The organism is Vreelandella subterranea, from assembly GCF_900111305.1.
GTDB classification, from domain to species: Bacteria; Pseudomonadota; Gammaproteobacteria; order Pseudomonadales; family Halomonadaceae; genus Vreelandella; species Vreelandella subterranea.
Genome location: NZ_FOGS01000009.1, coordinates 57,048 through 169,300 on the forward strand (window position 1 = coordinate 57,048; position 112,253 = coordinate 169,300).

Annotated in this window: 109 protein-coding genes, 2 tRNA genes and 1 pseudogene (2 of these 112 cut by a window edge); 71 read left to right on the plus strand and 41 right to left on the minus strand. The window is 58.0% G+C overall.

Translation table 11 applies throughout. The features are described 5' to 3' along the window. Together BMX75_RS13440 and BMX75_RS13445 are read left to right on the plus strand one after the other, a co-directional pair. Window positions 1-89: the end of a L,D-transpeptidase family protein gene (locus BMX75_RS13440; protein ID WP_092828747.1), read on the plus strand. It extends 544 nt beyond the left edge of the window; 89 of the gene's 633 nt are visible here — the last part of the coding sequence; its start codon lies off the left edge, out of view; the stop codon is at window positions 87-89. 212 nt (window positions 90-301) lie between these two features. Further along, window positions 302-565, plus strand: a complete 264-nt coding sequence (locus BMX75_RS13445) for an Lpp/OprI family alanine-zipper lipoprotein (RefSeq protein WP_066315164.1) — start codon at window positions 302-304, stop codon at window positions 563-565. Window positions 566-678: 113 nt separating this feature from the next. On the opposite strand, the gene BMX75_RS13450 is transcribed toward BMX75_RS13445, so the two are convergent. Together BMX75_RS13450 and mfd are read right to left on the minus strand one after the other, a co-directional pair. Continuing rightward, window positions 679-1,833: a L,D-transpeptidase family protein gene (locus BMX75_RS13450; protein WP_092828749.1), complete on the minus strand. Its 1,155-nt coding sequence runs from the start codon at window positions 1,831-1,833 to the stop codon at window positions 679-681. 68 nt (window positions 1,834-1,901) lie between these two features. Then, window positions 1,902-5,351: a transcription-repair coupling factor gene (gene mfd, locus BMX75_RS13455; RefSeq protein WP_175474739.1), complete on the minus strand. Its 3,450-nt coding sequence runs from the start codon at window positions 5,349-5,351 to the stop codon at window positions 1,902-1,904. A 198-nt stretch (window positions 5,352-5,549) separates the two neighbouring features. Here mfd and BMX75_RS13460 point away from each other — a divergent pair, with 198 nt between their 5' ends. The 8 genes from BMX75_RS13460 (at window position 5,550) to nqrM (ending at window position 13,688) form a co-directional block, all read left to right on the plus strand. Next, window positions 5,550-7,013 (plus strand): glyceraldehyde-3-phosphate dehydrogenase, encoded by a 1,464-nt coding sequence (locus BMX75_RS13460; RefSeq protein ID WP_092828753.1) that lies wholly within the window; start codon window positions 5,550-5,552, stop codon window positions 7,011-7,013. A 298-nt stretch (window positions 7,014-7,311) separates the two neighbouring features. After that, window positions 7,312-8,661 carry a Na(+)-translocating NADH-quinone reductase subunit A gene (locus BMX75_RS13465; protein WP_092828755.1) on the plus strand — a complete coding sequence of 450 codons (1,350 nt, stop codon included), beginning with the start codon at window positions 7,312-7,314 and terminating at the stop codon, window positions 8,659-8,661. Further along, window positions 8,661-9,887 (plus strand): NADH:ubiquinone reductase (Na(+)-transporting) subunit B, encoded by a 1,227-nt coding sequence (locus BMX75_RS13470; RefSeq protein ID WP_092828757.1) that lies wholly within the window; start codon window positions 8,661-8,663, stop codon window positions 9,885-9,887. Before BMX75_RS13465 ends, BMX75_RS13470 begins: the two co-directional genes overlap by 1 nt. Then, on the plus strand, window positions 9,887-10,708 hold the full coding sequence (locus BMX75_RS13475; protein WP_092828759.1) for a Na(+)-translocating NADH-quinone reductase subunit C: 822 nt from the start codon (window positions 9,887-9,889) through the stop codon (window positions 10,706-10,708). Before BMX75_RS13470 ends, BMX75_RS13475 begins: the two co-directional genes overlap by 1 nt. A 2-nt stretch (window positions 10,709-10,710) precedes the next feature. Then, entirely contained in the window at window positions 10,711-11,379 is a 669-nt protein-coding gene (locus BMX75_RS13480; RefSeq protein WP_092828761.1) for an NADH:ubiquinone reductase (Na(+)-transporting) subunit D, read from the plus strand. Window position 11,380: 1 nt separating this feature from the next. After that, window positions 11,381-11,998 carry an NADH:ubiquinone reductase (Na(+)-transporting) subunit E gene (gene nqrE, locus BMX75_RS13485; protein WP_092828763.1) on the plus strand — a complete coding sequence of 206 codons (618 nt, stop codon included), beginning with the start codon at window positions 11,381-11,383 and terminating at the stop codon, window positions 11,996-11,998. Window positions 11,999-12,071: 73 nt separating this feature from the next. Continuing rightward, window positions 12,072-13,304: an NADH:ubiquinone reductase (Na(+)-transporting) subunit F gene (nqrF, locus tag BMX75_RS13490; protein WP_092828765.1), complete on the plus strand. Its 1,233-nt coding sequence runs from the start codon at window positions 12,072-12,074 to the stop codon at window positions 13,302-13,304. A 129-nt stretch (window positions 13,305-13,433) separates the two neighbouring features. Next, window positions 13,434-13,688 (plus strand): (Na+)-NQR maturation NqrM, encoded by a 255-nt coding sequence (nqrM, locus tag BMX75_RS13495; protein ID WP_066315197.1) that lies wholly within the window; start codon window positions 13,434-13,436, stop codon window positions 13,686-13,688. Between the two features lie 62 nt (window positions 13,689-13,750). Here the strand turns inward: nqrM and BMX75_RS13500 are convergent, their stop codons facing one another. The 5 genes from BMX75_RS13500 to leuS all read right to left on the minus strand — a co-directional run bounded on the left by BMX75_RS13500 (window position 13,751) and on the right by leuS (window position 19,424). Further along, window positions 13,751-14,695, minus strand: coding sequence for a PA2778 family cysteine peptidase (locus tag BMX75_RS13500; RefSeq protein ID WP_092828767.1), 945 nt, complete (start codon window positions 14,693-14,695; stop codon window positions 13,751-13,753). Window positions 14,696-14,713: 18 nt separating this feature from the next. Continuing rightward, the gene (locus BMX75_RS13505; RefSeq protein WP_066315200.1) at window positions 14,714-15,109 is read right to left on the minus strand and encodes a PA2779 family protein; all 396 of its coding nucleotides are present in this window, start codon (window positions 15,107-15,109) and stop codon (window positions 14,714-14,716) included. 174 nt (window positions 15,110-15,283) lie between these two features. Continuing rightward, window positions 15,284-16,351: a DNA polymerase III subunit delta gene (holA, locus tag BMX75_RS13510; protein WP_092828769.1), complete on the minus strand. Its 1,068-nt coding sequence runs from the start codon at window positions 16,349-16,351 to the stop codon at window positions 15,284-15,286. Further along, window positions 16,348-16,842 (minus strand): LPS-assembly lipoprotein LptE, encoded by a 495-nt coding sequence (locus BMX75_RS13515; RefSeq protein WP_092828771.1) that lies wholly within the window; start codon window positions 16,840-16,842, stop codon window positions 16,348-16,350. Before BMX75_RS13515 ends, holA begins: the two co-directional genes overlap by 4 nt. Continuing rightward, the gene (gene leuS, locus BMX75_RS13520) at window positions 16,839-19,424 is read right to left on the minus strand and encodes a leucine--tRNA ligase (RefSeq protein ID WP_092828773.1); all 2,586 of its coding nucleotides are present in this window, start codon (window positions 19,422-19,424) and stop codon (window positions 16,839-16,841) included. Before leuS ends, BMX75_RS13515 begins: the two co-directional genes overlap by 4 nt. A 161-nt stretch (window positions 19,425-19,585) precedes the next feature. On the opposite strand from leuS, the gene BMX75_RS13525 reads away from it, so the two are divergent. Beyond that, window positions 19,586-20,107, plus strand: a complete 522-nt coding sequence (locus tag BMX75_RS13525; protein ID WP_092828775.1) for a zinc ribbon-containing protein — start codon at window positions 19,586-19,588, stop codon at window positions 20,105-20,107. Window positions 20,108-20,114: 7 nt separating this feature from the next. Here the strand turns inward: BMX75_RS13525 and BMX75_RS13530 are convergent, their stop codons facing one another. Continuing rightward, window positions 20,115-21,428 carry a hypothetical protein gene (locus tag BMX75_RS13530; RefSeq protein ID WP_092828777.1) on the minus strand — a complete coding sequence of 438 codons (1,314 nt, stop codon included), beginning with the start codon at window positions 21,426-21,428 and terminating at the stop codon, window positions 20,115-20,117. 464 nt (window positions 21,429-21,892) lie between these two features. Here BMX75_RS13530 and BMX75_RS13535 point away from each other — a divergent pair. Beyond that, window positions 21,893-22,434: pseudogene (locus BMX75_RS13535) on the plus strand (IS3 family transposase); the annotation flags it as partial. 186 nt (window positions 22,435-22,620) lie between these two features. Here the strand turns inward: BMX75_RS13535 and BMX75_RS13540 are convergent. Both BMX75_RS13540 and BMX75_RS13545 read right to left on the minus strand, forming a co-directional pair. Further along, complete coding sequence (locus BMX75_RS13540; RefSeq protein WP_092828779.1) at window positions 22,621-22,875, minus strand: Txe/YoeB family addiction module toxin; 255 nt, start codon at window positions 22,873-22,875, stop codon at window positions 22,621-22,623. Then, window positions 22,872-23,123 carry a type II toxin-antitoxin system Phd/YefM family antitoxin gene (locus BMX75_RS13545; RefSeq protein ID WP_092828781.1) on the minus strand — a complete coding sequence of 84 codons (252 nt, stop codon included), beginning with the start codon at window positions 23,121-23,123 and terminating at the stop codon, window positions 22,872-22,874. The genes BMX75_RS13540 and BMX75_RS13545 overlap by 4 nt, the downstream gene beginning before the upstream one ends. A 138-nt stretch (window positions 23,124-23,261) precedes the next feature. On the opposite strand from BMX75_RS13545, the gene BMX75_RS18090 reads away from it, so the two are divergent. The 8 genes from BMX75_RS18090 (at window position 23,262) to BMX75_RS13580 (ending at window position 27,308) form a co-directional block, all read left to right on the plus strand. Then, window positions 23,262-23,405 (plus strand): hypothetical protein, encoded by a 144-nt coding sequence (locus BMX75_RS18090; RefSeq protein WP_175474740.1) that lies wholly within the window; start codon window positions 23,262-23,264, stop codon window positions 23,403-23,405. A gap of 82 nt (window positions 23,406-23,487) precedes the next feature. Beyond that, window positions 23,488-24,075 carry a histidine phosphatase family protein gene (locus tag BMX75_RS13550; protein ID WP_175474741.1) on the plus strand — a complete coding sequence of 196 codons (588 nt, stop codon included), beginning with the start codon at window positions 23,488-23,490 and terminating at the stop codon, window positions 24,073-24,075. A gap of 86 nt (window positions 24,076-24,161) precedes the next feature. Then, on the plus strand, window positions 24,162-24,440 hold the full coding sequence (locus tag BMX75_RS13555) for a BrnT family toxin (RefSeq protein WP_092828940.1): 279 nt from the start codon (window positions 24,162-24,164) through the stop codon (window positions 24,438-24,440). Then, window positions 24,437-24,709 (plus strand): antitoxin, encoded by a 273-nt coding sequence (locus BMX75_RS13560; RefSeq protein ID WP_092828785.1) that lies wholly within the window; start codon window positions 24,437-24,439, stop codon window positions 24,707-24,709. Before BMX75_RS13555 ends, BMX75_RS13560 begins: the two co-directional genes overlap by 4 nt. A gap of 327 nt (window positions 24,710-25,036) precedes the next feature. Then, a complete protein-coding gene (locus BMX75_RS13565; RefSeq protein WP_092828787.1) occupies window positions 25,037-25,579 on the plus strand; it encodes a macro domain-containing protein in 543 nt (180 codons plus the stop codon). 77 nt (window positions 25,580-25,656) lie between these two features. Continuing rightward, window positions 25,657-26,076: a GFA family protein gene (locus BMX75_RS13570; protein ID WP_092828789.1), complete on the plus strand. Its 420-nt coding sequence runs from the start codon at window positions 25,657-25,659 to the stop codon at window positions 26,074-26,076. Window positions 26,077-26,143: 67 nt separating this feature from the next. Then, window positions 26,144-26,620, plus strand: a complete 477-nt coding sequence (locus BMX75_RS13575; RefSeq protein ID WP_092828791.1) for an OsmC family protein — start codon at window positions 26,144-26,146, stop codon at window positions 26,618-26,620. A gap of 61 nt (window positions 26,621-26,681) precedes the next feature. Next, on the plus strand, window positions 26,682-27,308 hold the full coding sequence (locus BMX75_RS13580) for an HD domain-containing protein (protein WP_245748555.1): 627 nt from the start codon (window positions 26,682-26,684) through the stop codon (window positions 27,306-27,308). A gap of 100 nt (window positions 27,309-27,408) precedes the next feature. Here the strand turns inward: BMX75_RS13580 and BMX75_RS13585 are convergent, their stop codons facing one another. Continuing rightward, a complete protein-coding gene (locus BMX75_RS13585; RefSeq protein WP_092828793.1) occupies window positions 27,409-28,287 on the minus strand; it encodes a LysR family transcriptional regulator in 879 nt (292 codons plus the stop codon). A 173-nt stretch (window positions 28,288-28,460) separates the two neighbouring features. On the opposite strand from BMX75_RS13585, the gene leuC reads away from it, so the two are divergent. The 18 genes from leuC (at window position 28,461) to BMX75_RS13675 (ending at window position 48,110) form a co-directional block, all read left to right on the plus strand. Next, window positions 28,461-29,912, plus strand: a complete 1,452-nt coding sequence (leuC, locus tag BMX75_RS13590) for a 3-isopropylmalate dehydratase large subunit (RefSeq protein ID WP_092828795.1) — start codon at window positions 28,461-28,463, stop codon at window positions 29,910-29,912. A 3-nt stretch (window positions 29,913-29,915) separates the two neighbouring features. Next, window positions 29,916-30,563, plus strand: coding sequence for a 3-isopropylmalate dehydratase small subunit (gene leuD, locus BMX75_RS13595; protein ID WP_092828797.1), 648 nt, complete (start codon window positions 29,916-29,918; stop codon window positions 30,561-30,563). Window positions 30,564-30,595: 32 nt separating this feature from the next. Next, window positions 30,596-31,675, plus strand: a complete 1,080-nt coding sequence (gene leuB / locus BMX75_RS13600; protein WP_092828799.1) for a 3-isopropylmalate dehydrogenase — start codon at window positions 30,596-30,598, stop codon at window positions 31,673-31,675. Between the two features lie 81 nt (window positions 31,676-31,756). Next, window positions 31,757-32,869 carry an aspartate-semialdehyde dehydrogenase gene (asd, locus tag BMX75_RS13605; RefSeq protein ID WP_092828801.1) on the plus strand — a complete coding sequence of 371 codons (1,113 nt, stop codon included), beginning with the start codon at window positions 31,757-31,759 and terminating at the stop codon, window positions 32,867-32,869. 238 nt (window positions 32,870-33,107) lie between these two features. After that, entirely contained in the window at window positions 33,108-35,051 is a 1,944-nt protein-coding gene (locus BMX75_RS13610; RefSeq protein WP_092828803.1) for a type IV pilus assembly protein FimV, read from the plus strand. Then, on the plus strand, window positions 35,048-35,971 hold the full coding sequence (truA, locus tag BMX75_RS13615; RefSeq protein ID WP_092828805.1) for a tRNA pseudouridine(38-40) synthase TruA: 924 nt from the start codon (window positions 35,048-35,050) through the stop codon (window positions 35,969-35,971). Before BMX75_RS13610 ends, truA begins: the two co-directional genes overlap by 4 nt. Further along, window positions 35,968-36,609 carry a phosphoribosylanthranilate isomerase gene (locus BMX75_RS13620; protein ID WP_281244573.1) on the plus strand — a complete coding sequence of 214 codons (642 nt, stop codon included), beginning with the start codon at window positions 35,968-35,970 and terminating at the stop codon, window positions 36,607-36,609. The genes truA and BMX75_RS13620 overlap by 4 nt, the downstream gene beginning before the upstream one ends. Window positions 36,610-36,766: 157 nt before the next feature. Continuing rightward, on the plus strand, window positions 36,767-37,954 hold the full coding sequence (gene trpB, locus BMX75_RS13625; protein ID WP_199285239.1) for a tryptophan synthase subunit beta: 1,188 nt from the start codon (window positions 36,767-36,769) through the stop codon (window positions 37,952-37,954). 74 nt (window positions 37,955-38,028) lie between these two features. Continuing rightward, a complete protein-coding gene (trpA, locus tag BMX75_RS13630; protein WP_066315273.1) occupies window positions 38,029-38,832 on the plus strand; it encodes a tryptophan synthase subunit alpha in 804 nt (267 codons plus the stop codon). Window positions 38,833-38,930: 98 nt separating this feature from the next. Continuing rightward, window positions 38,931-39,953, plus strand: a complete 1,023-nt coding sequence (gene accD, locus BMX75_RS13635; RefSeq protein WP_092828809.1) for an acetyl-CoA carboxylase, carboxyltransferase subunit beta — start codon at window positions 38,931-38,933, stop codon at window positions 39,951-39,953. Further along, window positions 39,946-41,220, plus strand: coding sequence for a bifunctional tetrahydrofolate synthase/dihydrofolate synthase (gene folC / locus BMX75_RS13640; protein WP_092828811.1), 1,275 nt, complete (start codon window positions 39,946-39,948; stop codon window positions 41,218-41,220). Before accD ends, folC begins: the two co-directional genes overlap by 8 nt. A 21-nt stretch (window positions 41,221-41,241) precedes the next feature. Beyond that, entirely contained in the window at window positions 41,242-41,913 is a 672-nt protein-coding gene (locus BMX75_RS13645) for an SPOR domain-containing protein (protein ID WP_092828813.1), read from the plus strand. Window positions 41,914-41,915: 2 nt separating this feature from the next. Then, on the plus strand, window positions 41,916-42,464 hold the full coding sequence (locus BMX75_RS13650; RefSeq protein ID WP_092828815.1) for a CvpA family protein: 549 nt from the start codon (window positions 41,916-41,918) through the stop codon (window positions 42,462-42,464). 62 nt (window positions 42,465-42,526) lie between these two features. Next, the gene (gene purF, locus BMX75_RS13655) at window positions 42,527-44,050 is read left to right on the plus strand and encodes an amidophosphoribosyltransferase (RefSeq protein ID WP_066315288.1); all 1,524 of its coding nucleotides are present in this window, start codon (window positions 42,527-42,529) and stop codon (window positions 44,048-44,050) included. 28 nt (window positions 44,051-44,078) lie between these two features. Further along, window positions 44,079-45,278: an O-succinylhomoserine sulfhydrylase gene (locus BMX75_RS13660; protein WP_092828817.1), complete on the plus strand. Its 1,200-nt coding sequence runs from the start codon at window positions 44,079-44,081 to the stop codon at window positions 45,276-45,278. 190 nt (window positions 45,279-45,468) lie between these two features. After that, the gene (locus BMX75_RS13665) at window positions 45,469-46,014 is read left to right on the plus strand and encodes a cytochrome b (RefSeq protein ID WP_092828819.1); all 546 of its coding nucleotides are present in this window, start codon (window positions 45,469-45,471) and stop codon (window positions 46,012-46,014) included. An 82-nt stretch (window positions 46,015-46,096) separates the two neighbouring features. Beyond that, a complete protein-coding gene (locus tag BMX75_RS13670; protein WP_092828821.1) occupies window positions 46,097-46,681 on the plus strand; it encodes a YceI family protein in 585 nt (194 codons plus the stop codon). Window positions 46,682-46,778: 97 nt separating this feature from the next. Beyond that, window positions 46,779-48,110 carry an MATE family efflux transporter gene (locus BMX75_RS13675; RefSeq protein WP_092828823.1) on the plus strand — a complete coding sequence of 444 codons (1,332 nt, stop codon included), beginning with the start codon at window positions 46,779-46,781 and terminating at the stop codon, window positions 48,108-48,110. On the opposite strand, the gene BMX75_RS13680 is transcribed toward BMX75_RS13675, so the two are convergent. The 4 genes from BMX75_RS13680 to BMX75_RS13695 all read right to left on the minus strand — a co-directional run bounded on the left by BMX75_RS13680 (window position 48,097) and on the right by BMX75_RS13695 (window position 52,144). Then, window positions 48,097-49,587 carry a SulP family inorganic anion transporter gene (locus BMX75_RS13680; protein WP_092828825.1) on the minus strand — a complete coding sequence of 497 codons (1,491 nt, stop codon included), beginning with the start codon at window positions 49,585-49,587 and terminating at the stop codon, window positions 48,097-48,099. The two genes, BMX75_RS13675 and BMX75_RS13680, sit on opposite strands and share 14 nt — an antisense overlap. A gap of 89 nt (window positions 49,588-49,676) precedes the next feature. Next, entirely contained in the window at window positions 49,677-50,867 is a 1,191-nt protein-coding gene (locus BMX75_RS13685; protein WP_092828827.1) for an amino acid aminotransferase, read from the minus strand. Beyond that, window positions 50,868-51,206: a 4a-hydroxytetrahydrobiopterin dehydratase gene (locus BMX75_RS13690; RefSeq protein ID WP_066315311.1), complete on the minus strand. Its 339-nt coding sequence runs from the start codon at window positions 51,204-51,206 to the stop codon at window positions 50,868-50,870. A 41-nt stretch (window positions 51,207-51,247) separates the two neighbouring features. Continuing rightward, complete coding sequence (locus BMX75_RS13695) at window positions 51,248-52,144, minus strand: GGDEF domain-containing protein (protein ID WP_092828829.1); 897 nt, start codon at window positions 52,142-52,144, stop codon at window positions 51,248-51,250. 295 nt (window positions 52,145-52,439) lie between these two features. On the opposite strand from BMX75_RS13695, the gene cobA reads away from it, so the two are divergent. The 4 genes from cobA to dcd all read left to right on the plus strand — a co-directional run bounded on the left by cobA (window position 52,440) and on the right by dcd (window position 56,049). After that, window positions 52,440-53,246: a uroporphyrinogen-III C-methyltransferase gene (gene cobA / locus BMX75_RS13700; RefSeq protein ID WP_092828831.1), complete on the plus strand. Its 807-nt coding sequence runs from the start codon at window positions 52,440-52,442 to the stop codon at window positions 53,244-53,246. A gap of 161 nt (window positions 53,247-53,407) precedes the next feature. After that, entirely contained in the window at window positions 53,408-54,511 is a 1,104-nt protein-coding gene (locus tag BMX75_RS13705; RefSeq protein ID WP_092828833.1) for a coiled-coil domain-containing protein, read from the plus strand. A 159-nt stretch (window positions 54,512-54,670) separates the two neighbouring features. After that, a complete protein-coding gene (gene apbC, locus BMX75_RS13710) occupies window positions 54,671-55,471 on the plus strand; it encodes an iron-sulfur cluster carrier protein ApbC (RefSeq protein WP_092828835.1) in 801 nt (266 codons plus the stop codon). Window positions 55,472-55,482: 11 nt separating this feature from the next. Continuing rightward, window positions 55,483-56,049: a dCTP deaminase gene (dcd, locus tag BMX75_RS13715; protein ID WP_092828837.1), complete on the plus strand. Its 567-nt coding sequence runs from the start codon at window positions 55,483-55,485 to the stop codon at window positions 56,047-56,049. A 77-nt stretch (window positions 56,050-56,126) separates the two neighbouring features. Here dcd and purN read toward each other — a convergent pair whose 3' ends face one another. Next, window positions 56,127-56,867, minus strand: a complete 741-nt coding sequence (purN, locus tag BMX75_RS13720) for a phosphoribosylglycinamide formyltransferase (RefSeq protein ID WP_092828839.1) — start codon at window positions 56,865-56,867, stop codon at window positions 56,127-56,129. Continuing rightward, on the minus strand, window positions 56,864-57,937 hold the full coding sequence (gene purM, locus BMX75_RS13725; RefSeq protein WP_092828841.1) for a phosphoribosylformylglycinamidine cyclo-ligase: 1,074 nt from the start codon (window positions 57,935-57,937) through the stop codon (window positions 56,864-56,866). The genes purN and purM overlap by 4 nt, the downstream gene beginning before the upstream one ends. Before the next feature lie 195 nt (window positions 57,938-58,132). On the opposite strand from purM, the gene BMX75_RS13730 reads away from it, so the two are divergent. After that, window positions 58,133-59,233: an AI-2E family transporter gene (locus tag BMX75_RS13730; RefSeq protein WP_092828843.1), complete on the plus strand. Its 1,101-nt coding sequence runs from the start codon at window positions 58,133-58,135 to the stop codon at window positions 59,231-59,233. After that, a complete protein-coding gene (gene hda, locus BMX75_RS13735) occupies window positions 59,230-59,934 on the plus strand; it encodes a DnaA regulatory inactivator Hda (protein WP_092828845.1) in 705 nt (234 codons plus the stop codon). The genes BMX75_RS13730 and hda overlap by 4 nt, the downstream gene beginning before the upstream one ends. A gap of 122 nt (window positions 59,935-60,056) precedes the next feature. On the opposite strand, the gene BMX75_RS13740 is transcribed toward hda, so the two are convergent. Next, window positions 60,057-60,431 carry a phasin family protein gene (locus BMX75_RS13740; protein WP_066315349.1) on the minus strand — a complete coding sequence of 125 codons (375 nt, stop codon included), beginning with the start codon at window positions 60,429-60,431 and terminating at the stop codon, window positions 60,057-60,059. A 293-nt stretch (window positions 60,432-60,724) separates the two neighbouring features. Here BMX75_RS13740 and BMX75_RS13745 point away from each other — a divergent pair, with 293 nt between their 5' ends. The 3 genes from BMX75_RS13745 to BMX75_RS13755 all read left to right on the plus strand — a co-directional run bounded on the left by BMX75_RS13745 (window position 60,725) and on the right by BMX75_RS13755 (window position 62,470). Continuing rightward, window positions 60,725-62,107, plus strand: coding sequence for a class II fumarate hydratase (locus BMX75_RS13745; protein ID WP_092828847.1), 1,383 nt, complete (start codon window positions 60,725-60,727; stop codon window positions 62,105-62,107). Between the two features lie 167 nt (window positions 62,108-62,274). Next, a tRNA-Val gene (locus BMX75_RS13750) sits at window positions 62,275-62,351 on the plus strand. Between the two features lie 42 nt (window positions 62,352-62,393). Further along, window positions 62,394-62,470 (plus strand) — tRNA-Val (locus BMX75_RS13755). Between the two features lie 104 nt (window positions 62,471-62,574). Here the strand turns inward: BMX75_RS13755 and BMX75_RS13760 are convergent. From BMX75_RS13760 to BMX75_RS13775, 4 genes are all read right to left on the minus strand, one after another. Then, window positions 62,575-63,054: a GAF domain-containing protein gene (locus BMX75_RS13760; RefSeq protein WP_245748557.1), complete on the minus strand. Its 480-nt coding sequence runs from the start codon at window positions 63,052-63,054 to the stop codon at window positions 62,575-62,577. Between the two features lie 91 nt (window positions 63,055-63,145). Continuing rightward, window positions 63,146-63,931: a MetQ/NlpA family ABC transporter substrate-binding protein gene (locus tag BMX75_RS13765; protein WP_092828851.1), complete on the minus strand. Its 786-nt coding sequence runs from the start codon at window positions 63,929-63,931 to the stop codon at window positions 63,146-63,148. A 93-nt stretch (window positions 63,932-64,024) separates the two neighbouring features. Further along, complete coding sequence (locus tag BMX75_RS13770; RefSeq protein ID WP_092828853.1) at window positions 64,025-64,678, minus strand: methionine ABC transporter permease; 654 nt, start codon at window positions 64,676-64,678, stop codon at window positions 64,025-64,027. Further along, a complete protein-coding gene (locus BMX75_RS13775; protein WP_092828855.1) occupies window positions 64,659-65,702 on the minus strand; it encodes a methionine ABC transporter ATP-binding protein in 1,044 nt (347 codons plus the stop codon). The genes BMX75_RS13770 and BMX75_RS13775 overlap by 20 nt, the downstream gene beginning before the upstream one ends. 434 nt (window positions 65,703-66,136) lie before the next feature. On the opposite strand from BMX75_RS13775, the gene BMX75_RS13780 reads away from it, so the two are divergent. From BMX75_RS13780 to moaE, 10 genes are all read left to right on the plus strand, one after another. Next, window positions 66,137-66,766 (plus strand): riboflavin synthase subunit alpha, encoded by a 630-nt coding sequence (locus tag BMX75_RS13780; protein WP_092828857.1) that lies wholly within the window; start codon window positions 66,137-66,139, stop codon window positions 66,764-66,766. 224 nt (window positions 66,767-66,990) lie between these two features. Further along, window positions 66,991-68,289, plus strand: a complete 1,299-nt coding sequence (locus BMX75_RS13785) for an NCS2 family permease (RefSeq protein WP_092828859.1) — start codon at window positions 66,991-66,993, stop codon at window positions 68,287-68,289. 30 nt (window positions 68,290-68,319) lie between these two features. Next, a complete protein-coding gene (locus tag BMX75_RS13790; RefSeq protein ID WP_089706872.1) occupies window positions 68,320-68,865 on the plus strand; it encodes an adenine phosphoribosyltransferase in 546 nt (181 codons plus the stop codon). Between the two features lie 7 nt (window positions 68,866-68,872). Continuing rightward, window positions 68,873-69,352, plus strand: coding sequence for a xanthine phosphoribosyltransferase (gpt, locus tag BMX75_RS13795; protein WP_092828861.1), 480 nt, complete (start codon window positions 68,873-68,875; stop codon window positions 69,350-69,352). Between the two features lie 2 nt (window positions 69,353-69,354). Further along, on the plus strand, window positions 69,355-70,038 hold the full coding sequence (gene ung, locus BMX75_RS13800; protein ID WP_175474742.1) for a uracil-DNA glycosylase: 684 nt from the start codon (window positions 69,355-69,357) through the stop codon (window positions 70,036-70,038). Between the two features lie 91 nt (window positions 70,039-70,129). Next, a complete protein-coding gene (gene upp, locus BMX75_RS13805) occupies window positions 70,130-70,759 on the plus strand; it encodes a uracil phosphoribosyltransferase (RefSeq protein ID WP_092828865.1) in 630 nt (209 codons plus the stop codon). An 89-nt stretch (window positions 70,760-70,848) separates the two neighbouring features. Further along, window positions 70,849-72,096, plus strand: coding sequence for a uracil-xanthine permease family protein (locus tag BMX75_RS13810; protein ID WP_092828867.1), 1,248 nt, complete (start codon window positions 70,849-70,851; stop codon window positions 72,094-72,096). A 27-nt stretch (window positions 72,097-72,123) separates the two neighbouring features. After that, window positions 72,124-72,687: a molybdopterin-guanine dinucleotide biosynthesis protein B gene (gene mobB, locus BMX75_RS13815; RefSeq protein ID WP_092828869.1), complete on the plus strand. Its 564-nt coding sequence runs from the start codon at window positions 72,124-72,126 to the stop codon at window positions 72,685-72,687. 4 nt (window positions 72,688-72,691) lie between these two features. Beyond that, window positions 72,692-73,498 (plus strand): cyclic pyranopterin monophosphate synthase MoaC, encoded by an 807-nt coding sequence (gene moaC, locus BMX75_RS13820; RefSeq protein ID WP_066315400.1) that lies wholly within the window; start codon window positions 72,692-72,694, stop codon window positions 73,496-73,498. A gap of 2 nt (window positions 73,499-73,500) precedes the next feature. Further along, window positions 73,501-73,953 (plus strand): molybdopterin synthase catalytic subunit MoaE, encoded by a 453-nt coding sequence (moaE, locus tag BMX75_RS13825; RefSeq protein ID WP_092828871.1) that lies wholly within the window; start codon window positions 73,501-73,503, stop codon window positions 73,951-73,953. 28 nt (window positions 73,954-73,981) lie between these two features. Here the strand turns inward: moaE and BMX75_RS13830 are convergent, their stop codons facing one another. Continuing rightward, window positions 73,982-75,577, minus strand: a complete 1,596-nt coding sequence (locus tag BMX75_RS13830) for a ribonuclease J (protein ID WP_092828873.1) — start codon at window positions 75,575-75,577, stop codon at window positions 73,982-73,984. A 273-nt stretch (window positions 75,578-75,850) separates the two neighbouring features. Between BMX75_RS13830 and purU the strand changes: the two genes are divergently transcribed. Then, window positions 75,851-76,705 (plus strand): formyltetrahydrofolate deformylase, encoded by an 855-nt coding sequence (gene purU / locus BMX75_RS13835; RefSeq protein WP_092828874.1) that lies wholly within the window; start codon window positions 75,851-75,853, stop codon window positions 76,703-76,705. Here purU and lexA read toward each other — a convergent pair. Beyond that, a complete protein-coding gene (gene lexA, locus BMX75_RS13840) occupies window positions 76,702-77,361 on the minus strand; it encodes a transcriptional repressor LexA (protein WP_066315408.1) in 660 nt (219 codons plus the stop codon). The two genes, purU and lexA, sit on opposite strands and share 4 nt — an antisense overlap. Window positions 77,362-77,658: 297 nt before the next feature. Here lexA and BMX75_RS13845 point away from each other — a divergent pair, with 297 nt between their 5' ends. The 4 genes from BMX75_RS13845 to BMX75_RS13860 are packed head-to-tail and all read left to right on the plus strand — an operon-like array spanning window position 77,659 to window position 80,533. Further along, entirely contained in the window at window positions 77,659-78,336 is a 678-nt protein-coding gene (locus BMX75_RS13845; RefSeq protein WP_092828876.1) for a TetR/AcrR family transcriptional regulator, read from the plus strand. After that, window positions 78,314-78,838 (plus strand): L,D-transpeptidase, encoded by a 525-nt coding sequence (locus BMX75_RS13850; protein WP_092828878.1) that lies wholly within the window; start codon window positions 78,314-78,316, stop codon window positions 78,836-78,838. Before BMX75_RS13845 ends, BMX75_RS13850 begins: the two co-directional genes overlap by 23 nt. Window positions 78,839-78,897: 59 nt before the next feature. Next, window positions 78,898-79,923 (plus strand): beta-N-acetylhexosaminidase, encoded by a 1,026-nt coding sequence (gene nagZ, locus BMX75_RS13855; protein WP_092828880.1) that lies wholly within the window; start codon window positions 78,898-78,900, stop codon window positions 79,921-79,923. 31 nt (window positions 79,924-79,954) lie between these two features. After that, window positions 79,955-80,533, plus strand: coding sequence for a hypoxanthine-guanine phosphoribosyltransferase (locus tag BMX75_RS13860; protein ID WP_066315419.1), 579 nt, complete (start codon window positions 79,955-79,957; stop codon window positions 80,531-80,533). Window positions 80,534-80,545: 12 nt separating this feature from the next. On the opposite strand, the gene ppsR is transcribed toward BMX75_RS13860, so the two are convergent. Then, the gene (ppsR, locus tag BMX75_RS13865) at window positions 80,546-81,379 is read right to left on the minus strand and encodes a posphoenolpyruvate synthetase regulatory kinase/phosphorylase PpsR (RefSeq protein WP_092828882.1); all 834 of its coding nucleotides are present in this window, start codon (window positions 81,377-81,379) and stop codon (window positions 80,546-80,548) included. A 227-nt stretch (window positions 81,380-81,606) separates the two neighbouring features. On the opposite strand from ppsR, the gene ppsA reads away from it, so the two are divergent. Together ppsA and ggt are read left to right on the plus strand one after the other, a co-directional pair. Next, on the plus strand, window positions 81,607-83,982 hold the full coding sequence (gene ppsA / locus BMX75_RS13870) for a phosphoenolpyruvate synthase (protein WP_092828884.1): 2,376 nt from the start codon (window positions 81,607-81,609) through the stop codon (window positions 83,980-83,982). Between the two features lie 105 nt (window positions 83,983-84,087). Next, complete coding sequence (gene ggt, locus BMX75_RS13875) at window positions 84,088-85,878, plus strand: gamma-glutamyltransferase (protein WP_092828886.1); 1,791 nt, start codon at window positions 84,088-84,090, stop codon at window positions 85,876-85,878. Window positions 85,879-85,884: 6 nt separating this feature from the next. On the opposite strand, the gene BMX75_RS13880 is transcribed toward ggt, so the two are convergent. From BMX75_RS13880 to acnB, 3 genes are all read right to left on the minus strand, one after another. Further along, on the minus strand, window positions 85,885-87,774 hold the full coding sequence (locus BMX75_RS13880) for a glycerophosphodiester phosphodiesterase family protein (RefSeq protein WP_422822073.1): 1,890 nt from the start codon (window positions 87,772-87,774) through the stop codon (window positions 85,885-85,887). A 55-nt stretch (window positions 87,775-87,829) separates the two neighbouring features. Next, window positions 87,830-88,321: a ribonuclease E activity regulator RraA gene (gene rraA, locus BMX75_RS13885; protein ID WP_092828890.1), complete on the minus strand. Its 492-nt coding sequence runs from the start codon at window positions 88,319-88,321 to the stop codon at window positions 87,830-87,832. Window positions 88,322-88,474: 153 nt separating this feature from the next. Next, on the minus strand, window positions 88,475-91,078 hold the full coding sequence (gene acnB / locus BMX75_RS13890) for a bifunctional aconitate hydratase 2/2-methylisocitrate dehydratase (protein WP_092828892.1): 2,604 nt from the start codon (window positions 91,076-91,078) through the stop codon (window positions 88,475-88,477). Window positions 91,079-91,497: 419 nt separating this feature from the next. On the opposite strand from acnB, the gene BMX75_RS13895 reads away from it, so the two are divergent. Together BMX75_RS13895 and BMX75_RS13900 are read left to right on the plus strand one after the other, a co-directional pair. Next, on the plus strand, window positions 91,498-92,151 hold the full coding sequence (locus BMX75_RS13895; RefSeq protein WP_092828894.1) for a MiaE family protein: 654 nt from the start codon (window positions 91,498-91,500) through the stop codon (window positions 92,149-92,151). Window positions 92,152-92,181: 30 nt separating this feature from the next. Then, a complete protein-coding gene (locus BMX75_RS13900) occupies window positions 92,182-96,081 on the plus strand; it encodes an ATP-binding protein (protein WP_092828896.1) in 3,900 nt (1,299 codons plus the stop codon). Here BMX75_RS13900 and BMX75_RS13905 read toward each other — a convergent pair. From BMX75_RS13905 to queC, 4 genes are read right to left on the minus strand one after another with little or no spacing between them, the layout of a single operon-like run. After that, window positions 96,078-96,332: a YkgJ family cysteine cluster protein gene (locus tag BMX75_RS13905; protein ID WP_092828898.1), complete on the minus strand. Its 255-nt coding sequence runs from the start codon at window positions 96,330-96,332 to the stop codon at window positions 96,078-96,080. The genes BMX75_RS13900 and BMX75_RS13905 overlap by 4 nt on opposite strands. After that, window positions 96,329-97,162 carry a 6-pyruvoyl trahydropterin synthase family protein gene (locus BMX75_RS13910; protein WP_092828900.1) on the minus strand — a complete coding sequence of 278 codons (834 nt, stop codon included), beginning with the start codon at window positions 97,160-97,162 and terminating at the stop codon, window positions 96,329-96,331. Before BMX75_RS13910 ends, BMX75_RS13905 begins: the two co-directional genes overlap by 4 nt. Beyond that, window positions 97,162-97,809 (minus strand): 7-carboxy-7-deazaguanine synthase, encoded by a 648-nt coding sequence (queE, locus tag BMX75_RS13915; RefSeq protein WP_092828902.1) that lies wholly within the window; start codon window positions 97,807-97,809, stop codon window positions 97,162-97,164. The genes BMX75_RS13910 and queE overlap by 1 nt, the downstream gene beginning before the upstream one ends. Beyond that, complete coding sequence (gene queC, locus BMX75_RS13920; protein ID WP_092828904.1) at window positions 97,809-98,522, minus strand: 7-cyano-7-deazaguanine synthase QueC; 714 nt, start codon at window positions 98,520-98,522, stop codon at window positions 97,809-97,811. The genes queE and queC overlap by 1 nt, the downstream gene beginning before the upstream one ends. Window positions 98,523-98,703: 181 nt before the next feature. Between queC and BMX75_RS13925 the strand changes: the two genes are divergently transcribed. Then, window positions 98,704-99,120: an SRPBCC family protein gene (locus tag BMX75_RS13925; protein WP_092828906.1), complete on the plus strand. Its 417-nt coding sequence runs from the start codon at window positions 98,704-98,706 to the stop codon at window positions 99,118-99,120. An 86-nt stretch (window positions 99,121-99,206) separates the two neighbouring features. On the opposite strand, the gene BMX75_RS13930 is transcribed toward BMX75_RS13925, so the two are convergent. The 9 genes from BMX75_RS13930 to BMX75_RS13970 all read right to left on the minus strand — a co-directional run bounded on the left by BMX75_RS13930 (window position 99,207) and on the right by BMX75_RS13970 (window position 108,021). Beyond that, the gene (locus BMX75_RS13930) at window positions 99,207-99,446 is read right to left on the minus strand and encodes a DUF2789 domain-containing protein (protein WP_066315459.1); all 240 of its coding nucleotides are present in this window, start codon (window positions 99,444-99,446) and stop codon (window positions 99,207-99,209) included. Window positions 99,447-99,525: 79 nt separating this feature from the next. Beyond that, window positions 99,526-100,563: an asparaginase gene (locus tag BMX75_RS13935; protein WP_092828908.1), complete on the minus strand. Its 1,038-nt coding sequence runs from the start codon at window positions 100,561-100,563 to the stop codon at window positions 99,526-99,528. Further along, window positions 100,563-101,795 carry an MFS transporter gene (locus BMX75_RS13940; RefSeq protein ID WP_092828910.1) on the minus strand — a complete coding sequence of 411 codons (1,233 nt, stop codon included), beginning with the start codon at window positions 101,793-101,795 and terminating at the stop codon, window positions 100,563-100,565. Before BMX75_RS13940 ends, BMX75_RS13935 begins: the two co-directional genes overlap by 1 nt. A gap of 44 nt (window positions 101,796-101,839) precedes the next feature. Beyond that, a complete protein-coding gene (locus BMX75_RS13945; protein ID WP_092828912.1) occupies window positions 101,840-102,343 on the minus strand; it encodes a hypothetical protein in 504 nt (167 codons plus the stop codon). 75 nt (window positions 102,344-102,418) lie between these two features. Further along, window positions 102,419-103,672: a DEAD/DEAH box helicase gene (locus BMX75_RS13950; RefSeq protein WP_092828945.1), complete on the minus strand. Its 1,254-nt coding sequence runs from the start codon at window positions 103,670-103,672 to the stop codon at window positions 102,419-102,421. Window positions 103,673-103,902: 230 nt separating this feature from the next. Next, window positions 103,903-104,385: a hypothetical protein gene (locus tag BMX75_RS13955; RefSeq protein ID WP_092828914.1), complete on the minus strand. Its 483-nt coding sequence runs from the start codon at window positions 104,383-104,385 to the stop codon at window positions 103,903-103,905. 27 nt (window positions 104,386-104,412) lie between these two features. Further along, the gene (locus BMX75_RS13960; RefSeq protein WP_092828916.1) at window positions 104,413-104,997 is read right to left on the minus strand and encodes a PqiC family protein; all 585 of its coding nucleotides are present in this window, start codon (window positions 104,995-104,997) and stop codon (window positions 104,413-104,415) included. Window positions 104,998-105,006: 9 nt separating this feature from the next. Beyond that, window positions 105,007-106,692, minus strand: a complete 1,686-nt coding sequence (gene pqiB, locus BMX75_RS13965; protein WP_092828918.1) for an intermembrane transport protein PqiB — start codon at window positions 106,690-106,692, stop codon at window positions 105,007-105,009. Window positions 106,693-106,695: 3 nt separating this feature from the next. Further along, a complete protein-coding gene (locus tag BMX75_RS13970; protein ID WP_175474745.1) occupies window positions 106,696-108,021 on the minus strand; it encodes a paraquat-inducible protein A in 1,326 nt (441 codons plus the stop codon). A 253-nt stretch (window positions 108,022-108,274) separates the two neighbouring features. On the opposite strand from BMX75_RS13970, the gene BMX75_RS13975 reads away from it, so the two are divergent. The 4 genes from BMX75_RS13975 to cydD form a co-directional block, all read left to right on the plus strand. Then, the gene (locus BMX75_RS13975) at window positions 108,275-109,249 is read left to right on the plus strand and encodes a calcium/sodium antiporter (protein ID WP_092828922.1); all 975 of its coding nucleotides are present in this window, start codon (window positions 108,275-108,277) and stop codon (window positions 109,247-109,249) included. Window positions 109,250-109,484: 235 nt separating this feature from the next. After that, window positions 109,485-110,894 (plus strand): cytochrome ubiquinol oxidase subunit I, encoded by a 1,410-nt coding sequence (locus tag BMX75_RS13980; RefSeq protein WP_092828924.1) that lies wholly within the window; start codon window positions 109,485-109,487, stop codon window positions 110,892-110,894. Continuing rightward, complete coding sequence (cydB, locus tag BMX75_RS13985; protein WP_092828926.1) at window positions 110,891-111,892, plus strand: cytochrome d ubiquinol oxidase subunit II; 1,002 nt, start codon at window positions 110,891-110,893, stop codon at window positions 111,890-111,892. Before BMX75_RS13980 ends, cydB begins: the two co-directional genes overlap by 4 nt. 4 nt (window positions 111,893-111,896) lie before the next feature. Continuing rightward, window positions 111,897-112,253, plus strand: the beginning of a protein-coding gene (gene cydD, locus BMX75_RS13990; RefSeq protein WP_092828928.1) for a thiol reductant ABC exporter subunit CydD. 1,320 nt of this gene lie beyond the right edge of the window; only the first 357 of its 1,677 coding nucleotides appear in the window; the start codon lies at window positions 111,897-111,899; its stop codon lies beyond the right edge, outside the window.

The following is a 112,253-nucleotide window of genomic DNA, read 5'->3' on the forward strand; positions in this document are numbered from 1 at the left end:
GGACCCAGGGCTGTGTGGCCGTCACTAATTCGCAAATTGAGCGCCTGGCTGAACTTGTCAAGGTTGGCACTCGCGTAGTGATCCGCTAAGCTGGTGTTGTAGAAGGAAGTTTGAGGTTTTAAATACGTGGCTATAGACATCCGCTGTGGATTGTAATAAAACAGCGTTTGACTTACGTGCTTCGCGGCACAAGTCACGGTCAAGAACCTGCACCGCAGGTAGACAAATTTAGGCCCATCTCGTAGGCTTATGTTTGTCATACCATTAACGTTGTACCCAAGGAAGATTCAAGGAGAACACGATGACTTTCAAGACGACTCTGAAGATGTCTGCTGCTGCTGCTTCATTGGCCATTCTGGCCGGTTGTGCCTCTACTGGTGCGCTCGAAGAAGTACGCATGACAGCCGAATCAGCACAAGCTGACGCCGCTGAAGCACGTAGCACGGCTTCTCAAGCTCTGAACACTGCAAACCAGGCTCAGCGCGACGCGCAAGCTGCCCTGCAGATGTCTGAGCAGAACCGTGCAGAAATGGAGCGCATGTTCGAGCGCTCTATGCAGAAGTAATATGACTTAGCGGTTGCGAGAGCCAAGCTTTCGCAACCATTTGGCATATGAAAAACCCCGCTTCGGCGGGGTTTTTTGTTGCTGGTTATTCAGGGGCTATGGGGCGCATATGTTTACGCTTCTTTATCGTCGCCCTGGGTTTCGGTTAGCTCGATTTTATCAAAGATGCCTTGCTCAAGGGGGGCGGCTTCCTCTTCGGCTGCTGGCTGATTCGGCTCGGCAGCGGGTGCCTGGGGTCCGTACAGGGCGATAAACTGGCCGTTGGGCGACTCAACCGCACGTCTGACCTGGGAATAATCCACCGGAATATTGTCTTCGGTCAACTCCGAGACGCGCTTGAGAGCTTCCAGCAGCGGTTCAAAGTCTTCCATGTTTTCTTCCAACTGCGGGTAAGACTGCACAAACAGGGTGCCGTCAGACGCCCAGCCGGCCTTGAAAGGGGCGTCTATCAAGTTCACCGGGGTGCCGCTGGGGACGCGCTCGTATAGAGACTCGATATCCTCCGGGTACATGCGGATACAGCCTCGACTAACGCGCATGCCGACACCGTCAGGCCGGTTGGTGCCGTGGATCAGGTAGCTGGGGAGTCCCAGCAGGATGGCATGTCGTCCCAACGGGTTATCTGGGCCGGGGGGCACGATAGAGGGGGCGGGTTCACCCCGTTCGGCGGCTTCGCGTCGCATGGAAGCGGGAGGTGACCAGGCCGGGTCTTTAACCTTGACGGTGGTCTTGGTCTTGCCCACTGGCGTCGCGAATTCCTCGCGGCCTACGCTCACCGGATAGGTCTCGACGATGCCCGGCTTGTCAGCGGGGTAGTAGTAAAGCCGCAACTCGGACAGGTTGATCACGATGCCTTCGCGTTCTACCGGCGGCAGTATGTAGCGGGATGGAATAACCACCTCGGTGCCTTCGCCAGGCACCCAGATGCTGACATCAGGATTGGCCATGCGAATTTCTTCATAGCCAATGTTGTGTCGCCGGGCTACATCGATAAGCGTGTCTTCATGGTTATCGACGGTGACGGTGTAGGTTTCGCCAATCACGTCTCCTTCATCGGGAATGTAGAATTCACCCCGGGGCAGATGGTTAGGCCCCCCCAATGCGGCGAGCTCGGCGCTTTCAATGGCGGTGTCGCTCAGTTCGGGCGTGTTCTGGTTGGCCTGCTCGTTGTCGGCAGGCTGAGCCATCACCGGCGATGAAAGGCTTGCCGTCAGCAGAACCGCAAGGCTGGTAGGGCCCCAGCGAAAAAAAGTATGCCGAATGTTCATGAGTCATCCTAATCAGTGAATTCATCGCTAATGCAGGCGATGACAACAGGTCCAGTTTGCCGCAACCGTCAGGCTGCCGCCACTTTTTGATTGAGTGTGGTTAACAGTGACTCGATATGTTCGAACCGCTGGTCAACTTTTTCCATGTCAAGTTCAAAGCGTAATGTATCCGAACCGTCCAGGCGGTAGTGCTGCGGCGAGCTTTGAATAAGCGTGACCAGAGTGTAGGGGTCCACCTGAGTGTGGGCGTCAAAGATAATCCGGCCGCGCTTCTCACCGGCCTCTAACCGCTTGATGCCAAGTTGCTCGGCTCGCTGGCGTAGTCGCGTTTGGCGTATCAGGTGCTTTAGCGGCGCTGGCAATAAGCCAAAGCGGTCAATCAGTTCTACCTGCAATTCTTTAAGCTCGGCGTCGCTTTGGGTGTTGGCAATGCGTTTGTACATGACCAGCCGCTGCTGGACGTCATGGATGTAGTCATCAGGAATCAGTGCAGGCAGGTTAAGGCTGATTTCAACGCCGCTATCGAAGGGGGCATCGATATTTGGGGTCTTGCCGGCACGAATGGCTTTCACGGCGCGGTCGAGCATTTCCATATAGAGAGTGTAGCCGATGGTTTCCATTTGCCCACTCTGTTCATCACCGAGCAGCTCGCCTGCGCCGCGGATTTCCATGTCGTGGCTCGCCAGGGTGAAGCCCGCGCCCAGGTCATCCGAGGCGCTGATCGCCTCCAGACGCTTGACGGCATCCCGGGTCATGGCCTTGGGCGTCGGAGTGAGCAGGTAAGCGTAAGCCTGGTGGTGGCTGCGGCCCACACGCCCGCGCAGTTGGTGAAGCTGTGCCAGGCCAAACTTGTCGGCGCGTTCAATGATGATGGTATTGGCACTGGGTACGTCGATGCCGGTTTCAATGATGGTCGAGCAGACAAGCACGTTGAAGCGGCGGTGGTAGAAATCGGACATGACCCGTTCGAGGTTACGTTCGGGGAGCTGGCCATGGGCAACGGCGACGCGGGCCTCAGGGATCAAGGAACGAATACGCTCGGCGGTATTCTCAATGGTCTTGACTTCATTGTGCAGAAAGTAGACCTGGCCACCACGCAGTATTTCACGCAGCAGCGCCTCTTTGATAACGCCGTCCTGATGTTGCTGAACAAAGGTTTTGACCGATAGGCGACGGGGCGGCGGTGTCGCGATGATCGACAGGTCACGAATGCCGCTCATCGCCATGTTGAGCGTCCGGGGAATAGGCGTGGCCGTCAATGTCAGGATATCGATCTGGGCGCGCAGGGTTTTGAGCTTTTCTTTCTGGGCGACGCCAAAGCGGTGTTCTTCATCGATGATCAACAGGCCCATCTTGGGCAGCTCAACGTTATTCCCGAGTAGCTTGTGGGTGCCGATCACGATGTCGGTCTGGCCGTTCTTGATATCGTCCAGCGTCTTTTTCATCTCCTTGCCGTGGGTAAAGCGCGAAATGAGGCCGATATTGACCGCGGTGTCGGCAAACCGGTCGCGGAAGTTCTCAAAATGCTGACGGGCCAGCAGGGTGGTAGGGACCAGCACCACCACCTGGCGGCCCGACTGAACCGCCAGAAAGGCGGCGCGCATGGCAACCTCGGTCTTGCCGAAGCCCACGTCGCCGCAGACGACCCGGTCCATGGGTTGCGGCGATGTCATATCGTCGATGACGGCTTCAATGGCGGCTTGTTGATCGGCGGTTTCTTCAAACGGGAAGCTGCCCGCGAAACGCGCGTATTCATCACCCGGTGCTTCATACACCACGCCCTGCTGCGCTTCGCGACGGGCATAGACATCCAGTAATTCAGCGGCGGTGTCGCGAATTTTCTCGGCGGCTTTCTTGCGGGCTTTTTCCCATTGGTCCGAGCCCAGCTTGTGCAGCGGGGCCAGCTCATCGTCGGCGCCGCTGTAGCGCGAGATCAGGTGAAGGCTATCCACCGGCACATAAAGTTTGGCGCCGTCGGCATACTCCAGTGCCAAGAATTCATTGGCCTGACCGCCAGCCTCAAGCGCTTCCAGGCCGATGTAACGGCCTACGCCGTGGGCCTGGTGGACCACGGGTGCACCCTTGCGCAGTTCTGAGAGGTGGCGAACGGCAAATTCATTATCGTCGGTGGCCTTCTCACGGCGCCGACTCTGGCGGACCACATCGCCGAACAGTTCTGTCTCGCTGATGACGGCAAGCGGCGGGTCGGTCAGCCAGAGTCCGCTGTCAATCAGCCCCTCGGTGATGGCGATGTGCTGGTCACTGGCAAGGAAGTCTTTAAACCCGTCAACGTGCGGCAGTTTCAGCGACAATGGTGCCAGCACGTCTTCAAGGGCTTCGCGTCGTCCGCGTGACTCGGCAACCAGCAGCACGCGTGAATCCTGCTCGTGCTCGAGGAAATTGGCAAAGTCGTTCAGTGGCCGTTTGGCCCGGGAGTCGATCGCCACCGTTGGCAATGGCCTGGCTTCGGGCGTCAGGGCGTGCCGCTGTTCCGGGTCGTCACTTAGTTCAACCCGTGGGCGCTGCTTGATGGCCGAAAAGACATCGCTGACCGGAAAGAATGCACGGTGTGGCGGCAAAAGCGGTCGTGTTGGGTCGACCCCCAGGTTGGCATAGCGGCTTTCGATGGCCTGCCAGTGCTGTTCGGCAGCCGCATAGACACCCGGCAGCAGGGCGACCCGGGTATCCTTAGTCAAGTGGTCAAACAGCGAGGCCGTTTGCTCAAAAAACAGGGGGAGGTAGTGTTCCAGCCCCGGCGAGGGAATGCCTTTGAGGGCATCGTTGTACAGCGGGCACTGGCGCGGATCGACATCGAAAAGCGTCTCGAACTGCTCGCGGAAGCAGGCAATCGATGAGCGGCTCAGCGAGTATTCATGGGCCGGCAGCAGTTCGATCCGGTCGAGCTTGTCGGTTGAGCGCTGGCTGCCCGGGTCAAAATGACGCAGGGTATCGATTTCATCGTCGAACAGATCAATCCGGATGGGGGCGTCCATGCCCATGGCAAACAGGTCGATCAAGGCCCCGCGCATGGCGTATTCGCCCGGCTCATAGACGGTTTCCACTGCCCGGTAGCCCGCTCGTGAGAGTGCCTCGCGAAACGGCTCGCGGTCGAGTTTGTCGCCGACAGTCAGGGTCAGGACACGCCCGGCGATGTAGTCAACGGGCGGTAAGCGCTGCATCAGCGTATTGATAGGCACCAGAACGAGCCCGCGTACCCCGTCCTGAAGCTGGCGCAGTGTGCGCAGTCGAGCGGAGACGATATCCTGGTGGGGTGAAAAGCTGTCATAGGGCAGCGTTTCCCAGTCAGGGAAGGGCAATACCGGGACATCGCTATAAAACGACAGGTCCTGCTCGAGGCGCTGGGCGCTGGCGGTGCTTGGCGTGATCACCAGCAAGGGGGCGTCGGCGGCCAGGCGTGCCAGGGCAAGCGCCGACGCGCTACCGGGGGGCGATGTCCAATAGAGTGTATCGCGCACGCCCTCGGGCTGGGGCGGAGCAAGTAGAGAAAACGTGGGCATAATAAAGGTGTCGTTCTGCGCTGAAACGGAGCCTAGATCATACACGATCAATGCTTTCAGGCAGAAGCAGCCCGCTTGTAGTCAAACCGCCGTTTATGTAATCCCCCTACATCGTCTGCGACTATCCAGGCATTGCGGCTCATTCAGTGGCTACGGATAATACACTTGAAAATTATTCATTACTTAATGAGGCCGCACGTGAGTCAGCAAACGCTCGATAACGTTTTTCAGGAATGGCAAAGCAACGAAGCTCTGGCGGAGCAGATGATCCCATTGGTCGGCCGTCTGTACCGTCAGCATAATGTTGTGGCGACCATGTACGGGCGTTCGTTGATCAATCAGTCGGTCATCCGCATTCTCAAGGACCATCGTTTTGTGCGCAAAATCGAAGGGACTGAGCTGTCGGTGGAAGACACCTTTCCGATTGTCAAAACGCTGTGCGAGTTGAACCTTGGGCCTGCCCACGTAGATGTCGGCAAGCTGGCCGTGATGCTGAAACGGCAGGGCGGTGGCGATGTCGAGACCTTCCTGCGCAAGGAACTGCACCAGATCGTCGACGGTTACCAGCCGGGTGGCAGCAAGGGTGAGCCCAAGGACGTCGTGCTTTACGGGTTTGGTCGTATTGGCCGTTTACTGGCGCGGGTACTGATCGAAAAAGCCGGTGGCGGCAATCTGCTGCAGCTACGGGCGATCGTCGTGCGCGGGCGTGGCGATGTGGCGAAGGATCTGGAGAAGCGGGCCAGTCTGTTACGCCGTGATTCGGTTCACGGACCTTTTGAAGGCACCATTGCCGTTGACGCTGAGGCGCGCACATTGACGGTCAACGGTAACGTGGTGCAGGTAATTTATGCCGATAACCCCAGTGATATTGACTATACGGATTACGGCATCAACAACGCGGTGATCGTCGATAACACCGGGATATGGCGTGACGAGGCGGGCCTGGGTCAACATGTCGCATGCCAGGGCGCTTCCAAGGCATTGCTGACGGCACCGGGTAAAGGCGATATCAAGAATATTGTCTATGGCATCAACCATGAGTCGATTACCGAGCAGGACCGTATCGTGTCGGCAGCCTCCTGTACCACCAATGCCATCGTGCCGGTGCTCAAGGCGCTCAACGACGAGTACGGCGTCGTTAACGGCCATGTTGAGACCGTCCATGCCTATACCAACGACCAGAACCTGATCGATAACTATCACAAGGGCGACCGGCGCGGGCGCAGTGCCGCCCTCAATATGGTGTTGACCGAAACCGGGGCGGCCAAGGCGGTGGCGAAAGCATTGCCGGAGCTTGAAGGCAAGCTGACGGGGAACGCGATCCGCGTACCCATTCCCAATGTGTCCATGGCGATCCTGAACCTGACGCTCGACAAGACGACCGACGTCGACGCCTTGAACGACTACCTGCGGCGTATGTCGATTGACTCGGCCTACCAGAAGCAAATCGACTTCGTGGATTCGCCTGAGGTGGTCTCGTCCGATTTTGTGGGCAACCGGCACGCCGGGATTGTGGATGCCAAGGCCACCATTGCCAACGGTCATCATGCCGTTGTTTATGTGTGGTACGACAACGAATTTGGTTATAGCTGCCAGGTGATTCGCATTCTTCAGCAGATGTCGAACGTCAGCTTTCTAAAGCTCCCCCAGCAAGCAAGTTAGTATGCTCAGTCTGACTGATAATCATTAATCGATAAACGCCACCATGAGGTGGCGTTTTTGTAGGCGAACGGAATAAAAAATCTTGAAATGAGGGCGTCTATAGCACTTTAGGCGACCCCAGTTGATGTAGTCATTAGGCCCGGTTGTCTTTATAATACGATAGATTTTTCGGGGTGGTTCAAGTGCTGCTTGAGCCTGACTGGTAACAATCTGAACAGATAACAAAAATTCACTGAGCAGAAAATAAGCATTCGAACCCCTTACCTTCGTATATCCGATCCATCAACTGGGCGAGACTATGATCGAAGTCAAAAAAGGCCTGGATCTCCCCATCACGGGAGCGCCCGAGCAGCGTATTGAAGATGCGCGTCCTGTGCGCCACGTGGCAATCCTGGGTACTGACTACGTTGGCATGAAGCCGACAATGGAAGTTCAGGAAGGGGATAAGGTCAAACTGGGCCAACTGCTCTTCACCGACAAGAAAATTGATGGCGTGCGCTTCACCGCACCCGCCTCCGGTGAAGTGATTGCAATAAACCGTGGCGAAAAGCGTCGCCTGTTATCTGTCGTGATCAAAGTTGACGAACAGGAAGAGGCGGTGAGCTTTGCTTCTCATGAACGTGCCTCGTTAGGTCAGCTCGATCGTCAGGTCGTGGTTGATCAACTGGTAGAGTCCGGGCTCTGGACCGCGTTACGGACGCGTCCTTTCTCGCGGACGCCGGCGATTGACAGCACGCCTGCCGATATTTTTGTTACGGCTGTGGATACCCATCCGCTCAGCGCTGATCCGGCGTTGATCATCAACGAGAACACACAAGCATTTGAAGACGGCCTCAAGGTGCTAACCCGCCTGACCGAGGGCAACGTTTTCCTCTGTAAGGGCGCTAACGCCTCTGTTCCCGGCGGTGATGTCGAGGGTGTTACCACTGAAAGCTTTGCAGGGCCACATCCTGCAGGCCTGGTCGGCACGCATATTCATTACCTGTCGCCCGTCGCCCTGCATAAAAAGGTATGGCACATTGGGTATCAGGACGTCATTGCGTTTGGCAAATTGTTTGCCGAAGGTAAGCTGGATGTAAACCGCGTGATCGCGATTGGCGGTCCGCGTGCCGAGAATCCGCGTTTGGTGCGCACCCGTGTGGGCGCGAGCATTGAGGAACTCCTGGCGGGAGATGTCATCCAACCGGAAGACACCCGCATGATTTCAGGATCAGTCTTCTCGGGATTTGCTGCTGAAGGAAAGCTGACCTATCTGGGACGCTTCGACAATCAAATCAGTTTGCTTGAAGAAGGCAACAAGCGCTCTTTCATGGGCTGGTTGTCGCCAGGCGCTAACCGCCATTCCGTACTGGGTATTTACCTTTCCAAGATCAAGGGCCTGAGCAACTACGCCCCCACCACGTCGACTAATGGGTCAGAACGTGCCATGGTGCCAATTGGCGTCTATGAAACCGTGATGCCCCTGGATATTATGCCGACGCAGCTGTTGCGTTCGCTGATCGTGGGCGACATTGAGGTTGCCATGCAATTGGGGTGTCTGGAGCTGGACGAAGAGGACCTTGCCCTGTGTACCTATGTTTGCCCCGGCAAATACGAGTACGGTCCCATTCTGCGTGACAATCTCACCATGATCGAGAAAGAGGCCTGATGATGGGTATTCGACAAACACTCGATAACATCGAGCCGCACTTCCATAAAGGTGGTAAGTACGAGAAGTTTTACCCGCTTTATGAAGCCGTAGACACGATTTTCTACTCACCCCCCAGCGTGGCCAAGACCACCGCCCACGTGCGCGATGGTATCGACCTCAAGCGCATCATGATCACCGTCTGGATGTGTACCTTCCCGGCGATGTTCTTTGGTATGTGGAACGCGGGCTGGCAGGCCAATACGGCGATCGATGCAGGCTATGCATCGATGGACGGCTGGCGCGAGGCCATCATGATGACCCTGGCAGGCGGGCACGACCCGAGCAGCCTGTGGGCCAACTTCGTGCTGGGGGCAACCTACTTTCTGCCCATCTACCTGGTGACCTTCGCCGTCGGTGGTTTCTGGGAAGTGCTCTTTGCCATCAAGCGCGGCCACGAGGTCAATGAAGGCTTCTTCGTCACATCCGTGCTGTTCGCCCTGATTCTGCCGGCGACGATTCCGCTCTGGCAGGTGGCGCTGGGTATCACCTTCGGCGTGGTCATCGGCAAGGAAATTTTCGGTGGTACCGGGAAAAACTTCCTGAACCCCGCACTGACCGGCAGGGCATTCCTGTACTTTGCCTATCCGGCACAAATTTCCGGCGATGCTGTCTGGGTGGCAGCCGATGGCTACACGGGCGCCACGGCGCTGTCGCTGGCCTTCCAGGAAGGCATGGGGTCGCTGGCTGATACCTTCACCTGGTGGGACGCTTTCCTCGGCTTTGTACCGGGTTCGGTCGGTGAGGTGTCCACGCTGGCGATCTTTATTGGCGCCGCTGTCCTGCTGTGGACCGGGATTGCCAGTTGGCGAATCATGCTGGGCGTCTTCCTGGGTATGGTCATCACCAGCACGTTGTTCAATCTGATGGGGTCTGACACCAATCCGATGTTTGCCATGCCGTGGTACTGGCATCTGGTGATTGGCGGATTTGCCTTTGGCATGGTGTTCATGGCGACCGACCCGGTCTCTGCCTCCATGACCAACCAGGGCCGTCTGGTGTTCGGTGCCTTGATCGGCGTGATGACCGTATTGATCCGCGTGGTAAATCCGGCTTTCCCGGAAGGCATCATGCTGGCGATTCTATTCGCCAACCTCTTTGCCCCGCTGATTGATCACTACTTCGTGCAGGCCAACATCAAGCGTCGCGTCAAGCGCACGGGCGTACCGGCCGAGGAGACCGCCTAATGGCACAAGGTAACAACTCGATCAAGAAGATTCTGATAGTGGCGTTTGCACTGTGTATCGTGTGCTCCGTCATTGTCTCGACGGCGGCGGTGGCATTGCGCCCCGCCCAGCAGTTGAACCAGGAACTGGACCGCAAGACCAACATTCTTAACGTGGCCAAACTCTACGAACCGGGCATGGATGTTGAAGCAACATTCAGCAACCAAATTACGGCCCGTGTTGTTGAGATGGAATCCGGTGAGTACACCGATGAGTTCGATCCGAATACCTTCAACAACTTTGAAGCCGCTCGGGATCCGGCCACTGGTCGTACACTCTCAGGTGAAAAGGATATTGCGGGTCTAAGTCGGGTAGAAAACTACTCCACGGTGTATCTGATTGGTGATGAAAACGATCCGGAACAGATTGTGCTGCCGATTCGTGGCCAGGGCCTTTGGGGCCTTATGCGTGGCTTCATCTCTGTAGAGGGTGACGGCAATACCATTGTCAGTATCACTTACTACGAGCACAGTGAAACACCTGGCCTGGGTGCCGAGGTTAACAACCCGCGCTGGCAGGCCCAGTGGGAAGGTAAACGGATTTACGACGAAGAGGGCGACCTCTCGCCGGAAATCCACCTGACCAAAGGCGGCGCGAGTAACGAATACGAAGTGGATGCGCTATCTGGCGCTACGCTGACCAGTAACGGCGTGACCAACATGCTGCAATTCTGGTTAAGCGAGGAAGGCTTCGGTCCGTATTTGGCGAAATTCCGCAGCGGTACTGACCCGGAAGACGCCGAAGACACCGATACCAACTTCGAAGACGTTGAGGGGGCCTAATCATGGCGGACGTAAATGCAAAAGGCGTTTTGACAGCGCCGATTTTCAAGAACAACCCCATTGCGCTACAGATACTGGGGATCTGTTCGGCACTCGCGGTAACGACCAGCATGAGCGTTTCTTTGGTGATGGCACTCGCTGTTATCTTTGTTTGCGCCCTGTCGAATCTGTTCGTTTCGCTGATCCGTAATCATATTCCGTCTTCAATACGTATCATTGTCCAGATGACCATCATTGCATCGCTGGTAATCGTGGTGGACCAGATACTGAAAGCCTATGCGTATGAAATGTCCAAACAGCTTTCGGTGTTCGTCGGTCTGATCATCACCAACTGCATCGTCATGGGGCGTGCGGAAGGCTTTGCAATGTCCAACACGCCCGGCATGTCCTTCCTGGACGGTATCGGTAACGGTCTGGGTTACGGCTTTGTGCTGATGGTCGTCGGCTTTTTCCGTGAATTGCTGGGGTCTGGCAGCGTGTTTGGCTTCACAGTATTGCCTACCGTTCAGGACGGGGGCTGGTACGTGGCTAACGGTTTGCTGCTGCTTCCGCCTTCCGCGTTCTTCATCATCGGCTTGCTGATTTGGGTGCTGCGTTCACTCAACCCGGAGCAGGTTGAAGAGAACGAGTTCAAGATGAAGGAAAATACTCAACCGAAGGAGGCCGTGTAACATGGAACATTATCTAAGCCTTTTTGTTGCATCGGTCTTCGTTGAAAACATGGCGTTGGCCTTCTTCCTCGGCATGTGTACCTTTTTGGCCGTGTCCAAGAAGGTATCCTCCGCGATCGGCCTGGGTATTGCCGTTATTGTCGTACTGACCGTCACCGTGCCGGTCAACAACCTGGTATTCACCTTCCTGCTTCAAGAGGGTGCACTGACCTGGACCGGCATCAGTGGTGCTGAAAACATCGACCTGTCATTCCTCGGGCTGCTCAGCTACATCGGGGTTATTGCGGCACTTGTTCAGATCATGGAAATGTTCCTGGACAAGTATGTGCCTACGCTCTACAACGCGCTGGGGGTTTTCCTGCCGCTGATCACGGTGAACTGCGCCATTCTCGGTGGCGTACTGTTCATGGTTGAGCGTAGCTATAACTTTGGTGAGTCGATTGTATACGGGTTTGGCGCTGGTACTGGCTGGGCGCTGGCGATCGCTGCCCTGGCAGGTATCCGCGAAAAGCTCAAGTACAGCGATGTACCGGCGGGCTTGCAGGGCCTGGGTATCACCTTTATCACCGTAGGGCTGATGTCGTTGGGCTTTATGTCCTTCTCAGGTATTCAGCTTTAATCGGAGCCGGTTTTCCCGACGGTGCATACGCATCGTCGGGGCAAAGAAAACCCTTCAGCAATAGGAAACCGACATGGTTGATACAACTGTCATCTTGCTCGGTGTTGTCATGTTTACGGTCATCGTTATCAGCTTAACGGCGATCATTCTGGCAGCGCGAAGCAAGCTTGTGAGTAGTGGGGACGTGACCATTGAGGTCAACGATGACCCTGAACATACCTTGACGACCCAGGCCGGAGGCAAACTACTGAACACCCTGGCCGCCAACGGTATTTTCCTTTCCTCGGCCTGTGGCGGCGGTGGTTCCTGTGCCCAGTGCAAGTGCCGTGTAGAGACAGGCGGTGGTTCTATACTGCCGACCGAAGAGTCGCACTTCACCATGCGCGAGAAGAAGGAAGGCTGGCGTCTTTCCTGCCAGGTGCCCGTCAAGCAGGACATGAAGATTGAAGTGCCTGAGGAGGTGTTTGGCGTCAAGAAGTGGGAATGCGAAGTTATCGATAACCCCAACGTTGCCACCTTCATCAAAGAGCTGAACCTGAAGCTGCCGGAAGGCGAAGAAGTCGCCTTCCGCGCCGGTGGTTATGTGCAGTTGGTAGCGCCGCCCTACGATATCAAGTTCTCTGATTTTGATATCGAAGAGGAATACCGTGGCGACTGGGAAAAATTCGGCTTGTTCGACGTTTCCCACAAGAACAACGAGGAAGTCATTCGCGCTTACTCAATGGCGAACTACCCCGATGAAAAGGGTATCCTCAAGTTCAACATCCGTATCGCGACGCCGCCTCCCGGCACCAGCCATCCCCCCGGCTTGATGTCCACCTATGTCTTTAGCCTGAAGCCGGGCGACAAGGTGACCGTGATGGGGCCGTTCGGTGAGTTCTTTGCCAAGGATACCGACGCCGAAATGATCTTTATCGGCGGTGGTGCGGGCATGGCGCCGATGCGCAGCCATATTTTCGACCAGCTCAAGCGGTTGAAAACCGATCGTAAAATTTCATTCTGGTACGGTGCACGTTCATGGCGTGAAACCTTCTACAATGAAGAATACGACCAGTTGGCGGAAGAATTCCCGAACTTCGAATGGCATCTGGCGTTGTCAGACCCGCTACCCGAAGATAACTGGGAAGGACCGACGGGCTTCATTCACAACGTGTTGTATGAAAACTATCTGAAGGACCACCCCGCGCCGGAAGATTGCGAGTACTACATGTGTGGGCCGCCCATGATGAACGCCTCGTGCATCAAGCTGCTGCTTGATCTGGGAGTTGAGCCGGAAAACATCATGCTGGATGATTTCGGCGGTTAATAGCATGCCCAAGGGCAATTGCGGGGCTGGCCACTGGCTGGCCCCCTTTATTTTCGCGTTGTGGAATATCAGGCACTAACGGAACTTGTTGTTGTCTACTGGTAAGGCCCATCGTGAGAGGAGGTAATTATGGCTATCTGGCTACTGGTTTTCGGGTTCATGGCCCTGGTAATGACGGTCATGGCCGTGGGCGTCATCATGGGACGCAAGCCCATTGCGGGTTCCTGTGGCGGCTTGAATCAAATCGGCATGAAAGACGGCTGCGATATCTGCGGCGGTAAAGACAAGGTGTGCGAGGAAGAGAACCGTAAACGCGGTAGCGCACGTCGCCGCAGCGATGAAAGCCGTGGCGCCGATCTCGGCTACAACGCTTCCCGCCGTTAATTTCCGACTCACAAGATTGATGGATTTCCCAAAACGCCGTGGCTTTGCCGCGGCGTTTTCAGTTATCTGCCCAACTGATTTTCCAGCACTTCCTGAGCACGCTCCTGCCAGCTGCCTTCGATGGCCGCCGCTTTGCTGAGGGCTTCTCTAGCCGCCTCCGGCTGGTCCCTCTGCAGCTGCAACAGCCCGATATTCAGCCACGCTGCGCCCATCTGCGGATCACGCTGAGCGGCTGCCTGGAAGGCGCTGAGCGCTTTGTCCGGCTGCTGGTTGGCGTAATAGGCATTCGCCAGGCCGAACTGACCAATCGCATTATTGGGGTAACGCTCCGTCATTGCCTGCCAACTGCCCAGCGTGGCTTCAGGGCCGTGCGCTTCCTCGTAGGCGCTGATCGCATTGATCGCGTTGCGTGCGGTAATGCCCTCGGGCAGGGTGCCAGGCTTGGCCACCACAAATCCCCAGCGATCGGTTCTTGCCCAGGTGGCATCAAAGCGGCTGAAAGACAGGGTATGCCGTTCGATTTCGCCACTGCGCAGTATCAGGGTATCGTCATCCAGATCGTAGCCAATCGCCACCGCGTAATGCCACATGGGAAATGCCGCTAGTGACAGGTTCTGCATGACCAGCACCGGGTCCCCGCCAGCCAGATGCCCCAACAGGTCGTCGAAGCTGCCGCGAATGGGATAGGCAATACGCTCATGACGACGCACGGTGGCCAGCATTTCCGGTTGGACACTGCCTTCGCGGCCAGGAATGAATACCTGGGGAATAAGCGTCTCGACGTCGGTATCGACTCCCTGATGGTTCAGGACCATGGCCAGCGCTGCAGGGCCGCACTGGTACTCGGTCTGGGCGTAAAAGGGGACGTCGCTGATCTCGCTTTGGCGGGGCAGGCGCTGCTCAGTGCTATCGCGCAGCTGCGGCGCGCTGGCGCAAGCAGTGAGTAACAGTACCAAGATGAAAACGCCCGCGAGGCGGGCGTTTTGAAAGCAGTAGATAGTGTTCATGAAGAAAGGCTTCATGGATTAGCGGGTAAACGGATAAACATCGGTCAGGCCGAGAATGTCAGTGACCAGTAGAATAATAAAGACCGCAAACAGGGCGCCCACGACCCCTGCGCCAGCTGGCAGCTCTTCCAGTTGGTTGGCCATCTGCTGGGCTTCAGCATCGCTCAAGGCGGCAACACGCGCTTCCACCTCGTCCAGATCAACGCCTTGTTTGACCAGTTCGTCCTGGATGTCGGCGCGGTTAAGCAGCTGGTGGATCCGCTCGCGGTCTGCCTGGGCACTGTCGTTGGCAAGCACGGACTGAGTGCTGACAAGGTCCGTTGTGGAGGAAGCCGGTGCCGCCGCAACGGGCAGGCTGGTAATGACCAGAGCAGCAATTAGCAGCGTCGAGAGATAGGCACGTACTTTATTCATCGTCTTGATCCTTAGACATGTTTGTTGGGATGGGCCAAGCACAAATGGCTTGAAACAAAAGTATAGGAAGAATTTAGCCTTTTTTTAAGCCGGGTACACGCTTTGGTACCGAGAATTCACGGTTGTTGCTTATTCCGTCGCAGCGCACGGAGGTCGGTCGCCATAAGCCAGGACCTAAAAGCTGGGCGCAACGCGGTACGTCCAGGCGGATTCAGCCAGTAAGCCGCGTCCACCGGCCATGGTCATCGCCAGGTCGTGCAACCCGGGCCATAACGGCACCGGTGACGCCCCTTTAACGGCGAGATCCAGTCGCTGAGCCATCAATAGCAGCTTGTGCAACCGCTTCATGGGTAGCCGCTGAGTGGCTTTTTGATAGGCCGGACGGCGCTTGTCGAAAATCATCGGCTTTTGTGCCTTGCAGGCGTGCTCAAAGCTCTGGCCCTGGTCCATGTGCTGATGCAGCGACAACAGGGTGCGCAGCTCGCGGGTTAGCGCCCAGAGGACGATAGGCGCTTCCACGCCCTCACTGCGTAACCCGGTGATAATCCGCGAGACACGGCTGGGCTCGCCTTTCAGACAGGCGTCGGCCAGGGTGAAGACATCAAAGCGGGTGCTGTCTTCCACGCCCTGGGCGATGCTTTCCGCGGTAAGCCGGGTGCCCTGGGGGTGGATGAGGGCCAGTTTCTGCATGGCCTGGTCAGCGGCCAGCAGGTTGCCTTCGGTGCGTTCACCCAGCAGGCGAGCGGCGTCCAGGTCGATCTGCAAACCGTGAAGCGAGGCGCGGTCGCGCAGAAAATAACCCAGCCGCGAGACATCAACCGGCCATACCGGGACAAACAGGCCATGCTTATCGAGGGCCTTGAACCAGGCACTTTTTTGCTGCTTGGCATCCAGCTTGCCCATGCTGATCAACAGCAGGTCATCGTTATTGTCCAGGTGCTGGGCGTATTCAGCCAGGGCCTTGCTTCCTTCCTGGCCCAGCTTGTGCTGGCCCAAACGCAGTTCAAGCAGCTTGTTGGTGGCGAACAGCGACAGGTTGCTCGCCACCTCGAGCAGCCGCCCCCAGGCAAAGTTGGGCTCCACGTCCAGGACTTCGCGTTCTTCGATACCCGCCTGGCGGGCAGCGGCTCTCACGGCATCGCAGGCATCACGGTGCTGCAGGGGCTCATCCCCCGCCACGATCACGACCTTGGGCAGCGACTTGGCCAGGGCAGCGGGCAGTTGGTCGGCAAAGACTTTCACGAGGCGTTATCAAGGGCGCTGAGACGTTCGATAATGCGCTGCGTCAATTCACGATTGAGGGTCTGCTCGGCTTCATTGAACAGATCCTCGCGGTTGAGCAGGTCATTGTCGTTGACGCGAATGCGGGTGCTGGTCGACAGCGTCTCACCGTTGAGCAGGTAGGCGTTGTCTTCCCGGCGCTGAACAGACAGCGTCGTGCTGAGCGTCAGCTCGTGGTCGCGGCTGCCGCGGCCTTCACCGCCCAGGCGCCGTTCGTCCAGCCTCGGCGACCCCAGCGTCACGCGCCATTGGCCGCTATCCGTGATGTTGGTGCCTTGCTGCTCCAAACGGTCGATGAACTGGCGAGCTAGGTCGCTGTTGGTATCGCCTTCAAGGGCCAGCGGCGGCAGGCTGGGCATTGAACCCGCACCGCGCAGACGAAAACCGCAACCGCTGAGGAATACGGCCGCCGAGGCGGCCATGCTGGTGGCTAAAAAAGTCCGTCGATTCATCCGCTCACCACTATGTTGACCAGCTTGCCCGGTACCACGATGACTTTACGCACCGTCTTGTCTTCCAGGTGACGCTGGACGTTGTCGTTTTCCATTGCCAACTGCTCGATGGCGGCTTTGTCGGCGCTGGCCGGGGCTTCCAGGCGGGCGCGCAATTTGCCGTTGACCTGGACCACAAGCTCGATGGTGTCGCGGGTGAGCGCCGCTTCGTCGACGGCAGGCCAGGGCGTTTCGATCGCCGGGGTCGTATGGCCCAACTGCTGCCACAGGCGGTGGCAAAGGTGCGGCGTGATCGGTGCCAGCAGCAATACGCAGGCTTCCAGTGCCTCACGGCTCACCGCAAGCCCCTGGGCCGAGTCGTCCTCGAAGCGGGCCAGGGCGTTGGACAGCTCCATCACCGCGGCAATGGCGGTGTTGAAGGTCGTCCGGCGGCCAATGTCGTCGCTGGCTTTCTTGATGGTTTCATGGGTTTTGCGGCGCAGTGCCTTCTGGTCGTCATCGAGCGCGGCCACGTCCAGCTTGCCTGGTGAACCGGCTTCAAGATGCTCGTGCACCTGCCGCCACATGCGCTTCAGGAAACGGTGGGCACCTTCCACGCCGGAATCCGACCACTCCAGCGACTGCTCGGGGGGCGCGGCGAACATCATGAACAGGCGAACGGTGTCGGCGCCGAACTTGTCGATCATCGACTGCGGGTCAACGCCGTTGTTCTTCGACTTGGACATCTTCTCGATGCCGCCCATTTCCACCGGCTGGCCGTCGCTGATCAGTACCGCGCTCAGCGGGCGGCCTTTCTCATCGCGCTTGACCTCGACATCGGCGGGGTTGAACCACTCCTTGCCGCCGTTCTCGGTGGCGCGGTAGTAGGTTTCCGCAATCACCATGCCCTGGGTCAGCAGCTGCTGGAAGGGCTCGTCGGAATCCACCAGGCCAAAGTCACGCATCAGCTTGTGGAAGAAGCGGGCGTAGAGCAGGTGGAGAATGGCGTGCTCGATCCCGCCGATGTAAAGATCGACCGGCAGCCAGTAGTTGGCGCGCTCATCGAGCATCGCCTCGTGGTTGTCGGCACAGCAGAAGCGCGCGAAATACCATGAGGACTCCATGAAGGTGTCGAAGGTGTCGGTTTCCCGGGTCCAGCCGTCGCCCAGGTCGGAAAACTCGGGCATCTTCTTGAGCGGTGACCCCGAGGCGTCGACGGTGACTTCCATCGGCAGCTCCACCGGCAACTGGTCATCGGTGAGCGGCACGGTCTGGCCTTCAGGGCCGTATTTGACCGGAATCGGCGCGCCCCAGTAACGCTGGCGGGCCACACCCCAGTCGCGCAGGCGGTAGTTGGTCTTGACCTCGCCGCGCCCAATCTCGGCGAGCTTGGCGGCGATTGCATCAAAGCCTTCCTCAAAGCCCAGCCCGTTGAACTCGCCGGAATTGATCAGCGTGCCGTGTTCGGCATACGCGCTCTGCGACAGGTCGGGTGTGTTGCCGTTCTCATCGGCAATCACCGGCTTGATCTCGATACCGTACTTGGTGGCGAACTCCCAGTCGCGCTGGTCGTGGGCGGGCACGGCCATCACCGCCCCGGTGCCGAACTCCATCAGCACGAAGTTGGCCACAAAGACGGGCACTTCGTTGCCGGTGAGCGGATGAATGGCCTTGAAGCCAGTGGGCAGGCCTTTTTTCTCCTTGGTGGCCATTTCGGCTTCCGAGGTGCCGCCCCGGGCGCACTCCTCGCGGAAGGCCTGCAGCTCGTCGTTGCCTTCAGCGGCCTGTTTGGCAAGCGGGTGATCGGCGGCCACGGCCATGTAGGTAACGCCGAACAGCGTATCCGGGCGCGTGGTGTAGACCGAAAGCGGCTCGCCGCTCGAGCCGTCGGGGGCCTTGATGTCGAAAGACAACTCGACGCCCTGGGACTTGCCGATCCAGTTGCGCTGCATGGTCTTGACCTGCTCGGGCCACTCGACATTGTCGAGATCCGCCAGCAGCTCATCGGCGTAGTCGGTGATCTTCAAAAACCACAGTGGGATTTCCTTGCGCTCGACCAAGGCGCCGGAACGCCAGCCGCGCCCCTCGATGACCTGCTCGTTGGCAAGAACGGTCTGGTCGACCGGGTCCCAGTTGACCGTGGACATCTTCTTGTACACCAGGCCCTTTTCCACCAGCTTAGTGAAGAACCACTGCTCCCAGCGGTAATAGCTGGTATCGCAGGTGGCGAATTCACGGCTCCAGTCGTAGGCAAAGCCAAGGGCTTTCAACTGGTTGCGCATGTAGTCGATGTTCTGGTACGTCCACTTGGCGGGCGGCACCTGGTTTTGAATCGCGGCGTTTTCCGCCGGCATGCCGAACGCATCCCAACCCATGGGTTGCATGACATTCTTGCCCTGCATGCGCTGGAAGCGGGACACCACGTCGCCGATAGTGTAGTTACGCACGTGGCCCATGTGCAGCTTGCCGCTAGGGTAGGGGAACATCGAAAGGCAGTAAAACTTTTCGCGGTTCGCGTCCTCTACTGCTTTAAAGCATTGATGTTTATCCCAATATTGTTGGGCGTCGCGTTCAATTTCACGAGGGCTGTAGTGTGCGTCCATCGGTTTATTTAATGCCTTGGCGTATCGCCCAAGTTGGGCGCAAAGTGAATGTTAGATGACGACTGTCAGATTAGTGGCGTCGATTGTATCCTATGCAGGTGTATCCTTGAACGGCTAGGCCATGATAGGTCACACCGCGCGTCGACAAAAGGAGAGGGACCATGAGTGAACAACACAACGACCATCGCCTACGCGAAGGCTACGAGCGTTTGCTGGAGCGGATGCAGGACGGCGCTGACGAGCTGACCTGGGAAAATCTGCAAAAGGACCTGGACGACGCCGTTGAATTTGAAGCGGAGCTGGAAGAGTACACCAAGGACGAGCTGGCCCTGCTGCGGGCCTGGGTGGAGCGTGACCTGAAAGACATGCGCAACTACATGTCGGATACCGGCAAGCAGGTAGCCCACTGGCTGGGCATCGATATTGACCACCTTACCCGCCGCGTGGCGGAATCGCTGCTTTCGATTGCCGACCGCAGCATCGTCGACCGCGAGCGCTTTGACGATGACCTGGAAGCCGCTCGCGCCGATTACTGCGAAGGCGAGATGGCCGCTCCCGGCCTGATGGCCTGCGTGCACTGCGATGCCCAGGTGATGCTGGAAAATGTTGCGCGGCTGGAACCTTGCCACCAGTGCGGCCATCGCTACTTTTACCGTTTCCCCGGTAAAATCGTCGAAACCTGATACGCCGCTAGCCGACGACCCAACTGACGCCTGCGATCGCCCCCAGCGAGAGCAGGCTCAGGACAGCCGCGTACAGCAGGTTGTTGGTCATCATCCGGTAGCCGCTTACCCCGTAGCGGCCCTGAAGGGACAGGTTGATGCCCGACAGCGGCCCCACGCTTGTGCCCACCGCCCACGAGCTCAACGCCACAAAGGCAAACAGCGTTTGCTCGCCGCCCTCCAGGTTGAGTATCGAGGCCAATACCGACACACCGATAATTGGGTGCAACCCGGCCAGTGCGCTGAGCGAAATGGCGGCGAAGCTGATCATCGCCTGGGGTGTGCCAAAGTCGGTAAACAGGGTCCAGTCGCTACCCGCTGCGGCCGATACCAGGGTGGACAGCCCCAGCGTCAATAACCCCGCCGCCAGGAACAGCGACACCTCGCCGCGCATGGCAGGCAAGCGGGTGAGGGTATGCTGGCGGACTCGCCGCAGGGTAAAACGCGGCCCATCGCGCAGGTTGCTCAGCACGGCAACGGCCGGAAGGAGGAAGGTAATGATGCTGACAATGGTCAGCGACGGCGTCAGCCAGAAGTGAAACAGCATCACCAGCGCCGCCATGCCCACCGGCATCAGCAGGCTACGCGGTGCCAGCGAATACCCGTCTACCTCGCGTAAATCAAACCGCCGCCGCAACTCCAGGGTGGTGAACAGCCCCGCCATCATCGCCAGGGGAAAGCCCGCCAGGGCAATGTGCGCGTACTCGACGTCGGGCACCAGCGAGATCACCAGACCCATCGAGGCGAAAAACGGCGACCACAGCGCGGCGCTGGAAAGCCCACGGTTTAGCGCCAACAACTGCGGCATCTTAAGCGGCCCGCGCCTAGCGAGCTTGTCGCCAACCATCAGCACGGTGGAAAGGTTCAAGATCGTGCCCAGGAAATGCACGCCCAGCCAGGTACGCAGCACGCCACCCGCGCCGGTCACGCGACTCCCTGAGGCGCCTTTACTGCCTTGCTTGCCAATCAGCGTGATAAAGCTGACGCCCACCAGCATGGCCACCACGAACACATTACCCTGCAACATGGCAGGCCAATCGACCTCAGCGCCGTAAACAAACCGCGCCACCAACAGCATGCCCGCGCCCAAGGCAATCAACACCCCCGCCTGGATGCGCGAACGCCTGGGAATATCCCGCCACAGCAACAGTACCGCTGCCCACAGCACATAGCTAACCGCCTGTGTGGTCGCCGCCCAGCCGCTAAACCCCACTATTTGCACTACTAAACCAAGCAAAATCAGCACGCCCGCCAAGCGCTGCCGAGAAGTCGTCTCTTGCATCTCAATCCCTTACTGGTTGAGTTAGCAGGCTAATCGGGTTTGCAACGGAAGGCCAGCCCAGAACCGACCTGCAAGGCCGCAACACTCCTGGGTTCGGTAAAAGCACCCACCAAAATGCACAGAACCCCAACGTGCCACGCAACCCCTTAAAAGCACTACACCCATGTAGGAGCCAGACTTGGCGGGCGATGATAAAGCCACAACACTTAACGCAGGCTTGGTCTCGGTAAAGGCACTAATAGAAATGCACAGAAATTCAAGGTGTTACACAACCCACCCCTACATGCACGATACCAGTGTAGGAGCTCGACTTGTCGGGCGATTGATAAGGCCACAACACCTAACGTATGCATGGATTCAAGAAAGGCACGCACCAAAATGCCCTGAAACCCACCGCGGCAAGCACCCGACGTCACCCCCTGATTGAGTAGCGCTACACCTAGAGTCCGATCCTATGGGGTAGGAGGTTGAAAAAGCTGCTCGCAGAGTCGCTACAGGGAATGGAGGTCACTCGCGAGGCGCTGAGAAAAAAGTGGTGAGCGCCCCGGCACGCCGAGACGTGGTGCGCTTTATGGTGTCACGTGGCCTGAGTGAGCGCAGAGCGCTCCGTGTCATTCGTATGAGTGCCAGTGCATTGCGCTACCAGCCGGCCCCTGACCGCAATGAGACATTGCGTGAACGCATTGTTGCCATGGCCCATCGGCATCGCCGCTACGGCGCTGGCATGATCTACCTGAAGCTGCGTCAGGCCGGAGAGCCGGTCAATCACAAGCGTGTTGAGCGTCTGTATGCGGAAGCTCGCTTGCAGGTGAAGCGTCGCAAGCGCAAGAAGGTTCCCATGTCTGAGCGAAAGCCACTTGGTCGCCCTGGTGCCGCCAATTAGGTCTGGTCAATGGATTTTGTGTTTGACCGGACGTCAGACGGACGAGTGATAAAGAGCCTCATTGTTGTCGATGACGCCACCCGTGAAGCCGTTGCGATCGTGCCTGAGCGTGCCATTGGCGGACTGTTTTTAACTGTAGGGTCCCGGATGAACTGCTGAAGAAGCCCCTTGGCGGCCAGCAAGGGATAACTTGTATAGGCGATCTGATCATCCGGGGCCCTACACATAACAACAAAGCCAGGCACAGCGACGGCTTTTCCGTTCCGGCTTCGCCTCCACTACATAGCCGCGCGTGCTGGCGGTGTTAAATCAGTAGTGATATCGGAGCTGGGCAAGGAGCAAAGCATCATCCGTGACCTTGTAGATCATGCGGTGCTCGTCGTTAATCCGGCGTGACCAGTAACCGGCTAAGCTGTGCTTGAGGGGTTCCGGCTTACCGATGCCGTCGAAAGGTTCGCGTTTCGCCTCCTTGATCAGCTTGTTGATTCGGTTCAGGAGCTTTTTGTCGGTTTTCTGCCAGTACAGATAATCTTCCCAGGCGTTTTCGGAGAAGATGAGCTTCATTCAAGAAGTTCCTTTTCTTGGCCGCCGCCTTGTTCCAACTCGGTAACGGATTCCAGCAAGCGGCGGGCGTTCTTCGGTGCGCGCAGCAGATATGCAGTTTCTTGCAGGGCCTCATAATCGTCAAGCGAGATCATCACCACGGATTGCGACTTGCTCCGGGTGATGATTACCGGGGAATGGTCTTCACAGACCTGTTCCATAGTTTTTGCTAGGTTGGTTCTAGCAGCAGTGTAGCTGATGGCATCCATAAGGGTTTTCCTGTACGAGGTGTTGACCATGTACAGAATAGTGTACATAGGTTAATTTAACAACCGGCTGCACGGGTTCTCCGCCGCTTTGCGGCTCCAAGCCGGCGCGTTAGCCGTGCGTTAACTGGAAAGGAGCCCATGAATCAGAATCTCCGGAATGAGCTGGTTACGATGATGAAAGAAGACCAGCGGTTGTTGCAGCAACTCGCCATTGAGGAGCGCCAAGAACAAATGACTGAGCAGGAAAGCAAGCGCCGTGCCAATATCGAACAAACCAGTTAACAAAACGCGGCACTCGTTCGCCCTTGTCTCTGTTTCGCTGCGTCAAGGTCGCCGGTTCGCTCTGTGTTAGAGAATGAAAAGTATGGACATATTTCTGTTGAGGCATGCCGAAACTGAGTCAAACCAAGCTGGCTCATTCGCTTCGGGGAGTGAGGATGCGTTGACAGAGTATGGGAAATGGCAGGCCCAAGCGATTGTCGGCGACCTTATGAAATTAAATATAGAAGCTATTCTCTGCTCTCCCTACTCTAGGGCTTTGGATACGGTTAAACCCTTCGCGCAAGCTGCTTCGCTCTCCGTTGCCGTTCACCCCTGTTTAGCCGAAGGCCAATTGGTGCTTGATAGTTCAGTCTCTCACGAAGAGCCCGTTTACATGCCGCATACGTCCGGCCATCTTCATCCAGCAGAAGATGAGCAAGCTGGCGCATTCCTCAGACGAGCTTTGCAGGCGAAAGAGCTAATCTTATCTCAATCCGTATCTAAAATCCTGGTAGTGACTCACGGGCACATGATCCGTGAGCTGCTGAACATTGTTATGGATTTGCCAGAAAAAACGCGATTCCCCCACGACAACTGCGGGCTAAGCCTCGTTTCTTGTGGGGAAGTAAATACGGTAGGCTTCCTTAATCGGGCTATGTGCTGTAACCAAGCCGTGTTCAGGAGGCCATAAGCATCACTCTCGCGGCATTTTTGGCTCCGATGACGGCTACGCTAGTCGTTGAGTACAAAAAGCACACAATGTGCTACGCTTTGCTTATGAAAGCCATTACATGGAACCCAGAGAAGAATAAGCTTCTCCAAGAGGAAAGGAACATCTCGTTTGAGGATGTGGTTTTGCACATCTCGACCGAAGGTATTCTGGATATGTTCGAGCATCCGAATCAGGAACGGTATCCGGGCCAACAAATCCATGTGATTGAGATGGAGGGGTATGCGTATCAGGTCCCCTTCGTGGAGTCGGAGGATGAGGTTTTTCTGAAAACGATCATCCCAAGCCGAAAAGCGACCGAAACCTATTTGGGAGGTCCAAAATGAGCAGGCTGGATAAAGAAGAGCAGGAAATTCTGGATGCATTTGATGCAGGAGAACTGCAGCAAACGCCAGACGTTGAGGATAGGAAAGCACGGCATCAACATTACGCCGAAGCAATGTTCAAAAAAGATGCCCGGATCAACATTAGGCTTTCTTCCAAGGATCTTAGAGGGCTCCAGAAGAAAGCCCTGGCGGAAGGCATCCCCTACCAAACACTGGTTGCCAGCATCCTGCATAAATATGTGGAAGGTCGCTTGCACGAGGATCGATAGCTAACCAGGCCATGCGCCGGATGCCAAAACCTCCGCTTTGCTGCGGTTTTGTCACCGGCGAGCCGAGCGTTAGCGCTGGAAAATATGATCCACGAACTGGTTGCTCTCATAGTCATCGACACGCATCGCGGAATGAAAGGGCCCGATGCCAGAGAGAGGAACAATGCTGGCGCGGCGATTTATAAGATGCGCGAAGCCAGTGCGGTCATAAAGGGCAGTGCATGAACCAAAGCGCTTTTTCAGTCTACACTTTGAGTATTTGCCGCAGTCACCAAGGCTCAGCATCAGTAGGGCCTGCGTGATACTTGGCAATAGACGGAGGAGCCTATGAGCGACAACCGCATCAGCGTGCAGTGCTTGGTGGGCGATATTGCCCAGCAATCCGATGTCGATGCCGTGGTCAATGCGGCCAATGCGCAACTGAGAACCGGCGGTGGCGTCGCCGGGGCGCTTCATCGCGCTGCCGGGCCAGGCTTGGCGGAAGAAGGGCGGCCGATGGCGCCTATCGCCCCGGGCCAGGCGGTACTTACTGGCGGCCATGACCTGCCTAACCGTTGGGTGATTCACTGTCTGGGCCCGGTGTATGGCGTGGACAAGCCCGAGGATCAACTGCTGGCAGACTGCTACCGTAATGCGCTGGAACTGGCTGAGAAGCACGGCATTGAGCGGCTGGCCTTTCCGGCGCTTTCCACTGGCGCCTTTGGCTACCCGGCGGAGCAGGCCGCACAAGTATGCGCGACGACCCTTGAAGCCATACTGCCCACCTTACGCAAAGTGCGCCTGATCCGCTTTGTTTTATTCGATGAAGCGGCCCGGCAAACACTCCACGACGCATTGGCTCAACGCTTGACCATCGATCCAGCGGGCTAGCAGCTGCGTTTACTCCCTCATTGAGACGACAGTGAGGGGAATCAGGGTTGATTGAAACACAACTGAAGGAGACCAAGATGGCATCTACTACACAGCGTCAGGGGGCCTGCCTGTGCGGTATGGTCAGCGTCACTGTTACCACCAACAGCCACCATGTCGGCGTTTGTCACTGCTCAATGTGCAGAAAGTGGGGCGGTGGCCCGATGTTTGCGGTTGAGTTTGCCGGTGATGTGGACTTCCAAGGTACTGAGAATATCTCCCTCTTTAGTTCCTCAGAATGGGCCGAGCGTGGTTTCTGCCAGCAGTGTGGCACTCATCTCTTCTATCGCTTGAAGCAGGATGCTCATTACGCGCTTCCCGTTGGTCTTCTTGATGACTCGGATGATTGGCAAATAACCGAGCAAATATTCATCGACCAGAAGCCGCGCTACTATTCGCTAGCAGAAAAAACCAAGCAGCTGACCGGCGAAGAAGTGTTCGCCCAGTATGGTGAATAAAGGCCAGTCGAAGGGTACGTCTCCGTTTAAGCGATGAGGCGGGTCATTTCTGAAGAGGGAAGCATCAATGTCAGAAAAAGGTCGGCACGATTATGCCGCTACCGTTGTCTGGACGGGTAATTCAGGCGAAGGTACCCAACATTATCGCGCCTTCTCGCGTGACCACGAGATAACGTGCGCCAGTAAACCGACAATATTCGGATCGTCAGATCCCGCCTTCCTGGGCGACTCGTCCCGTTATAACCCGGAAGAGCTATTGCTAAGCTCACTCTCGGCATGCCATATGCTTTGGTATCTGCACCTGTGCGCCAGCGCTGGCATTACGGTAACGGAATATACAGACAACGCCACGGGTCGAATGATCGAGACGACCAATGGCAGTGGCTATTTCGAAAGCGTAACGCTTAAGCCACGCATCCGAATCGGGGCGGCTGACGATAGCGAGCTTGCGACATCCCTGCACGATAAAGCGCATTCGTTCTGCTTTATTGCCAATTCCGTCAATTTTGACGTCGGGTGTGAGCCTGAGATTCTCACCGGGTAATGGACTTGCCTGAACTGAATAAGTGCAGGCATTAACGGTACATGACGAACAAGGATGTAGCGTGGTAGAGCATTATGAACACCAGTTCATCAGCTTCATTAACGCTGAAATGGAGCAAGACCTGGCGCATGATGTGAATCATGTATTGAGAGTCGTCAAAACCGCCAAATCGTTATGTGAAATAGAAGGAGCGAAACTTGAAGTGGTTTTGCCGGCCGCGTATTTACATGATTGCTTTTCATTCCCCAAGAATCACCCCGACAGGGCTCGGAGTTCTTTTTTCGCTTCCCAGAAGGCGCTGGATTTCCTGGCGGCCATCAATTATCCGTCCGAATATCACAGCGACATAGGGCATGCGATCATCGCGCATAGTTACAGCGCGAAGGTGCACCCTCAAACGATAGAAGCTCAGATTGTGCAAGACGCCGATAGGCTGGATGCGCTTGGGGCTATCGGGATTGCAAGGTGCCTTCAGGTGAGCACAGGTTTAGGGGTGGGGCTGTATGACCCAGAGGACCCGTTCTGTGATGTTCGAGCGCCAAATGACCGTGTTAATACGGTTGATCACTTCTATACAAAGCTACTTAACATTGCTGAAACCATGAACACGAAATCTGCCAAGGAAGAGGCGGACAAGAGAACAGCCTTTATGAAGCAGTATTTGGCTCAGTTAGGCGCTGAAATATAAAAGTAAAAGTGCTCGAATTTTAAGACGGTGACGCCCACCTCCGGCTATTTGCACGAATCAGCGCTGTGAACAGACAGGCAATGATGCGTCTTGACGTCAATTATTCGCTTCTGCTTTCTTCCAGTGCCTCGATCATCATGCGCGCAGCGTTGGAGAGCGTGCGGTTGTTGTGCACCAGGTAACCCAGGGGACGGTGGAGCGGGGCGGTGGCAACCTTGAGTTCCACCAGGTCGTGGTCGATCATCTTTTCCGGCAGCAGGCTCCAGCCGAGCCCGACACTGCACATCATCTTGAGGGTTTCCAGGTAGTTGGTCGCCATGCTCACCGGCAGCTCAAGTCCCGCTTGTTCAAACCGCTGGGCGATTAGCGAGCCGGTAAAGGTTTTGGCCCCCGGCATCACGCAGTTGTGTTGGCAAAGGTCGGCAAGCGACAGCGCGCGTTGCTGGGCGGCGAGCGGGTGGTCGGTGGCGCAGACAAAGCACAGCCGGTCACGCCAGAGCTCCACGACATGCAGTTGCTCCACGGGGTGGGGCGCGAGGGTGACCACAGCCATTTCCAGCGAGCCATCGCGCACGCCCTGATAGGCGAATTCCGAATCAAGAAAGTGCAGGTCCAGCGCCACCGCCGGGTGGCGCTGGGTATACTGCTTTAATACCGGCGGTAAACGGTGCAGGCCAATATGGTGGCTGGTCGCAAGCGTCAGCGGCCCGCCCACCTGGCCGGACAGGTTGGCGAGTGCCCGGCGGCTGTCCTCGACCGTGAACAGAATTTGCCTGGCCTGGGGGAGAAGCACGCTACCCGCTTCGGTTAACGCGATGCGTCGGCCAATGCGGTCAAACAGCCGTGCGTCTACCTGCGATTCCAGAGTGGCAATGCGCTTGCTCACCGCCGGTTGGGTCAGGTGAAGCTGTTCAGCCGCCCGGGAGAAACTTTGCGTGTCGGCTACGGCCAAAAAGGCTTGAAGGCTTTGGGTGTCCATCGCGTCATGTATCCACTTGGCAAACTGTCTTGTATTCTAGTTTGGAATCCATTCTATGAATAACATGAATTGCTTTTATCTTCGAGCCGCGTGACACTCCTACAACACGTTAAAAAAGCAGCGCCAAAAAAGCTGCCGCTATGAACTAGCAGGGCCTAGCCCGGGAGAAACACATGTCAGGTCAAACGCTTTACGACAAATTGTGGAATCAGCACCTGGTCAAGCAGCGCGATGACGGCACCGCGTTGATCTATATCGACCGCCATATGCTCCACGAAGTGACCTCGCCCCAGGCCTTTGAAGGACTGCGTTTGGCGAACCGCAAGCCCTGGCGCCTGGATACCAACCTCGCGACCACTGACCATAACGTGCCGACGACCCTGATAGAGCGTTCTCAGGGTAATAGCGGTATCAAAGATCCGGTGTCGTTGATCCAGGTGCAAACCCTCGACGATAACTGTGTCGAGTACGGGATCACCGAGTTCGGCATCAACGACCCGCGCCAGGGCATCGTGCATGTGGTCGGGCCGGAGCAGGGTGCAACCCTGCCGGGCATGACCGTCGTCTGCGGCGATTCCCACACCGCCACCCACGGTGCTTTTGGTGCACTGGCCCACGGCATTGGCACCTCGGAAGTCGAGCACGTACTGGCGACCCAGTGCCTGCTGACCCAGAAGATGAAGAACATGCAGGTGCGCGTTGAAGGCGAGCTGGGCCTGGGCGTGACCGCCAAAGACGTGGTGCTGGCGATTATCGGCAAGATTGGCACGGCGGGCGGCACCGGCTATGCCATCGAGTTTGCCGGTAGCGCCATCGAGTCGCTGTCCATGGAAGGCCGCATGACCGTGTGCAACATGGCCATTGAGGCGGGCGCGCGGGTCGGCATGATTGCCGTGGACGACACCACGATTGACTACATCGGCAACCGTCCCTATTCGCCGACCGGCGAGCAGTGGGAAGCCGCCGTGGCAGACTGGCGCAACCTGGTATCCGACCCGGATGCCGTCTTCGACAACGTGGTGACCCTGAAAGCCGAAGACATCGAACCCCAGGTGAGTTGGGGCACCAGCCCTGAAATGGTCACCGGTATTTCCGGCCAGGTGCCCGACCCCAACGCCGCGCCGGACGAAACCGTGCAGCGCAGCCATACCCGTGCGCTTGAGTACATGGGGCTGCAGGCCAACCAGAAAATTACCGATATCAAGCTGGACAAGATTTTCATCGGCTCCTGCACCAATGCGCGCATTGAAGACCTGCGCGAAGCCGCCAAGGTGGCGAAGGGCAATAAAATCGCCGACTCCATCAAGCTTGCCATGGTGGTGCCCGGTTCCGGCTTGGTGAAGCGCCAGGCGGAAGAGGAAGGCCTGGACAAGATCTTCATCGACGCAGGCTTTGAATGGCGCGAGCCGGGCTGCTCCATGTGCCTGGCGATGAACGCCGACAAACTGGGCGCGGGCGAGCACTGTGCCTCGACCTCCAACCGCAACTTTGAAGGGCGCCAGGGCTACGGCGGTCGCACTCACCTGGTAAGCCCCGCCATGGCGGCAGCGGCGGCCATTGCCGGTCACTTTGTCGATGTGCGCAGCCTGCCCGCTAACGATGCAACCCACGCTCAGGAGGCCTAAGCCATGAAAAAGTTCGAACGTTTTGAAGGCGTCGTCGCGCCTCTTGATCGCGCCAACGTGGACACCGATCTGATCATTCCGAAGCAGTTTTTGAAGTCGATCAAGCGGACCGGTTTCGGGGTCAATCTGTTTGACGAGTTACGCTACCTGGATGAAGGCGAGCCAGGGCAGGACTGCTCGCAGCGGCCGCTGAATCCGGATTTCGTGTTGAACAAGCCGCGTTATCAGGGGGCCGAAATACTGCTGACACGGCGTAACTTCGGTTGCGGCAGCTCCCGCGAGCATGCCCCCTGGGCGCTGGAAGACTTTGGCTTCAAGGTGGTGGTGGCACCCAGCTTTGCCGATATTTTCTACAATAACGCCTTCAAAAACGGCATCCTGCTCATCACCTTCGACGAAGACACGATTGATCGCCTGTTCGATGAAGTAGAAGCGAAAGAAGGCTATCGCATGGATGTGGACCTGGAGAATCAGCGCGTGATTACCCATCGCGGCGAAATTCTTGAGTTCGAGGTCGATGAGTTCCGCAAGCACTGCCTGCTGGAAGGCCTGGACGATATCGGCTTGACGCTGAAAGACGAAGACGCCATTCGACGCTTTGAGGAAAGCCATCGCCAGGCACGGCCTTGGTTGTTCCGCCAGCCTGCGTAAGCCACCGCTTGAATAAATGCTAAGGACGTTGCATGACACATAAGGTTCTATTATTGCCGGGTGACGGTATCGGCCCCGAAATTGCTGCCCAGGCAGCGCGCCTGCTGAAAGCCTGCCAGGACGCCGGGCTGGATATCGAGGTGGATGAAGCGCTGGTTGGCGGTGCCGCCTACGATGCCCACGGCGATCCATTGCCTGAGCAGACGCTGGATAAAGCCAAGGCCGCAAGTGCCATCCTGCTTGGGGCAGTGGGTGGCCCCAAGTGGGACAAGATCGAAGATCTATCCAAGCGGCCCGAAAAAGGCCTGCTCGGCCTGCGCAAAAACCTGGGGCTGTTCGGCAATCTGCGCCCGGCCATGCTCTACCCCCAGCTTGCCAGCGCCTCCAGCCTGAAACCGGAACTGGTGGCCGGGCTTGATATCATGATCGTCCGCGAGCTGACCGGCGGCATCTACTTCGGCCAGCCGCGCGGCATCGAAGAACGCAACGGCGAGCGGGTAGGCTTTAATACCTACGTATATTCCGAAAGCGAGATCGAGCGTATCGGTCGCGTGGCCTTTGAAATGGCCCAGAAGCGTGGCAAGAAGCTTTGCTCGGTGGATAAAGCCAACGTGCTGGAAGTGACGATCCTGTGGCGTGAGGTCATGGAGCGGCTGGCACCGGAATACCCGGACGTTGAGCTGTCGCACATGTACGTGGATAACGCTGCCATGCAGCTGGTGCGTGCGCCGAAGCAGTTTGACGTAGTGGTGACCGGCAACATGTTCGGCGACATTCTCTCCGACGCCGCCGCCATGCTCACGGGGTCCATCGGTATGTTGCCTTCTGCTTCGCTCAATGAAAGTGGTCAGGGCATGTACGAGCCCTGCCACGGCAGCGCACCGGATATCGCCGGTAAAAACATTGCCAACCCGCTGGCGATGATGCTCTCTGTGGCCATGATGCTGCGCTACTCGCTGGGCGAAAACGCCATGGCCGAGCGCATCGAAGCCGCCGTGGGCAGCGTGCTGGATGACGGCCTGCGCACCGCGGACATTGCCTCTGAAGGCATGCAGACCATCGGTACTGACGCCATGGGTGATGCAGTGCTTTCAGCGTTTGCCAAGCAGTGAAACCCTCGGTTTTGCGCTTATAAAATCACCATGAAGAATCGTGTATAATGCAAGTACTCATTCTTTGCAGGAGGACTTCAGATGTTGAAAGTCGGTTTCGTGGGATGGCGCGGCATGGTCGGCTCGGTGCTGATGCAGCGCATGCAGGAAGATGGTGATTTCAACGGCATTGAGCCGGTGTTCTTCACCACTTCCCAGGTCGGCCAGCCCGGCCCCGACATCGGTGTGGACGTCCCTCCGCTGAAAGACGCCTTTGATATCGAGGCGCTCAAGGCGCTGGATGTGGTGGTCACCTGTCAGGGCGGCGACTACACCAAGCCGGTCTACAAGGACCTGCGCAGTGCAGGCTGGCAAGGCTACTGGATTGATGCCGCAAGTACGCTGCGCATGGAAGATGAAGCGACCATCGTGCTGGACCCGGTCAACCGCGGCGTGATCGACGCACAGCTGGCCAAGGGCGCCAAGACCTTCGTCGGCGGCAACTGCACCGTGAGCCTGATGCTGATGGGGCTGGGCGGTCTGTTTGAAGCCGATATGATCGAGTGGATGACGTCCATGACCTATCAGGCGGCGTCCGGCTCGGGTGCCAAGCACATGCGCGAGCTGCTCAACCAGATGGGCACGCTGCACGATAGCGTCGGCGAAGAACTGAAAGACACCTCCAACGCGATTCTGGATATCGACCGTAAAGTGACGGCGGCCATGCGCAGCGGCAACTTCCCCACCGAGAACTTCGGTGCGCCCTTGGCCGGTAGCCTGTTACCGTGGATCGACAGCAAGCTGGAAAGTGGCCAAAGCCGCGAAGAGTGGAAGGGCAGCGTTGAGACCAACAAGATTCTGGGTCTCGATAACAACCCGATCCCCATCGATGGCCTTTGCGTACGTATCGGTGCCATGCGGTCGCATAGCCAGGCGTTCACTATCAAGCTGAAGAAGGACGTGCCGCTGGACGAGATCGAAGACCGCATCGCCAAGCACAACGAGTGGGTCAAGCTGATTCCCAACGAGAAAGACGCCACCAACGAAGGCTTAACGCCTGCTGCGGCGACAGGCACCCTGCAAGTGCCGGTTGGCCGCCTGCGCAAGCTGCAAATGGGCGGTGAGTATCTCTCGGCATTCAGCGTTGGTGACCAGCTGTTGTGGGGCGCGGCTGAACCGCTCAAGCGCATGTTGATGATCCTGCGCGAACAGTAAGTTTCCGCCGAGGCCAAAGACGCATCCTAAGCGGAGGAAAAAGCCGCATCCCAAGCGGACGAAAACGGGGGGCGAATCAAACGCTTCCCGTTTTTTATGTGCGCGGATTTTGTCCCACGGATTTTGTCCCACAAAGACGGTACTGTGGTAAAAACGCTATTGTGGTAAAAAAGCATGAAAGCGCTGCACAATGAAGCGGCGGGTTATATAAAAAGTTCAATTGGCAACAGGGGCATCCATGAAACAGCTAGGCGCGCTGGCCGTAGGGCTTTGGCTAAGCATGGTGGGGTCAATTGGCTGGGCGCTTGAGTTGGGGCCTGCCCAGGTGCAGTCCCGGCTAGAGGCCCCGTTGCAGGCCGTACTGCCGCTTGTGGATGGCGATGCGTATTCGCCGTCAGCGATTGAGGTCAGCGTCGCCGGTGAGGGCGCCTTTGCCGACGCAGGCGTTGAATGGACACCGATGGCAGGGCGCGTCCAGGCCGCTATTCAAGAGCGCCAGGGGCAGCCCGTGGTGGTGTTGACCAGCAACCAGCCGATCACCTCGCCTTGGCTGGACCTGCTGCTGACCGTGGAATCCCCCGATGGTCGGCAGTCCCAGGCCATCACGCTGTTGTTTGACCCTGCTGACTACGGTGCTGCCGATCGCCCGGCGGCGTCAGTAGCGCCTCAACCTGCCGCCGGGAATGATGCCGCCGAGAATGATGCCCCTGCCGTGCCGCAAAACCGTGAGGCCGCCCAGGGCGACGCGTACGTGCGCAGCGGCGATACGCTATGGAGCGTTGCAGCGCGTACCAAGCCCGCACAGGCCAGCGTCCAGCAGATGATGCTGGCACTGCTGGAAGCCAACCCCAGCGCCTTTCCCTCGGGCAATATCCACGAAATGCGCGCCGCCCAGCGGCTGACGTTGCCCGATGAGTCGCGGGTGATGGCGCGTTCGGCGGAGCAGGCTGCCGAGGCCATCCGGGCGATGAACGCGGCCTGGCAGCGCCGCGATGAAAATGGCCCCGCGCCGGTGGCAATGCCCGAGGTCGATGACCCTGCAGATAACGCCACGGCCACTGACGCCGGTCCAGTCGAAAGCGAGCCCGTAGAAGAACCCCAGGCAACCTCGCAGACGCAGGCCTCCTCTGTCGAGGCGACTGCCCTTAGTGCGGCGCGAGTGCTAGCCAATGCGGCGACGAATGCAGCATCGCCGTCCGCCTCGTCATCAACGGTGCCTTCCGCTGAAGCCGAGCCCAGTCCGCGGGTCCAGCAGGCGCTTGAGGATATGCGCGAGGAAATCACCGCGCTCCGCGAGGAGGTGGATCGGCTGAGTGAAACCGTGGCAGCGCAGCCAGCGGTGCCCGCGTCGTCGGCGCCGACAGCTGAACGGCCGTCTTTCATGGAGCGCGTCAGCGACTATCAGTGGTGGCTGCTGTTGCTCGCGCTGGTGCTGCTGGTGGCATTGTTGGTGGTGATTCGTCGTCGCCAGCAGTGGGAAACGCCGCCGACCATGTCGGCGGCGGCAGCAAAGGCGCCTCAACAGCCGGCACCATCGACCGCTGGCAGGCCTCGCGTGTCTCCCTCGGTAGCACCGGCCGCATCTTATGATGATGCACCAGCGGTGACGCCAGAAGCGATGGATCAACCAGCGGCAAGCGAGGCGGCGAGCCAGGCGCCACCCAAGCATACCGACGAGACATATACCGAGGACGAGGCGCCCTTTGATCGCTCGGCCATGGTCAATACCCAGGCGGCCGGGCTGGTCGAGTTGGGAGACGAGCGGCGGCTGGCGTTAAAGGCAACTTCTGGAGGGCATAAGCCGTCGTTATGGCTGGCGCCGCCCGCCGATCCTGAGGCCGTGGCGGCCACGCTTTCGTCAATGGCTGCCAGCAAGGTGGATGATGCCCCGGCGTCTGAACCCCGTCAGTCGAGCACGGCCCCGGACGATGAGGGGGCGTGGATTATCGATTATGAGCCGCCCACGCTTGCCTCGGAAAGCGCAACCCGGAAAGAAACGCCCATGCAGCCCACCGTTGATTTTGAAAGCAAGCCAGCGACGCCCTCGAAGGCGCCTGCGTCTGCCGCTGCCCGCGAGCCAGCCCCAGAGCAGGAGTGGGAAATCGAAGAGGTGGCATTTGCGCCCACTCCTCGCGATAATGGCGCGCCTTCCTCCCCTGGCAATGTTGATAAGAGGCGATGACGCTGTTTTACCATTTTGATGAGACACAACCGTTAACCGGCCGCCTGGCGATGGGCATTGAATACGATGGCACGCGCTTTTGTGGTTTTCAGCGACTCAAGCACGCCGCCTCGGTGCAGGCATCGGTGGAAGACGCGCTGAGCAAAGTGGCGGGTGCGCCGGTACAAATTCATGCCAGCGGGCGAACCGACTCAGGCGTGCATGCCACCCGTCAGATCATCCACCTGGACCCACCCGCCCAGCGCTCGGAAAAGGCCTGGGTGTTTGGCGCGAATACCTACCTGCCGCGGGATGTGTCGGTTCGCTGGGTCAAGCCGGTATCCGATGATTTCCACTCGCGGCTGGGCGCGCTGGGGCGCCGTTACCGTTACCTGCTGTTGAACCAGATAAGCCGCCCGGTACTGGAACGGCACAATGTCACCTGGTGCCGCGATCCGCTGGATGCCGACGCCATGCATCGAGCTGCCCAGGCGCTGGTGGGGGAACATGATTTCTCGACGTTCCGCGCAGCGGGCTGTCAGTCGAAAACGCCGTGGCGACAAATGCACTTTATCGATGTCAAACGCTTTGGGCCGCTGGTCATGATCGATATCCAGGGCAATGCGTTCCTGCACCATATGATCCGCAATATCGCCGGTGCCCTGGCAAGCGTGGGTCGCGGTGCCCAGGATGAAGGTTATATCGAGCGGCTGCTGGCGCTCAAGAACCGCAAGATGGGCGATGTCACCGCACCGGCCTGCGGGCTGCACTTTGTCGACTCGATCTACGACGAGCGGTTTGCGCTGCCCAAAGAGCCCTTGGGGCCAAACCTGATGGCCTTTTCCGGCGAATGGACCGGCGAGCGCGAACTCCCCGAGACCCCGCGCGTGGCGGCACGGCGAAAACTGACCTTTGCCAAAAAGCCCCAGGAGACACCGTGACACATACTGAATCCATGCAACGCACACGCATCAAGTTCTGTGGCTTTACCCGCCAGGACGACATCGACACGGCGGTGGCGCTGGGCGTGGATGCCCTGGGCTTTGTGATGTGGTCCAAGAGTTCGCGCAGCGTGGGTATTGAACAATTGGCAGCGCTGGCAGCAAAGGTCCCAGCGTTTGTCAGCCGCGTGGGGCTATTTGTCGACCCGTCTGCCAAGTGGGTCGAGGCATGTCTACCGCACCTGGACCTGCTGCAATTCCATGGTGATGAAACGCCCGAATTCTGTGCCAGCTTTGACCGCCCCTGGATCAAGGCACTGCGCATGCGCGACACCATCGATCTAGCCTTTGAGGCAGAGCGTTATGCCCAGTCGCAAGCCTTGTTGCTTGACGCTTATCGCCCAGGCACGCCCGGCGGTACCGGTGAGTCGTTTGATTGGTCGAGAATCCCCGCAACGCTGGCAAAACCTGTTATTCTCGCAGGGGGATTGACGCCGGAAAATGTCTCGCAGGCCGTCCACCAGGTGAGGCCCTATGCGGTGGATGTTTCTGGTGGGATCGAGGCCTCGCGCGGCTGTAAAGATGCTTCCAGGATGGCGTCTTTTGTCCGTCAAGTGGCGTCGGCCGACGCCCGTTAAGTTCCTGGGTCCGCTCAGCTTGCCCCGGGCTGCGTTTTAAAGTGAATTCATTTATTGTTTGCCTGTTCTGGCGATCTTGTGAGGTATCCCTGTGACAGTCTCAGCAACTGGTGCTTCTGAAAGCGTTTCTAAAACACGTTTCAGTGAGTTGACTCAAATGCCGGATGCCCGTGGCCATTTTGGTCCCTACGGCGGCCGGTTCGTGTCGGAAACCCTGAGCTTTGCCCTGGAAGAATTGGAGCAGACCTACTTGAGTCTGCGTGACGACCCCGACTTTCAGGCTGAGTTTGACCGTGATCTTGCCCACTTCGTGGGGCGGCCATCGCCGTTGTATCACGCCGAACGATGGTCACAGGCCCTCGGTGGGGCGCAAATCTGGCTCAAGCGCGAAGACCTGAACCATACCGGCGCTCACAAGGTGAACAACACCATTGGTCAGGCGTTACTGGCCAAAAAGACCGGCAAACCCCGTGTCATTGCCGAAACCGGCGCGGGTCAGCACGGCGTGGCAACCGCCACGGTAGCGGCGCGTCTGGGGCTTGAGTGCGATGTTTACATGGGCGCTGCAGACGTCGAACGCCAGAAGCTGAACGTCTATCGCATGCGTTTGCTGGGCGCGCGGGTGATTCCGGTCGAGTCGGGTACCCGTACCCTGAAAGACGCCATGAACGAAGCGCTGCGCGACTGGGTCACCAACGTCGATAACACCTTTTACATCATCGGTACCGTGGCAGGGCCACACCCGTATCCCCAACTGGTGCGGGATTTCAACGCCGTGGTGGGTCGTGAGGCACGCCGCCAGTCGCTCGAGCAGATCGGCCGCCTGCCTGATGCGCTGGTGGCCTGCGTGGGCGGTGGCTCCAACGCCATCGGCTTGTTCTATCCCTTCGTGGAAGATGACGATGTCGCCATGTACGGCGTCGAAGCCGGTGGTGACGGGGTGGAAACGGGGCGTCACGCGGCGCCGCTGTCTTCCAATGCGCCGCGGGGTGTGCTGCACGGTAACCGTACCTACCTGATGTCGGATGAGGCCGGGCAGGTGTCGGATACCCACTCGATTTCTGCCGGGCTGGATTACCCGGGCGTGGGTCCCGAACATGCCCTCTGGAAAGACGTCGGCCGGGTGAATTACGTGGCCGCCAACGACAATGACGTGCTTGAGGCGTTTCGCGAACTCACGCACATGGAAGGCATCATGCCTGCCCTCGAAACGGCCCACGCGCTGGCCTACGCCAAGGTGCTGGCGCCCACCATGCGCCCTGACCAGCATATCGTGATTAACCTGTCAGGCCGTGGTGACAAAGACATTATGACAGTGGCCAAGATTGACGGCATCGACATTTAAGGGTCGGCAAGTTTCCAAGGCCAGAAGTATCCAAGGTCAGACGTTTTTAAGGTCATCAGTTTCTAAGGGCAAGCATGAACCGTATTGATCAGCGTTTTAGTGAACTAAAACAGCAGGGCCGCAAGGCCCTGATTCCCTTCATTACCGCCGGGGATCCGGCGCCCCAGTACACCGTTGGCTTTATGCATGCCCTGGTGGAAGCCGGTGCGGATATCATCGAGTTGGGCGTACCCTTCTCAGATCCCATGGCAGACGGCCCGGTCATTCAAAAGGCCTGCGAGCGCGCGCTAAAGCAGGGCACCCGGCTGGTCGACCTGCTCGACATGGTGGCCGAATTCCGCCAGACCGATACCACCACGCCTGTGGTGTTGATGGGCTATCTCAACCCCATCGAGCGTATCGGCTACGATACCTTTGCCGATAAAGCCGCAGCGGTAGGCGTCGATGGTGTATTGACCGTGGATATGCCCCCGGAAGAAGCGGACGTGTTTGGACCGCTTCTGAAAGCGCGCGACCTGGCGGCTATTTTTCTCGTTGCACCTACCACTTCCCATGCCCGGGCCGCTACAATATGCGCCCACGGCGAGGGGTACCTGTACTATGTGTCACTCAAGGGGGTGACCGGTGCCGCGACGCTCAATGCCGCCGACGTGGCAGAGCATCTCGAGCCGTTACGCGGCATGACCGACCTGCCGCTGTGTGTGGGTTTCGGTATTCGTGACGGCGCAACCGCCGCGGAAGTCGCCAAGGTGGCTGACGGCGTGATTGTGGGGAGTGCGTTGGTCAACCGCATCGCCGAGAGTGCCGATGCCCCGGATACCATTGCCGCCCAGTTAAAGCAGGTGCTTGGCGAAATGCGTTCGGCCATGGATGCCTGATAAGTTATTTCATCGTCTACACTAACTGACATTAGTTTGACCCCATTCATCAAGCTTGGTCCCGCCAAGCGTTGACGTACAACGGAAGTCTTTTTGATATGAGCTGGTTAGATAAGATTGTGCCCTCCATGGGGCGTATCCAGCGTAAGGACCGTCGCGCTAGCGTTCCCGATGGTCTCTGGCGCAAATGCCCTAAGTGCGAAGCCGTTCTCTATCTTCCCGAGTTAGAGAAGCATCAAAGTGTTTGCCCGAAGTGCAATCACCACCTGCGATTGACGGCGCGCAAGCGGCTGGATTGGTTCCTGGACAAGACGGGTCGCGAAGAAATTGCGGCTGAGATTGAGCCGGTCGACCGCCTCAAGTTCCGCGATTCCAAGAAGTACAAGGATCGCTTGACCGCAGCGCAAAAAGAAACCGCCGAAAAAGACGCGCTGGTTGCCATGCGTGGTGAGTTGAATGGCTTGCCCGTGGTGGCCGTGGCGTTCGAATTTACCTTCATGGGTGGCTCCATGGGCGCGGTGGTTGGCGAGAAGTTCGTGCGCGCCGCCACCCTGGCGCTTGAATCTCGGGTACCGTTGATTTGCTTTGCGGCTTCCGGTGGGGCGCGCATGCAGGAAGCGCTGTTCTCGCTGATGCAGATGGCGAAAACCTCGGCAGCGCTTGAAAAGCTCAAGCAGGAAGGTATTCCGTATATCTCGGTGTTGACCGATCCGGTCTTTGGGGGCGTTTCTGCATCGCTTGCCATGCTTGGTGACCTGAATATTGCCGAACCCAATGCACTGATTGGTTTTGCCGGCCCGCGGGTCATTGAGCAAACCGTGCGCGAAACCCTCCCGGAAGGCTTCCAGCGCAGCGAATTCCTGCTTGAGCACGGCACGGTGGACATGATCGTGCATCGTCACGACATGCGCGAGCGCGTTGGCGGTGTGCTGCGCAAGCTGACCCACCAGCCGCTGGCCGGTAGTGATCCTGAGCCTGAAGAAGAGCCGCTGGTGTTCGAACCGGTCGTCGACGAACCCCAGGTGGCCGAGCAGGCTGAAGACCCCGAGTGGATCGAGGCGATTAACGGCAGCAGCCAATCAGACACTGCCAAGCGCGACGATTCCTCCCGCAATGCCTAAAACGCTGGCACAGTGGCTTGACCATCTGGAAACCCTCCACCCGGTGGGGATCGAACTGGGGCTGGATCGGGTCAGTCGGGTAGCTGACCGAATGGGCCTGTTGCAGCGCCCCATTGCCAAGCGGGTCATCAGCGTTGCGGGGACCAACGGCAAGGGCTCGACCCTGGCAATCATCGATAGTGTGGCGCGCGCACAGGGTCTGCGAGTGGGGACCTATACGTCTCCCCATCTGCTGCGCTACAACGAGCGCGTTCAGCTTGATGGCAGCATGGCGAGCGACGAACAGCTGGTCGCGGGCTTTGAGGCCGTCGAGCAGGCGAGGCTAGCCGCACCGGCGGTCAGTCTGACCTACTTCGAAGCCGGGACGCTATGTGCCCTCTGGTGTCTGTGCCAGCAGCCGCTTGATCTGGCCGTGCTTGAAGTAGGGCTTGGCGGGCGTCTGGATGCCGTCAATATTGTCGATGCCGATGTGGCGATCGTCACCACCATTGCCCAGGATCACGCCGGGTTTTTAGGTACCGACATTGCCCAGATAGGTCGCGAGAAAGCCGGTATCTTCCGTTCGCAACGGCCTGCCGTCTTGGGCAGCCGCGATCTGCCAGAGAGCGTGGCGGATATCGCCGACGCCCTGTCAGCCCCCGTTTATCAACTTGGACGTCACTTCGAGCATACAGCCGACCCCGCATCGGCCTGCTGGCGCTGGCAGGGCCACACCGCCGCGGGCGATGCGCTGACACTCGATGCCTTACCCGACCCAGGCTTGCCCATGGATAACGCCGCGACGGCACTGCAAGCCTTGGTGCTGGCTGGCGTTGTGCCGGAGGCTTATCCGACCCAGACGGCCCTGACCAACCTGGTGGTGCCCGGGCGAATGCAGTGGCACGGTCAATGGTGTCTCGATGTAGGCCATAACCCCCATGCAGCGGCTTATCTGGCGCGTCACCTGCCCCCTGTCGCGGCAGGTGCGACGCAATGGGGGCTCATCGGCATGTTAAGTGATAAAGATGCCGATGGCGTGATCGCCGCGCTATCATCGCGTATTGGTGACTGGGTGTGCGTGAGCCTTGACGGTGAGCGCGGCCGTGAAGCCACTGAACTCGCCGAGCGGATTGCAGCCCTGGGCGGACGCGTGCATCATTGCGCGGCATCCCCGATGGCGGGAGTGGAGTGGCTGGCGACGCGGCTGGGCCCGGAGGATCGTGTGCTGGCGACAGGCTCTTTTTTCACGGTGGCGGCGCTATCAGCGCAGCCATTGCCACAGGCGTAGCATCGCTTGATGGAGAGGGATATGAAATACGGTAAAACGGAACGGATCAGCGGTATCGTCATTCTGCTCGCGCTGTTGGCCATCATCGTGCCGTGGCTGATGAGTGACCCAGCGCCGCGTGAAGAGCGTCCCCAACCGAATTTTGTCATCGAGCAACCGGTGGAAGTCGAGCGCCGTGACGTTGACCCGCCGCAGCGCCCTGAATCGATTGGCGACCCCGCTGAGCAGGTAGACCCGAGCGTGGCCGCTCAGGCAACTGACGAGCCGCTTGAAGTGGATCCCGCCAGCCCGAATACCGATCAACTGACAAGTAATGATGATGGCGCCTCAGATGAAGCACCGGCGAGCGAGCAGAGCGATCCGATTGCCGACCTGATCGCTTCAAATAGCCAGCCAGTGAGTGATACGCCTGAGGAGCAACCCGCCGACGACCAGGCAGAGTCGGTTTCGCAGGCCAATTCAGCTGGCGAATGGGCGGTTCAGGTTGGCAGCTTCGGCAACCCTGATAACGCGCGGCGCTTGAGTGAACAGCTAAGCGGCGAAGGCTTTGCCGTTTACCAGCGCGACCGCGATAATGACATGACAACCGTCTACGTTGGACCCTTTGCGACCTCGGAAGAGGGCGAAGCGGCAATGAGCGATGTTAAACAGCGAGCCAATGTCCAAGGCCTGCTGGTTCGAGTGCGGGAATAACCATGGCGCTTACCTGGATAGACGCCGCCTTTCTAGCGGTGCTGGCGCTGTCAATGCTGGCGGGGTTTGTACGCGGTTTTGTCCGCGAAGCGCTGGGGCTGGCGGCCTGGGTGATTGCCCTGATGGTGGCCAGGGTGCTGGCCGAGCCCGTCGCCGAGCTGATGAGCGGTTTCATCGACAGTTTTGACGCGCGCCTGGTGCTGGCCTTTGCGTTAGTGATTTTTGCGGTCATCCTGCTGTGTGGCATTGTCATTAGGTTGGTGCATGCGGCGGTCGAGTGGGTCGGCATGGGGTTGCTTAACCGCTTTGCCGGTGCGGCGTTTGGCATCGCGCGTGGGGCGGTCATCCTGCTGGTGGTGACCGTGCTGATTATGCTGACGCCACTATCAGAGCTTCAGGCTTGGCAGCAGGCAACGCTACGCCCCACCTTTATCGAATTGCGCAACTACGCCATTAATCGGCTGGATCAATGGGGCGGTGAACTTCCCGAAGCGCCGTCCACGCTCAACAACATCACGCTGCCGGATTTACGCCAGGGGCGTGAACTTTGATAGTTTTATCTGACATGTACCGGCTTACGTAGGTTAAGCCAGCATCAAGCGAGGTAACGGGAATGTGCGGTATCGTCGGCCTTCTGGCCAAGCAAGCGGTAAATCAGGGTATTTACGACGCCCTGACCGTTCTTCAGCATCGCGGCCAGGACGCTGCCGGGATGATGACTTGGAGCGAGGGACGCTTTTTACTGCGCAAGAGTAACGGCCTGGTGCGCGATGTGTTTCATACGCGTCACATGGCGCGTTTGAAAGGCAACCTGGGTATCGGGCACGTCCGTTATCCCACCGCCGGTTCCTCCAGCGAAGCCGAATCGCAGCCTTTTTATGTCAACTCTCCTTATGGTATCGCGCTTGCCCACAACGGCAACCTGACCAATTCCGAACAGCTCAAGCAGGAACTGTTTTCGACGGACCTTCGCCATATCAACACCAGCTCGGACTCCGAGGTGCTGCTCAATGTATTTGCCCACGAGCTGGGCAAGCAGGGCCTGCACCTGGAAGCCGAGGATATCTTTGATGCCGTACGCCGGGTGCATCGTCGTTGCCAGGGGGGGTATGCCGCCGTCGCGATTATCAACGGGTTTGGCATGGTGGCGTTTCGCGACCCTCACGGCATTCGGCCGGTGGTGTTCGGGACCCGCCAGGCCGAAAACGGCCAGGATGTCATGATTGCCTCCGAGTCGGTCGCCCTGGATGTGGGTGGCTTTGAGCTGGAGCGTGACCTGTCGCCGGGTGAAGCGGTCTTTGTCGATATGCAGGGCAACGTGCATACCCAGGTGTGTGCCGACCGCCCTCAGCTGCGCTCGTGTATTTTCGAACACGTTTACCTGGCGCGGCCCGACTCGATTCTCGACGGCGCCTACGTCTACGGTACCCGCATGCAGATGGGGCGTAAGCTCGGCGACCGGGTGCTCAATGAATGGCCCGATCACGATATCGACGTGGTGATTCCGATTCCCGATACGTCGCGTACCTCGGCGCTGGAGATGGCGCAGCACCTGGGCGTTACCTACCGCGAAGGGTTCATGAAGAACCGCTATATCGGCCGAACCTTCATCATGCCGGGGCAGACCCAGCGCAAGAAATCGGTGCGCCAGAAGCTCAATGCCATCGACATCGAGTTTAAAGATAAAAATGTGCTGCTGGTGGATGACTCCATCGTGCGTGGCACCACCTGCAAGCAGATCATCCAGATGGCCCGCGATGCCGGAGCGCGAAAGGTCTACTTTGCCTCTGCAGCACCTCCGGTGCGTTATCCCAACGTTTACGGCATCGACATGCCCGCGGCCTCAGAATTGATTGCCCATGGGCGTACGGAAGAAGAAGTCGGCGAGTTGATAGGTGCCGACCGGATTTTCTATCAGGATATCGAAGACTTGAAAGATGCCTGCCGTGAAGTGAATCCCGAACTGGAGGCCTTTGACTGTTCGGTGTTTGACGGCAACTACGTCACGGGGGATATCGACGATGCCTACCTGGCGGTACTGGAAGCCAGCCGAAACGACCTGGCGAAAGACCAGAGCGCCGGTGATCACGCCCTGGTCGATATGCATAATCAGGATGACGACGATCTGGACGATTAAACGGTGTGTTTGAACAAGAGACTAGCCCATGCAAGATGACAGCCAGCAAGACGCGTGGTCGCTGGAAACGCTAGCGATTCGGGCGGGACACGAGCGTACCTTTGAGCAGGAACACGCGGAGCCGATTTTTCCCACGTCCAGCTTCGTGTATGAGAGCGCCGCTGAAGCAGCGCGCAAGTTTGGCGGTCACGAGGCCGGTAACGTCTATTCCCGCTTTACCAACCCGACCGTGCATACCTTCGAGCGCCGGTTAGCGGCCTTGGAGGGCGGCGAACGCTGCGTGGCCACCAGTTCGGGGATGTCCGCTATCCTGTCAACGGTGCTGGCGCTGCTGTCGGCAGGCGATGAAATCGTTGCGTCGCGGTCATTGTTTGGTTCAACAGTGAGCCTGTTCGATAAATATTTCGCCAAGTTGGGTATTACCACGCGCTATGTGGAGCTTTCTGACATGGCAGCGTGGGAAGCGGCCATCACCCCCAAGACACGCTTGCTGTTTGCTGAAACGCCGTCGAACCCGCTGTCTGAAGTGGCCGATATCGCCGCACTGTCAGCGTTGGCTAAACGCCATGATGTCTGGCTTGCGATCGACAACTGCTTTTTGACACCCGCGCTTCAGCAGCCCATCGCGCTGGGGGCTGACCTGGTGATTCACTCCGCAACCAAGTACCTCGATGGGCAGGGGCGTGCGGTAGGCGGTGCCGTGGTGGGTAAACACGACGTGCTGGAAGAGGTGTTTGGCGTCGTGCGCACCTGTGGCCCCTGCATGAGTCCGTTCAACGCCTGGATATTTACCAAAGGGTTGGAAACGCTCTCGTTGCGGATGAAGGCTCACTGTGAACAGGCACAAGCCCTTGCCGAGTGGCTTGATGCCCACCCAGCGGTCAACAAGGTGTTCTATAGCGGCCTTGTCGACCATCCGCAGCATGAACTCGCCAGGCAGCAGCAGGGCGGCTTTGGCGCGGTGCTTGGGTTCGAGGTCCTCAATGGTCAGGAGGGCGCGTGGCAGGTGATCGATGCGACCCGCATGCTGTCGATCACCGGCAACCTGGGAGATGTCAAAACGACGATTACCCATCCCGCCACGACCACACATGGTCGCTTGAGCGATGAGCAACGAGCGGCCGCCGGTATTTCGCCGGGGCTGGTGCGTGTCGCCGTGGGGCTGGAAAACCAGCAAGACATTCAAAATGATCTCGCCAGAGGGTTGGATGCCTTGCTGGCAGGTTAGTTGCCTGCCAAACGCGATCTGAAACCGGCCCATGGCCGGTTTTTTTAGCCCGTCCTGATTGTGTAAAGGCGTTGTCCAACGTTTTTTACGAATGGTGTGTTCTGCTTTTTTCAGCGGTTTACAATCCATTTTGCCACTATCATTACCCTTGAATCACGCCCAAAGAGGGCGTCCAAGAAAGGAATATCCGATGTGGGGAAACACGCAGGCCGGCTGGGGCATCATCAGTATTATGTTGCACTGGCTAAGTGCCATCACGATTGTCGGGCTCTTTGCCCTGGGCTGGTGGATGACCGGGTTGGGGTATTACGACCCCTGGTACAATCTGGGCCCCTGGGTGCATCGCTCGATTGGCATGCTGCTTTTCGCCGCGACCCTGGCGCGCATCGCCTGGCGGTTGTCACAGCCTACACCCTGGGGGCATGGAGGCCGACTTGCCATCCTGATGGCGCATCTGGGTCATGTCATGCTGTATGTCATCCTGCTTGTGGTCATGACCACGGGCTATTTGATCTCTACAGCTGACGGAAGTGGTATTAGTGTGTTTGGGTGGTTCGTCGTGCCTGCGCTGGTGCATGGTCTGCCGCAGCAATCAGTGATTGCCGGTGACCTGCATTGGTACAGCGCCTGGGCCTTGATGTTGCTGGCTGTGGGGCATTCGCTGGCAGCCTTCAAGCACCACTTTCATGATCGCTACGACACCTTACGGCGTATGTTGAAACCCACATCGCGCTAACGTATCAGGCTTTCCCCGACGGGATGGCTTCAAAGGAGCATCTATCAAGACGGTGCTTTTCATCGAGAAAGGAGTTGCACGCATGTTGAAGAAAACCTTACTGACCACGGCAGTCGCGGCCGCAGGCCTTGTCACGCTTGGCCAGGCCCAGGCAGCAGATTACACCATTGATATTGAAGGGCAGCATGCCTTTGTACAGTTCAAGATCAATCACCTGGGCTATTCCTACATCCTGGGTAGCTTTGAAGACTTCTCGGGTGAGTTCAGCTACGATGCCGATGATCTGGATGCCTCATCGGTCGATATGGAAGTTCAGGTAAACAGCCTGAATACCAACCATGGCGAACGCGATCGTCACATCTTGAGCAGTGATTTCCTTAACGCAGACGAGTATCCCACGGCCACCTTCACGTCGACCGGGTTCGAGCCGACCGGTGATAATGAAGGCGTTGTGACTGGCGATCTTACCCTGCACGGCCAAACCCAGGAAATTGAAATGCCCGTCACCCTGATGGGCGAAGGCGAAGACCCCTGGGGTGGCTACCGTGCTGGCTTTGAGGGCAGCACCATGCTTACGCTGGGTGATTTTGGCATCGACATGAGTGATTTCCCCGAAGCGATGCATGAGTTGGAGCTTTATGTGACCTTCGAAGGTATTCGCCAGTAATTCAGCGCTTCTAAAAGCGCCACCACGCCTTCGGGGGTGGTGGCGCTTTTGTGTTTATTCAACAGGAGTATAGGTGTTGGCGGCTAGCACTCAGCAAATGGCAGGATTGGGCAAAACCCTGTGGCGGCAAACCTGGCCGATGGCAATTGGGGTGTTGTCACTACTTGGGTTCCAACTGGTTGATAGCGCCTTTATTGCTCGCCTGGGCACGGTACCGCTGGCTGCCCAGTCGTTCACCTTCCCGCTGTCGTTTCTGATCATCGGGATTCAGGTGGGGATGGGTATCGCTATCGCGGCGTTGATATCTCGTGCACTGGGGGCTGGTGAAAAGGCCCGTGCCAAGCGGTTGAGCAGTCTGGTGCTGATGGCGGGTGGCGCCGTGATTGCTTGTCTGGCTATGCTGCTGTGGGCCTTTCAGATGCCGATATTCAGCCTGCTAGGCGCCGAAAGTAACACCTTTGGGCATTTGCGCAGCTATTGGCCGCCGCAGCTGTTATCGGCCTGGCTGGGGGCGCTGCTTTATTTTGTTTACAGCGTTTTTCGTGCCCATGGCGATACCCGGCTGCCGGGAAAAATGATGGTGATCACCAGTCTGATCAACCTGGCACTGGATCCCGTGCTGATCTTCGGCATAGGGCCGTGGCCTGGCTGGGGGCTGCCGGGTGCCGCCTGGGCGACGGCGATTGCCTTTAGCTTTGGGTTGCTGGCAACCGGGGGCCGTTTGTGGAAACGCGGCTGGGCTTCGCGAGAAGGGCTATGGCAGGAAGGTCGGCAGTCTTGGCGGCCTTTCATGGGTATTGCCGCGCCGGCCATGGTGAGTCAGCTTATGCCGCCCCTGGCCGCCATGCTGGCGATTTCGGTGGTGGCTGGCCTGGGTGAGAGCCAAGTCGCTGCCTGGGGATTGGCAAGCCGCCTGGAAACGCTGTCGTTAATGGTGATCTTAGCCATGACGATGTCGTTGCCGCCCTGGCTGGGGCGTTGTTATGGGGCGGGTGATTGGGACCAGATCCATCGTCTGCTGCGCCTGGCACTGGGTGTGGCGGTGGTCTGGCAGTTGACCCTGGGTATATTGCTGGCGCTGGGGGCACCCTGGCTTGGCATGGTGCTGGCTGGAAACCCTGACGTACAGGATGAACTGGTGCTGCTGATTCGTTTCCTGCTGCCAAGCTATGCGGCGCTTGGCGTCTGTATGCTGGTGGTATCCGCGGGCAATGCGTTGGGCTGGCCGCTACGCGCAATGCTGCTGTCTGGCGCACGCTTGTTTATGTGCTATTTACCCTGCCTGTGGCTGGGTGAGCAACTGGCCGGATGGTGGGGATTGGCCGCCGGAGCGGCCTTGGGTAATGTGCTTGCCGGGTTAGTCGCCTGGCTGCTGCTGAGGCGTATTCTGTCCCGTCCTCACCGGCAAGCGAGGGTTAATGCGGGCTAGATGGTGTGGGCTTTTCCTGAAACGCAAAGTAGCCGAACAATAGCGCCATCGCCAGATAGCCCATGCTGAAACTGGGCGCCGCGTTGATGCCGAGCTCGGCCGCGTGCATCAAGCCGACAAACGAGAAAGCCGCTGCGATCAGGGCGAAGATAGCTGCCCGTCGAAACTGATGATCAATCACGGAGACCGTCATGGCGCCCAGGAAAATGGCCATGAACATGGCGCCCTGACCGGTGGCTACAATGGCGGTGGAAATATCGCTGACGATGTCCTCAGCGCCGCGGTTAAAGCGCGTCATCACGTAGTTGGCAAAGTAGGGCAGCATGGCCAGCGCGACCGCGGGGTAGTAACGGCTGTCGTTGGACTGAAACGCCGTGGCGATCATGGAAATGCCCACAAAGACCAGGATAGGAGCGACCACCGAGACGGGGATGATCGCCGAAATCATGGCGATTAACCCGAACATGGTAGCGATGGCGTAAACAGCTCCGTTCAGCAGGCTATAGCCACGCCCGGCCCCCATCCACTTCGCCCCAACGGTGGCAATATACACCGTGGTGGGGAAGACGCCGCCAAACAGGGCGCCCAGCATGGTGCCTGCCCCATCGACCGCCTGGCATTCACGTACGTCATACTTGTCGCCGGCGGCTTCCATGGCCTCGACGTTGTTCATGGTTTCAATGGCGTTATACAGCGTAATTGGCAACACCACGGTCAGAATGGCCAGCATGCCAGTAGCCAGCAGCCCCAGGCCTTCCCACCAGGCCAGGTTGGGCAGCAGCGGGTAAAAACCCAGGTGGGTAAAGGCGTCGCTGAAGCGATCTCCGCCCGCATCGCCAATCAAGTAGGCCATGGCGGTGCCCAGGATGATCGCGAATAGCGAGGTGGGAATTTTCAGCGGCATGCTGACCCGGGCAAGCAAGCCAACAATAATGATGGCCAGCACCAGCAAGCCAATCACCGGCATCTCCAGCGTTTTGAACAACATTTCGCCAGCAATAAAGGTCAGCGCCACCCCGGCAACGGCACCGAGCATGGCAGCTCGCGGAAGGTGATATTGTACCCAGCGGCCGATCAGGCTGATGGCGGCTTCAATGGCGCCGCTGATAAAACAGGCGGCCACTGCCACCTGCCAGGCGAGGGTGACATCTCCCGTCAGCTCCTTGGCGGGCAGCAAGACGCCGAACAGGAAGACGAACATGACCGGCGTGGAAATGCCGTAGGACAAGGCGGTCACATCCGTGCGCTGCTCTTTGCGGGCTAGCCGTGAGGCGCTCCAGGCGTAATAGAAGTTGCCGACCATCACGGCAACCGCCGCGCCGGGCAGCACTTGTCCATAGACGATGGAGGCAGGAAAACCCATGCCAAGCATGGTGATGGCAATGATGACAAAGTTCGCAATGTTGTTCTGGAACAAAGCGAAGAATGCGTCGGTGTCTTCTTTCTTGTACCACGGGTAGTGCTGTTGCGTCGCCATGACTGCCTCTGGTTAATGGGGTGTCGGTGAGGGGCTAAACAAAAATGCCCAGGCAAGCCTGGGCATGGAAACGCACTTTGCCTGCGTATCTAGTCGTTAACCGCGGCAATCGCCTTCGCCAGGTAAGGCAGGTTTTCCTGGGAGAAACCGGCCACGTTGGCGCGACCCGAGCGCACCATATAGATACCGAACTCGTCGCGCAGCCGGTCGACCTGTTCCGGCGTCAGGCCGGTGTAGGAGAACATGCCGCGCTGCTCGGCAACACACGCATACTTCTCATCCAGCCCGAAGGGTTTCAGGGCTTCGACGAAATCACGACGCAGGGTATTGATGCGATCGCGCATTTCGGTCAACTCCTCGCGCCACATGGCGGAGAGTTCAGCGTCATGCAGAATCTCGCTGACAATGGCACCGCCGTGGGCGGGCGGGTTGGAGTAGTTTTCCCGCGCGACAATGGCGACCTGTGAGCGGATGTTTTCCATCTGCTCGGCATCTTTAGCCACCATGATCAGGCAGCCGGTGCGCTCGCAGTAAATGCCGAAGTTTTTCGAGCACGAGCTGGTGATGATCACCTCGTCCAGCTGCTCGGCAAACAGCCGAACACCGTAGGCATCTTCATCCAGGCCTTCCCCGAACCCTTGATAGGCAAAGTCGATGAGCGGCAGTAACTGGCGCTCTTTAACCACCTCGAGCACTTGCTGCCACTGGGACTTGGAAAGGTCGAACCCGGTAGGGTTGTGGCAGCAGGCGTGAAGTACGACCACATCGCCTTCGGGGATCTTCTTCAACGCCCCCAGCATGCCGTCAAAGTCGAGGCGGTTATCGGGGTCGACATAGGGGTATTTGTGCAACTCGATACCCGCGGCGGTAAAGATGCCATGGTGATTGGGCCAGGTCGGGTCGCTGACCCAAATGCCTCTGTCGGGCAGTTGGGTGGCAATGAAATCGGCCGCTAGACGCAGTGCCCCAGTGCCCCCGGGCGACTGGGTGGCACTGGCACGATTGGCTTCCAGTACGGGTGAACTGGCGCCCAGTACCATTGGCAGCACAACGCCCCCGTAGGCGGGAGCGCCGTGGGAACCAATATAGGTTTTGGTGGTTTCATTGCTGAGCAAGCGAGCTTCGGCCTCTTTGACCGCACGCATTACCGGCGTATTGCCGTGCGCATCGCGGTAAACGCCAACGCCTAAGTCGACTTTCTGAGGATTGGTGTCTTTTTTGAAAGCTTCGATTAGCCCAAGAATGGCGTCTCCGGGGACTCGCTCAATATGCTCAAACATTTATTCGGCTACCTCGTCGGTTCTAGCGGCAAGAATGAAATCATTTTGGTGCAGACCATCAATCGCGTGGCTCCACCAGGTGACCGTGGTTTTCCCGTACTCGGTGGTGATCACGGGGTGGTGGCCCGCCTGTTCTGCCAGTTCGCCCACGCGCTGTGTGAACGCCAGCGCATTGGCAAAATCACGAAACGTAAAGCTGCGTGACAGCTTCATAATGCCATCGTGATCGACAATTCGCCACTCGGGTAGGGTCTTTAGCTGGCTTTCGCACTCGCTGCGCGTCATGGGGCGTGCGTCGCCGCTGCAGGGTTCACACTGTTGTTGGGCCAGTGAGGTCATTTGACTACCTCCTTAATAAGGGTGATGAATGTCTTGCCCTATCAGGATAGAAGGCAGACGCAGTCACGACCAACATCTTTGGCACTGTAAAGCGCCTGATCCGCGCGCTCGATCAGGCTCGCGATGGGTTCGCCACAGCGATACTCGGCAACGCCGATGCTCAGCGTGACCTTGCCGACGCCGATGCCGAAATCATGTTCGGCAATTTGATGGCGTAACCGGTCTGCCAACTGATGGCATTGCTTGACCGGGGTAAGCGGCAAGAGGGCCATGAATTCTTCACCCCCCAGTCGGGCAATCATGTCTTCACTGCGCAGCAGCGATTGCGCCAGGGTGGCCAGCCGTTTCAGGACGTCATCGCCCTGGAGATGCCCCCACCGGTCGTTGATATGTTTAAAGTGGTCGATGTCGAGCATCATGATGGATAGCGGAGTGCCGTGTCGCGAGCTCAGCGATGCCAGGTGGGTCAACTGGACCATTAGCTTGCGCCGGTTAGGCAGGCTGGTAAGGGGGTCGGTGTCGCACAGCTTGCGAAGCCGTTGTTCTTCGCTGACCTGGTCGCTGATATCCATCATGATGCCATGCCAGCGAACGCCATTGGGCATGGGTTCGGGGGTGGCGCTGACGCCTATCCACTTTGCTTTATGTCCGGGTGGGGCAAGGCGGAACCGGGTGGCCAGCGGCAACATCCCCTGGGCCGAGCGTTCAATGGCTGACATCAGTTTCGGATAATCCGCGCCGGTCAACTGCTCGAGAGCCGTATTGGCATCCTCTGCCAGTTGGTCGCGATCAATCGGTGCTGACGTCACCCCGGCGCCTTCCATGAACGGAATGGACATATGGCCATTGTGGTGCCGGAAGAACTGAAAGACGACGCCAGGAATCTGACTGATAAGTTGCTCGGCGTTGAGCGATAAGGGGATATCATTCACGGACATGCGTGAATCTCCGAAGCTGTACCATTGGAAAGCGGTGCCATCAAAAAACAATCGGCTAGGATAGCTTTAAAAGCGTAATTGGAATGTAAGCCATTTCCTACAATTTGATACATTTACATATTTTTTTGCTATATCTAAAAAAGCAATGAGACTAAAAAGATATATAATACGTTGGTTTAACGTTGCTAATGGCATATGCGAGCGAAAAGCATTACGTTTATGCATATAAAATATTCTGTTTATTCCGATGAGGTGTGTTTTGTCGCACAGCACGTCTATACAAGATGACGCATGCATGCAGGGACGCGTCAGCCTGGTAGGGGCTGGGCCAGGGGATCCTGAGTTACTGACGCTCAAGGCGTTCAAGCGCTTGCAGCATGCGGATGTGGTGTTGCACGACCGCCTGGTAAGCGACGAGATCCTGGCGCTGCTGCCGTCAAGGGTTCAGCAGTTTTATGTTGGCAAGGCACGTTCGTCGCACAGCGTCCCCCAGGAGGGTATCAACCAGGCCCTGGTGGACTGGGCCAGGGCAGGCAACCGCGTGGTTCGACTCAAGGGAGGCGACCCGTTTATTTTTGGCCGCGGTGGGGAAGAGCTTGAAACCCTGATAGAGGCGGGTGTCCCCGTGGAGGTGATTCCGGGGATTACGGCAGCGTCGGGCTGTGCAGCCTATGCGGGTATTCCGCTGACCCACCGCGACCATGCTCAATCGGTGCGCTTTGTCACCGGCCATCTCAAAAACGGTGAGTGTGACCTGGACTGGCAGACATTGGCGCACCCGGGTCAGACGCTGGTGTTTTATATGGGGTTGGGAAGTGTCGATGTGATCTGCAAAGCGCTGATCACCCACGGCATGGCCGACGATACGCCGCTGGCGCTGATTGAGCAGGGCACGACACAGCAGCAACAAACGCATATTGGCAGCTTGCGCGCCCTGCCCGATACTTTCTATAGCGGCCATATAAAGCCACCGACCTTGTTGATTGTCGGCCATGTGGTGTCATTGAACGCACAGTTGGCATGGTTCGACGTGGATCAGACCGATGCCAAGGGGTTTCGCCAAGGCAAGCATCCAACGCCACCTGCCGGTTCTGGCGACTAGCGTTAAACTATCAACGCTAGCGTCTTGCCCTCAGAGTGGCTAGATACTCTAAGCTGTGTATGCTGGTAGCTAGCAGGCTGATAGTTATCACTGTCTGCTGCCCAATGCGCAGCCAACACCGGTACGCGTAACGCGCAGCGAATACCAAAGGGAGAGGCGACATGTCAGACGAGCAGCAAACCGATCAAAAGCCGACCGATAGCAAGCCGGATATGAAGACACTGTTCCGCGATAATCGCGTGAAAGGGATTGCGGGTATCGCCGCGATTGCGGTGATCTGGGCGATCATGGCCCAGTCTAACGTCGGCACCAGCCGTGACCGCGTCGCGGCGCTGGAAGAGCAGGTGGCAGACGTTGAGGAAGAAAACACAGCGCTGACCCGGCAGCTCAACGAAGTTGACGATGCCGAAGCGGACCTGTCGGCGTTGCAGGAGGAAATGAGTGCGCTCGAAAACCAGCAGTCTGAAGAGCAGCAGGCCCTGGAAAACCTCGAGCAGCAAGTGAGCGATACACGTTCTGAGCTTGAGTCTCTGCAAGAAGAGCGTGACTCGTTGCAAACCAGCGTTGATGAACTGAACCAGCAGGTAAGCGACGCGGAAAGCGAGCTGGAAACCCTGCGCGAAGAGCGTGATCAGGTTCAGCAGGCCAGCGAGGAAGCCGATCAGGCGCGCCAGGAAGCCGAGCAAGCTCGCCAGAATGCTGAAGATGCGCGCCAAGAGGCAGAAGAAGCCCGCCAGGAAGCGGCTAGCGAACGTCAGCAGGCGGTTGAAGAGCGTGACGCGGCAAGAGATACGCTGGACGAGGTCAATACGCAAATCGAACAGGCCAATGAGCGCCTGACCAGCCTCGAAGAAGATATCTCGAATGCGGAAACGGAACGCGATGAGGTTCAGCAGGCGCGTGATAGCGCAGCCAGCGAGCGTGATACGCTGCAAGAAGAGATTGAATCGCTGCAGGCGCTGCGCGAAGAAGAAGAGAGCAGCCTGAGCGATGTGCGCAGTGAAATGGATGATGTCATGGTCGCTATCGAAATGGGCCGCGAAGAGCTAGCCAAGATTGAAGATCAGGTGACCAGCCGTGAAAATCAACTGGAGCGCTTGGAAACACAGTTGAATGAGTGGCGTGACGAGCTCTCTACGCTGGATTCGCGTATGGCTGATGCCGCCAATGATGCGGGTGGCAGCACCGGTCAAGACGGTGGTGACGAAGAAGCCAGCCAGAGCGCTGACGAGCCATCGTCTGACAGCGAAAGCGACAACCAGTAAGACGAGGCCAGCTAAGCATTTTGAACAAGCGTCGTAGCCTGGATGAGCGGGTGCTGATACGTCAGCACCCGTTCTTTTTGGTGCCGGTTTATGATTTGGCCCGCGAGGAGTATGATTCTTGCACTTATTGATTCAACGCCAGACGAGGAGTCTGTCTAAATGGAAGGCGTAAAACATATCATCGCTGTGGCCTCGGGTAAGGGTGGCGTCGGCAAGTCTACGGTTACCGTGAACCTGGCGCTGGCGTTATCCGCCCAAGGCTATCGTGTGGGCGTTCTGGATGCGGATATCTATGGCCCCAGTCAGGCGCAAATGCTGGGAGTCGCCGAGGGCGTGCGGCCGCAGGCGGCGGGTGACGATAAATTCCTGCCGCTCGAGGCCCATGGGCTGCAAGCCATGTCGATGGCGTTCATGGTCAATACCCGGGAAGCCATGGTCTGGCGTGGGCCCATGGTAGTGGGCGCTTTCCAGCAGATGCTCAATCAAACCCAGTGGGATAACCTGGATTTTCTGCTTATCGACATGCCACCCGGCACTGGCGACATCCAGTTGACCCTGGCCCAGAAAGTCGCCGTTTCCGGGGCTGTGATCGTGACCACGCCGCAAGATATCGCCCTGCTGGATGCGCGGAAAGGCATCGAGATGTTCCGCAAGGTGAATGTGCCTGTACTGGGTGTGGTGGAAAACATGAGCCTTTACCACTGCGAAAAGTGCGGCCATGAAGCCCCGATATTCGGTGCTGGCGGCGGCGACCGTATTGCCGAGGAATATGACACTGAGGTGTTGGGTCGTTTGCCATTGACCCTGTCCATTCGTGAGCTGACCGACTCAGGTCGGCCAAGCGTCGTTTCGGAGCCGGAAGGGTCGGTCAGCCAGACGTTTGCCGCAATTGCCACGCGGGTGGCGCAAAGTGTTGATGGCCAGAATAAAGAAAGTCCCACTATTTCCTTCAGCGAGTGACGACGTAACTAATGAGCATCAAGTCCGATAAATGGATCCGGCGCATGGCAGAAAGCGATGCCATGATTGAGCCTTTTGAAGCGGGCCAGGTCCGTTACGTTAACGACCAGCGCGTTATTTCCTACGGCACATCCAGCTATGGCTATGATGTCCGTTGCTCCGATGAATTCAAGGTCTTTACCAATATTCATTCGGCGATCGTGGATCCCAAAGCGTTTGATGATAAAAGCTTTGTCGACGTCAAAGGCGATGTCTGCATCATTCCGCCCAACTCCTTTGCGCTGGCGCGGACGGTGGAGTATTTCCGTATTCCGCGCAATGTGTTGACGATATGCCTGGGTAAATCCACCTATGCCCGTTGTGGGATCATCGTCAATGTCACTCCCCTGGAACCGGAGTGGGAAGGGCACGTCACCCTGGAGTTCTCGAACACGACCAATCTGCCGGCCAAAATCTATGCGCACGAGGGTGTCGCGCAGATGCTGTTCCTGGAATCCGACGAAGTGTGCGAGACCTCCTACAAGGATCGTGGCGGCAAGTACATGGGCCAGCGCGGCGTGACGTTACCACGTACCTGAATGATGCCTGTCTGCCAAGCAAAAAAGCCGAGCGGTGTTGGCCGCTCGGCTTTTTTGTACGTTGGCGTAGGACCTGCCTAGACGGACTCGGACTCGTCGAGCTCTTCGGCAGCGTCGGCGTGGGACAGTCGCATGCCATGGAGGGGCAAGAGGTGGCCGTCCATGGTGGCGCCGTCACCGCTGTATTGAAGGCGCCCCTGTAAAAACCACTGTACGGCGATGGGCAGGATCAGGTGCTCACGGGCCTGGACTTTCTGCTTCAGCGATTCAACGTCATCGTCAGAGGTGACGTTGAGTTCGGCCTGTAAGACCACCGGCCCGCCATCCAGCTCCTCGGTAACGAAATGAACGCTGCAGCCATGCTGCTTGGTCTCGTCCGCGAGGGCGCGAGCGTGGGTGTTGAGACCCTGGTAAGCCGGTAACAGCGAGGGGTGGATGTTCAGCATCCGGCCCAGAAAGCGCTGTACAAAGCGGGGTGTCAAAATACGCATGAAACCCGCCAGCACGATGAGGTCGGGCTCATGGCGTTCGATCACCTTGATCAGTGCCCCGTCGTAAGCCTCACGACTGTCGTACTCCCGGTGCGGCAGTGCAACGGCATCAATACCGGCGTCACGGGCGCGCTTGAGGCCATAGGCATCGGCCTCGTTGGATATAACGGCCACAATCTCGCCGCCCAGGCGGTCGTGTGACTGTGCCTCGATAAGCGCTTGGAGGTTGCTGCCACTGCCGGAAATCAACACGACCACGCGAGGTGGCGTAGTGGGCTCGGGGGTCATGTCCGTCAAGGTGTCGCTGTTGTAGTCGGTGCTGCTCATGCCGGTAAATTCTCCAACACCACGGCATCCTGCTGGCGTGGTTCAATCTGTCCCAGTCGATAGACGGTTTCGCCTTGGGCTTCGAGGTGGCGCATTGCCTGGCTGGCCTCGGCTTCAGGGACGACGACGACCATACCGATACCGCAGTTCAGAACCCGGTACATTTCGGTGTCGGTGACATTTCCCTGGGTTTGAAGCCAGTCGAATACCGCTGGTCGCGTCCACGCCTGGGTGTCGATGCGTGCTGCGAGCGAGTCGGGGAGCACGCGGGGAATATTCTCGAGCAGCCCGCCACCGGTGATGTGGGAAAGCGCATGAACCGATAGGTCTGTGTCTCGTAGCAGGGAAAGCAGCGCCTTGACATAAATGCGCGTCGGCGCCATCAGGGCATCGCCCAGCGCAACACCGTCGACCTGGGTATCCAGCGGCGCATTGCTGTGCTCGATAATCTTGCGAATCAGCGAGTAGCCGTTTGAGTGAGGCCCGGAGGAGGCCAGGCCGAGTAAAACGTCGCCTTCTGCTACGCGGCTGCCATCGAGGATCTCGCTTTTCTCGACCACGCCAACGCAGAATCCGGCCAGGTCGTAGTCGTCCCCTTCGTACATGCCGGGCATTTCGGCGGTCTCGCCACCGACAAGCGCGCAGCCTGCCTGTTCACAGCCGACACCGATACCGGTGACCACGTCCGCCGCGATATCGACATTTAATTTACCCGTGGCATAGTAGTCGAGGAACAACAAGGGCTCGGCACCGGCAACGATAAGATCGTTGACGCACATGGCCACCAGGTCAATGCCGATGGTGTCGTGTTTTCCGAGCGTCATGGCGAGACGGAGCTTGGTGCCCACGCCGTCGGTGCCGGAGACCAGTACCGGCTGTTGATACCCTTGAGGTAGCTCGCAAAGCGCGCCGAATCCGCCGAGCCCGCCCATGACTTCCGGGCGCGTCGTGCGCTTGGCAACGTGCTTGATGCGATCGACCAGCGCATTGCCAGCATCGATGTCAACGCCTGCGTCTTTATAACTGAGTGACGGTCCCGATGAGGCGTGCGAAGAAGAGGTGTCGGTCATGACAGGTCCTATGGAGCAAAGTACGGTGCGATAGTGACTGGCGTACGCCGCCAGAGCCGGGCAATAATTGAACGGGATTGTAACACCCGGTGGCAAGGCTCGCATCGGCTGGCGTATGACGTTAACAAAAGCAGGCGGTTTTTCTTTATATCCGGCATAGTAGGCTATCGTGACAGTGGCCATCAAAGGAGTTATATGCGCAATTCATGGTGGGGGATCCTGCTATTAGTCCTGGTGTTCGGGCTGCTGTATTTACTGGATGCCGTATTAATGCCGTTTATTGCCGGTATCATCCTGGCCTATCTGGCGGACCCGCTGGCCAATCACTTCCAGCGTTGGGGGATGAATCGCGCGGTGGCCGTCAGCAGCGTTTTCTGTGTGCTGCTGTTGGTTCTGGTTGTCAGCCTGCTGATCATCATCCCCCTCGTGATTCAGCAGTTGAAGCAATTAAGTGACGCCGTGCCGGGTATCTTTGCCTGGGGGGAGAATACCCTGGCGCCGCAGGTGTTCGAATGGACCGGTTACGACCTACGTTCTGAGCTGATCAATGTGCGCGAGACGCTGGTCGAGAACTGGCGCGATGCCGGTGGTTATCTGGCCCAGGCACTCGGGCAGATAGGCCGCTCCGGGATGGCCTTCGTGTCTTGGATCACCTACGTGGCGCTGATCCCTGTCGTGACGTTTTACCTGCTGCTGGACTGGGATCGCCTTATCACCAATCTTGGCAACCTGATCCCTCGCCAATGGGCGAATGATGTTAGCCGTCTGGTGAGCCGCTGTGATGAAGTGCTGGCGTCATTCCTGCGTGGCCAGCTGCTGGTCATGCTTTGCCTGGGCATTATCTATGCAAGCGGGTTGACCCTGATCGGGCTGGACTTTGGCTTGTTGATCGGGGTGGTTTCCGGCCTGGTGAGCATCGTGCCGTTTCTTGGCTTTATCCTGGGGCTGTGCGTGGCGCTGATTGTCGCGCTTTTCCAGTTTGATACCTGGTGGGGGCTTCTGGGCGTTGCCGCCGTGTTTACGATTGGCCAGGTGGCGGAAAGCGTGGTTTTACAGCCCAAGCTGTTAGGCGACAAGATAGGCCTTCACCCGGTCGCGGTTATTTTTGCAGTGCTGGCGGGCGGTAACCTATTCGGCCTGACGGGGGTGTTGCTTGCCTTGCCCGCCGCGGCGGTCATCATGGTGTTGCTGCGTGAGGCCAGGGACCGTTACATCAGCAGTGATCTGTATAACGCCGATGACGATCACAACGCTCACGAGATGCCCGCGATCGGCGATGATAGGGAGTCTTCATGAGCCAGGTGCCGGCGCAGCTTCCCCTCGGGGTGGGTTTGCGCGATGACGCTACGTTTCATAACTATTACGCTGGGGAGGTCAATGCGGCATTGCTTGACCGCCTACAGCAGCAGTGGGCGCAAACCGGCGAGGATTTCATTTATCTATGGGGCCTGCCGGGTTCAGGACGCAGCCATTTATTGCAGGCTGCCTGTCATGCCGCTTCCGATCGAGACAAGCGGGCCCTTTACCTGCCGTTGGCCGAGCTAGGTCATTTTCCACCCTTGATGCTGGAAGATATCGAGCGGCTCGACCTGGTCTGTATCGATGATCTGGAGCAGGTGATAGGCCGAAAACGCTGGGAGGAAGCCCTTTTTCATGCTTTCAATCGCCTGCGCGATGCCGGCAAGCATCTCGTGATTGCCGCCAATGCGCCGCCTCGTCAATTGCAGGTGGTCTTACCCGACCTGGCCTCGCGGCTGACCTGGGGGACGGTGTTCCACCTGCATCCGCTCAATGACGATGACCGTCTGGCGGCGCTAAAGTTAAGGGCCCATGCCCGCGGGATGCAATTGCCCGACGATGTAGGCCGCTATATTCTGCATCGCGGGCCGCGTGAACTTGGCGCGCTTTGCCGAGCGCTGGAAACGCTGGATCAAGCCTCGCTTTCCGCCCAGCGTAAATTGACCATCCCGTTTGTGAAATCCGCACTGGACTGGTAATGCTGGTCGAGTGATAAGGCCAGGGAAAATAAAAAAGCCACCAGCGGTGGCTAGCGGCTCGTCAATTTTCGTCTACCTTTATGTGCATGACACTCGGTCATGCAAGCGACCCGTTATGACAATCAGGCCGTTTTACCCATCTTGCTGGCAGCCGTTTGCGCCTGCTTGATGTTGTCTTCGGTAATCTTCTGGCTTTTCTGAACGAAGTCCTGCTGTAGAGAAACAACGTTATCCGCATCGCTTTTGAGGCGTTCTGCCACTTCTTTAGCCACTTTCTGCTGATTTTCCATGTAGCTGCGAAGCTCTTCGGCGTCTTTGACGCTCATCAGCTTGCGTGCCTGGGCAAGGCTGGTATCGACATAGGCTTTCTGCGCATCAAGCTGCGCATTGAAAAGCTTTTCTGTCATGTCGACACTCAGCGCGGCATAAGCGCGTGCTGGAGCCATGAAGAAATTGTCGAACTGCTGTGTCCACTCGTTGGTGTTGAAAGTGCTCATGATCAAATCTCCTGATTTAGCGGTGCTAACGCATCTAAATGAAAGGGGTAGCATCGCTGGACGACACATCGTCCCGTGGTGCTTTTCCCTTGTGTTATGTGTTGCAGCATAGCAGGCGCTTTTGTGCAGTGCAACATGCATGCGGTGTAACATGATCGGGCAATAAGGCTGATGGCGGGTCGCTTGAGTTTTATACTGCGGCCACTAGTCTAGAATTAAATCCGTTTCACGATGGCATGTCGGTAAATTACCGTACCGACGTTTAGCTGCCGATATCGACAAGGAGGATTACCATGAAAACGCGCATTGAACGCGACAGTATGGGGGAGCTGGAAGTTCCTGCCGAGGCATTGTATGGCGCCCAGACGCAACGCGCGGTGAATAATTTTCCGGTCTCGCACAGCCCGATGCCGGTCGCCTTTATTCACGCGATTGCACGCATCAAGCTTGCCGCCGCCCAGACCAATCTCGTGCTGGGTGAGCTGGATCCGGATCGCGCCGAGGCAATCAGGCAGTCTGCCCAGGAAGTGATCAATGGCGATCACGACGAGCACTTTCCGGTGGATGTGTTTCAGACCGGCTCGGGCACTTCCAGCAACATGAACGTCAATGAAGTCATCGCCACCCTGGCCAGCCGTCGTGGTGTTGAGGTTCTGCCCAATGACCACGTCAATATGGGGCAGTCGAGCAACGATGTGATCCCGACAGCGATCCATGTGTCGGCTGCATTGGCGGTGCATGAGTCGCTTCGCCCGGCGCTGGTGCATCTTCGCCGTACCATCGATTCACGGGCTGACGAGCTTTCGGATGTGGTCAAGACCGGCCGCACCCACCTCATGGATGCCATGCCGCTGCGCATGGACCAGGAGCTGGGTGCCTGGTCGAGCCAACTGGGGCAGGCCATCGAGCGGCTGGATAATTGCCTGACGCGGCTATGTCGTCTGGCGCAGGGCGGTACAGCTGTCGGCACAGGCATTAACGCACCGCAAGGGTTTGCCGACCAGGTGGCCGCTCAGCTAACTGAGCAAACGGGGCTGACGTTTACGCCCAACGACAGTTTTTTTGCCAGCATTGCCTCCCAGGACGCGGCCGTGGAGCTGTCCGGGCATCTCAAGGGCTTGGCGTGCATTGTCATGAAGGTCGCCAATGACCTGCGCTGGATGAACTCCGGGCCGCTTGCCGGGCTGGGTGAAATCGAGCTCGAGGCGCTTCAACCGGGCAGTTCGATCATGCCCGGTAAGGTGAACCCGGTGATTCCGGAATCCGCTGCGCAGGCCGCCGCCCAGGTGATTGGGCTGGATACGGCGATAACGGTGGCCGGGCAGAGCGGGAATTTTCAGTTGAACGTCATGCTGCCCCTGGTGGCCTATAACTTGCTGACGGGCATCACGCTGATGACCAATACCACGCGGCTGTTAGCCGACCGTGCCATTGCGACGTTCAAGGTGCGGCGGGACAACATTGAGGCGCCGCTCGCTCGCAATCCCATTCTGGTCACGGCACTTAACAGCGTGATTGGTTACAATGCGGCAGCGGCCATCGCCAAGGAGGCGTATCAAACCGGGCGGCCGATCATTGATGTCGCCGAGGAGCACACCGACCTAGGGCGCGGCAGCCTTGAACGCCTGCTTGACCCAGAGGCACTCACGCGAGGTGGCGTGCCGGATAACGGCTAGCATCCTGTCTGGCTTGGCTGACGGTCGCGCGAAGTACAGATATTAAGGTGGCGTGCGAAAATTGCCGTGTCCTTAGCTGGCCGATGATAAAGAGCAACGTTCAGCTAAGTCGATAAATAGCTTGCAATTCAGTGGCGGAAACGTAAAATACGCATCCGTTGCTCGGCAGGACCATAGCTCAGTTGGTTAGAGCGCCACGTTGACATCGTGGAGGTCGGCGGTTCAAATCCGCCTGGTCCTACCATCTTGATTGGCATCAAACGGCCAAGTAGCAATGGCACATTTCAGGACCATAGCTCAGTTGGTTAGAGCGCCACGTTGACATCGTGGAGGTCGGCGGTTCAAATCCGCCTGGTCCTACCAGATTTCCGATTGCGCCCCGTCATTTTCCTCATGACGGGGCGTTTTTGTTTTTGGGTGATGGGGGTTGCGGGAGGGCGTAGCGCGTTGTCAGTGACGTTAGTTCGTCAGTGATCCCAGGCAGGCAGGTCGGTTTGGCGTTTAAAGGTAGTCAGCAACGCTTCAATACCGGTTTGGTCTTCATGACTGAAGCGTGCTTCCAGCGGGCTGTCGATATCCAGCACACCCCATAGCTGATCATCGTTGACAATCGGCACGACCAGTTCCGCCCGGGACTCGATATCGCAGGCGATATGGTCGGCAACGCTGTGAACATCGTCAACGCGCTGGGTGGCACGCGTTCGCGCGGCAGCACCGCAGACCCCCTTGCTGAACGGAATGGGATGGCAGGCGGGCTTACCCTGAAAAGGGCCCAGCGCAAGCATTTCGGGTGAGCGTTGCAAGTAAAAGCCGACCCAATTCAAGTGGGGTAGCGACTGCATGATGAAGGCGCAGGTCTGCGCGCTATTGGTTAGCCATTCGCGGGTGTCCAGCAGGGCGGCGAGCTGGCGATCGAGGAGGTCATAGTTGACGGTATCACCTGACATGGTGGCTCCCTGGTTATGCATATTCATAACGACACCGGGCCGACAGTTGTCGGCCCGGTCACGTTGGTCTCTTGTCTAGCTGGGGCGAGGGTTATTCCCAGCCGGGTACGGCGGCGCCATCGAAGAGCTCTTCGGCTTTCTCGATCACTTCTTGGCTCTGGTAGGCGCTGACCAGCTGCTGGATATCTTCGCGGTCTTCATCGCCACCGCGAACGGCAATCAGGTTGACGTAGGGCGATTCTGGACCTTCCTTGATCAGCGCGTCGTCAAGGCTCAAGCCAGCGGGCTGGGCGAAGGTGTTGTTGATGAAGGCCATGTCGACATCCGGCAAAACCCGCGGTAGCTGGGCAGCTTCGATTTCGCGGAAACGAAAGTTATTTGGGTTCTCAACGATATCGATGGGTGTTGCTTCGAGGTTTTCGGGGTCATTCAGCGTGATGAGGCCTTCATTGTGCATCAGGATCAGCGCGCGACCTTCGTTGGACGGGTCATTGGGCAGCGCAATCTGGGCACCTTCGGGCAGTTCGTCAACGCTGTCGTACTTCTCTGAGTATGCGCCGATGGGGTAGACGAAGGTGTAGCCTGCAATGGCGAAATCATAGCCACGATCATTCACCATGGACTGCATGTAGGGCTCGTGCTGATAAGCGTTGGCGTCCAGGCTGCCATCTGCCAGTGCCGCATTGGGCGTTACGTAGTCAGTGAACTCGATAATTTCGACGTCAAGGTTGTACTCTTCCTTGGCAATTCGGGCAGCGACTTCCATGACTTCTGTTTCAGGGCCGGCAACGGTGCCCATCTTGATGCTGGCGGCTTGAGCGCTGGCGCTAACGGCCAGTGCGAGTGCGGTAATGGTGCCGAGGGCGAATGTCTTCATGGCAACTCCTGTCGAGTGTCAGTTTTGATGAATGGTGATAATAAGGGTAATTTTAATGCTTTTTCGTTATATGCCCACTGAAAAGCAATACGGTCATTTGCGGTCGGTTTTGCGCACCAGGTAATCCCCCAGGCTCTGGAAGCCCTGTACCATGACGACGAGTACGACCACGGTAATCAGCATGATGGTCGGGTTGAAGCGGTTATAGCCATAGCGGATACCCAGGTCACCGAGTCCGCCGCCGCCAACAGCGCCTGCCATGGCGGAGTAGCTGACCAGTGTGACCAGTGTGATGGTAAGGCCGGTAATAATGCCGCCCCGCGCTTCGGGGATAAGCACCTTGGTGATGATCTGCCAGGGGGTTGCGCCCATGGCCTGGGCAGCCTCGATCAAGCCCGGTGAGAGCTCATTGAGGGCGCCTTCTATCAGCCGGGCAACGAACGGAATCGCGGCAATGGTCAACGGCACTGACGCCGCATTGATGCCGATGGAGGTGCCTACCAGCATCCGCGTGAAGGGAATGATCGCCACCATCAGGATAATAAATGGGATGGAGCGGCCGATGTTGGTCACGATGCCCAGGGCATGGTTCAGTAAGGGCTTGGCCAGAATCTGCCTGGGGCGCGTTACATAGAGCATCACGCCCAGCGGTAGCCCGAGTAACGTCGAGATCACCCCGGATATGCCGACCATGTAGAGGGTATCGAGCGTTGCCTGAAGAATAAGCTCAATCATTGCGCTGGACATAGCCGAGTACCTCTACCTGTAATTGATGGTCTGCCAAGTAGTCCATGGCGGCTTGCGTCTGCTCAGACGTTCCCAGCAGTTCGGCAATCATCAAGCCAAGCGTTCTTTCCTGAATCGATTCCACCTTGGCCTGCAGGATGCTCACATCGACGCCGCAATCCCGTGCCAGGCGGGAAATGAGCGGCGTGGATACCGCATCCCCTGAAAACGTAAGCCGCACGACCGGGTGTGCGTTGGCGTCGAGGTTGTCACTGAGGCGTTCAAGCAACTCCTTGGGGGGCGACAACTGCAGAAAATCGTTGAGAAAGTCGCGCCCCAACTGCGTGCGGGGTGCGGTGAAGAAATCGCCGACTTCGGCGTCCTCGACCAGCTCGCCATTGGATATCAGGCCGACGCGATGGCAGATCGATTTAACCACTTCCATTTCATGGGTAATCAATAAAATGGTGATGCCGAGCTGATGGTTGATATCGCGCAGCAGCTCCAGAATCGAGCTGGTCGTCTGCGGGTCCAGTGCGGAAGTGGCCTCATCGCACAGCAGGACGCGAGGGTTGCTGGCCAGCGCCCGGGCAATCGCAACGCGCTGTTTCTGCCCGCCGGATAGCTGCGCCGGAAATTGATCCGCCTTGTCGGACAGGCCAACCATTTCAAGCAGTGGGCTTACGCGCTCACGGATATCTCGCCTGGGCTGACCCATCAACTCCAGTGGCAGCGCTACGTTGTCGAAGACGTTGCGCGTGGTGAGCAGGTTGAAGTGCTGGAAGATCATGCCGATGCGGTGGCGTGCCTGGTTCAGCGCCGTGTTGCTCAACCGGGTGATCTCTTGCCCGTCGACGGTCACCGTGCCCTGGGTGGGTCGCTCAAGCAGGTTGACGCAGCGAATGAGCGTCGACTTGCCCGCGCCGGACAGGCCGATAACACCGTGAATGGCGCCTTTGGGGATCGCCAGGTTAACGCCTTTGAGGGCGTGAACGGCGTCGTGGCCGGCGCCGTAGGTTTTGCTGACATTATTCAGTTCGATCATGGCGTCTGCCTTTTCTATAGGCCGAAGACGAAGGTGAGCGCGCAAGCGTAGGGGAGGGAATAAAAAAAGGCCACCCTTTCGGGTGGCCATCAACGCTGGACACACCCTTTTAGCTGCACTTCACCAAGCATTCACTCGGCGGACGCCCGCAATCTGGGTACAAATCGGCGTCTTTACATTTGCGGCGAAAGTCTAGAGAGCTAGCCAGGCGATGTCAAACCAAAAGAATAACATCTTATATCGCTGTTCAATTTAATAATTTTTTTAACTGATTTTTGCTGCTTTAAAAGTGTTAATTTCTCTTTCCTGGGGGCCTGGGTTTTCTGCAGGCATGAATACTGGGTTACGTTGACTGGCCGCGCATGCCTTTGGGGTGCACAAACAGGTTTGTGCAGTAGTAAGCTTGCGTGCGGATCAATTAAAGCGAGGGCGCTATGTTTACTGGCATCGTGCAAGGCAAGGTAGAGGTCGTAGAGGTGCATGAGCTTGATAAGTTTCGTACCCATGTGGTGAAAATGCCCGATACATTGCGCGAGGGATTGGCAACCGGCGCGTCAGTCGCGCACAACGGTGTCTGTTTGACGGTCACGGACATTTCAGGTGACCGGGTGAGCTTCGACTTGATGCGCGAAACGCTGCGACTGACCAATCTTGGTGCAGTCGAGGTCGGGCAGTACGTCAATATCGAGCGAGCGGCTCGCTTTGGCGATGAAATTGGCGGCCATTCGATGTCAGGCCACGTGATTTGCATGGCGGAAGTGATCGCCATTGATGAAGCGCCCAACAACCGTCGGCTGTGGTTTGCGTTACCGGCTTCAGTGGGGCGGTTTGTGTTTGAGAAAGGCTATATCGGCGTCGATGGTATCAGTCTGACGATTGGCGATGTGCGACCTTCGGTCGAGGGCGAAGGTGTCGAGTTCAGCGTTAACCTGATCCCTGAGACGCTGCACCGCACGGTCCTGGGAGAGCGTCTGCCAGGCGATCAGGTCAACATTGAAATCGATCCCCAGACCCAGGTGATTGTTGAAACGGTTGAGCGTGTTCTGGCCAGCCAGATGCGCTGATGGTTGCTGCTACCCAGGGGGGTGCTGCGTTTCTGACCGATTGGTTAGAAGGTGGCCTGAAGTTTGCTTATGTTAAGGGAAGGGAAGGGAAGTAACAGGCGGGCACCGGCCCGCGTTCGACAACTGCACAAGGTGTTCGCATCAGGCGTTACCTTTCGGTAATATGTGCGGCTTTTCGCGCTGCCAGGGTGCATTCAGCGTTCACGCGAAGGATAAAAAAACCTATGAATTTTCTGGATAAGCAGTTCGGGCTCACTGAGCACAAAACCAACGTTAAAACAGAAGTCATTGCCGGGATAACCACCTTCCTGACGATGGCCTACATCATTTTCGTCAATCCCAGCATCCTTTCTGAGGCCGGGATGGACTATGGTGCGGTGTTTGTTGCCACCTGCGTTGCCGCCGCTATCGGCTGTCTGGTCATGGGGTTGTGGGCGAACTATCCCATCGCTCAGGCGCCGGGCATGGGGCTCAACGCGTTCTTCACCTACGGTGTCGTGCTCGGGATGGGCTATACCTGGGAGGCGGCACTTGGGGCCGTGTTCTTCTCTGGGTTGTGTTTCTTCCTGCTAAGTATTTTCAAGGTCCGTGAATGGATTATCAACTCTATTCCGCTTTCACTGCGCCTGGGTATTGCCGCGGGTATTGGCCTCTTCCTGGCCATGATTGCCCTGAAGAACGCCGGTATCGTCGTCGCCAACGACGCCACTTTTGTTGCCCTCGGGGACCTTTCCGAGCCTGCGGCACTTTATGCACTGTTGGGCTTTTTCGTGATTACGGCGCTGTCGTACCTGAAAGTCACCGGTGCCGTCATGATCGGCATCCTGGGGATCACCATTGCGTCGATGGTACTTGGGCATAATGAATACGGTGGCCTCATGTCCATGCCTCCTTCTATTGCACCGACCTTCATGGCAATGGACCTGATGGGGGCGCTTGATGTCGCCATGCTCAGCGTTATTTTTGCTTTCCTGTTCGTCGACCTGTTCGATACGTCCGGTACGCTGGTGGGGGTTGCGCATCGGGGCAAGCTGCTGGACAAAGACGGCAAGCTGCCTCGTCTCGGTCGCGCCATGATGGCCGACAGCACGGCATCGATGGCCGGTGCTGCCCTGGGGACTTCGACCACGACCAGCTATATTGAGTCGACGGCAGGTATTGCATCGGGTGGACGAACGGGTTTGACAGCGGTCGTGGTGGCCGTGCTCTTTCTGGTCAGCCTTTTCTTTGCGCCGTTGGCAGGCTCCATTCCCGCTTTCGCCACCGCGGGAGCACTGCTCTACGTGGCCGTGCTGATGGCGGGTAGCCTGGCACATGCCAACTGGGAAGACCCTACTGACGCCGCGCCGGTATTGATTGCCGCCCTGGCAATGCCGCTGACCTTTTCGATTGCCGAGGGGATTGCTCTCGGGTTTATCAGCTATGCAGCGATCAAAACCCTGTCGGGCCGTTTCAAAGACCTCAATCCAGCAGTGATCATTCTGGCGCTGCTGTTTGCGGTGAAATTTCTGTTTCTAGACTAACGTGGTTTTATTAATCCAATGAGAGACGCGATGAGCATCTACGGCGATTACATCAAGTCCGTGATACGCACAGTGCCTGACTGGCCCGAGCAGGGGGTCAATTTCCGTGACATTACCCCGCTGCTGCAAAACAGCGCGGCATTTCGCAAGCTGATTGACAGCTTCGTACACCGCTACCAGGAAATGAACCTGGATGCCATCGCGTCGATTGATGCGCGGGGCTTTATTATCGGGGCCCCGCTGGCCTATGAGTTGGGCTGCAGCTTTGTCCCGGTTCGCAAAAAAGGCAAGCTGCCGTTCAAGACCATCAGCGAAACCTACACGCTTGAATACGGTCATTCAGAGGTGGAACTGCACTCGGATGCGTTCCAGAAAGACGACCGTATCTTGTTGATGGACGACCTGATTGCCACGGGCGGCACCATGCTGGCGGCGGCCAACCTCATTCAGCGCAGCGGTGGGCATGTGGTCGAAACAGCCACCATCATTGACCTGCCAGAGCTTGGGGGATCGCAAAAAATTCGCGATGCGGGCTACAGCGTCTTCGCGGTTTGTTCTTTCACAGAAGACGAGTAACGAATTTATGAGCAGCGAACGCTACCATCAACACTTTACCGTCTCCTGGGATCAGCTTCACCGCGATGTCCGCCAGCTGTGCCATCAGCTGGTCGAGCGAGACTTCAAAGGCATTGTGGCGGTTACCCGCGGTGGCCTCATTCCTGCCGCCTTGATCGCGCGCGAGCTGAATGTCCGGCTGATCGATACCGTGTGCATCAAGAGCTATGACCATATGGATCAGGGCGGGCTGGATATCCTGAAAGGGGTTGATCACGACGGTGAGGGTTGGCTGCTGGTCGATGACCTGGTGGATACCGGCAAGACCGCGCGGGCGGTAAGCGAGATGTTGCCCAAGGCGCACTTTGTTACCATTTATGCCAAGCCGGAAGGTCGACCCCTGGTGGATCAGTATCTCACCGAAGTGGCCCAGCACTGCTGGATCCAGTTCCCCTGGGATATGGGGGTTGCCTACGTTGAACCTCTGGTGGACCAAGTGAAGAAATAATCATGTCGACCCCGCTTCCCGAAGACTGGAATCAGTGGCTTGGCGATGAGTTTCAGGCCGACTACATGCAGTCACTGAAACGTTTTCTGGCCGATGAAAAAGCGGCCAAGAAAGTCATTTATCCCCATTCATCGCAATGGTTTCGTGCCTTCGAACTGACGCCGCTCAGTGACGTCAAGGTGGTGATTCTGGGGCAGGATCCTTATCACGGCCCCAATCAGGCGCACGGGCTATGCTTTTCCGTCCAGCCGGGAGTGCCGGTTCCACCGTCGCTGGTCAATATCTACAAGGAGTTGGCGAGCGATCTAGGCACGGAGCCCGTCAACCACGGGCACCTGGAAGCCTGGGCGAAGCAGGGCGTCTTGCTGCTCAATACCTCGCTGACGGTCGAGAAGGGCAACGCTGCCTCGCACCGGGGCAAAGGTTGGGAGTCCTTCACTGATAGCGCGATCAAGACGGTAAGTGCCCATGCGCAGCCCAGTGTCTTTCTGCTCTGGGGTAGCCACGCCCGGCAGAAAAAAGCCTTGATAGACACCCAGCGTCACCTGGTGTTGGAAGCGCCACATCCCTCGCCGTTGTCCGCCCACCGCGGCTTTTTTGGTACTCGCCATTTCTCCCGGGCCAACCAGTTTCTTGAAGCGCAGGGGCGCGCACCTGTTGATTGGCAATTACCCGCCACCCCTTAACCTGGTGATGGCTTACGGGTAGAATACCGCCCGATTTTGCAAGTTTATGATCACCCGTGTTGCCCATAACCACCTGCTGTGAGGAAGTCCCATGAGTGTCCACGCCATTAATCATCCGCTTGTTCAGCATAAACTGGGACTGATGCGCGAAATGGATTTAAGTACCAAGAGCTTTCGTGAGTTGGCGGGGGAAGTGGCCAAGCTGTTGACGTATGAAGCAACGAAGGGACTTGAGCTCGAAGATCATACCATTGAGGGGTGGAATGGCGAGCCGATTGAGACACGACGCCTGAAAGGCAAGAAGGTAACGGTGGTGCCGATTCTGCGTGCCGGGCTTGGCATGCTGGAGGGGGTTACTGACCTGATCCCCAGCGCACGGGTGAGCGTTGTCGGGTTATACCGCGATGAAGAAACGCTGGAGCCGGTACCCTACTTCGCCAAGTTCGCCAACGATATCGAAGAACGTATGGCCATCGTCATTGACCCCATGTTGGCCACCGGTGGCTCGATGGTCGCGACATTGGACATGCTGCGTGAGCGTGGCTGCGAGCATATGAAGGTGATCGTTTTGGTGGCAGCGCCCGAAGGCATCAGGCGAGTCCAGGACGCCTACCCGGATATCGAAATTTATACAGCATCGGTGGATGAGCGACTGGACGATAACGGTTATATCGTTCCGGGTCTTGGCGATGCGGGTGACAAGATTTTCGGCACCCGATAAGAATTGATGATTCAGCGGCCCCTGGCGTTTTGCGTTAGGGGCCTTTTTTTGCCCAGCACTACCCCAAAGACCTGTGAGGAGTTTGCATAATGAATGATACGCCTAGCCAGTCTGCATCCTGGCCTCGCGTGTTGCTGACCGGGGCGCAAATGCTATTCGTGGCGTTTGGTGCTCTGGTTCTGGTGCCGCTATTGACCGGGCTTGATCCAAGCGTTGCATTGTTTACCGCCGGGATAGGCACACTGCTGTTTCATACGGTGACCCGCGTGACGGTGCCGGTCTTCCTGGCCTCTTCGTTTGCCTTTATCGCGCCGATTCAGGGCTCGATTGCCAGCTTCGGGGTGTCAGCAACGCTTGGTGGCTTGATGGCGGCTGGCCTGGTCTACGTGGCGATCTCGGCGGCGGTGCGCGTCAAGGGTACCGGCTGGCTTCATCGACTGTTGCCACCGGTGGTGGTCGGCCCGGTGATCATGGTCATTGGCCTTGCCCTGGCGCCGGTGGCGGTGGATATGGCGACGGGTGAAACCAGTGACCACATCGGGTACGGCGCGGCGCTTTTCCTGTCAATGGCAAGCTTGCTGGTAACCCTGATATTGGCCGTGTTTGGCCGGGGTTTGCTGCGGTTGATTCCCATCATGGGCGGTATTGTCGTGGGTTATTGCCTGGCGTTGCTGATGGGGCTGGTCGACTTCACACCGGTGCATGATGCTGGCTGGCTGGCGATACCCGCGTTTACCGCCCCGAGTTTTCACTGGGCGGCGATTCTGTTTATGATTCCTGTCGCCATTGCCCCGGCGGTGGAGCATATTGGTGATATGGTGGCCATCGGTTCGGTGACCCGGCGTAACTACCTGGAGAAGCCGGGGCTGCACAGAACCTTGCTGGGCGATGGTCTGGCGACGACAGCGGCTGCATTATTCGGCGGCCCGCCTAACACCACCTATTCAGAGGTGACCGGGGCCGTTACGCTGACCCGGGCGTTCAATCCTCACTATATGGTGGTGGCCGCGGTGCTGGCCATATCGCTGGCGTTTATCGCCAAGCTGGGGGCGCTGCTGCAAACCATCCCCGGCCCTGTCATGGGGGGAATCATGACCCTGCTGTTTGGCTCCATTGCGGTCGTGGGCATGAACACGCTGGTCAGGGCAGGGCATTCGTTGACCGCGCCACGCAATCTGGTCGTTGTGTCGTTGATCCTTGTCTTTGGTATCGGCGGCATGCAGGTGGGCAATGGTCAGTTTACGCTGCAAGGCGTGAGCCTGGCGGCGCTTGTGGGTATCGTGTTGAACTGGGCGTTGCCGGACGAGCCAGCAGATGAAGCTGATCACACCCATTAACCTTTTTTCATTGGGAGCCAAGCGCTTATGCCGTTAGATCCATCGCTACCCTTTCCCGTGCTGGGAATTGCGGCCTGGAGCGGGACGGGGAAGACGACGCTGCTGGAGCAGTTGTTACCTCGGCTGCGGGCAGAGGGTATCCAGGTGGCGGTGATCAAGCACGCCCATCATCGGTTTGATATCGATCAGCCGGGAAAAGATAGCTATAAGCTACGTAGTGCAGGCGCAGCCCCCATGCTGATTGCATCGCGCCAACGCCTGGCGCTGATGCAGGAAACGCCAGACGGCGAAGAGCCGGACCTGAATCAGTTGCTGGCAATGGTAGCCGTGCATAAGCCTGACCTGGTGCTGGTTGAAGGCTTCAAGGCCTGGCCCCTGGCCAAGCTGGTGCTTTATCGTGAGGGGATCGGCGATGCGGAAATTCTGCATAGCCAGGGTGTCGAAGCCGTCGCGCTTCAGGGGGAGCCTCCCGTCGCGCTGCCGACCGCAACGACGCAACTGGCACTTGATGATATCGACGCGATTACACGCTGGATAATCGGTTGGATGGCGGGCCAACGGCTCGATGATGTTTCACGCACTGATAGGTGACTCCATGCAGTTAACGCATCTCAATAGCCGCGGCGAAGCCCGCATGGTGGATGTTGCAGATAAACAGGAAACGCGCCGGGAAGCGGTGGCTTCCGGGCGTATTGTGATGCAACCCGCTACCCTGAAGCAGTTGAGCGAGGGGGCTTTACCCAAGGGTGATGTGTTGGCCACCGCCCGTATCGCGGGCATCCAGGCGGCAAAGCGCACCCATGAATTGATCCCGCTGTGCCACTCGCTGGCACTTTCCAAAGTGGCCATAGAATTTGATGTCGACCCCGATGAAAGCTGTGTCCATGTGACCGCGAACTGCCGCCTGAATGGCCGCACGGGGGTCGAAATGGAAGCCTTGACGGCTGTCTCCGTGGCCTGTCTAACGCTTTACGATATGTGCAAGGCGGTCGACAAAACCATGCGTATCGACGCGGTACAGCTGGACAGCAAGCGCGGCGGTCAGCGGGGCGAGTACCAGCGCGAAATGGCACCTGAACCGGCGACGCCGATCGTGACAGGCCAGGGGGCGGCGGGCGAAGTGAGCCTGGGAGGGCGCTGTCATTCGCCCTGCGTGCTGGTCAAGTTTCTTGCCGAGCTGCGCGAGCAGCTGGGTGAAAACGAGCGGGTGGTGACTTTCGATCAACTCGAAAGTCGCGATATCGCGGGCCTCAAGGTAGCGCTGGCGGCTCAGGACGAACGTTTTCAGCTGTTGCAGGACCAGCGTACGCTATGCGCCATCAACCAGGTCATGGCCAATGATGACGCGCGAATTACCGACGATGACGAGGTTGCTTTCTTTCCGCCGGTCACCGGGGGCTAGACATGGACATTACCATTCGCGTTCAAGAGGCACCTTTCGACATGGCCTATGGCTATGAGGCCAGTATTGCGGGCCGCACGGATATTGGCGGTGTCGTTAGCTTTACCGGCCTGGTGCGTGATTTCAACGAAACGCCCGATGTCACTGGGTTAACCCTTGAACATTATCCAGGCATGACCGAGTCAACCTTGCAGCGTATTGCGGAAGAGGCGGGGGAGCGCTGGACGCTAAGCGCCGTCACGATTATTCATCGTGTCGGCCACATGCGTCCCGGCGATGCCATCGTCAGAGTGGTGGTGGCGAGTGCCCATCGTCGCGAAGCCTTCGAAGCCTGCGATTTCATCATGGACTGGCTCAAGACCCGGGCACCGTTCTGGAAGAAAGAGCATGGTCGCCACGGGGATTACTGGGTCAAGGAACGCCATTCGGATATCGAGGATGCCGCCCGCTGGTAACCCTCTGGCATTGGCGGGCGTGGGGAGGCTATTCGTCAGCCATCGTCGCTGGCAGCTCGCTGGCCATGATCTGCAGATGAACTTCAGGTAAATGCTGTAGCCGTTCTGCCAGCCAGGCAATCAGGCGGGGCTGGAGGCCCAGCCGCAGGTCCGCCAGGGTATCTGCATGGAGTTCGGCAAGCTGATCATCCAGCCATTCACTGAAGCTGTCTTCGTCGAAAGAACTGGCACTGGTATTATCCAGCATCAACCGCCCGACGCGCGTCCATCCGGTCTGGGTGGCCGTCACCGGTAGCGCCAGATAGAGGCTGCCCCGTCGAGGGAGGGTGCTGTTTTCACTCTCCAGTCCAGGGTGGGGCACCACGCTGTTCTGACTGACGATGCACGGCGGTTGCGGGTAGTGCTGCTCGTGATGCAGCCCTTGCTGATCGAAGCGGATCAAGTCGCCATTGACCGGTGCCAAGGGCGCTTGAATGCCCAGCGACGCCGCCAGCTGCTGGTGGGCCTGTTGATGAAGGCTCTCACCATGAACCGGCAACAGGTGGCTTGGCGTCAGCCATTCATAAAAGCGGGTGATTTCGTCCTGTGCCGGATGCCCGGTCGCGTGAAGCTGCGGGTGACTGAACTCATCGAATAGCTTGACGCCCAACTGCTGTAGGCGCTTTTTCAACTGTTCGATGGGTCGCTCGTTACCCGGAATGGCCTTTGCGGAAAAAATCACGTTGTCACCGGGCTGTAAGTCCACGTGAGGATGGCGCCCCTGGGCAAGTCGCTGCAGGGCGGCGCGCGGCTCGCCTTGGCTGCCGGTGGCAATGACCACGACTTCATCCGGCGGCAAATACCCCAGATCATGAGCGGGCACCACGGCGGGAAAATCGTCCAGATAGCCGAGGCCGCGTGCGACACCCACCATGCGCTCCATTGAGCGCCCCATCAGGCTGATGCGCCGTCCACACTGGTAAGCTGCGCGGCCAATCGCCAACACGCGTGCCAGATTACTGGCGAAGCAGGAAACAATGACGCGCCCTTCGCAGCCAGCGAGTGTTTCAACAAGCGCTCTTGCGACATCGCCTTCGCTGCCCGAGTGGCCGGGGATAGGGGCGTTGGTGGAATCACCCACGACCAGGTCAACCGGCGCCAATGCCTTGAACTGCGCCTGATTGATCGGCGCGCCGATAATCGGTTCAGGATCAAGCTTCCAGTCCCCGCTATGCAATACCCGGTAGCGGCCTGCCATGACCATCAGCGAGCAGCTCTCGGGTATCGAGTGCGGAACCGCCAGGTAGCGCAGGGTGAAGGGGCCGCTTTCCAATGCCTCACCGGGTTCGACCACGTGAATGGCGGCGCTGCTTAGTTGGTGTTCGGCAAACTTAAGACGCAGCAGGCCGGCCGCCAGCGGCGTCGCATAGATGGGGCACTGCCAGTGGGGCCAGAGCCAGGCGACCGCTCCAATGTGGTCTTCATGGCCGTGGGTGATGTAGAGCGCTTGCGGTGCAATGCCAAGGGCTTTGGGGGTTTCCAGGTTGGGCACCTGCAACGGCGCATTGGGTAAGTCCTGGCGGATCATCATGCCGCAATCCACGGCGACCCAGTGGTCTTCGTATCCATAAAGCGTCAGGTTCATGCCAATTTCCCCGCAGCCGCCTAACGGCAGGAGGCGTAAGGGAGGGCGACGACGGGGACGAATATGAACGCGCGGTGGATGCATCAGAGTAATAAAGCCTAGAAAGTAATTGGTTAACTATACGGGATGGGGCGGGCGGCTAACAATCACTGCCGTTGCGGGCGGTGATTGCGGGCGCTGCATTCTGTACACTAGACGTTTGTTTAATGCCAATGGACGGCCTGATCATCGCCGCCCGGCAACTGTGAACGGCAACTTTGAAGAGTAATGACTATGTCGCATTTTTATCGTCTGGTGGTGTCCTGCCCGGACCAGGTGGGGATCGTCGCGAAGGTTTCGAGTTTTATCGCGGATCAGGGCGGGTCGATCACCGAGGCCAGCCAGCATTCCGATCTGGAAACCGGGCGTTTTTTCATGCGCTACGAAATATTGGCGGATTCGCTGGGTATGTCGGCAGAGGCGTTACGTTCAGCCTTCGAGCCGGTGGCGGAGCGGTTCGACATGCAGTGGGCACTGGTCGACACCCGGAAACGGCAGCGTGTTGTTCTGATGGTCTCACGAGAATCCCACTGCCTGGTCGATCTGCTTTACCGCTGGCAGGTGGGGGAGCTGGACTGCGATATCGTGGGCGTTATTTCCAACCATGATGACATGCGTTCGTTAACCGAGTGGTACGGAATTCCGTATCACCATGTGCCGGTGGATCCGGCGGACAAGACAACGGCCTTTGAGCAGGTGCAGGCGCATATTGACGATGCCCGGGCCGATAGCATCGTGCTGGCGCGCTACATGCAGATCCTCCCGCCAGCGTTGTGTGAACGCTATGCGGGGCAGGTAATCAATATCCACCACAGCTTTCTGCCGTCTTTTGCTGGCGCCAAGCCTTACCACCAGGCTTATCAGCGTGGCGTCAAGCTGATAGGTGCCACCTGCCATTATGTGACGCAGGAACTGGATGCAGGGCCCATCATCGAGCAGGACATCCACCGGGTCAGTCACTGTCACACGCCGACCGATCTGGTACGTTTTGGCCGTGATGTGGAAAAAGCCGTTCTCGCTCGCGGCCTTCGCTGGCACCTGGAAGACCGCGTGCTGGTGCACGGCAATAAAACCATCGTGTTCAGCTAGCCGAGCGACTGGCCATTGCCCCCGCGGATGACGCCGACCCCAACCCCTTCAATATCGAGCGGTTGGGTACGTAAATCGATATTGATCGGATCGAAATCGGGGTTTTCCGCAATGAGCGTGACCTGGTGGCCCTCGCGTTTGAAACGCTTGACGGTTACCTCGTCTTCCAGGCGGGCGACAACAATCTGGCCATCGCGGACGCGCTGGGTACGATGCACGGCAAGCAGGTCGCCTTCGAGAATGCCAACGTTCTGCATCGACAGCCCGCGTACGCGCAGCAGGTAATCGGCCCTGGGCGTGAAGTAGTCGGCGGGCAGGGGGCAGTAGCGATCGATGTGCTCAGCGGCCAGAATGGGGCTCCCCGCTGCGACTTCGCCAATAATTGGTAGGCCGCTGGCAGCGTCTGAGGCTGGCAGAGCGTCTGGCGTTTCCTGGGGCTCCTGGTTGGGCAGGCGTATGCCACGAGACGTATTGCGAATAATGCGGATGACACCTTTGCGCTCGAGGGCGCGCAAATGCTCTTCTGCCGCATTGGGTGAGCGGAACCCCAGCGCCTTGGCTATTTCAGCCCGAGTGGGCGGATAGCCGAGCTCACCCATGGTCTTGACAATAAAGTCGAACACATTTTGTTGGCGAACGGTTAATGGCCGCGACATACCAGCCTCCAGATTGAATAAGTGAGCAAGACTGCGTTTCTGTTGACCTATCCGACGTGGTTAACAGTGCGTAATTAACAGTATGTGGTTAAGTATACAGCATGTTCTCCTGTCCAGTATATCTTTGAGGTAAGTCAGCTAACAAATTGATGTATATAGGGATGCGAGGTCACGATGGGGACGGGGCAGGTGCTCAGGTAAACGTTGAGAGGTAACAACCGATAACGTAGTATCCTTGTTTGTTTAAAACATCCGTTTTTTATGGCCCGCTTTTTGGCCCGTTTTATGGAGAGCAGCATGGCTCAATCGGATACGGTGACGCGCATTCTGGATACCGCTGAAGTGCTTTTTGCCGAGCGCGGCTTTGCCGAAACCTCTTTACGCAACATTACCAGCAAGGCACGGGTCAATCTTGCCGCGGTGAACTATCACTTTGGATCCAAGAAAGCACTCATCCAGGCGGTGTTTGCGCGCTATCTGGATCCGTTTTCCCAACGCTTTCATAGCGCCCTGGATGAGCTTGAAGCCCGCTACGCGGGTCGTGACATCCCCCTTGAAGTGCTCCTCGAAACCATGGCGACAACCGTGCTGACGGTGCCTGCCGAACGCAATAGCCTCAAAGTCTTCATGCGTTTGCTGGGGCTTGCATACAGCCAGGCACAGGGTCATTTGCGCCGTTATATCCAGCAGCAATACGGCGATGTGTTCAGCCGTTTCACCGAGTTGGTTCGCCGTGCGACACCGGAACTGCCGGACGCCGAGCGCTTCTGGCGGCTACACTTCATGCTGGGTACCGTTATCTTTACGCTTTCAGGGCTGGATGCGCTGCGCGATATTGCCGAAAAGGATTACCACCAGCATGTGTCGGTCCGCGATCTGGTTCGCCGCCTGCGGCCGGTAGTGGTGGCGGCGATGAACGCGCCGTTACCTGATGAGAAAGGCATTGAGCACCATGCAGACACCGTCGCTCATTGACATGCCGCCCCGGGAGGGGCTGTGGCTGGAAATCGACGCCCACTCGCAACGGCTACGCGCCTGGCAAGGCGATATGTGTCGTCATGAGTGCGACATTTCCACCGGTCGCCAGGGCCTGGGTAATCAGCAGGGAAGCGGGCAAACGCCGCTGGGCTGGCACTATATTCGTGCCGCCATTGGCGCCGATGCCCCGGAAAATGCTGTCTTTAAAGGGCGCCGCTGGACGGGAGAAGTCTTTAACGCCGAGCTGGCGGCGGCGTTTCCCGAGCGAGACTGGATTCTGACGCGCATTCTGTGGCTGTGTGGCCTGGAACCGGGGATAAACCGCGGTGGTCAGGTCGATTCCCAGCGTCGCTATATTTATCTGCATGGTACGCCGCCGGACCAGCCCATGGGGCAGCCCGCCTCCCATGGCTGCGTACGGCTGCGTAATGCCGATCTTCTTTGGCTGTTTGAACATGCGGTACCAGGGACGCCTGTCTGGTTACACGACAGCCGTTGATCGTTGGACTCCTCGCTAATCATCGTCTAGAGTTAGCGCCTTTTTTTGGACATCCCGCTATGACACATCCTTTGGGCTCGGTCATGTTGGACCTTGAAGGGACAACGCTGACCGCCGCAGAGAGGCAGTTGCTGAAAGCCCCCGCGGTGGGTGGCGTTATCCTGTTTGGGCGCAATGTCGAAGATGCCCATCAGGTCAGAAAGCTGTGCGGCCAGGTGCGTAAGCTTCGCCCCGACCTGTTGCTGGCAGTGGACCAGGAAGGCGGTCGCGTCCAGCGTATCAAGCAAGGGCTGACGCGCCTGCCACCGATGGCCCGGCTGGGCGATTATTACCAGCAGGATCGTGCGGCGGCCCTGGGGCTTGCCCAGGACACCGGTTGGCTCCTGGGCATGGAAATGGCCGCCTGCGGGTTGGATATCAGCTTTGCTCCGGTACTGGATATCGATAGTGGCTTGAACAGCATGATTGGCGACCGCAGCTTTGGCCCTGAGGCCGCGCAAGTCACTGAACTGGGTGGCGCGCTGGTGGCCGGGCTACATGAGGCCGGTATGGCAGCGATCGGCAAGCATTTTCCCGGTCATGGCGGCGTGGCGGGCGATTCGCATCTCGCCTTGCCCGTTGATGATCGGCCTTTCGAGACGCTCAAACAGCAGGACCTGGTGCCTTTCAGCGCCCTGGCCAAAAAGCTTGATGGTGTCATGCCAGCGCATATTGTTTACTCGGCATTTGACAAGCGACCCGCCGGCTTTTCACCCAGTTGGCTGGGGATGCTGCGTCAGTCGCTGGGATTTAAAGGCTGTATCTTTTCCGACGATTTGAGCATGGCGGGTGCCCATGAGGCTGGTGGGCCCCGCGAACGCGCAGCGGCTGCGCTTGCCGCGGGCTGCGATATGTTGCTGGTATGCAATGATCGCGAGGCGGCGCTTGAGGTCGTAGACGCCGTTCCAACCCCTCAGTCTTCCAGGCCCGGCAAGCTACGCTACAAACGCGCGCGTCCCGATCTGGATGCGCTATCGGCGCTCAGCCGCTGGCGGCGTACGCATGCCCAGCTAGAGGCCATGGCCGCTCATTCACTCAGCAGTTAACGATCGTTTTACCAAGTAGGCTGGAACTTCAATGGCAAAGCTAGACAAAGAAGCGCTCGCATCCCTCGACACCATGCGCGAGCTCATGGACAACGCAGACTGCTTGATTTCCCAGCAGCAGGTGGAGCAGGCGCTGGACCGAATGGCTGAGCAGATCAGCGCGGATCTGGGCGATAAACTACCGGTCTTTTATTGCGTCATGAATGGCGGCTTGATCACCACAGGCCACCTCTTGACCCGGTTGGGCTTTCCGCTTGAGGTCGACTACCTGCACGCCACGCGCTACCGTAACGAAACCCGTGGCGGAGAGCTTTTCTGGCGGGTGTCGCCGGAGATTCCCATGGCCGGTCGGCATGTCGTTATCGTCGACGACATCCTCGATGAAGGCACGACGCTGGCGGCCATTCTGAACTATTGCCAGGAAGCGCAGGCCGCCAGCATTACCACGGCGGTCCTGGTCGACAAGCGCCACGATCGCAAGGCAGTGCCCGGGCTGAAGGCTGACTACTGTAGCCTGGAGGTCGCCGACCGGTACGTATTTGGCTTTGGTATGGATTACAAGGGGTACTGGCGCAATGCCCCGGGCATCTTCGCGCCCAAGGGCATGTGATCTCATGCGGCGCTAGCGGGGTGAAAAGCGCCGCGCCAACCCGGTTTCAGCAATCATGCGGGTGGATATTTCCTCCACGGAGAAGCGCGTGGCGTCGATATAGGGGATGTGCAGGCGGCGGTATAATGCTTCGGCCTGCTCGATCTCCTGCATGCATTGGTCCATGGAGCTGTAGCGACTGTTGGGCCTGCGTTCGTTGCGAATGGCGGCCAGCCGCCTGGCGTCGATTGTCAGGCCAAACAACTTGTGCCGATGGGGGGCAAGAACCCGGGGCAATTTCAGCATGCCGTCTTCGTCCAGGTCGTCTTCCGTGAGGGGGTAGTTGGCGGCGCGAATGCCAAATTGAAGCGCCAGATAGAGCGACGTGGGGGTTTTGCCGCAGCGCGATACCCCGACCAGTATAATGTCGGCTTTATCGTACTGGTGGGTGCGTGCGCCATCGTCGTTGTCCAGCGCGAAGTGCACCGAGTGGATGCGGTCCATGTAAACGTCGTCGCTGCCAATCGAGTGCGTTCGCCCCACGCTGTAGGAGGAATGGGTCGCGAGCTCCTGTTCGAGCGGTTCCAGAAAGGTGGAGAAGATATCCACCTTGAAGCCGGCGGCCTTGCGAATCACGTCGCGAATTTGCTGATCGACAATGGTGTCGATGATGATCGGCCGTTGGCCGTCCCGAACGGCCGTCGCATCGATGATCTCGGCCAGGGCCTGGGCTTTGTCCACGGTGTCGATATAGGGCTTGGTCTGCATGTTGATCTCGACATCGCTGAACTGGGCCAACAGGCTTCTTCCCAGGCTCTCTGCGGTAATGCCCGTCCCATCCGAAATGAAAAATGCCGTGCGCTGCATGGTGTTTGCTCTCCTGAACGTTGTGCCTATTGTGGGTCGGGATGACGTCCGGCACAACGGTGCTCGAGTCGCGACTACAACAAAGGTTCAAAAAGGCCGCCTGTTGTAAAAATCCTCCATCGCCTTCGCTATTAGACCAATGGCGAATACACCGGGGCGGTGCTAGGGTGTCCGCATTCATCTCTGGCGGTTGTCGTGATCGCTGGCCTATCGAGCGAGGGGGTTGCGTGAACAATTACATTCTATGGTTCGATCAATTGGGTATGGCTGACGTCGAACGCGTGGGTGGCAAAAACGCTTCGCTTGGCGAAATGATCTCCAATTTATCGGGAGCGGGGGTCACGGTGCCAGGTGGCTTTGCCACCACGGCTCATGCCTACCGAGAGTTTCTCGCCCATGAAGGTCTCAACGAGCGTATCAACCAGATGCTGGCGCGGCTGGATGTCGACGATGTCAAAGCATTGGCCGAGGCCGGGAAGACGATCCGTCAGTGGGTGATCGACACGCCGCTGCCCCCGACGTTCGAAAAAGAACTGCGTAGCGCCTACGCAAGCCTTCAGCAGCGTCACCCTGCGTTGAAGGTTGCCGTGCGCAGTTCGGCCACCGCGGAAGACTTGCCCGATGCCTCCTTCGCCGGCCAGCAGGAAACCTTCCTCAATATCGAAGGGTTCGACAACATTAAACGTGCCGTTCACGAAGTGTTCGCGTCACTGTTTAATGACCGGGCCATCTCTTACCGTGTGCATCGCGGCTATGCGCATGAAAATGTCGCGCTATCTGCGGGTGTACAGAAAATGGTGCGCTCGGAAACGGGTGCGTCGGGTGTCATGTTCACGCTGGATACCGAGTCGGGCTTCCGCGACGCCGTCTTTGTGACGGCTTCCTGGGGGCTGGGTGAAACCGTCGTCCAGGGGGCGGTGAATCCGGACGAGTTCTATGTTCACAAGCCGACACTGGCCGCGGGGCGGCCCGCCGTGCTGCGCCGTAACCTGGGTTCCAAACTGATCAAGATGGTCTATACCCAAGATGCCAGCGCAGGCAAGTCGGTCGAGACCATTGACGTGCCGTTACAGGACCGAGGTCGTTTCTGCCTGAACGATGCCCAGGTGATGTCACTGGCCCGCCAGGCTGTGACCATCGAGCAGCACTACCAGCGACCCATGGATATCGAGTGGGCGCTGGATGGCGACGACGGTGAACTCTACATCGTGCAGGCCCGGCCGGAAACCGTGGTCTCCCAGCAGGAAGGCGGCAAACTGGAGCGTTTCCAGCTGCGCGAGAAAGGCCGCACCCTGGTCACCGGTCGCGCCATCGGTCAACGCATCGGCCGTGGTACCGCCAAGGTGGTCATGACGCCAGACGACATGGACAAGATCCATGACGGCGATGTGCTGGTAACCGACATGACCGATCCTGACTGGGAGCCGATCATGAAACGCGCTTCAGCCATCGTGACCAATCGCGGCGGCAGGACCTGCCACGCGGCGATCATTGCCCGTGAACTGGGCATCCCTGCGGTTGTCGGCTGTGGCGATGCCACCACACGATTGAACGAAGGCAGTGACGTCACCGTTTCCTGCGCTGAAGGCGATACCGGGCATGTGTATGAAGGCCTGCTGGATTACGACTGCAAGGTGTCCAACGTCGATACCATGCCCGAAATTCCTTTCAAGATCATGATGAACGTGGGCAACCCCGATCGCGCCTTTGGGTTTGCCAGCCTTCCGCATTCTGGGGTAGGGCTCGCGCGGCTCGAGTTCATCATCAACCGCATGATTGGCGTTCACCCCAAGGCATTGCTGGAGTACGACACCCTGCCGTCTGACCTTCAGCAGGTGATCGACATGCGCACGGCCGGTTATACCGACCCGGTCAGCTTCTACGTCGATAAACTCGTTGAGGGCATTTCGACACTGGCTGCTGCCTATTACCCTCAGCGCGTTATCGTGCGGCTGTCGGATTTCAAATCAAACGAGTACGAGAACCTGATTGGCGGCAAGCTTTACGAGCCCGGTGAAGAGAATCCCATGCTGGGCTTCCGGGGTGCCTCGCGTTATGTTTCGGAGGCGTTCCGCCCTTGTTTCGAGCTGGAATGTCGGGCGCTCAAGCGTGTCCGCGAAGACATGGGGCTCGACAATGTCGAGATCATGGTGCCCTTCGTGCGCACCACGGAAGAAGCCCGGGAAGTGGTCGAGTTGCTGGCGACCAACGGGCTCAAGCGTGGTGACCATGGTCTCAAGGTCATCATGATGTGCGAACTGCCCGCCAATGCGCTGCTGGCCGACGAGTTTCTCGAGCATTTCGATGGTTTCTCGATCGGTTCCAACGACCTGACACAGCTCACCCTTGGGCTTGATCGTGACTCGGGTATCGTGGCGCACCTGTTTGACGAGCGTAACGAAGCCGTCAAGAAGCTACTCTCCATGGCGATTCAGGCCTGCAGGGCCCAGGGCAAGTATGTCGGCATCTGCGGTCAGGGGCCCTCTGACCACCCTGACTTTGCCAAGTGGTTGATGGAGCAGGGGATTGATTCGATATCCCTCAACCCGGATGCGGTACTCGAAACCTGGTTCATGCTGGCAGGTGAAACCATCGCTGACTGATCGGCAGCCGGTTTGATGCAACGCGCCCAGCCATTGTGCTGGGCGTTTGGGTTTAATAGGCTACGCTCTAACTTTGGTCTGTATACATTGGCGGAGTCGGTCGTGATGCCCTCGAAAAAAATGCGCTGGCTGCTACCCAGTCTCTTGGTAGTGCCTTTACATGGTTGGGGCTTCGACTATGAAACCCCCGCCATCTCACCCGAAAGCGAATCTGGCTACGAAGAAAAACCTGGCTGGTCTGCCGATTCCTTCGCGGTGGCCGCTGCAAACCCACTGGCCACCGATGCGGGCTACCAGATATTGAAGGCCGGTGGGAACGCGATCGACGCAGCCATCGCCGTCCAGTTGGTGCTGGGACTGGTGGAGCCGCAATCAAGTGGCCTTGGCGGCGGGGCGTTCTTGCTTTATTACGATGGCGATGAGGTGCGCGCGTACGATGGGCGTGAGACGGCCCCCGCCGCTGTGGATGGCGAACTCTTCATGCAGGATGGCGAGCCGTTGGCGTTCATGGATGCCGTGGAGAGCGGCCGGTCGGTTGGTTTGCCGGGAACGCTGCGGCTAATGGAAAAAGCCCATGCGGCTCACGGCAGTCTGCCCTGGGAAGACCTTTTTGTGCCTGCGATGACGCTGGCAGAAGAGGGCTTTGCTGTCAGTGAGCGGCTTCGTTCGAGCCTTGCCGATGTTGATGCCCTGCGCGATGACGATCTGGCGCGGGATTTCTATTATGACTCGGAAGGCGAGCCCATTGCCGTGGGTGAGACCCTCAAAAATCCGGCCCTCGCGGCGCTATTGAAACGTATTGCCGAGGAAGGCAGCGCTGCCTTTTATCAGGGAGACGTTGCCCAGGATATTGTCGATGAGGTCACCCAGCATCCTGCTCGACCCGGCGCGATGACGCTGGATGACCTTGCAGGTTATGACGCCATTATCCGCGATCCGATCTGTACGCCCTGGCAGCAATGGGAGGTCTGTGGTTTCCCGCCGCCATCGTCCGGCCACCTCACGATCATGCAGATCCTTGGCATGCTCGATCAGCAGCCCCTGCTTGAAGCCCCTCTGGACGACGGAGTCACCAGCAGCGGCTGGTTGCACCAGTTTCTGGAAGTCTCCCGGTTAGCGTTTGCCGACCGCAATTACTATATTGCCGACCCGGATTTCGTCGAGGCCCCCGGTGGTGATTGGTCGACAATGCTGGCGCCGGACTATCTCGCCAAGCGCAGCGCGCTGATTGGTAAAGAGAGTATGGGGGGCGATGCCGAACACGGTCGGCCCGGCGATATGGACACGAGTTGGGCGGCGCAGCCGACTCAGCCCGAATACGGTACCAGCCATATCAGCATCGTCGATGCTGAAGGTCGCTCGGTTGCCATGACCACGACCATCGAGCAGGCCTTTGGCTCGCGCATCATGAGCGATGGGGGGACCGACTTGCCGGGCGGCTTTTTGCTCAACAATGAGCTGACCGATTTTGCCTTCGAGCCCGAGCAGGACGGCGAACCCGTGGCCAATCGGGTGGCGCCTGGCAAACGCCCGCGTTCCAGTATGAGCCCCACGCTTATCTTCGATCATGGCAGCGGCGAGTTGGTCGGTAGCCTTGGATCGCCCGGTGGTGCAGCGATCATTCATTACACCGCGCGAACGCTGATAGCACTGCGTGATTGGGGAATGAATGCGCAAACGGCGTTGAACCTGCCCCATGCGGTGACCCTGGGCGATCAGGTTTGGGTTGAGGAAGGCCGTTTCCCGGAGGCCATCCTCGACGCTCTGAGAGAGCGAGGGCATGATATCAGTGAGCGCGAGCTGACCAGCGGGCTTCAGGCGATCATGCGCCTCGAGGATGGCACGCTGTTTGGCGGCGCGGACCCACGCCGGGAAGGCGTGGTGATGGGCGATTGAACGAACCTAGCGCCGGAGCCAGTTGCGTAGCTTCACCAACATCAGTGCGCCGTCACTCAGCGCGCGACGATCGTTGCGCAGAGCGACCAGCCGTTTGGGGTAATCGGTGATGATCGCGTCCACGCCAAGATCAATGAGCGTGGACATCCGGTTCCGGTTGTTGACCGTCCAGGCATGCACTTCATAGCCATATAGCTTCGCCAGCTTTATTTCCTGAGCGGTGATACGATTATGGCGAAGGCCCAGGGCGTCAAAAGCACCGCGATCCAGTGTGCCCGGCAAAATCAGCTGGGCGATAAGCGTGACCTTGAGCTCTGGCGCTTGCTGTTTGATGAACGGCAGCAAGCCAGGCGACGTGGTGGCCATGCGCATGCTGTACATGGCATTCGGGTAGCCGCACTGGGCATAGGCCGCTATCGGGCTATCAGCCGATGCCCAGCATTGGTAGCGGGCATCGGTTTCTTGCTGTAACTCTCTTAAGACGGCATTGCTGAGCGCCTGCCCCTCGCCCGGCAATGGCTTTATGTCGATCATCAGGTCGGCGCGCCCGCGCACCAGTGCCAGCGTGTCGTCGAGCCCTGGGATGGGCTCCCCTTCATACACATCGCCAAACCAGCTGCCGACGTCGTAGTTTTCGAGTTCCTCACGTGTCAAGTCCCCGAATGCCTGCTGATCGCCTGTCAGGCGCACCATGTTGCGGTCGTGATAGAGCATGACCTCTTGGTCGGCTGTTAGGCGGACATCGATTTCAATGGCGTCAGCGCCGTCCACGATCGCCTGATCCACTGCTGCCAGGGTATTTTCCGGGGCGGCCATTGAGCTGCCGCGGTGGGCAATGATCGCCACGTCGTCGCGAATGTCGAAGCTTGTCAGTATCCACCAGGCCTGAAGGGCTGCAAAGGCCAGTACGCTGAGCTCCACCGCCCAGGCAAAGCGTCCCGGGTGGGCATTGGCAGGCGGCGCTGGGCGCGCTTCGCGATGAGCCAGTTGAAGGTACAGGCAGGCCGACAAAAGGGCATTAACGGCAATGCCCAGAAAGGTGATCGCCAGCGTGATCAGCACATAACCGGTCAAATAGCCCAGCATGGCCGGTACCAGTATGGCTGTATGCTCGGGTAGCCACCACAGCAGCGGCGTAAATAAATAATCAAACAGCAGGGTGGTTGCAATCGGCAGCACGATAATCAGTAACAGAACCAATATGACGGCAATGCCAATCGAGCGATGCCAGCCTCGGGTGAGAACGACGCTGCGGCGAAGCGCCTGCCACGGCGAATATCCATCCAGGGCCACCAGGGGGAGGGCCAGCAGCCAGCGTAAATACAGCTTGGCGGCCAGGCCCATCCATAAAAGTAACAACGGGGCCGCGCTGGCGAGGAAATACCACAATACAGGGGGCTTGATGCGCTGAAGGTAATAGGGGTCGATACCGCTCAGCCATATGTCATACAGCCAGGTCAGGGCGAGCATGAAGGGGGCGAGCAGTAGCAAGTGGCTACCCACCTGAAGAATGACCAGGCCCGTCAGCGCAGGTAATCGCCGACTGCTTAGCCAGAGCGCTTCAAACGCAAGGCGGTAGTGATTGTCACGAGGCCTTGTTGCCACCTGGAGCATGCCAGCCTGCTGCCAATAAATCACCACAAAGAACAGTCCAACACCGACCAGCATGCCCAGTAGCCCCAGGGGGCTGAATACGAGTGTGACCAGGTCGTTATTGGTTACGACGCTACGCCGCAACTGGGCAAGCAGGGCGCGCATGACCCAGGCGATGGCGGGCAATAAAAGGGCTGACGCGAGCAGGGTGAAAAATAAATGAAACGCAATCAGCGGACGTAGATGATCGCGTAATGTGCGGGCAAGGGCATAGCCAAGCTGATTCAAAGGCTGCATGGACATAAAAAGGTAATGAAAAGAGACTCTAGGGTGGCAGCAAGCGCCACCCCCTGACAAGTCACGCTTGATCAAGCGCAAGTTCGTGATCGGCAATCAGGATGCCGTTATTGTCGGCATACAGCCAACTGCCTGACGTGATGGTGACGCTTGCGAAGCTTATGGCCACATCGCGCTGTCCTTCTCCACGCTTTTCGCTTTTTCGTGGATGACACCCCAGCGCCTGAACGCCGAGGGGCAGGGTGGCGAGGATGTCCACGTCGCGAACGCAACCGTACATCACGACGCCAGCCCAGCCATTCTCGACCGCTTGTTCAGCCAGCATATCGCCGAGCATGGCACAGCGAGGGGAACCTCCCGCATCCACGACAAGGATGGCGCCATCGCCTGGTTCAGCGACGGCTTGTTTGACGAGCGAGTTATCTTCAAAACACTTGATAGTCCGGACGGGGCCGTAAAAGGCATCAACGCCGCCAAAGCTGGCAAAGATGGGTTCTAATACCTGGACGTCTGGAAAGGCATCGCATATATCGGGGGTAACAATCGTCGGCATGGCGAATTCCTGTCTGGTGACTCAGCGTCTAAACATAAGAAAAAACGCCCCGCCCTGTAGAACAGTGGCGGGGCGTTCGTTCATCGGCTCAAAAGAGCGTGGAGCTCTTCTGCGATGGTGCGAGCATCGGCGATGGCGCGGTAGCGTTGAAGCTTACGCTTCTTGAGCCACCGGAATCACGTTTGAGGCGATCTTCTGATACTCCTCAATTTCGTGAAAGTTCATGTAACGATAGATCTCGCCTGCCATGGCGTCAAACTCTCCCATGTAACGGCGGTACTCGTCGACCGTGGGCAGGCGTCCCTCAACGGCGGCGACTGCCGCCAACTCGGCTGACGCAAGGTAGACGTTCGCGCCGTCGCCGAGCCGGTTGGGGAAGTTGCGCGTCGAGGTCGACACAACGGTGCTCTTGGCGGCGACGCGCGCCTGGTTGCCCATGCACAGCGAGCAGCCGGGCATCTCCATGCGTGCACCGGCACGGCCGTAGATACCGTAGTAGCCTTCTTCGGTAAGCTGGTGCTGATCCATCTTGGTCGGTGGTGCCAGCCAGAGGCGGGTCTTGAGGCTGCCTGCGGGCTGTTTCTCGAGCAGCTTGCCGGCGGCACGGAAGTGGCCAATGTTGGTCATGCACGAACCGATAAATACTTCGTCGATTTTCGTGCCGGCAACGTCTGAGAGTAGACGTGCATCGTCGGGATCATTCGGCGCACACAGGACCGGCTCTTTGATTTCGTCGAGGTCGATTTCGATCACTTCGGCGTATTCGGCATCCTTGTCGGCACGCATCAGTTTAGGATCGGCAAGCCAAGCTTCCATCCCTTCGATACGGCGGCTGATGGTGCGCTCATCGCCGTAGCCATTGGCGATCATCCACTTGAGCAAGGTGATGTTCGATTTGAGGTACTCGGTCACGCTCTCATCGGAGAGGGTGATGGTACAACCGGCGGCCGAACGCTCGGCAGAGGCATCGGAAAGCTCGAAGGCTTGCTCGACGGTGAGGTCCTCGAGGCCTTCGATTTCCAGGACGCGACCCGAGAAGGCATTTTTCTTGCCGGACTTCTCGACCGTCAGTAGGCCCTGCTTGATGGCGTACAGCGGAATGGCGTGAACCAGGTCGCGCAAGGTGACGCCAGGCTGGCGTTTGCCCTTGAAGCGCACCAGCACGGATTCCGGCATGTCCAGCGGCATGACACCGGTGGCGGCAGCGAAGGCGACAAGACCCGAGCCGGCCGGGAAGGAAATGCCCAGTGGGAAGCGGGTATGCGAATCACCGCCGGTGCCGACCGTGTCCGGCAGCAGCATGCGGTTGAGCCAGCTGTGAATGATACCGTCGCCGGGGCGCAGCGAAACGCCGCCACGGTTCATGATGAAGTCGGGCAGGGTGTGGTGCGTATCCACGTCGACCGGCTTCGGGTAAGCGGCGGTATGGCAGAACGACTGCATCACCAGGTCGGCCTGGAAGCCCAGGCACGCCAGGTCTTTCAGTTCGTCGCGGGTCATGGGGCCCGTCGTGTCCTGAGAGCCCACCGTGGTCATCTTGGGTTCGCAGTACATGCCGGGGCGAACGCCGTCCATGCCGCAGGCCTTGCCGACCATTTTCTGGGCCAGGGTAAAGCCTTTACCCGTGTCGTGGGGTTGCTCGGGCAGACGGAATACATCCGAAGGAGCAAGGCCCAGGGATTCACGGGCTTTGCCAGTCAAGCCACGACCGATGATCAGCGGGATACGCCCGCCCGCGCGGACTTCGTCTAGAATCAGCTGTGTCTTAAGCTCGAAAGTCGTCAGTACCTCGTCCGTCCCATGCTTGCAGACCTTGCCTTCATAGGGGTAGACATCGATGACGTCGCCCATGGCCAGCTTTTCGACATCCATTTCGACCGGTAAAGCGCCGGAGTCTTCCATGGTGTTGAAGAAGATGGGGGCAATTTTGCTGCCAAAACAGAACCCGCCTGCGCGCTTGTTAGGCACATGAGGAATGTCATCGCCGAAGAACCACAGCACGGAGTTGGTGGCTGACTTGCGCGAAGAACCCGTACCCACAACGTCGCCCACATAAGCCACAGGGAAGCCCTTGGCCTTGACCTCTTCGATCTGCTTGAGCGGACCGGTCTTGCCCGTTTCCACGGGGTCGATGCCATCACGCTCGTTTTTGAGCATGGCATTGGCATGCAAGGGAATATCCGGGCGCGACCAGGCATCCGGTGCGGGTGACAGGTCGTCGGTGTTGGTTTCGCCGGGTACCTTGAAGACGGTCAGGGTGATCTTTTCTTCGAGCGCTGGCTTGGAGAGGAACCACTCGGCGTCGGCCCATGACTGGATAACGTCCTTGGCGACACTGTTACCTGCCTTGGCGCGTTGTTCGACATCATGGAAGGCATCGAACATCAGCAGGGTGTGCTTGAGCTGTTCACCGACTTCACGGGCGAGTTCGTCGTTGTCGAGCAGCTCGACCAGCGACACGATGTTGTAGCCGCCCTGCATGGTGCCAAGCAGCTTGACGGCATGCACTTTATCGATGAGGGGCGATGTGGCTTCGCCTTTGGCGATGGCCGTCAGAAAACCGGCTTTTACGTAAGCCGCTTCGTCAACACCCGGGGGAACGCGGTTGGTAATGAGGTCGAGAATGAACTCTTCTTCGCCAGCCGGGGGCATTTTAAGCAGCTCGATCAGAGCGGCGGTTTGCTCGGCATTCAGGGGCTTGGGGGGAATGCCCTCTGCAGCGCGTTCCTCGACATGTTGGCGGTAAGCTTCAAGCACGTTTGGGGCCCTCTCATCTGCTTTTATGGTGGCGACGGCACGTGGGCTGTGTACTTCACAATGCCACCGGACACTGACATACGCTTGACAAACAGCGCTGGTTGGATGGCCGCAATTCTACGTCAAACTGTCGACAATGTTAAGCTGAGTCCGCTGCCATGACGTTGTACTTTATGCTGATGTGCATGCACAAAGGTGTGAAACGCGCTAGGACCAAGCGTTCTGGCATGCTTTACTAGCAAAAAAGCACTCGCTATCGACAGAGGTTGCATAAAGTGTGATTCTCGTAACGCCGCGTTACCATCTGTCGGGTTGATGGCCTGCGTCAGCCTGATCAGCTGACCGTACTGGCATATTCGAATTACCCAAGATGTTATAATTGTTGTACAATTATGTGATAGTTATTTAGTGATGGTGTTATGTCGATACAAGTAATCCCCGACAAAGCGGGCCATTCGCTCGATGCGAGCGACCTGTTGCCTGACAGCTTGAATGACTTTCTGGGATGTACGACGCCAGATGCCTGGCTTGTCTGGGCCCTGGAGAATCCCGAAATTCTGCTGATTGACCATGCTCAATGTGAAAAGAAGGCCGCCTCCACGGCGATGAGCCTGCTGTATCGCTATGTGGATCAACCGCTGTTATTGAGCAAGATGTCGCAGCTTGCCCGGGAAGAACTGCTGCATTTTGAGCAGGTCGTGAACCTTATGGAAGGCCGAGGGGTAACCTACAGGCACTTGACGGCTTCCCGCTATGCGGAAGGGTTACGACGCCATGTTCGCCCCCAGGACCCTGAGCGATTGATCGATGTGTTGATTATTGGCGCGCTCATCGAGGCGCGGAGCTGCGAACGCTTTGCTTGCCTGATTCCCTACCTTGATGAGGAACTGGCGAAGTTCTACCGCACCCTGGTCAAGTCTGAAGGCCGACACTTCGAAGATTACCTGTTGCTTGCCCGGCAGCAGACCGATCACTCGATCGACGAGCGGATCGCGTTCTTTGTTGCCTGTGAAGCAGAGCTGATCAGTTCGCCGGATACGGCTTTCCGTTTTCATAGCGGCGTGCCAGCGTAAGTTGCCGTTCGTCCAGACAGGATGTTTACCATGCGCGATGCTCAAAAGTATGACCAACTGACCCTGTTCGGTCATTTTGCCCTGACCCAGGGTGATGATGTGCTGACTCACTTTAGCTACGATAAAGTGAAAGCGTTGCTTGTCTACTTGCTGCTGCATCGGCAACCTGTCAATCGCGCTGCACTGGCCGAACTGCTGTGGCCGGATCAGGGCCTTTCGTCAGGTCGCACCAACCTTCGACACGCCTTGCATTGCCTGCGTCAATCACTGGGCGAAGATGCAGAACAGGTGCTTAACGTATCGCGCCAGACCATTGCCTTTCAGCTTCCGGCCAACTGGCAGGTCGATCTGCATGAACTGCAAACGCTGCTCGAAGGGCCGCGGGATCTGGCTACCCTGGATGACGTGCTCACCTGTTACCAGGGTGATTTGATCGAGGAATTGCAGCTCGCCAACTGCAGTGAGTTCCAGCGCTGGCTGGTGCAGGCGCGCAACGAATGGCGTCAGCGGGTTATCCGCTTTGCCGAGCAGGTGCTGGATAACTATCAGGAAGTCCCTGACGGCCTTCTGGAAACGCTGGTCAGTCGGTTTTCCGGCTATGGCCCTTTCCATGAGCGGTTGGTTAAACAGCTCGCTGAACAAAAGCAGATGGCGGCAGCCCACGAGCAATACAACAGCTACCTGCAGTTGCTTGCCTTGTCAGGCCAGCAGCCGGAGCCTAGCTTTTTGCAACTGGCAAGCTACTGGTCCGATGGCCACCCGGACGCCCGCGTCATGTCGCCTCAAGGCGCCTTTTCCCGAGCGCTTGCCACCGACAGCCAGCCCTTGCGTGAAGATGAGATCGAGCTTCGCCAGCTCTCGGTGATGGCCATTCGATTGCGGCTCCAGGGGGACTGGCAGGATCGTGCCGCAACGCGTGACTGCCTCGCGCTTCAACTGGAACTACTGCGCTGGCTTGAGCAGCAATGCCATCATCTGGGTGGTTTCTGGTTGCCGGGTGCTACAGGTGGCCTGGGGCTTGCGTGTTTCGGTACCCATGGCCCAGCCCATCAGCTGGCTGAACTGGTCGCGCTTTATGAGCATTGCCGTCAGACGCTCCCCCAGGAGTCTGCCAGGCACTGGACGGGTGAAGGTGAGCTGCCACAGTTCGAACTGGCGGCCGGGCTGCACAGCGGCCGAGTGGTTTATTTGCCGGAGCGGCAACTGGCGGATCCGTTGGGCCAGGTGACTCAGATATCCCTGGAGCTGATGAGCGCGGCCGAAGGCAGCGAGCTGGTCATCTCGCAGGAGTCTAGCCAGCATATGCCACCGGCGCTGGACCTTCAGCCTCGTCTGGTCTCGCGGGTCATATCCAGCGATGGCCGGGTACGCCAACGAGCGTTGGTACTCGGCCAGAACGAAGGTGGCCGTGATGCACTGCCGCCGAGCCTGGTGGGGCGCGAAACCTCGTTAAGGACCCTGAGAGATGCCCTGGCCCGAGCCGGTATCGGACTGCGCCAGAGTGTGCTGGTACGCGGCGCGTCGGGCATGGGGAAATCGGCCCTCATGGTTGGCTTTCGTCAGCTTGAGATAAGCCGCGATGCCGCTATTTGCTGGCAGCCCACCACCCGCCTTTCGGTGCTGGAGCCCTATGGCGTCGCGCGCACTCTTCTGTCCTGGTACCTGGATGGGGCGCCGGACCAGGATGCACTGCGCGCCCTGCAAACCGATCTGGCTTTCAATACGCTGAGCGATGAGCAGCAATGCTTGCTTGAAGAAGCCCTTGGTGTGCGTAGCGTGCAGGAAGTGTCCCAGTTGACACAGAACGGTGAAGCGGTCGAGCTGGTGGTGATGCTTTTACACCGCTTGATCGAACGCCAGGCGGCCACCCATACACTTGTACTGATGGTGGATGACCTTCAGTGGCTGGACGAACCCTCATTCAAGGTACTGTCAGGCCTTCAGGCGAGGTTGCCCATCAACACGGCCTTTATGCTGGTGGCCAGCCATCATGGCCGTGAACCCCTGCCGGTCAAGCTGCACTGGGATCAGCAAATCACCCTGGGCCGCCTGGGTGAACTCGAATCCTCTCGGCTGCTATCGCAACTCTCGCGTCGTTACCGTATTCACCTGAGCCCACGGCTGCGTAATCAGATCATCGAACGCTGTGATGGCGTACCGCTGTATTTGCAGGAAATCTGTCGGCGCCTGGATATGGATCGCCGGGAAGGACGGAGCGTTCAGTTTGATGAGTTGCCCAAAGGGTTGCTTGGGCTGTTGGCCAGTCGCATCGACCAGTTGGAAGCGGACCGTGACATTGCTCACATTGCCGCGGTACTGGGCAAACGCTTCCGGCTGGATTTCCTCAGCGAATGCAGTGGCTATGACACAGCGCGTTTGCAGCAGGCGCTGGAGCATATGCGCCAGCTCGAAATCATCGAGCCGGTGGATAACGGTTCAAACGAACACGAGTTTCAATTCAGCCACCAACTGCTCCAGGAGGCGGCCTATCTTTCCTGCCCCCGGGACGTGCGCGTTACCCTTCATCAGCAGGTGGTGAGCCTGATAGAACAGCGCTTCCCGATGTGGATCAGCCGCCATCCCGGTGACTTTGCCACGCACCTACGGCGCAGCGGTCACTACGCGCGGGGCGCACGTTATTTTGAGCTAGCCGCTCGGGAAGCGCTAAAAGTAAGCGCCAATCGCACCGCGTTGCGCATGGCGGATTTTGGACTGGCCAGCCTGCGCCACGTGGAGCACGAGGTCGAGCGCGAGGTGAGTCTGTTAACGGTGCGCGGGCAGGCGGCCTTTGCGCTCGAGGGGCATGGCTCGCCCACCGCCCACGAAAGTTTCGTGCGTGCCCGTGAGCTGTTGCGCCACTCGGGCGCCGATGCCCTGGAAGACCCTGAAGACCTGGAGCAAATCTTTCTGGTCAAGTGGGGGCTGTGGGTAGGGCGCAGTCAGCGCTACGCGCATGCCGATGCCTTCGCGCTGGCATCTACCCTGGCTGATATAGCGGCTCGACTCGAGGACCCGCGTTACCAGCGGCTGGCTGATTATGCGCGAGCGCATTGCGAATACTGGGCCGGGCGTGTGCAGCAGGCCAATGACCATCTGAATGAAATCGACCCGCTCAACTCGCCGATGATGATCGAGTGGCTGCCGTTCTCTGACCATCCGCAGGTAACCGCGGCGTGTTTCCAGGGCTGGGCGCTATGCCTGTGTGGTGATTACCAGCGTGCTGAACGACAGGTCTCTGCCGCGATACGGCTCGCGGAAAAGCTGGGCCATCCCGGTACGCTTGCCATGGCACTACTGTTTGCCGCCTCGCTCTATCGTCAGCTTGGCCATGTGCATTTAGCGGCGCGTCATGCCGAAAAGGCAGCGGCGATGACCGCCACCCCGGATTTACAGCTGTGGCAAATTAGCGCCCAAGGGATTCTGGGTTGGCAGCGCGCACTGGCGGGCGATCACGGCGGGCTGACCCAACTGCGCGATAGTCTGGACCAGATGGCGGAGCTAAACGGGCGTGATCGCTTCAAACGTCCTGTGTTGTGGTATTCGGATGCCTGTATTGCCCTGGGAGAATTGAGTGCCGCGGAAGATTACCTGGATCAGTGCCTGGTGATTGCCAAGGAGAGGTCCACGCTGTTTCTGCCCGAGCTTGCCACCCAGCTTGCCCGGGTACGCATCATGCTCGACCATCCGGACAATGAAGTGCGTGCGTTGGCCGAGATGGCGATTTCACAGGCCCGGGAGCACGGTAATCGCCATCAGGAATTGGCAGCACTGGAGTTATGGTTGACGCGCATCGCACCCGACGACGAATCGGCACGGGATGCCTTCCATCGTCTGTTGAGCGACGTCAGTCATAGTGACGCGCCGGTCCTGGTCCGCTGGGTCAGCCTGGTGGATCGTCGTCTGGCCTATCCCGAGCGCCTGGAGAGTTAGGTGTTATCTTCCAGCCATGTCAGGGTGATCAGTGCTTCTTCCCGCTGCCGTCCGCAGACGGCAGTGTCAAACTGAAACTGCTCGCACACGGCCGGTCGACGGGGATCTCCGAACAGGCGGCATAAATTATGCTCGTCCAGTTGCGCGCAACGCACGCCTGCCGGTTTGCCTTCGGGCATGCCTGGAATGGCTGAGCTGATCGACGGCGCAATACAGCATGCCCCGCAGCCTGCCCGGCACTCATCACTCATGGACTTGCCTTGGCTATCGCGCCCTTATTAAACCCCTCGAATGCGTGTACTGTTGAGGTTTCAAGGCTTTGTGCAGCAAGCTGTTCCGCCAGCCAGTGAGCAATGTTTTCCACCGTTGTGGGGGTAGTCAGGACCGCGCAGCGCTCATCGGGTAGCGTGAGGGTAAAGGTTCCCTGATCCGCTTGATAGCGGCACGTCAGGGCCTGCTTGTCGCGGGCGATAATGTCATTTTCTTCTACCAGGTAGCGATTATCGAGCCAGGCCGCCCACTGCCGTTCGAGTTCATGCTGGCGGGTTCCCCGTTGCCAGATATGCAGGCGTGAGCGATGCCCATGGGCAATGCGCTGGCAGTTGCCCTTATGCAGTTTCAGACCATGACTGTACCCATAGGCAGCGCCTTCGATGACTTCATCACTGAGGCTTAGCTGAACCCGCGTAACCTTTGCCGGCCGCTGCTCAGTGAGCGTCTGGCTTAAACTGGCAGCGACGGCGTCGCGCTCGATGGTGGCAACGGGCAGTAGGGTGAAAGCCTGTTTCGGCCCTTTTACTTCCATGGCATAGGGCGTCGAGGTGCGCACGCACAAGCCTTCCTCGCAGGGGCTGACAGTGACTCCGGAAGCCTCGACAGGTACCAGAAGCGTGTGGTCCAGGCCGCTATCGAGGTGATGCTTGATCCATGGCTTGACCTCGCCAAAATCCAGCAGCATGCCGTCTTTGCCAAGCTCGCCTTCAAGCACCGCGTCGACTTGCCAGCTAACACCCTTGAGGCCCTTTTCTGGGCACCACAGCGATGCGTCGATATGGGTGAGTTGATTAACAAATAAGGACATCAGTCAAAGCCTGCGATTTTGTGCGTCTGAAGCGATAAACGCCATTGCGGGTTGGCTAAACAATAGGCCGTGGTACGCGCGACAGTGTCGTTGTCGTGAGCGTCTAAAGGGGAAACGTCCATTGGCTGAAGAAAAAAGTGGCGAAAGTCGAGCTTCGCAAATGCCTCGGGCGGTGCCTCGGTCTGGGGATAGACCAACTTGAGTTCGTCGCCCTGATCAATCACCAGCGTATTCTTGCCCTTGGGGCTCACGCACAGCCAGTCAATCCCGGCGGGAGGGGTGAGCGTCCCATTGGTTTCAACCGCTACTTCAAAACCCACGCTGTGCAGCGTGGCGATCAGTGCCGGATCAAGCTGCAGTAGCGGCTCGCCACCGGTAAACACCACATAAGGAATGGCACGGCCAGCCTCACTGGGCCACAGCGCGCTGATGTGCTCGGCCAGGGCGGCGGGTGTTTCGAAACGACCTCCGCCTTGGCCATCGGTGCCGACAAAATCGGTATCACAGAAGGTACACCGGGCGGTTGCCCGGTCCCGTTCGCGACCGCTCCATAGATTGCAGCCACTGAAACGGCAAAAGACGCTTGCCCGGCCGGCCTGGGCGCCTTCCCCCTGCAGCGTATAGAAGGCTTCTTTTACCTGATACATCAGCGTGCTTCCTGTTGTGAGGCACAGGGGTGTGAGGCATAGGTGAGCGGGTCGGTCACGCCATTCGCCGCAAAGGCGGCTAGCCGTTCGCGGCAGCTTCCGCACTGCCCACAGGCCAGTTCGCCTCCTTCATAGCAGGTCCAGGTGTTTCGGTAGTCAAGCCCCATTGCCAGACCTTGCTGAAGGATGTCGGCCTTGCTGGCGTGCAGGTAGGGGGCATGTACCTTGACGGGGGAGAAGTTGGCAATTTGTGAAACCTGATCCATGGCCTCCACAAAAGCCGGGCGGCAGTCGGGGTAGAGGACGTGGTCACCGCCATGGGCACCGTAGTCAACACGCTCTGCGCCGATGTTGACAGCGTTCGCAATAGCCAGGGACAACAATATCATGTTCCGGTTAGGGACCACGGTCGCCGCCATGTTGTCGCCGTCGTAATCGCCTTGGGGCATTGCCTGGTCGGTGTTGGTCAATGCTGAGTTATCAATCAGCGAGTGAATCGCCCGGATATCCACGACCTGATGGGGGACATTCAAGTGTTGGCATACCTGGCGGGCAGCATCGAGTTCACGGGCGTGGCGCTGGCCGTAATGAAATGACAGCGCATGAACGTGATAACCTTCATTTAGCGCCCGGTGGAGAAGGGTGAAGGAATCCATGCCGCCGGAATATATCACCACGGCGGTGGCTCCATGCGGAGCTTGGGAAGTTGACATGATAAGTACTCTTATGCCGGAGAATTTATTGATCGTAGCGTGAAGAAAGCCGCTACTGCGTTCCGGGGTCCGGTCCGGAAGGTTGCAAGTGTACGCAATCGAGGTGTTTCTGGCTAGCGCCAGCATGCTCACAATGTGGGCTGAAAGTGCTACGCTAGGAGCCTCATTCAAGGGGTTTTATATGGCCACTATTGAACATAGCGCCATCGTCAGGGCCGCGCCCGAACGGGTATTCGCGCTGTTAAGGCGCGTCGAGGACTTTGCCGATTATTCGGACCTGATCAGCGATATCGAACCGCTAGGCGACGAACGCTATCGCTGGCATGTTCGTGCACTCAGCATGGACTGGACATTTGACGTAGTGGTGACTGAGGTTAAATCGCCGGAGGTGCTCGCCTGGGAATCGGTCAATGGGGTCAAAAACCAGGGGCGCTATCGTTTGCGTGAAGTGCCGGAAGGCACAGAAGTGGCGCTGACGCTGAGCTATGAAATAGGTAACCGTTTCATGGCAAAGGCCGTGAACAAGGCGGCAACACCGCTGGTGGGCAAGGTGAGTCGGCAGATTCTCGAGCGGGTTGAAGCGCGTCTGCAGGGATGAGTGGCGCGGTGCTCAGGTAGCGCCCATTCGCCGATGCCATGCAGGGCGCCCGGAAACGCCCCTGCATTGACATTGACGTGGCTGATCTACGCTGGCTTGTGCATGGATGCATCAAGGTGGTCGACGACTTCCGCCCAGTCGGCATCTTCCTCGACGGCTTCCTTGAGAAACTCTGCCTGCCCTTCATTCCAGCAGGGGGCGTCGGCCAGCGGCATTGTCTCGGGAAGAGGCGCGTGGCGTTGAATGAATCGCTCAATCGAGGCTGCGTCGGATGCAAGGCCCAACTGTTCGAACAGCTCGCTGAAATAATGAACCGGCTTTTCCATAGAGGTTATTCCTGTTGATCCGTCGAGTGTGCTGTCACTCTCACTCTAGCGTTAAACGCCGTGATTGCCAGGCGCATATTTAACGTTCGCCAACCAGGGAGCTCAGGAAACGACGGCGACGATCCTCTTCCGGGATCGGCTGGGCGAGCAGGTGCACAAGCTTGCCAAAGGCGGCTTCCGGGGTCATGTCGTCGCCGGATAACACGCCAGCGTCGAGAAGCCCTTTGCCGGCAGCATAAGCGCCCAAGTGAACGCTGCCTTGAGGGCACTGGCTGATGGCGGCCAGCATCTTGCCCTCGCCGCTGGCCTTGGCCAGAACGGCGAAAAGCGCCGGGTCATCGGGCAGATTGCCCGCGCCCCAGAGCTGAAGGAGGCCACCTTGAACACGCGGATCCTCGAGCCAGGACGCTAGCTGCCAGGCGGTGACGCCCGGCCAGAGCGCTAATCGAACAATGGCACCATCGCTCACCGAGGTGTAATCGGGCAGCTCGAACCTTGGGGCGCCACGTTGCTGATCCGCCAAACCGCGACCGGGGTAATGGACAACATGGTCTCCCATGCGCTCGCCGAGCAGCGGATAGTTGGGGCTGGTAAACGCATCCACCGCCTCACTGTGCTGCTTGGTTGCGCGAACACCGCGAAGTAACTTGCCGTGAAAGTAAATCGCCACTTCTTTTACGTGAGGTTGTTCAGCACAGCGTAGCGCCCAATATAAGTTGTCGAGGGCATCGCTGCCGGGCGCTTCCAGAGGTTGCATGGAACCGGTGAGAATGACCGGTCGGTCAATGCCCTGCAGTTGATAGGCGAGGCTGGCTGCTGTCCAACTGAGTGTATCGGTGCCGTGAATGACCACGAATCCCTGGTAATCGCTCAGTCGCTTGGCGATATCGTGGGCAAGCTGCGACCAGTTGTCAGGTGTGGCGGAACTCGAGTCGATCAACTGCGGATAGCTTAACACCTCAAAACTTGGCAAGGCCTGCTGCTGAAGAAGGGGCAGTTGGTTAAACGCTTTGGCCAGCCGCGATTCAATGTTGCCCGACGGGGTCAACCCTTGGTCGCCTGGGCACATGCCAAGCGTGCCGCCAGTATAAATAATCAGCAGGCGAGGGTGGGCCATCACGGTGTCTCCTTATGTAAGCGATCTGCCAGTCCGCTATTGTGCACGACAAGCTGTCCCGAGCTATCGTCGAGGCAGCGTTGGCGCCCGGCAAGCATTGCAAAGCCGCTGCACACTGCCAGCAGGGCAATCAGCAGCCAGGCGATCTGGGCGCCGCTGGCACCGTGTTGCAGCAATAAGCCCACCCCGAATGGGCCAAGTGCGGCGATGGTATAGCCGCCGCCTTGTACCAGCCCGGACAGCTGGCCGGACAGGCGGGCATTCGCCGTGCGTAATACCAACAGGCTGAGTGCCAGGCTGAAGCTTCCTCCCTGACCCAGGCCGAGAAGCACGGCGCCGGGCCATTGCCACGACAATGGAGCAATCAGCAGCATCGATAGCCCGCAGGCGGTGCACAGCAAGACGCAAAGCAGTGCCGGGCGCTGGTCACGCCCCAGGCGTGCAAGCCAGGGGGCACTGAGCGCTGAGGCAAGCTGACAAAGAATGGAAATGGCCATGGTCCACCCCGCCGAGGCTTCATCATATCCGCGATATACCAACAGTGTAGGCAGCCATCCAAAGACGATGTAGGCCATTGATGACTGAATACCCATGAAGAGCATGACGTACCAGGTCAGCGGTTGACCGAGAAGCTTGAGTGCACCGGCTTGGGGGAGTGAGGCTGGTGAGGAGGTAGTCGACGTCCTGGGCATGTAAATGACCCATAGAGCCAGAGCGGCCAGGGCGAGTAGCGCCCAGCTCATCAAACTGGCCTGCCAACTGCCAAGGTAGTGGGTTAACGGCACGCTTAACCCTGCGCCGAGTGCACCGCCCAGGCACAGCGCCATGGTATAGAGGCCGGTGAGGAGGTCGGCGCTTTGGGGCAACTGGCGTTTGACCAGTGCGGGAAGCAGAGTGCCCGCAAGCCCAATGGCCGCGCCGGAAAGCGCTGATCCCAGAAAAAGAACGCCAGGGAGAGGCAAGCCACGTATTATCAGGCCCGTCATTAGCAGCACCAGGGCAGCACTCAAGGCTCGCTCGCTTCCGATACGCTGGGCAAGCAGCGGGGCGAGCGGTGCGGAAAGCCCCAGAAAAAGCACCGGTAGCGTGGTCAGTACGCCCGCTGCAGCCGCCGATAGTCCGGCGACTTCCTGCAGCCGGTTGAGTAATGGCGCGACCGATGACATCGCAGGGCGGAGGTTAAGCCCGACGAGGACCATGAGTGCAATGAATACGGTGTGGCGTGCCCTCATAAATACGTCTTATTCTAGCAATACGCTTATTTTAGAAATACGTCTTATTTTAAATAGGGGCGCAAGTCTCCGCGGACGGCATCCAGCAGCGTGATGAAGTGATAATCCTCGGGCGCGTCCAGGCAATCGACCCTTACACTGGTCCGCATCCCTTTATCCACCTGCACCTGTTCAAAAATTTCCAGGGTCAGCTTGCGGGCCGGTTTATCGCCGGGTGCCAGGGTGCCATCTTCAAGCGTAAAGGTTTCGACCAGCGTGACTCTCACGCGAGTGCTGTTGCCTTCGCTGAGTACCCGGCGAACGAACAGCCAGCCTTCGCAGGGCAGTGCATGCTGATCATCCCGCTTGCGTAAAAACAGGGTGCGGTAGCAGGCACCTTCCGTTGAGGCTTTCTCCGCCATGCTGCGATACGCTTCGACGACTTGTTTCGACGTGGCTCGGGCATCTTCCAGGCGTTGCACAACGCCAAAGTGCTCCCGGCTTAATTGGTCTTGCCGCTGAAAGGTTTGCCACTGACGGTATTGTTCAATGAGTTGGGATGACGCCATGATCACTCCGTGAAAACAGGTGCTTGATTAATAGCCTGATAGTCGCGCTACCATCACATGTTCAGATAAGCCTGACTAGCGGCGAGCACGACGCTTGGGCGCCGCATCGCGGTCACTATGCTGGCTGGGTTTGCGTTGACTGCGTGCATTACGCGGTTGCCGACGGCCATTCTCGATAGGCTGTGGGGTGGCGTTCGGGTCCGGTTCAAAACCGGGCTCGACGTGCTTGGTCAGGGTCTGTTTTATCAGCCGCTCAATGCCGCGTAACAGGGCATGCTCATCGACACAGACCAGTGAAATCGCCTCGCCATCACTGCCTGCCCGGCCAGTACGCCCGATACGGTGCACATAATCTTCCGCAACATTGGGCAGTTCAAAGTTGACCACATGGGGCAGCTCGTTGATATCCAGCCCGCGTGCGGCAATATCCGTGGCAACCAATACCTGCAGGTCGCCGCTTTTAAACGCCCCGAGCGCACGCGTGCGAGCGCCCTGGCTCTTGTTGCCATGAATGGCCATGGCGGGGATATCCTGCTTGGATAACTGTTCTGCCAGGCGGTTGGCGCCGTGCTTGGTGCGCGTGAAAACCAGCACTTGATACCACTGGTGCTGCTTGATGAGGTGCGCCAGCAGCTCGCGTTTCTTCTCCCGATCCACCTGGTATACCGACTGGGCGATTTTGTCTGCCGTGGTATTGCGCGGGGCGACGTCGATAAATGCAGGGTCGTTCAAAAACTGCTGCGCCAGGGTTTGAATCTCGTTGGAGAAAGTGGCGGAAAACAGCAGATTCTGACGCTTGCTGGGAACCAGCTTCAAAAGGCGTTTAATGTCGTGGATAAACCCCATGTCGAGCATGCGGTCGGCTTCATCCAGAACGACAATCTCGACGCTTGACAGGTCAACGTGCCCCTGCTGTTGCAAGTCGAGCAAGCGCCCCGGCGTCGCCACCAGGATATCCAGGCCGCGTTTCAATGCGTCGACCTGGGGTTGCTGGCCGACACCACCAAAAATGATATGCGAACGCAGAGAGAGGTGTTTTCCGTAGGTGGTAACGCTCTCACCCACCTGGGCGGCCAGTTCCCGGGTCGGGGTTAACACCAGTGCACGCACCTGGCGTTTGGTGGCGGGCTTGCCTGCCGATAAACGCTGCAGCATGGGGAGTGTAAAACCGGCGGTTTTGCCCGTTCCCGTTTGCGCGCTGGCGAGCAAATCCCGGCCTTGCAACACGACGGGAATCGCCTGTCGTTGAATGGGTGTCGGCTCGCGATACCCTTGGTCGGTGACAGCGCGCAGCAAGTCGGCGTCGAGGCCGAGGTCAGAAAAGTTCATGCGTTCTCCCAGCGGCTGTTTATGCATGCGTATGGCATCGTTAAACAGCGCACTGTTGAATGATTGGAAATGAATAACCGTAATGAATTGAAGATAACAAGGGCCGGTCACTTATGAATTGACGATTGACGTCCTCTGGCGGCATATCAGAAAGCGCATTCATGGCCGGTGACAAGATTCACTCATAACAAACGATCGATTAAGCGACCATCATATCATGCCATGAACCGTCAGTCTGGTGTCTTGGCTTGATGCGCATTGTGTAGCGATGTGACACGTGCAAGGGAGGCGGCAGGCAGGTCAAGTGTTTCAAGGGTGTGAGCAGGGATGGCGAATAGCTGTTCGGGGGTAAAAATGCCACGCTCGAACAGCTGGTTGGTCGTCGCGGGGCCAATGCCATCCAGCGCCATCAAACGGTTACCGAACAACGCCGTCCGCTCGGCATGTTTGAGTGACGTTTCGGCGTCGTCGGGTAGCTGACGATAATACGCATCGGCGGAGGCAACAATAAACTGTTCTGTACGAGCCAGCGCGCCTAGTGTAGCACCAGAGGGGGCGTCAGCGGTCAGTATGTGACGTACGCTGATATAGTGCGTCATGGCGCTAATCAACAACGCCTCACTGGCGTGCGCATAGATGAGCTGTTCCGCTGTCTCATGGAGCCTGTGAACGGCCTCGAGGGCGTCTTCTACGTACCGGGCTGTGTCCGTCATGGCCTTTCAACTCCCTGTGTTGATGGCTTAGGGGCGTATAGCCATCGTCGCCTGGGCAATCTGCTCGCTGACTTTGTCCCAGCTTTTACCCAAGGCACGCACAAGAGCAGGGTAGCCGTCTTCTTCGAGCGGGGTATCGGCATTGAAGGTTTCCATTGCCAGCACATCGCCCTGCGGATCGATCAGTTGCCACTGACCGCTGGCGATGGCGTGACCATCCTGGCGCCCCTGAAACTGATCTACTTCCAAGCGTAGCGTGATTGCCTGGTCGTCGCTAGCCGCATCGCGCACCACTCGCCATCTGGGCAGCGCCTTTGACAGGCGAGCCCGCATGCCGCGTTCCAGTTGACGGCCAATGGCTTCTGCCCATTGATGGGCGTTTGCTTCCCTCAGGGTAATATCATCGGTTTGCATGACAATACCCTCGACATCCAGATAGTGCGGGAGGCGAGGCGATGTCACCTGGAGGGTGCCTGCGGGGGAGGCTGGCGGGCTGGCTAGTTGCGCGCCCGGCAATACGTAGCGGGTGGCCGGCGTTGATTGGCTGGCACAGGCACTCAGCAGCAACGCCACCAGTAACACGGCCCCCAGTTTTCCGAATAATTGTCGCATTGTGTATCCTTACTCGCGTGGCGCGCGAGGAATCGGGTCGTCGGTTTCGATACTCTCGAACAGCAGTGCGCGTGGGTTCTCGCTCAGTGTACGAGTCAGCGGCTGAACATCGCGAATGACGCGGTCGAGCCGTTCGACCGTCGACATCAGTTCCTGGTAGGCGGCCGACTCCGGAGACAGGCCTTCCAGTGTGTTCTGCAGCTCTTCAAGCGTGCGGTTCACGTTGCCGCCGAGAGATTGGGTTTCAGGATCATTAAGTAGCTGATTGAGGGATTCGCTAACGCCACGAACTTCCTCAAGCACAGATTCAGATGCTTGTAGATTCTGATCAAGCCCCGTTAATAGCGGCTCGATTTCCAAGCCATTCAGCTTTTCAAGCAAGGCGGTTACCTGCGCCTGGATTTGCGCAAAGCCGCCTGATGTCGTGGGGAATACCGTGTGTCCCGAGAAAGATTCCGGTACGTATTGAGCGGCCAAATCCTCGCGGAAATTCAAGTCTACAAACATCGCCCCTGTCAGCAGGTTGCCGCTTTTGAGGGAGGCGCGTAAGCCCAGTGTGAACATTCGCTTGAAGCGGGCATCCCACTCGTCAAGGTCAACGTCAGCATTCTCGATGCCGAGCCGCTGGGGCTCGATGCGAATCAGCAACGGGATGGCAAACTGTTCCCGTGAATCCGGCTGAGGTGCCATGAAATTCCAGGGGACGGCGGCAACGGTACCCAGCCTAACGCCACGAAACTCCACAGGTGCTCCCTTGGAAAGCCCGCGAACAGTATCTTCGATAAGTAGTACGTATTCCAGATAACGGTTAAAGGTACCCTGCCGGGCACTATCTTCATCGGTGTAAAGCTCGAAACGGGTATTGTTGTCAACGGGCTGCCCCATTGGCAGGTCTTCAGGGACGCCAAAGGTGACCCCCCCGCCCAGCAATGTCTCGAGGGAGTCAACGTTGACACGAACGCCGTCGGCGTCGAGTCGAAAGTCAATACCGCTGGCACTCCAGAAGCGTGTACTTTCAGTGACGAGCTGATCATATGGCTCTTCAATGAATACCTGATGGTGCATGGTGCGAGACTCGGCATCAAAGCGGGTTTCCTCGATGCGGCCGACGGTGAAGCCTTGATAGGAAACCGGGTCGCCCACGCGCAATGAATTACCCAACTGGCTAATCAGGCTGACTTGAAGACCGGCAACGCCAGCGGGGGCGACAGGTGGCGTCTCCCTGACTTCAAATTCGCGTTGCGGTTCTGAGGAAGAACCCGGCTGAAGTTGTATGTAGGCACCCGAAAGCACGGTACCCAAACCGCTGATTCCTTCGCGGCCTATCCGCGGTTTGACGACCCAGAAGCGGCTATCCTCACGCAGCATGGCTTCCGCTTCTGGCTGGATGCGGGCACGTAAAACGGCCTGGGAAAGGTCGTCGGAAAGCTGCACGCTCTGTACCCGGCCGATTTCAACGTTGCGACTGCGTATCAGTGTATTGCCAGCTTCGATCCCCTCGGCGTTTTGCATCGTCAAGGTGATCATGGTGCCCCGGGAGGAATAGTTGTCGTATACCAGCCACAAGCCAATGACCAGTGCGACAATGGGGACAATCCAGATGGGCGAAAGCCGTGTCTGGGGGCTGGGTTTGGCACGATGCATCGCCGCCTCGCCCTGAGGTTCGTTGGAGGGCATGTCGTTTTCGTTAGCCATTACTTATTTCCTTACGGGACGGGCGTCGTTTTGTCCAGAAGATTTCGTTATGGGGGTGTCCCAAAGCAGACGTGGGTCGAAGGTCATGGCGGCCAGCATGGTCAGCACGACCACTGCTCCAAAGGCAAGTGCTGCCGGCCCAGGGTTGATCGTCATTAACGAGTCGGCGCGGATAAGCGCTACGAGAATGGCGACGACAAACACATCGACCATCGACCATCGACCGATAAACTCGGTGATCCGGTAAAGCGTTGTGCGCGTTTGCGCATTGAGGGCATCACTACGGTGAGCCACGCTGCATAGCCAGGCCAGCGCGAACAGTTTGCCAACGGGAACAATGATACTGGCGACAAAAATGACGCCCGCTATTGGCCAGGAACCGCCTTGAGTCAACTCGACAATGCCGCCCACGATCGTCGAAGGAGAGCTATTGCCCAGGCTGGTTGTGGTCATGATGGGGAATACATTGGCTGGAATATACATGATCGCCGCAGCAGCGAGTAATGCCCAGGTGCGTTGGACGCTGTGCGGAAGCCGAGGATGCAACCGCTCATGGCAGCGCACGCAATAGTCCTTGCCGTTTGGTGCCAACCGGTTGATCAGCCCACAGGTGGGGCAACTGGTAAGCTGCTGGGCCGCGGCTGACATGCCTGTTTGTGTTCCCTCCGGCGCCAGGGGCTCACCCTCCAGAGCAAACCACATCCAGTCAGCATCAATCGATTGCACCGTCATCAACAGGAGAAAGGCAAAGACACAAAACGCCCAAAACGACAGCCCCAGTTCAATATCGGCGAGTCCCGCGATCTTGATCAAGCTAACCAGGGCGCCGACGATAAACACATCGGCCATCATCCAAGGCGTTAAATGGCTCAATGAACGTGCCGTTGAGCGACTGAATGGAAGCGGGTCATTGCGCAATAAACCGTACTGCAGCCATAGGGTGCCTATCAAATACACCGCGGGCAACACCACGATGGTCATGATAACACCGATTGCCACCAAGGGCTGATGAAAGGCGATCAGTGTGCTTGCCGTTTCGGTGAGCTCGATACGATTGCTCACTCCGCTGTAGCTGAAACTGACAAAGGGGTAGGAAACCGCCAGTAAAAGGGCAATAAGCGACGCCATCGCGAGCGCCATGCTGCGCTGGGCAGGGTAACGATTGCGCTTGACCAGGACATGCGAACAGCGGGGGCAGCAGGCCTTTTCACCGGATTTGAGAGGCGGTAGCGCCGATACCCAGTCACATTCATGACAGGCGCGCAGACGTCGCCTCTGAGTGCGAGCCTCAGGAGGCTGCTGGTCAACGAGCGGCGCATTGACCTTCAAGTTGGGGTGTCTGTGTAGCCAGTTTTGTGACAAATGGTGATCTCGCTCGCGTGGATGGGCAAAGCAATACGCTCTCGGTTATAAGTCTGTCAAATATTGGGTAAAATTGGCCCGGTCGCTGCCAGGTTGTCGTTGATTCCGAGCGATGAATGAAGAATGATCGCCATGCTCATTGACCGCCTGCCCGACCATGGCGGGTCATTCAGCGCCCTGACCATCGCCACTTTATGCACACGCCATTCAAAGGAATCTTATGTTACTTGCTCTTATCGCCGTTGTCGTTGGCTTGATACTGCTTATCTGGAGCGCTGAGAAATTCATTGACGGGGCCGCGGCAACGTCTCAATGGCTAGGGTTATCTCCCCTGTTGATTGGCATGCTGGTGATCGGTTTTGGCACATCAGCTCCCGAGATGATGGTGTCAGTGCTGGCCGCAGTGCAAGGTAACCCCGGATTGGCCGTGGGTAATGCCTATGGTTCCAATATCGCCAATATTGGCCTGGTGCTGGGTTTTGTTGCTTTATTGGCGCCATTGGCCGTGCACTCGAGCGTCATTCGCAAAGAAATACCGCTGTTGCTGGTAGTGATGCTGGTGACCGGGTTGATGCTGCTGGATGGCTGGGTGGCCCGCTGGGAGGCAGTCTGCTTATTACTGGCGCTGGTGATATTTATCGTTATCAGCGTTGTGCGCTCTAGGGGGCAGCAGGACGATTCACTTATTTCTGAGGTGGCGCAAACGCTGGATAACAAGCCAATGTCGCGGGGTAACGCCATCATGTGGACCCTGGCTGGTCTGGTGCTGTTGATTGCCAGCTCACGTCTTTTGGTCTGGGGGGCGGTCGAGATCGCCGTGGCGTTTGGCGTCAGTGATCTGATCATTGGTTTGACCGTTGTGGCGATTGGCACCTCATTACCCGAGCTGGCTTCATCGATTAGCGCACTGCGTCGGAATGAGCACGATATGGTGCTCGGCAATGTCGTGGGCTCGAACCTATTCAACAGCCTTGCTGTGGTTGGGTTGGCAGGCGTCATTACTCCGATTGAAACCGGCCAGGAGGTGCTTCAGCGTGACTGGGTCGTCATGTTGGTGATGACCGTACTGATGATGCTGTTCGCGTTCTCCTGGAAAGGTCGCCCGCGGCGCATCAACCGCTTTGAGGGCGGTGGTTTATTAGCGCTTTTTATTGCCTATACAGGCTATCTGGTGAGTGTGGTGGTGTTGGCTTGAGTCGTTTGTATAACAGTCGTTGTCGGCTGGGACCTAAAAAATTGACCTGCGTCAACGCGACACGGTGAAAACCCAAAACGCATGCCGCATCCATACCTTCTAAGCTGTAAACTCAAGGGGTTGTTGATCAAATAAGCTTAGTGACTACAAATAGAAGAGCGTGATCCAAAGGGACTCACCTAAGCTTGTTTTAAGCCTTTGAGAAAAAGGCTCCATGGGACCTTAGGAGGGAGTTATGGAACTTGATCCGCTATTGCTATCGAGACTCCAGTTCGCATTTGTCGTGTGTTTTCACGCCATTTTTCCTGTCTTCACGATCGGGCTGGCGTCCTATATTGCGGTTCTGCACGGGATATTCTACAAAACGGAAAACGACGCCTGGGATCGCCTGGCACAATTCTGGACCAAGATGTTTGCCGTTGTGTTTGGCATGGGGGTCGTGACCGGCATCGTGATGTCGTTTCAGTTCGGTACGAACTGGAGCAACTTCTCTTTTGCTACGTCAAATTTCCTAGGGCCTGTCCTCAGCTACGAAGTGGTGACCGCTTTCTTCCTTGAAGCGGCATTTCTGGGTGTTTTGCTCTTCGGACGCGGCAAAGTACCAGAAGGGGTGCACCTGTTTGCTGCGATCATGGTGGCGGTGGGCACCTTTATTTCCTCGTTCTGGATCCTTTCCGCCAATAGTTGGATGCAAACCCCTGCAGGCTATGAAATGGTGGATGGGCGCTTCCATATCACCTCCTGGATGGCGGCAATCTTCAATCCCTCCTTCTGGTACCGCTTTGTGCATATGGGCATGGCGTCGTTCCTGACAGGTGGTTTTGTGGTGGCCGGTGTCAGCGCCTGGTTCCTCCTGCGCAACCGTGATGTTGAAGCGAATAAAAAAGCCCTATCGATGTGTCTATGGTTGCTGCTTTTTCTGGCACCGGCACAGGCTGTCGTTGGTGATTTTCACGGCCTCAATACGTTGGAGCATCAGCCTACCAAGGTGGCGGCGATGGAGGGTAACTGGGAAACCCGGTCCAACGTGCCGCTTTTGCTGTTCGCCTTGCCCGACCAGGAGGCCCAGGCAAACCGTTTTGAAATCGGCATTCCCAGCCTGGCAAGTATCATCCTGACCCATAGCGCGGACGGCGTAGTTCCGGGTATCAATGAAATGGCACCTGATGAACAGCCCCCTGTGGCACTGGTGTTCTGGTCATTCCGCATCATGGTGGGCATTGGCCTGCTGATGATCGCGGTCGCGCTGATTGGCCTTTTCCTGCGTCGCAGCGGACGTGTGTATGCAAGCCCGCTTTACCTCAAAACGCTTACCGGGATGATCGTAACGCCATTTTTAGCGGTATTGGCAGGCTGGGTAGTGACGGAATCCGGACGCGCACCATGGTTGGTATACGGTGTCATGACTCACGCAGAAGGCTTAACGCCTTCGCTGACTGGCGGCATGGCGCTGTTTACGCTGCTGGGCTACGTCGCTGTGTACGCCGTCGTGTTCTGGGTAGGTATTTACTATCTGATGCGAGTCGTGCGTAACGGCATGCTGGCGGATTCCATGGAAGTAACCGGCGAAGTCGAGCGAGCCAAACGGCCTTTCTCTGCGGCTCACACGCCTTTCGATAGTGATTATGAGGGAGCAACCAAATGATCAGCCTTGACCTTGCAATAATCTGGGCCGGCATTATTGGCTTCGGCGTTATCATGTACGTGATCATGGACGGCTTCGACCTGGGACTGGGGATCCTTTATCCCTTTGCACCGGATGAAGCGTCGCGTGATGTGATGATGAACTCAGTCGCACCGGTGTGGGACGGTAACGAAACCTGGTTAGTATTGGGGGGAGCGGGCCTTCTGGGCGCCTTCCCGCTGGTTTACTCCGTGTTCCTGCCGGCGCTTTATATCGGCGTGTTTTTGATGCTGGCGGGATTGATTTTCCGCGGTATCTCATTTGAGTTTCGCTTCAAGTCGAAGAAGAATCGCCATTGGTGGAACCGCGCTTTCTGTGGCGGGTCGGCAGTGGCAGCCTTTGCCCAGGGAGCCGTCGTGGGTGCGTATATCCAGGGCTTTGCGGTAGAGGATTTTGTCTATGTAGGCGGGGCGCTCGATTGGCTGACGCCATTTAGCGTGCTGACCGGTCTGGGCTTGATGGCGGGCTATGCCCTGCTGGGCTCGACCTGGCTGATCCTGAAGTCGGAAGGCTATGTGCAGCAGTGGGCCTACCGGATAACCCCGAAACTGTTGCTGGCCGTGCTGGTGGTGTTCGCCATTGTTAGTCTCTGGACGCCGTTGGTGAGCCCCGAGGTGCGCGACCGTTGGCTCAGCCAGATTCACTTGATCTGGGTGTTCCCCATCCTTGCGATGGTTTGTGCTTATGTCCTTTACCGCGCCGTTAAGCGCCAGGAAGAAGGCTTGCCGTTTGTCGCCTCGCTTGGCCTGTTCATTTTCACCTACCTGGGGTTGATTGCCAGCAAGTGGCCGGTGATTGTGCCGCCCAACTACACCATCTGGGATGCTTCCTCGGCCCCGGAGTCCCAGCTCTTCCTGCTGATCGGTGTGCTGTTTGTCATCCCCATCGTGCTGGCCTATACCGCGTGGACCTACTGGGTCTTCCGTGGCAAGGTGCGCGTCGGAGAGGGTTACCATTAAGCTGATGGCAGCCGTTCCCAGCCAAAAGAAGCTTACGCCGCGCCACTGGTTAACCTCGCTTGCTGCATCAGAACGCAAGCGGTTAGCGGGCGCGGCGTTCTTTGGTACCTTGGCAGGCTGTCACACCGTGCTGATCGTGACGGGCCTGGCCTGGTTGATCGATCAACTGGTGGTTCACAGCCGGTCGCCAGGTGCCTTGACGCCTGTTTTCGCGCTCCTGGCCGTCGCCGTGCTGTTGCGTGCGCTGTGCCAGTGGATATCAGAACGGTTGAGTCTGGATGCCAGCCTTCGCATCAGACGCAAGGCCCGTGCCCAGCTGCTTGATAAAATCACTGCCTTGGGTCCCGCATGGCTGACATCA

What these genes read in the sequence shown, in the direction of transcription:
- BMX75_RS13445 (WP_066315164.1), top strand. Translation starts at nt 302, where the DNA reads ATGACTTTCAAGACGACTCTGAAGATGTCTGCTGCTGCTGCTTCATTG.
- BMX75_RS13450 (WP_092828749.1), bottom strand. Translation starts at nt 1,833, where the DNA reads ATGAACATTCGGCATACTTTTTTTCGCTGGGGCCCTACCAGCCTTGCG.
- mfd (WP_175474739.1), bottom strand. Translation starts at nt 5,351, where the DNA reads ATGCCCACGTTTTCTCTACTTGCTCCGCCCCAGCCCGAGGGCGTGCGC.
- BMX75_RS13465 (WP_092828755.1), top strand. Translation starts at nt 7,312, where the DNA reads ATGATCGAAGTCAAAAAAGGCCTGGATCTCCCCATCACGGGAGCGCCC.
- BMX75_RS13470 (WP_092828757.1), top strand. Translation starts at nt 8,661, where the DNA reads ATGATGGGTATTCGACAAACACTCGATAACATCGAGCCGCACTTCCAT.
- BMX75_RS13475 (WP_092828759.1), top strand. Translation starts at nt 9,887, where the DNA reads ATGGCACAAGGTAACAACTCGATCAAGAAGATTCTGATAGTGGCGTTT.
- BMX75_RS13480 (WP_092828761.1), top strand. Translation starts at nt 10,711, where the DNA reads ATGGCGGACGTAAATGCAAAAGGCGTTTTGACAGCGCCGATTTTCAAG.
- nqrE (WP_092828763.1), top strand. Translation starts at nt 11,381, where the DNA reads ATGGAACATTATCTAAGCCTTTTTGTTGCATCGGTCTTCGTTGAAAAC.
- nqrF (WP_092828765.1), top strand. Translation starts at nt 12,072, where the DNA reads ATGGTTGATACAACTGTCATCTTGCTCGGTGTTGTCATGTTTACGGTC.
- nqrM (WP_066315197.1), top strand. Translation starts at nt 13,434, where the DNA reads ATGGCTATCTGGCTACTGGTTTTCGGGTTCATGGCCCTGGTAATGACG.
- BMX75_RS13500 (WP_092828767.1), bottom strand. Translation starts at nt 14,695, where the DNA reads ATGAACACTATCTACTGCTTTCAAAACGCCCGCCTCGCGGGCGTTTTC.
- BMX75_RS13505 (WP_066315200.1), bottom strand. Translation starts at nt 15,109, where the DNA reads ATGAATAAAGTACGTGCCTATCTCTCGACGCTGCTAATTGCTGCTCTG.
- BMX75_RS13515 (WP_092828771.1), bottom strand. Translation starts at nt 16,842, where the DNA reads ATGAATCGACGGACTTTTTTAGCCACCAGCATGGCCGCCTCGGCGGCC.
- leuS (WP_092828773.1), bottom strand. Translation starts at nt 19,424, where the DNA reads ATGGACGCACACTACAGCCCTCGTGAAATTGAACGCGACGCCCAACAA.
- BMX75_RS13525 (WP_092828775.1), top strand. Translation starts at nt 19,586, where the DNA reads ATGAGTGAACAACACAACGACCATCGCCTACGCGAAGGCTACGAGCGT.
- BMX75_RS13530 (WP_092828777.1), bottom strand. Translation starts at nt 21,428, where the DNA reads ATGCAAGAGACGACTTCTCGGCAGCGCTTGGCGGGCGTGCTGATTTTG.
- BMX75_RS13540 (WP_092828779.1), bottom strand. Translation starts at nt 22,875, where the DNA reads ATGAAGCTCATCTTCTCCGAAAACGCCTGGGAAGATTATCTGTACTGG.
- BMX75_RS13545 (WP_092828781.1), bottom strand. Translation starts at nt 23,123, where the DNA reads ATGGATGCCATCAGCTACACTGCTGCTAGAACCAACCTAGCAAAAACT.
- BMX75_RS18090 (WP_175474740.1), top strand. Translation starts at nt 23,262, where the DNA reads ATGAATCAGAATCTCCGGAATGAGCTGGTTACGATGATGAAAGAAGAC.
- BMX75_RS13550 (WP_175474741.1), top strand. Translation starts at nt 23,488, where the DNA reads ATGGACATATTTCTGTTGAGGCATGCCGAAACTGAGTCAAACCAAGCT.
- BMX75_RS13555 (WP_092828940.1), top strand. Translation starts at nt 24,162, where the DNA reads ATGAAAGCCATTACATGGAACCCAGAGAAGAATAAGCTTCTCCAAGAG.
- BMX75_RS13560 (WP_092828785.1), top strand. Translation starts at nt 24,437, where the DNA reads ATGAGCAGGCTGGATAAAGAAGAGCAGGAAATTCTGGATGCATTTGAT.
- BMX75_RS13565 (WP_092828787.1), top strand. Translation starts at nt 25,037, where the DNA reads ATGAGCGACAACCGCATCAGCGTGCAGTGCTTGGTGGGCGATATTGCC.
- BMX75_RS13570 (WP_092828789.1), top strand. Translation starts at nt 25,657, where the DNA reads ATGGCATCTACTACACAGCGTCAGGGGGCCTGCCTGTGCGGTATGGTC.
- BMX75_RS13575 (WP_092828791.1), top strand. Translation starts at nt 26,144, where the DNA reads ATGTCAGAAAAAGGTCGGCACGATTATGCCGCTACCGTTGTCTGGACG.
- BMX75_RS13585 (WP_092828793.1), bottom strand. Translation starts at nt 28,287, where the DNA reads ATGGACACCCAAAGCCTTCAAGCCTTTTTGGCCGTAGCCGACACGCAA.
- leuC (WP_092828795.1), top strand. Translation starts at nt 28,461, where the DNA reads ATGTCAGGTCAAACGCTTTACGACAAATTGTGGAATCAGCACCTGGTC.
- leuD (WP_092828797.1), top strand. Translation starts at nt 29,916, where the DNA reads ATGAAAAAGTTCGAACGTTTTGAAGGCGTCGTCGCGCCTCTTGATCGC.
- leuB (WP_092828799.1), top strand. Translation starts at nt 30,596, where the DNA reads ATGACACATAAGGTTCTATTATTGCCGGGTGACGGTATCGGCCCCGAA.
- asd (WP_092828801.1), top strand. Translation starts at nt 31,757, where the DNA reads ATGTTGAAAGTCGGTTTCGTGGGATGGCGCGGCATGGTCGGCTCGGTG.
- BMX75_RS13610 (WP_092828803.1), top strand. Translation starts at nt 33,108, where the DNA reads ATGAAACAGCTAGGCGCGCTGGCCGTAGGGCTTTGGCTAAGCATGGTG.
- truA (WP_092828805.1), top strand. Translation starts at nt 35,048, where the DNA reads ATGACGCTGTTTTACCATTTTGATGAGACACAACCGTTAACCGGCCGC.
- trpB (WP_199285239.1), top strand. Translation starts at nt 36,767, where the DNA reads ATGCCGGATGCCCGTGGCCATTTTGGTCCCTACGGCGGCCGGTTCGTG.
- trpA (WP_066315273.1), top strand. Translation starts at nt 38,029, where the DNA reads ATGAACCGTATTGATCAGCGTTTTAGTGAACTAAAACAGCAGGGCCGC.
- accD (WP_092828809.1), top strand. Translation starts at nt 38,931, where the DNA reads ATGAGCTGGTTAGATAAGATTGTGCCCTCCATGGGGCGTATCCAGCGT.
- folC (WP_092828811.1), top strand. Translation starts at nt 39,946, where the DNA reads ATGCCTAAAACGCTGGCACAGTGGCTTGACCATCTGGAAACCCTCCAC.
- BMX75_RS13645 (WP_092828813.1), top strand. Translation starts at nt 41,242, where the DNA reads ATGAAATACGGTAAAACGGAACGGATCAGCGGTATCGTCATTCTGCTC.
- BMX75_RS13650 (WP_092828815.1), top strand. Translation starts at nt 41,916, where the DNA reads ATGGCGCTTACCTGGATAGACGCCGCCTTTCTAGCGGTGCTGGCGCTG.
- purF (WP_066315288.1), top strand. Translation starts at nt 42,527, where the DNA reads ATGTGCGGTATCGTCGGCCTTCTGGCCAAGCAAGCGGTAAATCAGGGT.
- BMX75_RS13660 (WP_092828817.1), top strand. Translation starts at nt 44,079, where the DNA reads ATGCAAGATGACAGCCAGCAAGACGCGTGGTCGCTGGAAACGCTAGCG.
- BMX75_RS13665 (WP_092828819.1), top strand. Translation starts at nt 45,469, where the DNA reads ATGTGGGGAAACACGCAGGCCGGCTGGGGCATCATCAGTATTATGTTG.
- BMX75_RS13670 (WP_092828821.1), top strand. Translation starts at nt 46,097, where the DNA reads ATGTTGAAGAAAACCTTACTGACCACGGCAGTCGCGGCCGCAGGCCTT.
- BMX75_RS13675 (WP_092828823.1), top strand. Translation starts at nt 46,779, where the DNA reads ATGGCAGGATTGGGCAAAACCCTGTGGCGGCAAACCTGGCCGATGGCA.
- BMX75_RS13680 (WP_092828825.1), bottom strand. Translation starts at nt 49,587, where the DNA reads ATGGCGACGCAACAGCACTACCCGTGGTACAAGAAAGAAGACACCGAC.
- BMX75_RS13685 (WP_092828827.1), bottom strand. Translation starts at nt 50,867, where the DNA reads ATGTTTGAGCATATTGAGCGAGTCCCCGGAGACGCCATTCTTGGGCTA.
- BMX75_RS13690 (WP_066315311.1), bottom strand. Translation starts at nt 51,206, where the DNA reads ATGACCTCACTGGCCCAACAACAGTGTGAACCCTGCAGCGGCGACGCA.
- BMX75_RS13695 (WP_092828829.1), bottom strand. Translation starts at nt 52,144, where the DNA reads ATGTCCGTGAATGATATCCCCTTATCGCTCAACGCCGAGCAACTTATC.
- cobA (WP_092828831.1), top strand. Translation starts at nt 52,440, where the DNA reads ATGCAGGGACGCGTCAGCCTGGTAGGGGCTGGGCCAGGGGATCCTGAG.
- BMX75_RS13705 (WP_092828833.1), top strand. Translation starts at nt 53,408, where the DNA reads ATGTCAGACGAGCAGCAAACCGATCAAAAGCCGACCGATAGCAAGCCG.
- apbC (WP_092828835.1), top strand. Translation starts at nt 54,671, where the DNA reads ATGGAAGGCGTAAAACATATCATCGCTGTGGCCTCGGGTAAGGGTGGC.
- dcd (WP_092828837.1), top strand. Translation starts at nt 55,483, where the DNA reads ATGAGCATCAAGTCCGATAAATGGATCCGGCGCATGGCAGAAAGCGAT.
- purN (WP_092828839.1), bottom strand. Translation starts at nt 56,867, where the DNA reads ATGAGCAGCACCGACTACAACAGCGACACCTTGACGGACATGACCCCC.
- purM (WP_092828841.1), bottom strand. Translation starts at nt 57,937, where the DNA reads ATGACCGACACCTCTTCTTCGCACGCCTCATCGGGACCGTCACTCAGT.
- BMX75_RS13730 (WP_092828843.1), top strand. Translation starts at nt 58,133, where the DNA reads ATGCGCAATTCATGGTGGGGGATCCTGCTATTAGTCCTGGTGTTCGGG.
- hda (WP_092828845.1), top strand. Translation starts at nt 59,230, where the DNA reads ATGAGCCAGGTGCCGGCGCAGCTTCCCCTCGGGGTGGGTTTGCGCGAT.
- BMX75_RS13740 (WP_066315349.1), bottom strand. Translation starts at nt 60,431, where the DNA reads ATGAGCACTTTCAACACCAACGAGTGGACACAGCAGTTCGACAATTTC.
- BMX75_RS13745 (WP_092828847.1), top strand. Translation starts at nt 60,725, where the DNA reads ATGAAAACGCGCATTGAACGCGACAGTATGGGGGAGCTGGAAGTTCCT.
- BMX75_RS13760 (WP_245748557.1), bottom strand. Translation starts at nt 63,054, where the DNA reads ATGTCAGGTGATACCGTCAACTATGACCTCCTCGATCGCCAGCTCGCC.
- BMX75_RS13765 (WP_092828851.1), bottom strand. Translation starts at nt 63,931, where the DNA reads ATGAAGACATTCGCCCTCGGCACCATTACCGCACTCGCACTGGCCGTT.
- BMX75_RS13770 (WP_092828853.1), bottom strand. Translation starts at nt 64,678, where the DNA reads ATGTCCAGCGCAATGATTGAGCTTATTCTTCAGGCAACGCTCGATACC.
- BMX75_RS13775 (WP_092828855.1), bottom strand. Translation starts at nt 65,702, where the DNA reads ATGATCGAACTGAATAATGTCAGCAAAACCTACGGCGCCGGCCACGAC.
- BMX75_RS13780 (WP_092828857.1), top strand. Translation starts at nt 66,137, where the DNA reads ATGTTTACTGGCATCGTGCAAGGCAAGGTAGAGGTCGTAGAGGTGCAT.
- BMX75_RS13785 (WP_092828859.1), top strand. Translation starts at nt 66,991, where the DNA reads ATGAATTTTCTGGATAAGCAGTTCGGGCTCACTGAGCACAAAACCAAC.
- BMX75_RS13790 (WP_089706872.1), top strand. Translation starts at nt 68,320, where the DNA reads ATGAGCATCTACGGCGATTACATCAAGTCCGTGATACGCACAGTGCCT.
- gpt (WP_092828861.1), top strand. Translation starts at nt 68,873, where the DNA reads ATGAGCAGCGAACGCTACCATCAACACTTTACCGTCTCCTGGGATCAG.
- ung (WP_175474742.1), top strand. Translation starts at nt 69,355, where the DNA reads ATGTCGACCCCGCTTCCCGAAGACTGGAATCAGTGGCTTGGCGATGAG.
- upp (WP_092828865.1), top strand. Translation starts at nt 70,130, where the DNA reads ATGAGTGTCCACGCCATTAATCATCCGCTTGTTCAGCATAAACTGGGA.
- BMX75_RS13810 (WP_092828867.1), top strand. Translation starts at nt 70,849, where the DNA reads ATGAATGATACGCCTAGCCAGTCTGCATCCTGGCCTCGCGTGTTGCTG.
- mobB (WP_092828869.1), top strand. Translation starts at nt 72,124, where the DNA reads ATGCCGTTAGATCCATCGCTACCCTTTCCCGTGCTGGGAATTGCGGCC.
- moaC (WP_066315400.1), top strand. Translation starts at nt 72,692, where the DNA reads ATGCAGTTAACGCATCTCAATAGCCGCGGCGAAGCCCGCATGGTGGAT.
- moaE (WP_092828871.1), top strand. Translation starts at nt 73,501, where the DNA reads ATGGACATTACCATTCGCGTTCAAGAGGCACCTTTCGACATGGCCTAT.
- BMX75_RS13830 (WP_092828873.1), bottom strand. Translation starts at nt 75,577, where the DNA reads ATGAACCTGACGCTTTATGGATACGAAGACCACTGGGTCGCCGTGGAT.
- purU (WP_092828874.1), top strand. Translation starts at nt 75,851, where the DNA reads ATGTCGCATTTTTATCGTCTGGTGGTGTCCTGCCCGGACCAGGTGGGG.
- lexA (WP_066315408.1), bottom strand. Translation starts at nt 77,361, where the DNA reads ATGTCGCGGCCATTAACCGTTCGCCAACAAAATGTGTTCGACTTTATT.
- BMX75_RS13845 (WP_092828876.1), top strand. Translation starts at nt 77,659, where the DNA reads ATGGCTCAATCGGATACGGTGACGCGCATTCTGGATACCGCTGAAGTG.
- BMX75_RS13850 (WP_092828878.1), top strand. Translation starts at nt 78,314, where the DNA reads ATGCAGACACCGTCGCTCATTGACATGCCGCCCCGGGAGGGGCTGTGG.
- nagZ (WP_092828880.1), top strand. Translation starts at nt 78,898, where the DNA reads ATGACACATCCTTTGGGCTCGGTCATGTTGGACCTTGAAGGGACAACG.
- BMX75_RS13860 (WP_066315419.1), top strand. Translation starts at nt 79,955, where the DNA reads ATGGCAAAGCTAGACAAAGAAGCGCTCGCATCCCTCGACACCATGCGC.
- ppsR (WP_092828882.1), bottom strand. Translation starts at nt 81,379, where the DNA reads ATGCAGCGCACGGCATTTTTCATTTCGGATGGGACGGGCATTACCGCA.
- ggt (WP_092828886.1), top strand. Translation starts at nt 84,088, where the DNA reads ATGCCCTCGAAAAAAATGCGCTGGCTGCTACCCAGTCTCTTGGTAGTG.
- BMX75_RS13880 (WP_422822073.1), bottom strand. Translation starts at nt 87,774, where the DNA reads ATGTCCATGCAGCCTTTGAATCAGCTTGGCTATGCCCTTGCCCGCACA.
- rraA (WP_092828890.1), bottom strand. Translation starts at nt 88,321, where the DNA reads ATGCCGACGATTGTTACCCCCGATATATGCGATGCCTTTCCAGACGTC.
- BMX75_RS13895 (WP_092828894.1), top strand. Translation starts at nt 91,498, where the DNA reads ATGTCGATACAAGTAATCCCCGACAAAGCGGGCCATTCGCTCGATGCG.
- BMX75_RS13900 (WP_092828896.1), top strand. Translation starts at nt 92,182, where the DNA reads ATGCGCGATGCTCAAAAGTATGACCAACTGACCCTGTTCGGTCATTTT.
- BMX75_RS13905 (WP_092828898.1), bottom strand. Translation starts at nt 96,332, where the DNA reads ATGAGTGATGAGTGCCGGGCAGGCTGCGGGGCATGCTGTATTGCGCCG.
- BMX75_RS13910 (WP_092828900.1), bottom strand. Translation starts at nt 97,162, where the DNA reads ATGTCCTTATTTGTTAATCAACTCACCCATATCGACGCATCGCTGTGG.
- queE (WP_092828902.1), bottom strand. Translation starts at nt 97,809, where the DNA reads ATGTATCAGGTAAAAGAAGCCTTCTATACGCTGCAGGGGGAAGGCGCC.
- queC (WP_092828904.1), bottom strand. Translation starts at nt 98,522, where the DNA reads ATGTCAACTTCCCAAGCTCCGCATGGAGCCACCGCCGTGGTGATATAT.
- BMX75_RS13925 (WP_092828906.1), top strand. Translation starts at nt 98,704, where the DNA reads ATGGCCACTATTGAACATAGCGCCATCGTCAGGGCCGCGCCCGAACGG.
- BMX75_RS13930 (WP_066315459.1), bottom strand. Translation starts at nt 99,446, where the DNA reads ATGGAAAAGCCGGTTCATTATTTCAGCGAGCTGTTCGAACAGTTGGGC.
- BMX75_RS13935 (WP_092828908.1), bottom strand. Translation starts at nt 100,563, where the DNA reads ATGGCCCACCCTCGCCTGCTGATTATTTATACTGGCGGCACGCTTGGC.
- BMX75_RS13940 (WP_092828910.1), bottom strand. Translation starts at nt 101,795, where the DNA reads ATGAGGGCACGCCACACCGTATTCATTGCACTCATGGTCCTCGTCGGG.
- BMX75_RS13945 (WP_092828912.1), bottom strand. Translation starts at nt 102,343, where the DNA reads ATGGCGTCATCCCAACTCATTGAACAATACCGTCAGTGGCAAACCTTT.
- BMX75_RS13950 (WP_092828945.1), bottom strand. Translation starts at nt 103,672, where the DNA reads ATGAACTTTTCTGACCTCGGCCTCGACGCCGACTTGCTGCGCGCTGTC.
- BMX75_RS13955 (WP_092828914.1), bottom strand. Translation starts at nt 104,385, where the DNA reads ATGACGGACACAGCCCGGTACGTAGAAGACGCCCTCGAGGCCGTTCAC.
- BMX75_RS13960 (WP_092828916.1), bottom strand. Translation starts at nt 104,997, where the DNA reads ATGCGACAATTATTCGGAAAACTGGGGGCCGTGTTACTGGTGGCGTTG.
- pqiB (WP_092828918.1), bottom strand. Translation starts at nt 106,692, where the DNA reads ATGGCTAACGAAAACGACATGCCCTCCAACGAACCTCAGGGCGAGGCG.
- BMX75_RS13975 (WP_092828922.1), top strand. Translation starts at nt 108,275, where the DNA reads ATGTTACTTGCTCTTATCGCCGTTGTCGTTGGCTTGATACTGCTTATC.
- BMX75_RS13980 (WP_092828924.1), top strand. Translation starts at nt 109,485, where the DNA reads ATGGAACTTGATCCGCTATTGCTATCGAGACTCCAGTTCGCATTTGTC.
- cydB (WP_092828926.1), top strand. Translation starts at nt 110,891, where the DNA reads ATGATCAGCCTTGACCTTGCAATAATCTGGGCCGGCATTATTGGCTTC.